General features: G+C 67.2%; 83 protein-coding genes, 5 tRNA genes and 1 pseudogene. 19 read left to right on the top strand and 70 right to left on the bottom strand.

Translation table 11 applies throughout. The annotated features are described in order from the left end of the window. Positions 1-269 precede the first annotated feature (269 nt). From adk to ampD, 4 genes are all read right to left on the bottom strand, one after another. Positions 270-926: an adenylate kinase gene (gene adk, locus LWH48_RS07600; protein ID WP_232912109.1), complete on the bottom strand. Its 657-nt coding sequence runs from the start codon at positions 924-926 to the stop codon at positions 270-272. Between the two features lie 236 nt (positions 927-1162). Continuing rightward, complete coding sequence (gene aceF / locus LWH48_RS07595; RefSeq protein WP_232912108.1) at positions 1163-3145, bottom strand: pyruvate dehydrogenase complex dihydrolipoyllysine-residue acetyltransferase; 1983 nt, start codon at positions 3143-3145, stop codon at positions 1163-1165. 58 nt (positions 3146-3203) lie between these two features. Then, a complete protein-coding gene (aceE, locus tag LWH48_RS07590) occupies positions 3204-5882 on the bottom strand; it encodes a pyruvate dehydrogenase (acetyl-transferring), homodimeric type (RefSeq protein WP_232912107.1) in 2679 nt (892 codons plus the stop codon). A gap of 352 nt (positions 5883-6234) precedes the next feature. Continuing rightward, a complete protein-coding gene (gene ampD, locus LWH48_RS07585; protein WP_232912106.1) occupies positions 6235-6804 on the bottom strand; it encodes a 1,6-anhydro-N-acetylmuramyl-L-alanine amidase AmpD in 570 nt (189 codons plus the stop codon). A gap of 89 nt (positions 6805-6893) precedes the next feature. Here ampD and nadC point away from each other — a divergent pair, with 89 nt between their 5' ends. Continuing rightward, on the top strand, positions 6894-7754 hold the full coding sequence (gene nadC, locus LWH48_RS07580) for a carboxylating nicotinate-nucleotide diphosphorylase (RefSeq protein WP_232912105.1): 861 nt from the start codon (positions 6894-6896) through the stop codon (positions 7752-7754). Here nadC and LWH48_RS07575 read toward each other — a convergent pair. Further along, positions 7751-8290, bottom strand: a complete 540-nt coding sequence (locus LWH48_RS07575) for a GNAT family N-acetyltransferase (RefSeq protein WP_232912104.1) — start codon at positions 8288-8290, stop codon at positions 7751-7753. The genes nadC and LWH48_RS07575 overlap by 4 nt on opposite strands. Before the next feature lie 101 nt (positions 8291-8391). Between LWH48_RS07575 and tsaA the strand changes: the two genes are divergently transcribed. Next, positions 8392-9132, top strand: coding sequence for a tRNA (N6-threonylcarbamoyladenosine(37)-N6)-methyltransferase TrmO (gene tsaA, locus LWH48_RS07570; RefSeq protein ID WP_232912103.1), 741 nt, complete (start codon positions 8392-8394; stop codon positions 9130-9132). A gap of 57 nt (positions 9133-9189) precedes the next feature. On the opposite strand, the gene purC is transcribed toward tsaA, so the two are convergent. Genes purC through dapA form a run of 4 tightly spaced genes read right to left on the bottom strand, consistent with a single transcriptional unit; the run spans position 9190 to position 12636 of the window. Beyond that, positions 9190-9903: a phosphoribosylaminoimidazolesuccinocarboxamide synthase gene (purC, locus tag LWH48_RS07565; protein WP_161431213.1), complete on the bottom strand. Its 714-nt coding sequence runs from the start codon at positions 9901-9903 to the stop codon at positions 9190-9192. Positions 9904-9943: 40 nt separating this feature from the next. Further along, positions 9944-10750, bottom strand: coding sequence for an MBL fold metallo-hydrolase (locus LWH48_RS07560; RefSeq protein WP_232912102.1), 807 nt, complete (start codon positions 10748-10750; stop codon positions 9944-9946). Continuing rightward, a complete protein-coding gene (locus LWH48_RS07555; protein WP_232912101.1) occupies positions 10750-11721 on the bottom strand; it encodes a lipoprotein, NlpB in 972 nt (323 codons plus the stop codon). The genes LWH48_RS07560 and LWH48_RS07555 overlap by 1 nt, the downstream gene beginning before the upstream one ends. Before the next feature lie 30 nt (positions 11722-11751). Beyond that, on the bottom strand, positions 11752-12636 hold the full coding sequence (gene dapA / locus LWH48_RS07550; protein WP_232912100.1) for a 4-hydroxy-tetrahydrodipicolinate synthase: 885 nt from the start codon (positions 12634-12636) through the stop codon (positions 11752-11754). A gap of 234 nt (positions 12637-12870) precedes the next feature. On the opposite strand from dapA, the gene LWH48_RS07545 reads away from it, so the two are divergent. After that, positions 12871-13359, top strand: coding sequence for a peroxiredoxin (locus LWH48_RS07545; RefSeq protein ID WP_232912099.1), 489 nt, complete (start codon positions 12871-12873; stop codon positions 13357-13359). Between the two features lie 29 nt (positions 13360-13388). On the opposite strand, the gene LWH48_RS07540 is transcribed toward LWH48_RS07545, so the two are convergent. Both LWH48_RS07540 and LWH48_RS07535 read right to left on the bottom strand, forming a co-directional pair. Continuing rightward, positions 13389-14489, bottom strand: coding sequence for an AI-2E family transporter (locus LWH48_RS07540; protein WP_232912098.1), 1101 nt, complete (start codon positions 14487-14489; stop codon positions 13389-13391). Continuing rightward, a complete protein-coding gene (locus LWH48_RS07535; protein WP_161431203.1) occupies positions 14486-14734 on the bottom strand; it encodes a sulfurtransferase TusA family protein in 249 nt (82 codons plus the stop codon). The genes LWH48_RS07540 and LWH48_RS07535 overlap by 4 nt, the downstream gene beginning before the upstream one ends. A gap of 132 nt (positions 14735-14866) precedes the next feature. Here LWH48_RS07535 and LWH48_RS07530 point away from each other — a divergent pair, with 132 nt between their 5' ends. Beyond that, positions 14867-16333 (top strand): M48 family metalloprotease, encoded by a 1467-nt coding sequence (locus tag LWH48_RS07530; protein ID WP_232912097.1) that lies wholly within the window; start codon positions 14867-14869, stop codon positions 16331-16333. A gap of 102 nt (positions 16334-16435) precedes the next feature. Here the strand turns inward: LWH48_RS07530 and nadA are convergent, their stop codons facing one another. The 6 genes from nadA to LWH48_RS07500 form a co-directional block, all read right to left on the bottom strand. Further along, a complete protein-coding gene (gene nadA, locus LWH48_RS07525) occupies positions 16436-17464 on the bottom strand; it encodes a quinolinate synthase NadA (protein WP_232912096.1) in 1029 nt (342 codons plus the stop codon). 255 nt (positions 17465-17719) lie between these two features. Then, positions 17720-17795, bottom strand: a tRNA-Lys gene (locus LWH48_RS07520). Positions 17796-17823: 28 nt separating this feature from the next. Next, positions 17824-17899: transfer RNA gene (locus LWH48_RS07515), tRNA-Lys, on the bottom strand. 76 nt (positions 17900-17975) lie between these two features. Then, entirely contained in the window at positions 17976-18827 is an 852-nt protein-coding gene (rluB, locus tag LWH48_RS07510) for a 23S rRNA pseudouridine(2605) synthase RluB (RefSeq protein WP_161431199.1), read from the bottom strand. After that, positions 18824-19693 (bottom strand): SMC-Scp complex subunit ScpB, encoded by an 870-nt coding sequence (scpB, locus tag LWH48_RS07505; protein ID WP_232912113.1) that lies wholly within the window; start codon positions 19691-19693, stop codon positions 18824-18826. Before scpB ends, rluB begins: the two co-directional genes overlap by 4 nt. 5 nt (positions 19694-19698) lie before the next feature. Then, complete coding sequence (locus LWH48_RS07500) at positions 19699-20616, bottom strand: segregation and condensation protein A (RefSeq protein WP_442908301.1); 918 nt, start codon at positions 20614-20616, stop codon at positions 19699-19701. Between the two features lie 311 nt (positions 20617-20927). On the opposite strand from LWH48_RS07500, the gene LWH48_RS07495 reads away from it, so the two are divergent. Continuing rightward, positions 20928-21131 (top strand): cold-shock protein, encoded by a 204-nt coding sequence (locus tag LWH48_RS07495; RefSeq protein WP_161431197.1) that lies wholly within the window; start codon positions 20928-20930, stop codon positions 21129-21131. Positions 21132-21338: 207 nt separating this feature from the next. Further along, positions 21339-22337, top strand: coding sequence for an NADP-dependent oxidoreductase (locus LWH48_RS07490; RefSeq protein ID WP_232912095.1), 999 nt, complete (start codon positions 21339-21341; stop codon positions 22335-22337). A 56-nt stretch (positions 22338-22393) separates the two neighbouring features. On the opposite strand, the gene LWH48_RS07485 is transcribed toward LWH48_RS07490, so the two are convergent. The 6 genes from LWH48_RS07485 to guaB all read right to left on the bottom strand — a co-directional run bounded on the left by LWH48_RS07485 (position 22394) and on the right by guaB (position 28362). Then, a complete protein-coding gene (locus tag LWH48_RS07485; protein WP_232912094.1) occupies positions 22394-22870 on the bottom strand; it encodes a phosphate-starvation-inducible PsiE family protein in 477 nt (158 codons plus the stop codon). A 90-nt stretch (positions 22871-22960) separates the two neighbouring features. Further along, complete coding sequence (locus tag LWH48_RS07480) at positions 22961-23635, bottom strand: glutathione S-transferase family protein (protein ID WP_232912093.1); 675 nt, start codon at positions 23633-23635, stop codon at positions 22961-22963. Positions 23636-23729: 94 nt separating this feature from the next. Then, positions 23730-24161, bottom strand: coding sequence for a VOC family protein (locus LWH48_RS07475; protein WP_232912092.1), 432 nt, complete (start codon positions 24159-24161; stop codon positions 23730-23732). Between the two features lie 38 nt (positions 24162-24199). Next, positions 24200-25135 carry a restriction endonuclease gene (locus LWH48_RS07470; protein ID WP_232912091.1) on the bottom strand — a complete coding sequence of 312 codons (936 nt, stop codon included), beginning with the start codon at positions 25133-25135 and terminating at the stop codon, positions 24200-24202. 83 nt (positions 25136-25218) lie between these two features. Further along, positions 25219-26796 carry a glutamine-hydrolyzing GMP synthase gene (gene guaA / locus LWH48_RS07465; protein ID WP_232912090.1) on the bottom strand — a complete coding sequence of 526 codons (1578 nt, stop codon included), beginning with the start codon at positions 26794-26796 and terminating at the stop codon, positions 25219-25221. A 96-nt stretch (positions 26797-26892) separates the two neighbouring features. Continuing rightward, positions 26893-28362 carry an IMP dehydrogenase gene (gene guaB, locus LWH48_RS07460; protein ID WP_232912089.1) on the bottom strand — a complete coding sequence of 490 codons (1470 nt, stop codon included), beginning with the start codon at positions 28360-28362 and terminating at the stop codon, positions 26893-26895. Between the two features lie 140 nt (positions 28363-28502). Between guaB and xseA the strand changes: the two genes are divergently transcribed. Next, positions 28503-29870, top strand: coding sequence for an exodeoxyribonuclease VII large subunit (gene xseA / locus LWH48_RS07455; RefSeq protein ID WP_232912088.1), 1368 nt, complete (start codon positions 28503-28505; stop codon positions 29868-29870). A 152-nt stretch (positions 29871-30022) separates the two neighbouring features. Continuing rightward, positions 30023-30679, top strand: a complete 657-nt coding sequence (locus LWH48_RS07450; protein WP_232912087.1) for a peroxiredoxin — start codon at positions 30023-30025, stop codon at positions 30677-30679. Between the two features lie 64 nt (positions 30680-30743). Here LWH48_RS07450 and glrR read toward each other — a convergent pair whose 3' ends face one another. The 6 genes from glrR to LWH48_RS07420 form a co-directional block, all read right to left on the bottom strand. Continuing rightward, the gene (glrR, locus tag LWH48_RS07445) at positions 30744-32114 is read right to left on the bottom strand and encodes a two-component system response regulator GlrR (RefSeq protein ID WP_232912112.1); all 1371 of its coding nucleotides are present in this window, start codon (positions 32112-32114) and stop codon (positions 30744-30746) included. A gap of 58 nt (positions 32115-32172) precedes the next feature. Further along, positions 32173-32748 (bottom strand): hypothetical protein, encoded by a 576-nt coding sequence (locus LWH48_RS07440; protein ID WP_232912086.1) that lies wholly within the window; start codon positions 32746-32748, stop codon positions 32173-32175. A 4-nt stretch (positions 32749-32752) separates the two neighbouring features. Then, on the bottom strand, positions 32753-34240 hold the full coding sequence (locus tag LWH48_RS07435) for a sensor histidine kinase (protein WP_232912085.1): 1488 nt from the start codon (positions 34238-34240) through the stop codon (positions 32753-32755). 844 nt (positions 34241-35084) lie between these two features. Further along, positions 35085-36398: an amino-acid N-acetyltransferase gene (gene argA / locus LWH48_RS07430; protein ID WP_232912084.1), complete on the bottom strand. Its 1314-nt coding sequence runs from the start codon at positions 36396-36398 to the stop codon at positions 35085-35087. Between the two features lie 189 nt (positions 36399-36587). Next, a complete protein-coding gene (locus tag LWH48_RS07425) occupies positions 36588-37853 on the bottom strand; it encodes an inorganic phosphate transporter (RefSeq protein WP_232912083.1) in 1266 nt (421 codons plus the stop codon). Between the two features lie 74 nt (positions 37854-37927). Then, positions 37928-38608 (bottom strand): TIGR00153 family protein, encoded by a 681-nt coding sequence (locus tag LWH48_RS07420; RefSeq protein WP_161431176.1) that lies wholly within the window; start codon positions 38606-38608, stop codon positions 37928-37930. 104 nt (positions 38609-38712) lie between these two features. On the opposite strand from LWH48_RS07420, the gene LWH48_RS07415 reads away from it, so the two are divergent. Together LWH48_RS07415 and LWH48_RS07410 are read left to right on the top strand one after the other, a co-directional pair. Further along, positions 38713-39579, top strand: a complete 867-nt coding sequence (locus LWH48_RS07415) for a CYTH domain-containing protein (RefSeq protein WP_232912082.1) — start codon at positions 38713-38715, stop codon at positions 39577-39579. A gap of 23 nt (positions 39580-39602) precedes the next feature. Next, the gene (locus LWH48_RS07410; RefSeq protein WP_232912081.1) at positions 39603-40514 is read left to right on the top strand and encodes an ion transporter; all 912 of its coding nucleotides are present in this window, start codon (positions 39603-39605) and stop codon (positions 40512-40514) included. An 18-nt stretch (positions 40515-40532) separates the two neighbouring features. Here the strand turns inward: LWH48_RS07410 and LWH48_RS07405 are convergent, their stop codons facing one another. Both LWH48_RS07405 and LWH48_RS07400 read right to left on the bottom strand, forming a co-directional pair. Beyond that, the gene (locus tag LWH48_RS07405) at positions 40533-41156 is read right to left on the bottom strand and encodes an L-threonylcarbamoyladenylate synthase (protein WP_232912080.1); all 624 of its coding nucleotides are present in this window, start codon (positions 41154-41156) and stop codon (positions 40533-40535) included. Positions 41157-41160: 4 nt separating this feature from the next. Beyond that, on the bottom strand, positions 41161-42066 hold the full coding sequence (locus tag LWH48_RS07400) for a PHP domain-containing protein (RefSeq protein WP_232912079.1): 906 nt from the start codon (positions 42064-42066) through the stop codon (positions 41161-41163). Between the two features lie 126 nt (positions 42067-42192). Between LWH48_RS07400 and LWH48_RS07395 the strand changes: the two genes are divergently transcribed. Both LWH48_RS07395 and mnmC read left to right on the top strand, forming a co-directional pair. Next, a complete protein-coding gene (locus LWH48_RS07395) occupies positions 42193-42492 on the top strand; it encodes a YciI family protein (protein ID WP_161431166.1) in 300 nt (99 codons plus the stop codon). A 154-nt stretch (positions 42493-42646) separates the two neighbouring features. Beyond that, positions 42647-44662 carry a bifunctional tRNA (5-methylaminomethyl-2-thiouridine)(34)-methyltransferase MnmD/FAD-dependent 5-carboxymethylaminomethyl-2-thiouridine(34) oxidoreductase MnmC gene (mnmC, locus tag LWH48_RS07390; protein WP_232912078.1) on the top strand — a complete coding sequence of 672 codons (2016 nt, stop codon included), beginning with the start codon at positions 42647-42649 and terminating at the stop codon, positions 44660-44662. On the opposite strand, the gene LWH48_RS07385 is transcribed toward mnmC, so the two are convergent. The 13 genes from LWH48_RS07385 to ccmA form a co-directional block, all read right to left on the bottom strand. Next, entirely contained in the window at positions 44659-44928 is a 270-nt protein-coding gene (locus LWH48_RS07385; RefSeq protein WP_161431162.1) for a YheU family protein, read from the bottom strand. The genes mnmC and LWH48_RS07385 overlap by 4 nt on opposite strands. Next, positions 44925-47006: an NAD-dependent DNA ligase LigA gene (gene ligA, locus LWH48_RS07380; RefSeq protein WP_232912077.1), complete on the bottom strand. Its 2082-nt coding sequence runs from the start codon at positions 47004-47006 to the stop codon at positions 44925-44927. Before ligA ends, LWH48_RS07385 begins: the two co-directional genes overlap by 4 nt. 134 nt (positions 47007-47140) lie before the next feature. Next, positions 47141-48724 carry a cell division protein ZipA gene (zipA, locus tag LWH48_RS07375; protein WP_232912076.1) on the bottom strand — a complete coding sequence of 528 codons (1584 nt, stop codon included), beginning with the start codon at positions 48722-48724 and terminating at the stop codon, positions 47141-47143. Positions 48725-48949: 225 nt separating this feature from the next. Beyond that, positions 48950-52441: a chromosome segregation protein SMC gene (gene smc, locus LWH48_RS07370; RefSeq protein ID WP_232912075.1), complete on the bottom strand. Its 3492-nt coding sequence runs from the start codon at positions 52439-52441 to the stop codon at positions 48950-48952. Positions 52442-52460: 19 nt separating this feature from the next. After that, a complete protein-coding gene (gene ccmI / locus LWH48_RS07365) occupies positions 52461-53711 on the bottom strand; it encodes a c-type cytochrome biogenesis protein CcmI (protein WP_232912074.1) in 1251 nt (416 codons plus the stop codon). Continuing rightward, entirely contained in the window at positions 53708-54178 is a 471-nt protein-coding gene (locus tag LWH48_RS07360) for a cytochrome c-type biogenesis protein (RefSeq protein ID WP_232912073.1), read from the bottom strand. The genes ccmI and LWH48_RS07360 overlap by 4 nt, the downstream gene beginning before the upstream one ends. Beyond that, complete coding sequence (locus tag LWH48_RS07355; protein ID WP_232912072.1) at positions 54166-54696, bottom strand: DsbE family thiol:disulfide interchange protein; 531 nt, start codon at positions 54694-54696, stop codon at positions 54166-54168. Before LWH48_RS07355 ends, LWH48_RS07360 begins: the two co-directional genes overlap by 13 nt. Continuing rightward, positions 54693-56687: a heme lyase CcmF/NrfE family subunit gene (locus tag LWH48_RS07350; RefSeq protein WP_232912111.1), complete on the bottom strand. Its 1995-nt coding sequence runs from the start codon at positions 56685-56687 to the stop codon at positions 54693-54695. The genes LWH48_RS07355 and LWH48_RS07350 overlap by 4 nt, the downstream gene beginning before the upstream one ends. Before the next feature lie 26 nt (positions 56688-56713). Beyond that, on the bottom strand, positions 56714-57217 hold the full coding sequence (gene ccmE, locus LWH48_RS07345) for a cytochrome c maturation protein CcmE (RefSeq protein ID WP_161433016.1): 504 nt from the start codon (positions 57215-57217) through the stop codon (positions 56714-56716). Between the two features lies 1 nt (position 57218). Continuing rightward, positions 57219-57458 (bottom strand): heme exporter protein CcmD, encoded by a 240-nt coding sequence (ccmD, locus tag LWH48_RS07340; RefSeq protein WP_232912071.1) that lies wholly within the window; start codon positions 57456-57458, stop codon positions 57219-57221. Further along, positions 57458-58198 carry a heme ABC transporter permease gene (locus LWH48_RS07335; protein ID WP_161431151.1) on the bottom strand — a complete coding sequence of 247 codons (741 nt, stop codon included), beginning with the start codon at positions 58196-58198 and terminating at the stop codon, positions 57458-57460. Before LWH48_RS07335 ends, ccmD begins: the two co-directional genes overlap by 1 nt. Before the next feature lie 14 nt (positions 58199-58212). After that, positions 58213-58953, bottom strand: a complete 741-nt coding sequence (gene ccmB / locus LWH48_RS07330) for a heme exporter protein CcmB (protein ID WP_161433015.1) — start codon at positions 58951-58953, stop codon at positions 58213-58215. 7 nt (positions 58954-58960) lie between these two features. Continuing rightward, positions 58961-59605 (bottom strand): cytochrome c biogenesis heme-transporting ATPase CcmA, encoded by a 645-nt coding sequence (gene ccmA, locus LWH48_RS07325; RefSeq protein WP_161431148.1) that lies wholly within the window; start codon positions 59603-59605, stop codon positions 58961-58963. 188 nt (positions 59606-59793) lie between these two features. Between ccmA and lexA the strand changes: the two genes are divergently transcribed. Next, a complete protein-coding gene (gene lexA / locus LWH48_RS07320) occupies positions 59794-60276 on the top strand; it encodes a transcriptional repressor LexA (RefSeq protein ID WP_232912070.1) in 483 nt (160 codons plus the stop codon). Beyond that, positions 60276-60893: an IMPACT family protein gene (locus LWH48_RS07315; RefSeq protein ID WP_232912069.1), complete on the top strand. Its 618-nt coding sequence runs from the start codon at positions 60276-60278 to the stop codon at positions 60891-60893. Before lexA ends, LWH48_RS07315 begins: the two co-directional genes overlap by 1 nt. 83 nt (positions 60894-60976) lie before the next feature. Here the strand turns inward: LWH48_RS07315 and LWH48_RS07310 are convergent, their stop codons facing one another. Genes LWH48_RS07310 through LWH48_RS07300 form a run of 3 tightly spaced genes read right to left on the bottom strand, consistent with a single transcriptional unit; the run spans position 60977 to position 64435 of the window. Beyond that, the gene (locus LWH48_RS07310) at positions 60977-62299 is read right to left on the bottom strand and encodes a sodium ion-translocating decarboxylase subunit beta (protein ID WP_232912068.1); all 1323 of its coding nucleotides are present in this window, start codon (positions 62297-62299) and stop codon (positions 60977-60979) included. Positions 62300-62309: 10 nt separating this feature from the next. Further along, entirely contained in the window at positions 62310-64130 is a 1821-nt protein-coding gene (gene oadA, locus LWH48_RS07305; protein ID WP_232912067.1) for a sodium-extruding oxaloacetate decarboxylase subunit alpha, read from the bottom strand. Positions 64131-64180: 50 nt separating this feature from the next. Further along, on the bottom strand, positions 64181-64435 hold the full coding sequence (locus LWH48_RS07300; protein WP_232912066.1) for an OadG family protein: 255 nt from the start codon (positions 64433-64435) through the stop codon (positions 64181-64183). A gap of 182 nt (positions 64436-64617) precedes the next feature. Between LWH48_RS07300 and LWH48_RS07295 the strand changes: the two genes are divergently transcribed. Next, positions 64618-65598, top strand: a complete 981-nt coding sequence (locus tag LWH48_RS07295) for a tRNA dihydrouridine synthase (protein ID WP_232912110.1) — start codon at positions 64618-64620, stop codon at positions 65596-65598. 152 nt (positions 65599-65750) lie between these two features. Here the strand turns inward: LWH48_RS07295 and LWH48_RS07290 are convergent. The 9 genes from LWH48_RS07290 to LWH48_RS07250 all read right to left on the bottom strand — a co-directional run bounded on the left by LWH48_RS07290 (position 65751) and on the right by LWH48_RS07250 (position 72859). Further along, a tRNA-Arg gene (locus LWH48_RS07290) sits at positions 65751-65827 on the bottom strand. Positions 65828-65875: 48 nt separating this feature from the next. After that, positions 65876-65952: transfer RNA gene (locus tag LWH48_RS07285), tRNA-Arg, on the bottom strand. A 21-nt stretch (positions 65953-65973) separates the two neighbouring features. Further along, positions 65974-66066 (bottom strand) — tRNA-Ser (locus LWH48_RS07280). 82 nt (positions 66067-66148) lie between these two features. Next, the gene (csrA, locus tag LWH48_RS07275; protein ID WP_161430110.1) at positions 66149-66346 is read right to left on the bottom strand and encodes a carbon storage regulator CsrA; all 198 of its coding nucleotides are present in this window, start codon (positions 66344-66346) and stop codon (positions 66149-66151) included. A 207-nt stretch (positions 66347-66553) separates the two neighbouring features. After that, entirely contained in the window at positions 66554-67807 is a 1254-nt protein-coding gene (locus LWH48_RS07270) for an aspartate kinase (RefSeq protein WP_232912065.1), read from the bottom strand. A 107-nt stretch (positions 67808-67914) separates the two neighbouring features. Then, positions 67915-70524, bottom strand: a complete 2610-nt coding sequence (gene alaS, locus LWH48_RS07265) for an alanine--tRNA ligase (protein ID WP_232912064.1) — start codon at positions 70522-70524, stop codon at positions 67915-67917. Positions 70525-70685: 161 nt separating this feature from the next. Then, the gene (locus tag LWH48_RS07260) at positions 70686-71168 is read right to left on the bottom strand and encodes a regulatory protein RecX (RefSeq protein ID WP_232912063.1); all 483 of its coding nucleotides are present in this window, start codon (positions 71166-71168) and stop codon (positions 70686-70688) included. A gap of 3 nt (positions 71169-71171) precedes the next feature. Next, positions 71172-72239: a recombinase RecA gene (gene recA / locus LWH48_RS07255; RefSeq protein WP_161430106.1), complete on the bottom strand. Its 1068-nt coding sequence runs from the start codon at positions 72237-72239 to the stop codon at positions 71172-71174. Positions 72240-72346: 107 nt separating this feature from the next. Further along, the gene (locus LWH48_RS07250) at positions 72347-72859 is read right to left on the bottom strand and encodes a CinA family protein (RefSeq protein WP_232912062.1); all 513 of its coding nucleotides are present in this window, start codon (positions 72857-72859) and stop codon (positions 72347-72349) included. A gap of 151 nt (positions 72860-73010) precedes the next feature. Here LWH48_RS07250 and mutS point away from each other — a divergent pair, with 151 nt between their 5' ends. Next, complete coding sequence (mutS, locus tag LWH48_RS07245) at positions 73011-75590, top strand: DNA mismatch repair protein MutS (RefSeq protein WP_232912061.1); 2580 nt, start codon at positions 73011-73013, stop codon at positions 75588-75590. Positions 75591-76001: 411 nt separating this feature from the next. After that, entirely contained in the window at positions 76002-76325 is a 324-nt protein-coding gene (gene fdxA / locus LWH48_RS07240; protein ID WP_023007499.1) for a ferredoxin FdxA, read from the top strand. A 496-nt stretch (positions 76326-76821) separates the two neighbouring features. Here fdxA and eno read toward each other — a convergent pair whose 3' ends face one another. The 12 genes from eno to LWH48_RS07180 all read right to left on the bottom strand — a co-directional run bounded on the left by eno (position 76822) and on the right by LWH48_RS07180 (position 94236). Beyond that, positions 76822-78114 carry a phosphopyruvate hydratase gene (gene eno / locus LWH48_RS07235; RefSeq protein WP_232912060.1) on the bottom strand — a complete coding sequence of 431 codons (1293 nt, stop codon included), beginning with the start codon at positions 78112-78114 and terminating at the stop codon, positions 76822-76824. 34 nt (positions 78115-78148) lie between these two features. Further along, positions 78149-79000 carry a 3-deoxy-8-phosphooctulonate synthase gene (gene kdsA, locus LWH48_RS07230; RefSeq protein ID WP_232912059.1) on the bottom strand — a complete coding sequence of 284 codons (852 nt, stop codon included), beginning with the start codon at positions 78998-79000 and terminating at the stop codon, positions 78149-78151. A 5-nt stretch (positions 79001-79005) separates the two neighbouring features. Next, positions 79006-80661 carry a CTP synthase gene (locus LWH48_RS07225; RefSeq protein ID WP_232912058.1) on the bottom strand — a complete coding sequence of 552 codons (1656 nt, stop codon included), beginning with the start codon at positions 80659-80661 and terminating at the stop codon, positions 79006-79008. 390 nt (positions 80662-81051) lie between these two features. Continuing rightward, complete coding sequence (locus tag LWH48_RS07220; RefSeq protein WP_232912057.1) at positions 81052-82470, bottom strand: FAD-dependent oxidoreductase; 1419 nt, start codon at positions 82468-82470, stop codon at positions 81052-81054. A 151-nt stretch (positions 82471-82621) separates the two neighbouring features. Beyond that, on the bottom strand, positions 82622-87073 hold the full coding sequence (gene gltB / locus LWH48_RS07215; RefSeq protein ID WP_232912056.1) for a glutamate synthase large subunit: 4452 nt from the start codon (positions 87071-87073) through the stop codon (positions 82622-82624). Positions 87074-87537: 464 nt separating this feature from the next. After that, positions 87538-88644, bottom strand: a complete 1107-nt coding sequence (gene aroB / locus LWH48_RS07210) for a 3-dehydroquinate synthase (protein ID WP_232912055.1) — start codon at positions 88642-88644, stop codon at positions 87538-87540. 3 nt (positions 88645-88647) lie between these two features. Beyond that, positions 88648-89190, bottom strand: a complete 543-nt coding sequence (aroK, locus tag LWH48_RS07205) for a shikimate kinase AroK (protein WP_232912054.1) — start codon at positions 89188-89190, stop codon at positions 88648-88650. Then, a complete protein-coding gene (gene pilQ, locus LWH48_RS07200; RefSeq protein ID WP_232912053.1) occupies positions 89190-91301 on the bottom strand; it encodes a type IV pilus secretin PilQ in 2112 nt (703 codons plus the stop codon). The genes aroK and pilQ overlap by 1 nt, the downstream gene beginning before the upstream one ends. 136 nt (positions 91302-91437) lie before the next feature. After that, positions 91438-91974 (bottom strand): pilus assembly protein PilP, encoded by a 537-nt coding sequence (locus tag LWH48_RS07195; protein ID WP_232912052.1) that lies wholly within the window; start codon positions 91972-91974, stop codon positions 91438-91440. Continuing rightward, positions 91971-92594, bottom strand: coding sequence for a type 4a pilus biogenesis protein PilO (locus LWH48_RS07190; protein ID WP_161430095.1), 624 nt, complete (start codon positions 92592-92594; stop codon positions 91971-91973). Before LWH48_RS07190 ends, LWH48_RS07195 begins: the two co-directional genes overlap by 4 nt. Further along, on the bottom strand, positions 92591-93178 hold the full coding sequence (locus LWH48_RS07185; RefSeq protein WP_161430094.1) for a PilN domain-containing protein: 588 nt from the start codon (positions 93176-93178) through the stop codon (positions 92591-92593). Before LWH48_RS07185 ends, LWH48_RS07190 begins: the two co-directional genes overlap by 4 nt. Beyond that, positions 93175-94236, bottom strand: coding sequence for a pilus assembly protein PilM (locus LWH48_RS07180; RefSeq protein WP_213312107.1), 1062 nt, complete (start codon positions 94234-94236; stop codon positions 93175-93177). The genes LWH48_RS07185 and LWH48_RS07180 overlap by 4 nt, the downstream gene beginning before the upstream one ends. Before the next feature lie 260 nt (positions 94237-94496). Between LWH48_RS07180 and LWH48_RS07175 the strand changes: the two genes are divergently transcribed. Further along, positions 94497-97013, top strand: a complete 2517-nt coding sequence (locus tag LWH48_RS07175) for a penicillin-binding protein 1A (protein WP_232912051.1) — start codon at positions 94497-94499, stop codon at positions 97011-97013. Positions 97014-97112: 99 nt separating this feature from the next. On the opposite strand, the gene LWH48_RS07170 is transcribed toward LWH48_RS07175, so the two are convergent. Beyond that, positions 97113-98381 carry a malic enzyme-like NAD(P)-binding protein gene (locus tag LWH48_RS07170; RefSeq protein ID WP_232912050.1) on the bottom strand — a complete coding sequence of 423 codons (1269 nt, stop codon included), beginning with the start codon at positions 98379-98381 and terminating at the stop codon, positions 97113-97115. 186 nt (positions 98382-98567) lie between these two features. Beyond that, positions 98568-98780, bottom strand: a complete 213-nt coding sequence (gene rpmE, locus LWH48_RS07165; RefSeq protein WP_161430090.1) for a 50S ribosomal protein L31 — start codon at positions 98778-98780, stop codon at positions 98568-98570. 184 nt (positions 98781-98964) lie between these two features. Between rpmE and LWH48_RS07160 the strand changes: the two are divergent. Further along, positions 98965-99378: pseudogene (locus tag LWH48_RS07160) on the top strand (primosomal protein N'); the annotation flags it as partial.

Below are 99378 nucleotides of genomic sequence, written 5' to 3'. Positions count from 1 at the left end.
TACCTTGCCACTGCACCTGATCATGGCGATCGACGCCGTGGACATGAAAAACAGACTTTGCGATATCGACGCCGACACGGGTAATGTTCATGACGAGTTCTCCTCACCCTCAGGCTGGTTGGTGTTCCCGCCCACCAGTGTGGCGCAATGACGCCGATATAGGGTGGGGAGGACTCCATCCCATTGCTACCGACGCCATCCCTGGCGTAGGACCTCCTCTTCGGCCTGTCCCCGGCGCCCCGCGGAGCCTTGTCCTGTTCCGCCTGGTGTCAGCCCTCCAGCGCCTTGAGCACCTGGGCCTTGATGTCGTCGACGCTGCCGATGCCCTCGACGCGGTGGTAGGCCGGGGCGGCCTCGGAGTCCTGCTCGGCCCAGGCCTGGTAGTAGTCGACCAGCGGCGCGGTCTGCTCGTGGTAGACCGCCAGGCGGTTGCGCACGGTGGACTCGCGGTCATCGTCGCGCTGGATCAGCGCCTCGCCGGTGACATCGTCCTTGCCCGCCTCCTTCGGCGGATTATGGTCAACGTGGTAGACACGCCCGGAGCCCGGATGCACTCGACGTCCGGCCAGTCGGCTGACGATCTCCTCGTCATCCACGGCGATCTCCAGCACATGGTCGAGCTTCACCTGGGCTTCCTTCATGGCATCGGCCTGGGGAATGGTGCGCGGGAAGCCGTCGAACAGGAAGCCGTTGGCGCAGTCGGGCTGGGCGATGCGCTCCTTGACCAGGGCGATGATGATGTCGTCGGACACCAGGCCCCCGCTGTTCATGATCTCCTTGACCTTGACGCCCAGCTCGCTGCCCTCCTTGACGGCGGTACGCAGCATGTCGCCGGTGGAGATCTGCGGAATGTTGAAGCGCTCGCAGATGAACTGGGCCTGGGTGCCCTTGCCGGCACCGGGGGCGCCCAACAGGATCAAACGCATGTTAGAGTCCTCGTGGTCAAGTGTTTGTCAACAATGAAGAATTCTTGGGAAGGGAACGATAACCGCGGCCCACGACCAGCACAAGCGCCGGGCCCTGGCGGCACCCCCTCTCGCCACAAAAGCGCGTTGCATTTCAATGACCTCCGTCCGATTAGCACTTTGGTCTTGTCGTGGGTACGGGGGCCGGAAATGACGACGGCGCCCACAGGCGCCGTCGTCCAGGCAGGGCGAGCCTTCTACAGCAGCAGCCGACGGATATCGGTGAGCAGCTGGCCCAGCAGCGCGGTGAAGCGCGCCGCGTCGGCACCATTGACGGCCCGGTGGTCATAGGAGAGGCACAGCGGCATCATCAGCCGTGGCTGGAAGGCCGCACCGTCCCACACCGGCTTCATCGACGCCTTGGAGATGCCGAGGATGGCCACCTCCGGGGCGTTGACGATGGGCGTGAAGGCGGTGCCACCGATGGAGCCCAGGCTGGAGATGGTGAAACAGCCACCGGTCATCTCCTCGCGCTTGAGCTTCTTCGACTGCGCCTTGCCGGCCAGCTCCACCGACTCCTTGGCCAGGTCGATCAGCGACTTCCTGTCGGCGTCGCGGATCACCGGCACCATCAGGCCGTCTGGCGTGTCTACGGCGATGCCGATATGCACGTACTTCTTGTGCACCACGGTCTCGCCGTCGCTCTTCAGGCTGACGTTGAACTGCGGATACTGGCGCAGCGCGAAGGCACAGGCCTTGATCAGGAAGGGCAGCGGCGTGAGCTTGGCGCCCTGGGCCTCCGCCTCGGCCTTCATCGACTTGCGGAAGGCCTCCAGCTCGGTGATGTCCGCCTCGTCAAACTGAGTGACGTGGGGCAGGTTGACCCAGCTGCGATGGAGGTTGGTGGCACCCATCTTCATCAGGCGCCCCATGGGCTTCTCTTCCACCTCGCCGAACTGGCTGAAGTCCTGGTCCGGAATCGGCGGAATGCCCGAGCCGGCCGCCGCCGGCGCCGCCGCGCCAGCCTGGGCCTTGCCCTGGTTGGCCATTACCTGCTTGACGTAGGCGTGGACGTCCTCCTTGAGCACGCGCTCCTTCGGGCCGCTGGGCTTGACCAGCCCCAGGTCGACGCCCAGCTCCCGGGCCAGCATGCGCACCGCCGGTCCGGCGTGGACCAGCTTGCCATCGCGAGGCTTGTGAGCCGCCATCTCCGCCTCGGGGCTCGGTGTGCCGGCGGGGGTCGGAGCGGGCTTCTCGGCCTTCTTCTCGCTCGGCTTGCTGGCGGCCGGCTTGGCAGCGGCCGTCTCGATATAACCGATCAGGTCGCCCTCGGAGACGCTGTCACCCTCCTTGACGGCGAGCTCCACCAGCTTGCCCTTGATGGGACTGGGCACGTCCATGGAGGCCTTGTCGGATTCCAGGGTGATCAGCGGAGCTTCCGCTTCCACCTCGTCGCCCACGGCCACGGCTACCTCGATGATCGGCACATCGCTGGCGCCGCCCAGGTCCGGGACGCGAACTTCCTGGCGCTGAGGCTCGCCGGTAGCCGCCGGCTCATCCGCCTCGCCGGCAGACTCGCTCGCCGCGGGAGCCGGGGCTTCGCTGGGCGCCTGGCTGCCCTGCTCGCCGGAATCCTCGCTGCTACCCTCATCCGAGATCTCCATGGTGCCGATGACATCGCCCTCGGAGACGGTATCGCCCTCCTTGACGGTCAGGGAGACGAGCCTGCCGGCATAGGGGCTCGGCACGTCCATGGAGGCCTTGTCGGACTCCAGGGTGATCAGCGCCGCCTCCTCGTCGATCTCGTCGCCCTCGGCCACGGCCACGTCGATCACCTCGACGTCGCTGTCGCCGCCCAGGTCGGGCACGGTGATCTCCACGGTGCGCTTGCCGCCGCCGGCCTTGGCGGCGGGCTTCTCGGCGGCGGGCTCGGGCGCCTTCTCGGGAGCCTGTTCGGCCTGCTTCTCGGCCTGGTCGGCCGCCGGTGCGGCATCGCCGCCACCCTCGACCTCCAGTTCGACGATATCGTCACCCTCGGAGACGGTATCGCCCTCCTTCACCAGCACCCTGGCCACCTTGCCGCCCTTGGGCGAGGGCACATCCATGCTGGCCTTGTCGGACTCCAGGGTGATCAGGGTGTCCTCGGCCTCGATGACGTCGCCTTCCGACACCGCGATCTCGATGATCTCCACATCGGTATCGCCGCCGATGTCCGGTACTTTGATGATTTCGCTACTCAAGGTCGCGCTCCTTCCAAATCGTGCCTGGAAGGGGCGGGCATCCGCCCGCCCCACCGGATCAGTCGGTCAGCGGATTCGGCTTGGCCGGATCGATGTCGTACTTCTTCAGCGCCTCGCCGATCACCTTGCGCTCGAGCTCTCCGCGCTCGGCCAGCGCCTTGAGCGCGGCCACCACCACGAAATGGCGGTCGACCTCGAAGAACTCGCGCAGTTTCTCGCGGGTATCGGAGCGGCCGAAGCCGTCGGTCCCCAGCACGTGGTAGTCGGTGGGCACCCAGGCACGCACCTGATCGGCGAACAACCGCATGTAATCGGTGGAGGCGATGGCCGGCCCCTGACGCCCCTCGAGGCAGCGCGTCACGTGGGGCTTGCCCGGCTCGGCCTCGGGATTGAGGAACGCCTCGCGATCCAGGGCCAGCGCCTCGCGGCGCAGCTCGTTGAAGCTGGTCACGCTCCAGATGTCGGCGCCCACGCCCCAGTCGTCACGCAGCAGCTCGGCGGCGGCCTCGACCTCGCGCAGGATGGTGCCGGAGCCCATCAGCTGCACGCGGGCCTTGTCGCCCTGGGTCTCGCGCAGCAGGTACATGCCCTTGATGATCTCCTCGGCAGGCACCTCCTCGAGCTCGGGCTGCTCGTAGTTCTCGTTCATCACCGTCAGGTAGTAGAAGCAGGGCTCCTTGTCGACGAACATCCGCTTCAGGCCGCTCTGCACGATCACCGCCACCTCGTGGGCATAGGTCGGGTCGTAGCTGCGGCAGTTGGGGATCATCGACGCCTGCAGGTGGCTGTGGCCATCCTGGTGCTGCAGGCCCTCGCCGTTGAGCGTGGTGCGCCCGGCGGTACCGCCCACCAGGAAGCCACGCGCCTGCAGGTCGCCTGCGGCCCAGGCCAGGTCGCCGATACGCTGGAAGCCGAACATCGAGTAGTAGATGTAGAACGGCAGCAGCGGCAGGCCGTGGTTGGCGTAGGAGGTGGCCGCGGCGATCCACGAGGACATGGCCCCCGCCTCGGTGATGCCCTCCTCGAGCACCTGGCCGGCCTTGTCCTCGCGATAGAACATCAGCTGGCCCTTGTCCATGGGCTCGTACTTCTGGCCTTCGGAGGTGTAGATGCCGAGCTGGCGGAACATGCCCTCCATGCCGAAGGTCCGCGCCTCGTCGGGCACGATGGGCACCACCTGCTTGCCGAAGCCCTTGTGCTTGACCAGGCCGTTGAGGACCCGCACGAAGGCCATGGTGGTGGAGACCTCGCGGCCCTTGGAGCCACCCATCTGGCTGGCGAAGATCTTGTCGTCCAGGCCAGGGATATCCAGCGCCTCGAAGTCGTGCTGGCGTGCCGGCAGGTAGCCACCCAGACGTTCGCGCTGGAGATGCATGTAGCGCATCTCCGGCGTGTCGTCGGCCGGCTTGTAATAGGGGATCTCGTGCTCGATCTCCTGGTCGGAGACCGGGATACCGAAGCGGTCACGGAAGCGCTTGAGCACCTCCGGGTCGTCGATGGACTTGACCTGGTGGGCCTCGTTATCCGCCTCGCCACCGTCGGCACCCAGGCCGTAGCCCTTGACGGTATGCGCCAGCACCACGGTGGGACGCCCATTGGCATTGTTGACCGCCTGGTGGTAGGCCGCATAGACCTTGAACGGGTCATGGCCACCGCGGTTGAGCTTCCAGATGTCCTCGTCGGACAAGTCCTTGACCATCTCGGCGGTCTCGGGGTACTTGCCGAAGAAGTTCTCCCGGGTGTAGGCGCCGCCGTTGGACTTGCAGTTCTGGTACTCGCCATCGACGGTCTCGTCCATGACCTTCTGCAGGACACCCTTCTTGTCCTTCTCGAAGAGCGGATCCCACAGGCGGCCCCAGACTACCTTGATCACATTCCAGCCGGCGCCGCGGAACACCCCCTCGAGCTCGTCCATGATCCGTGAGTTGCCGCGCACCGGACCGTCGAGGCGCTGCAGGTTGCAGTTGATCACGAAGATCAGGTTGTCGAGCTTCTCGCGGCTGGCCAGGTGGATGGCCCCCAGGGACTCCGGTTCGTCGCATTCGCCATCGCCCATGAAGCACCAGATCTTGCGGTCCTGCATCGGCTGCAGGCCACGCTGGTCCAGGTACTTCATCACGTGGGCCTGATAGATGGCCATGATCGGGCCCAGGCCCATGGAGACCGTGGGCAGTTGCCAGAAATCGGGCATCAGCCAGGGGTGCGGGTAGGAGGAAAGACCATCCCCATCGACTTCCTGGCGATACTTGTCCATCTGGTCTTCGGTGAGGCGCCCCTCGAGGAAGGCACGGGCATAGATGCCCGGGGAGCTGTGGCCCTGGATGAACACCAGGTCACCCTTGAAGTCGCCGTTAGCGGCCCGGAAGAAGTGGTTGAAGCCCACCTCATAGAGCGTCGCACTGGACATGTAGCTGGCCAGGTGGCCGCCGATGCCCTTGTGCTTGCGGTTGGCCCGGGTGACCATCGCCGCCATGTTCCAGCGGATCATCGAGCGGATCTTGCGCTCCATGAAGAGGTCGCCCGGCATCGGCGCCTCGCGATGCACCGGAATGGTATTGCGGTGCGGCGTAGTCGCCGAGAAGGGGGGCTGCGTCCCGTCGCGCCGCAGGCGGTCGGCCAGGCGGGTGAGCAGGTGCCGGGCACGCTCCTCGCCCTCATGATCCAGGACCGATTCGAGGGATTCCAACCACTCCGCGGTCTCGACCGGGTCGAGATCCTCTCTTGCCTCCAGACTCATAGACGTCTCTCCGAATGACGATGGATGTTGCGTGCCCGCTGCTGCGCGGGAAGCAGGGCGCCCTCTCGTCAGAGAGGCAACGCGCCCCGGTTATTGTGTAATTTTATTACGTTACGACGCAAAAAAAGCGCCGTTTCTGTGCGAAAGATACCGTATACTTCGCCCCCTGCCAAAGCAAGTTTCTATGGAATGAATTTCCATATATTGCACACCGCACCGCAGCACAAAGGGTTAGCGAACGCGAAAGGGGGAAACTCGACGAAGGTCAAGGAGATGTAGCTAAACTACCGTTTGACTACTACCCCCTCCCCTTGCCGCTGAAGCCGCCCAGGAAGAAGATTCCCAAAGCAGCTCACTCGACGCACTCACGGCCGGCGAGCCGCTGACGATAGTAGGCCCAGTCGAAGGCGGGCCCCGGATCACTCTTGCGCAGTGGCGCTACCCGCGCGTGACCGGTGATCCGCGACGGCGCCAGTGCCGGGTAGGTGGCGAAGAGGTCGAGGGTCACCTCGGCCAGGCGCTCGTACTGCGCGCTGGAGTAGGCCGATACCTCGTTGCCCTCAAGCTCGATGCCGATAGCGAAGTCATTGAGGGCATGGCGCCAACGATCTCCGTCCCGCCAGCAGGAGCGCCCGGCGTGCCAGGCGCGGCGCTGGAACGGCACGAACTGAACGCACTCGCCATCACGGCGGATCAGCAGGTGGGCCGAGACACGTAGCTCCCGAATGGAAGCGAAGAAGGGATGGGCGTCGGGGTCCAGCCGATTGGTGAACAGCCGCTCGATATGCTCGCCGCCAAACTCCCCGGGGGGCAGGCTGATGGAGTGCAGCACCAGCAGCGATACCTCACCTCGCGGCCGCTCATCGCAGTTGGGGGATGGCACCCGCCGCGCCGATGCCAGCCAACCTTGTTCGATTGCCATGCGTCTCCCCTGACGTGACCGGAGTGGATTGCCTATAATGGACGCCCTCGACCACCCCGGCCACCCCAAGCCAACCTCGCGAGTGACCCATGGACAATCAGGACACCCTGCCCTACCACACCAAACTCGCCGAAGAGATCCGCGATGCCGCCGCCCGCCTGCTGGCCGAGGATGTCGGCCCCGGCGACATCACCGCCAAGTTGATCCCCGCCGAGCAACATGCCCGGGCCCGGGTCATCACCCGCGAGGCCTGCGTGCTGTGCGGGGTGGCCTGGGTCGACGAGCTTTTCCGGCGCCTGGACCCCACGGTGGTGCTGCGCTGGCAGGCCGCCGACGGCGACCGCCTCGAAGCGGGCCAGGCCTTCCTCGAGCTCGAGGGGGCGGCACGCAGCCTGCTCACCGGCGAGCGCGCCGCGCTCAACCTGCTGCAGACCCTCTCCGCTACCGCCACCCGCACCCGACACTACGTCGACCTGATCGGCGACACCGGGGTGCGCCTGCTCGACACCCGCAAGACCCTGCCCGGCCTGCGCCTGGCCCAGAAGTATGCGGTGGCCTGCGGCGGGGGCCACAATCATCGCATCGGGCTATGGGATGCCTTCCTGATCAAGGAGAACCATATTGCGGCCTGCGGCGGCATCGAGGCGGCGGTACGCGAGGCGCGGCGCATCGCCAGCGACCTGCCGGTGGAGGTAGAGGTGGAGACCTTCGACGAGCTGGAGCAGGCGCTGGCGGCCGGGGCCGACGTGATCATGCTCGACAACTTCGGCCTCGACGAGATGCGTGAAGCGGTGCGCCGCAACGCCGGCAAGGCGACCCTGGAGGCTTCCGGCAATGTCGACGAGAGCACGCTGCGCGCCATCGCCGAGACCGGGGTCGACTGTATCTCCAGCGGCGCACTGACCAAGGATCTCAAGGCAATCGACCTCTCCATGCGCCTGATGGACTAGGTTTCCAGCGCCACCAGCGACCGCTCCAGGCGGTGACGCGACAGCCGCTCACCGCCGCGCTCCACCCACTCCTCGCCCAGGTCGCGCCAGCCGCGGCGCACGAGGCCCTCGGCCAGCATCAGGCTCGCCTCGATGCAGGCACGGTCCAGCCCACGCTCGATCAGCAGCCGCTCGGCATGGACCAGCAGTGTCGACCCGATGCCGCGCCGTGCCAGCGACGGCCAGACATAGAGCGTCACGATGCGCCCGCGGTGGGGTTCCAGTTCGAGGAAACCCACGCAACGACCATCACAGTCCGCCACCAGGGTAGTGTAGAGGGCCTGGCGCGCGGCCCAGGCGCTGGCGTCTCGTGGCAGCGCCGAAACCCAGGCCTCACGCTGCGCCCGGGTGTAGTGCGCCGCGGCGCCCTGCATCACCGCATGGTGGAAGACCTCGGCCTGGTCGCCGGCGTCTCGCGCCAGGGCCTCGCGGTAGCGAATCCGCGGGGCGCGACGACACGGGGGCGCATCGCCCGGGGCTGCTGCAGTCTCGTTCATGGGAGTCTCGCGACGCTGGATGTTGCCGAAAGACTACACAACGCCGGCCGACAGGCCAACTGCAGTCGCCGCACCGCCGAGGGCCAGGCATAATGCTGGCCATGAGCGATCCAGCCCCCCTCCCCGATGTCACCCTGTCGCCGATCGGCGTCATCGAGAGCGACTTCCCCGACAAGTTTGGTGTGCCCCGCCAGCCCGGTCTGGCGCCGTCTGCCCGAGCCACGCTCCGGCTGCTGCCCCCCTACGACGATCCGTTGGCGGTACGCGGGCTGGAGGCGTTCAGCCACCTGTGGCTCACCTTCCTCTTCCACCTCAGTCCTGAACGAACCGGACCCGAGGACTGGATGCCGCTGGTGCGACCGCCACGCCTCGGGGGTAACCGCCGGATCGGGGTCTTCGCCAGCCGCAGCACCCACCGCCCCAACCGCCTGGGGCTGTCGCTGGTCGAGCTGGTCGGGATCGACGCTCGCCACGGCGTCAGGCTGCAGCTCGCCGGCGCCGACCTGGTGAGCGGCACCCCGGTGCTCGATATCAAACCCTACCTGCCCTGGGCCGAGGCCAGGCCCGAGGCCCGCGCGGGCTTCGCCCCCGAGGCGCCCGTCAGGCTACCGGTGCGCTTCACCCGCGAGGCCGAGACGGTGCTGGCCAGGCGGGAGGACGGCGCCTCGCTGCGTGCGCTGATCGAGGAGGTACTGAGCCAGGACCCCCGGCCGGCCTATCGCAACGGCGGCGAGGCGCGCCGCTACGGCGTGCGCCTGCGCGATCTGGACGTGCGCTTTCAGGCCGTGGCAGCCGCCGACGGTGCTACCACCCTGGAGGTGGTGGATATCGTACCGACATGAATGACGAAGGGCCCTCTTGGAGAGGGCCCTTCGTGATGCGGATTCGGCGCGGCAACGTCAGTCGAAGCTGACCCCGATACGCCGCCCCACCTCCTCGTAGGCCTCGATCACGCCGCCGAGCCCCTGGCGGAAGCGGTCCTTGTCGAGCTTCTCGCGGGTCTTGGCGTCCCACAGCCGGCAGCCGTCCGGGGAGAACTCGTCGCCCAGCACGATCTGCCCCTGGAAGAGGCCGAACTCGAGCTTATAGTCCACCAGCAGCAGGCCGCCATCGGCGAACAGCTTCTTGAGCACCGCGTTGACCTTGAAGGTCAGCGCCTTCATCTCCGCCAGCTGCTCGGGTGTCGCCCAGCCGAAGGTCTCGGCCAGCGACTCGTTGATCATGGGATCATGCAGGGCGTCGTTCTTGAGGAACAGCTCGAAGGTGGGGGGCGTGAGCTCCTCACCCTCGGTGACACCCAGGCGCTTGACCAGGCCACCGGCGGCGATATTGCGCACCACGCACTCCACCGGGATCATCTTCAGCGCCTTGACCAGGCTCTCGGTATCGGAGAGGCGCTTCTCGAAGTGGGTGGGCACGCCCGCCTCGGCCAGCGTCTCCATGATGAAGGCGTTGAAGCGGTTGTTGACCATCCCCTTGCGGGCCAGCGACTCCATGCGCTCGCCATCGAAGGCGCTGGTGTCGTCGCGGAACTGGAGTATCACGCGATCCGGGTCATCGGTGGCAAAGACCGACTTGGCCTTGCCGGCGTAGAGTTCTTGACGCTTTTCCATGGAAGCCTCCGGAGGCTAGGTCAGGTGGAAGGTTGCAGGCTCAGGCGATGGCCTGCCACGCCAGGCCATCGTCCTGGCAGGTCACCATCAGCCGCGATTCGTCGCCGTCGAGCAGCGGCACCAGGGCTTCCAGGGCCAGCTCGGGACGGTTGTTGTGTTCGGACAGGTGCGAACAGGCGATATGCTGCAGTCGATCGAGGCCGAGCCGGGCCAGCAGCGCCGCCGCCTGGGTGTTGGCCAGATGGCCCCAGTCGCCCCCCACCCGACGCTTGAGGCGCGGCGGATAGGGACCCTCGGCGAGCATGCGCACGTCATGGTTGCACTCCAGTACCAGGGCGTCGCAGCCGGCGAAGGCCTGGACCACATGCTCGGTGGGGTGACCGAGGTCGGTGAGCAGCCCCAGCTGGCGACCACCACCACCCTGGATGCGAAACTGCACCGGCTCGCGGGCATCGTGGGGCACGGTCACCGGATCGATGCAGAGGCCCTTCACCGCAAACCGCGCCTGGGGAGTGATCCAGTAACGCTCGGGCAGCTCGCCAAGGCGCCCGGAAGCCCAGGTGCCCGGAGTCAGCCACACCGGCACCCCGTAGCGCCGCGCCAGGGGCCCCACCCCACGGATATGGTCACCGTGCTCATGGGTCACCAGCAGGGCGTCGAGCTGACGCGGGTGCACGCCCAGCCGGGCCAGCCTGCGTTCGGCCTCGCGCAGCGTGAAGCCGCAATCCACCAGCAGGCGGGTCTCGCCGTCGCTGACCAGGGTGGCGTTGCCCTTGCTGCCGCTGCCCAGGGAGGCGAAACACAGCGGCCCGTCGAGCGGGCCAGCACTCTTGCAGGCTACCGTCATCAGCGCAGCAGGCTCGCCACCCGCTCCAGCAGTTCACGCTGGTCATCGGCACTGAAGCCTTGCTCGCTGGCGTTCTCGGCGCGCAACAGGGTCCGTTCGGGCCCTTCGCTCTCCAGCACCAGGCGGATCTCGCGCGGCGACGCCGACGACACCAGCCCTTTCCAGAAGCCTTCACGGCGCTCGGAAAGAGGCAGATAACGGATGCGATGGGAGTAGTCCGCCGGGGCACTCTCCAGCAGCTCACGGCTTCCCTCGAGGGTAAAGTCCTGACGCAGCTGATACTCCAGCTCGGCCCAGGTCCGCTCGATATCCAGCGGCACCTCCACTACCCACTCCTCGCCACGCTGGGCAAGGCTCAGGCGCTCCTCTCCGGCCAGGCGCTGGGCCTGCAGGGAGGCGGTGCCGGATGCCGTGGCGCTGCGTGCGCCGAAGTACTGCTCCAGGGCGTTCAGGCAGGCATCCACGGGGCGCCCGGACTGGTCGCAGCGCACCTCGCTGTCACCGGCGCGCAGCCCCTGGCGTACGCTCAGGCGGCCCTGCTGTGTCTCGACCACGCCACGGGAGGTATCGCTGGCGGTCACGTCCAGGCCGCGGCTGCGGGCGAAGCCCTCCAGCTGGGGCCAGACGGCATCCGGGCCCGCAGCCACCACCAGCCAGGCATCATCGCCCACGCGGCGGCGTTCGACGAATTCCCGCTCGATACGCCCGGCGCCCAGTGGCTGCGGTGCAGGGGCCTCGAAACCGTCGTCGCCGGCGCGGAAGCTGCCGGCGGCCTCTGGCACCGGCATGGCGTCACGGTAGCGCTGGGAATTGCGGTTCTCGGGCAGCACCAGGGGGGGCGCCTGGCGGGCATCGGCGTAGTCGATATTACGGTCGTGGTAATAACCGTCGTCTCGGGCACAGCCGGCCAGGGCGACAAGTGCCGCCAGCGGCAGCCATTTCAGCGCTGAGGTCATGGGTCTACCTTGCATCCAGTTCTCCAGGGTCCGGCGCGACGCCGATCAGTCGTCGATCAGCCCGGCCAGCTGCAGGGCCTCGCTGATGGTGGAGTGGTACTTCTCCGAGAGCCAGGTCAGCGGCAGGCGGATGCCCGGCTCGATCAGGCCCATGCGATGTAGCGCCCACTTGACGGGAATCGGGTTGGACTCGATGCCGAGATTGGTATGCAGCGGCATCAGGCGAGTGTTGAGCTGGTGGGCATGCTCGGCGTCGCCATTCATCGCGGCAGCGCACAGGTCATGCATGGCCCGGGGCGCGACGTTGGCGGTCACCGAGATGTCGCCATGGCCACCCATCAGCATGAAGTCGCAGGCGGTGCCGTCGTCACCCGAATAGAGCATGAAGCCGCTGCCCTTGAGGCGACTGATCAGATCCTCTGCGCGCTCCAGGTTGCCGGTGGCATCCTTGAGGCCGACGATGTTGTCCACTTCGGCGAGGCGCAGCACCGTCTCGTTGTAGAGGTCGGAGCAGGTACGGCCGGGTACGTTATAGAGGATCACCGGCAGCTCGCTACCCTCGGCCACCGCCTTGAAGTGGCGATAGAGCCCCTCCTGAGTCGGCTTGTTGTAGTAGGGACAGACCGACAGGCAGTAGTCCGCCCCCACCTCGCTGGCGTAGCGGGCCAGCTCGACGGCCTCGGAGGTGGCGTTGGCGCCGGTGCCGGCAATCACCGGAATGCGCCCGTCGACCTCCTCCACCACGGCGCGGATCACATCGAAGTGCTCGGCGAAGGACATGGTGGTGGGCTCGCCGGTGGTGCCGGCGGCGACGATGCCATCGGTGCCGTGATCGAGATGGAAGTTCACCAGGCGGCGCAGGGCCTCCCAATCGATATCGCCATTGACCTTCATCGGCGTCGCCAGGGCGACGATGCTTCCCGTGACCATCCTCTCTATCCTCTCGGTTCGACTGCTGCCGGTTCGATTGCCGCGCGCTGCCCCGGCCGCACCGGAGCCAAAACGGGGCAGGACACTGCCCCAAAGGGCAAATGGTACTCAGGCGGCCTGAGCCTGTACAGCGGCGGTGCCACTTTCCCCACGCCCCGCTTTGACAGCCAGGCGACGGTTGCGTGTAATCGACGCCTTGCCACTCTCACCCAGGTTCTCATCCAGGAGGCGTTCATGAGCGTCAGCATCGGCCAACCCATCCCCGACTTCACTGCCCAGGCTACCAGCGACCAGGAGATCACCATGGCCCAGTTCCGCGGCCGCCAGGTGGTGATCTACTTCTACCCCAAGGCCAGCACTCCCGGCTGCACCACCGAGGGCGGCGACTTCCGCGATCGCAAGGCGGACTTCGATACCGCCAACACCGTGATCCTCGGGGTTTCCCGGGACGGTATCCGCGCCCAGGAGAACTTCAAGGCCAAACAGGCATTCAACTTCGACCTCATCTCCGACAAGGACGAGAGCCTGTGCCGGCTTTTCGACGTCATCAAGCTCAAGAAGATGTACGGCAAGGAGCATCTCGGCATCGAACGCAGCACCTTCCTGATCGACAGCGAAGGCAAGCTGGCCCGGGAGTGGCGCGGCGTCAAGGTCAAGGACCACGCCCAGGAGGTACTGGAGGCGGCCCAGGCCCTGAACGACGGCTCTCTCGCCGCAGGCTGACACCCACCAGGGCCGCCCCGAGGCGGCCCTCACTTCTCTGCCGCCACCACACCACCCTCATCCTGCCGGTGGCGCTTGATCCCCCGCGGCCAGGCGTAGACCAGCGCCTTGAGCAGGGTCGCCAGGGGAATCGCGAAGAAGATTCCCCAGAAGCCCCAGATCCCGCCGAAGAACAGTACTGCCACGATGATCGACACCGGGTGCAGGTTGACCGCCTCGGAGAACAGGACCGGCACCAGCACGTTGCCGTCCAGCGCCTGGATGACCCCGTAGGCGACCAGCACATAGAGGAACTCGTCGGTCATGCCGAAGTGGAAGCCGGCCACCGCGGCCACCGGCAGGGTGGCCACCGCCGCCCCGATATAGGGCACCAGCACCGAGAACCCCACCATCACCGAGAGCAGGGCGGTATAGGGCAACCCGAAGAAGGCGAAGGTGAGGAAGGCCACGGTGCCCACGATCATGATCTCGATGAACTTGCCGCGCACATAGTTGGCGATCTGGCTATCCATCTCGTGCCAGATGCGGGTCATCAGGGTCCGCTTGCGGGGCAGCAGCGAAAGGATGAAGTCCACCAGCCGCTCGCGATCCTTGAGCAGGAAGAACACCAGGATCGGCACCAGCACCAGATAGATGATCAACCCCAGAACGTTGCCCAGCGAGGCCAGGGACAGCGTCAGGGCGCGCTGGCCCAACTGGGTCAGTTCGCGACCGGCGGTGGCGATCCAGTTCTGGATCTGGTCCGGGGTGATCAGCTGAGGGTAGCGCGCCTGCAGGTCGTCGAGCAGCTGCTGGCCACTGGCGAACATCCGTGGCGTCTCCTGCACCAGGGTCACCAGCTGGTTCCAGATCAGCGGCATCAGGATGAAGGCCAGCGCCAGCAGCAGGCCCATGAAGCCCAGGAACACCAGAATCACCGCCAGCAGGTGCGGCACATGTCGCCGCTCCAGCCAGCTCACCGCCCCCTGCAGCAGGAAGGCGATCACCAGCGCGGTGAGGAAGGGGGCCAGCATGCGACCCAGGAAGATCACCACTGCGAAGCCCAGTACCAGCACCACCAGCAGGATCACCGCCTCCTCGTCGGAGAGGTAGTGGTCGACCCAGCCCTTGAGCACCGCCCGCAGCGTCATGAGGCGCGCTCCCCGCCCTTGCGGAGCCAATAGTGGTAGACGCCGTCGCGCTCATCCCTGGCCGGCATCTCGTGGACACTCAGTTCGACGTAGCTGGCGAAGTCCTGCCAGGAGCCGGCATCGGTAGCCCTGACCTCGAGAAGCTGGCCGACCTCGAGCCGGGAGAGCGCCTGCTTGGCCTTGAGCAGGGGAAGCGGGCACGGCAGTCCGCAGACGTCGAGCACTTGGTCGGGTTGCAGAGACATGGAGACTCCCGGAAGAATGCAGGATAACGCCGCCGGCGTGCCGGCAGCGGGAACCCTAGGGATTTAAAGGCACTTTGCGGGGCGAATCAATGTCAGAGAGTGGGCCCGCCTCGCCCGAAGGAGAGCTTGTCCATGCTGTCGCGCCACCTCCCCCGCGTTATCGCCCTGGTGATGGGCCTGTCCCTGGCCCTGCCTGCCACCGGCCAGTGGACCGAGCCTGCCTGGGAGAGCGAGGCCGGCCTGCCCAGCCTGTCGAGCCCCGGCAGCCGAGCCGCCGACGGCGAGGAGTACCGGCTGGGGCGTGCCTGGCTGCGCCAGTTCCGCGCCCGCGCCCCGGAGTGGCAGGACCCCCTCGCCCAGGCCTATGTCGAGTCACTGGTATCGCGGCTGGCCCCGCACAGCGGGCTGGGCGGCAGCGAGCTGGTCGTGACCCTGGTCGACAGCCACCGCCTCAACGCCTTCGCGGTGCCGGGCGGCGTGATCGGCGTCAACGCCGGACTGTTTGCCTTCGCCGAGCAGGAGGCGGAGCTGGTCTCGGTACTGGCCCACGAGCTCGGCCACCTCGCCCAGCGCCACTACACCCGCGGCCGGGCCCGTGCCGAACAGACTCAGGTTCCCGCCATGGCTGCCATGCTCGCCGGCATGCTGATCGCCGCTGCAGGCGGGGGCGATGCCGGCATCGGCGTGGCCATGGGCTCCCAGGCAGCTTTCATCCAGGACCAGCTGGCCTACTCGCGGCGCTACGAGCAGGAGGCCGACCGAGTGGGCCTGCAGGTCATGGCTGAGGCAGGCTACGACCCCGAGGCCATGGCCTCGATGTTCCGCGCCATGCAGCGGCTGGCCAGCCTCCAGGGGGGCACACCGCCGGAGTTCCTGCTCACCCACCCTCTCACCGAATCGCGCATCAGCGATACCGCCTCGCGCGCCGCCCAGCTCGCGGGGAAAGGTGGCCGTGAGGACCTGCAGTATCACCTGGTGCGCGCCCGGGCACTGCTGGCGATCCACCTGCGCGACCCCGGCCAGGCCGCCACGCGACTGGGCCAGGGCGCCCCACCCCGGGAGGCGGGTCGCTACCTGGACGCCCTGATCAGCGCCGAGCGAGGCGATACCGCCACGGCGCTGCGCCGGCTCGATGCCCTGGCCCGGGAGCTGCCCGACCTCACCCTGATTCCGGCCTCGGCGGCCGAGCTGGCCTTCGAGGCCGGGCACGCCGATGACGCCATCGAACGCAGCCGGCGCCTGTTGCGCCTGGTCCCGGGGCATGTGCCGACCACCCTTATCCTTGCCGAGGCGCTGCTCCAGCGCGACCCCGACGAGGCCTGGCGGCTGCTGCGCGAGCTGGCCGAGCGGCGCCCCGAGGATCATCGCGTGTTTGCGCTGCTTACCGAGGCCGCAGGACGCAGCGGTCGCGAGGCCCTGGGCCACCTGGCCCGCGCCGAACACCAGCAGCTCACCGGGCGCATCACCGACGCCATCCGCCAGCTGGGCGTGGCCCGCCGGGTGGCCGAACGCGAAGGCAACAACGCCGCCACCGCGCGCATCGAACAGCGCTACGAGGCGTTTCTGGGCTATCGGGAGACACTGGAGGAGTTCCAGTAAGCGCAGGAACAAGCCAACACCCTGATGTGGCCCGCAGCGAAAGAACCCCCGAATGCCTTGGCCTTCGGGGGTTCTTGTCACTCGGCGCTTGCAGCTCGGCACTTACTTCTGGAAGTTGAGCATCCGCTCCAGGGGCTTTAGCGCTGCGCGACGCAACTCGGCGTCGACATGGATCTCGCCGCTGCCGTGACGCAGGGCGTCGGCCAGGTTGTCCAGGGCATTCATCGCCATCCAGGGACAGTGGGCGCAGCTCTTGCAGGTGGCACCATTGCCGGCGGTGGGCGCCTCGAACAGCGTCTTCTCCGGGACCGCCTGCTGCATCTTGAAGAAGATGCCGCGGTCGGTGGCCACGATCAGCTTGTCGTTGGGCAGCTCCTTGGCCGCCTTGATCAGCTGGGAGGTGGAGCCCGCCACGTCCGCCAGCCCCACCACAGCGGCAGGCGATTCCGGATGCACCAGTACCGCGGCCTCCGGATAGAGCGCCTTGAGGTCCTCGACCCCCTGGGCTTTGAACTCCTCGTGAACGATGCAGGCACCGTCCCAGAGCAGCATGTCGGCGCCGGTCTGCTTCTGGATGTAACCGCCCAGGTGCTTGTCCGGGGCCCACAGGATCTTCTCGCCGCGGGCCTGGAGATGCTCGATCACGTCCACGGCGATCGAGGAGGTCACCACCCAGTCGGCACGCGCCTTCACTGCCGCCGAGGTGTTGGCATAGACCACCACGGTGCGGTCGGGGTGCTGGTCGCAGAAGGCGGCGAATTCGTCCGCCGGGCAGCCCAGGTCCAAAGAGCAGGTCGCCTCCAGGGTGGGCATCAGCACGCGCTTCTCCGGCGAGAGGATCTTGGCGGTCTCGCCCATGAAGCGCACCCCGGCCACCACCAGGGTCTCGGCGGGATGGCGGGCGCCGAAGCGGGCCATCTCCAGAGAGTCGGCCACGCAGCCACCGGTCTCCTCGGCGAGCTGCTGGATGGCATCGTCGGTGTAGTAGTGGGCCACCAGGACGGCGTTGTGGGCCTCGAGGAGGCGCTTGATCTCCTCGACACGCGCCTCGTCCTCGGCGGGAATACGGGTAGGGCAGTAAGTGCGGGTCAGGTGCTCGCGCACCTGGGCACGGGAAGTCATGATCGTCATCGTGTCTACCACTGTGACTGGCAGGGGCTCCCCCTGCGTATTACGGGAGCATCACCCCCACGCACTCCGCGTGGCGTGATGCGCCAACGAGCCCGGCCGCGTCTCTCGCCTGCCGGCTCTGGTGATCATTCTAGCCCACAACGCCCGGCAATTGGCCACTCCCGGTCAAGAAATCACCACCTCGGCACATAAAGCCCGACCCGCAGTCGCCCACAGCAAGACGCCCCGACCTCAAGGAGGCCGGGGCGTCTGAATTGGTGGGTCGTGTAGGATTCGAACCTACGACCAATTGGTTAAAAGCCAACTGCTCTACCAACTGAGCTAACGACCCGAGCTTGCGAGCAAGCCAGAGTCCGGAGTGGTGGGTCGTGTAGGATTCGAACCTACGACCAATTGGTTAAAAGCCAACTGCTCTACCAACTGAGCTAACGACCCCTTCCGAACGGGGGCAGATAATACTGGCATGCCCCCGGCCTGGCAAGGATTTTTTTCCTTCTACTGCAGCGAACGATCAGCGCCGGGGCTTGGGCTTGCGCATCGCCTGCACCGGCTTGCGCTTGTGCTTGTCGCGACTCCAGCGATTCTTCTCGTCAGGCGTCAGCTCGGGCACCTTGCGCGTCGGCAGTTCGGCCAGCTCGGCCAGGTCGTCGACCTCCTCCTGGGTAAGCTCCACCCACTCGCCGGCCTTGGCCCGCTTGTCGAGGAAGATGTTGCCGTAGCGCACCCGCTTGAGGCGGCTGACGGTAAGCCCCTGGGACTCCCAGAGCCGACGCACCTCGCGATTGCGCCCCTCCATGATCACCACGTGGAACCAGGTGTTGATGCCCTCGCCACCGAACTCCTGAACGTCGGTGAAACGCGCCGGCCCGTCGTCGAGCATCACGCCCTCGACCATGGCCACCACCTGCTCCTTGGTCACCTCACCCATCACCCGCACGGCGTACTCGCGCTCCACCTGGGTAGAGGGGTGCATCAGGCGGTTGGCCAGTTCCCCATCGGTGGTGAACAGCAGCAGGCCGCTGGTGTTGATGTCGAGGCGCCCGATGGCGATCCAGCGCTCGCCCTTGAGGCGCGGCAGGCGGTCGAACACGGTGCGGCGCCCCTCGGGGTCCTTGCGGGTGCACAGCTCGCCCTCGGGCTTGTTGTACATGATCACCCGCCGCGGCACCTCCTCGGCGGCACGCAGGGTCACCGGACGGCTGTCGAAGAGTACCTTGTCTCGGGTCTCGATGCGGTCGCCCAGGGTCGCCACCTGGCCATTGACCTGGACCCGGCCGGCGGCGATGGCGGTCTCCATCTCGCGGCGCGAGCCAAGCCCGGCACGCGCCAGGACCTTCTGCAGTTTTTCGCTGGTATTGCTCATGAATCGTCGTTCTCACTGGGTGTGGATTCCGTCCCCGGGGCAGCGTCATCGTCGACGCGGCCCCGGGCACGTTCGGACAGGCGAGCCTCGAGATCGGCGAAACTCAACCCTGTCCGCTCGGACGCCGTCCCGGCGTGGTCTGTGTCGGCTTTCCCGGCCGTCGTATCGGGGGTGCCGGCCTCGGCCGACGCCCCCTCTAGTGTAGCGCTACCGGATGCCTCGTCGGCACCCTCCGTCTCGTCACCCTCCTCCGGCGCCGCATCCGCCTGGGCGAGAATCTCGGCCTGGGCCGGCGGCGGCCCCTCCTCCTCGAGCGCCTTCATCGCCTCCGGCTCCTCGAACTCCTTCAGCTCGTGCATGGGCGGCAGCTCGTCGAGGGTCTTGAGGCCGAAGTCATCGAGGAAGCCGCGGGTAGTGGCATAGACCGCCGGCCGCCCGGGCACGTCGCGATGACCCACCACACGGATCCAGCCGCGCTCGAGCAGGGTGCGCATGATCGAGCCGCTCACCGTGACCCCGCGCACCTCCTCGATATCCCCGCGGGTCACCGGCTGGCGGTAGGCGATCAGCGCCAGGGTCTCGAGCAGTGCCCGGGAGTAACGCTGGGGCCGCTCGTCCCACAGCCTCGATACCCAGGGCGACAGCCGTGGACGGATGCGCAGCTGATAGCCCGAGGCGGTCTCGATCAGCTCCATGGCCCCGCGCTCATGGCGGACACCCAGGCGCTCCAGGGCCTCGCGCAGGGCGCGCCGCGGCGGCCGCTCGTGGTCATCGAACAACACCTCAAGGCGCTCCAGGGGCAACGGCTCCCCGGCAGCCAGCAGCGCCGCCTCGAGGATCTCGTCCAGGGCGTCGGGAAACTCCATGGCGGTCACGGCATCCCCTCCTCATGATCCTCCTCGAAGGCGCTCTCCCCCTCGCCCTCCAGATCATCCAGGTCACCTCCCTCGGCGGCAGCGGCCCGGGCACGCACATGCAGTGGCGACAGGGGCGCGTTCTGGACGATCTCGATCATCGCCTCCTTGGCCAGTTCGAGGATCGCCATGAAGGTGACCACCACCCCGGCGCGCCCCTCCTCCAGGGAGAACAGCGCCTCGAAGGGCGTGAAACGTCCACCCTCGAGCCGCTCCATGATCGCCAGCATGCGCTCGCGGGTCGAGAGCACCTCGCGGCTGATCTGGTGGGTCTGATTGAGCTCGGCACGGCGCAGGATACCGGCCAGGGCCCCCAGCAGCTGATCCAGCCCCACATCGGGGTGGATCACACGACTCTCCAGCGGCGGCAGTGCCGCCCGGGCCGGGAACCAGTCGCGCCCCAGGCGCGGCAGCTCGGCCAGCGATTCGGCGGCATTCTTGAGCCGCTCGTACTCCTGCAGGCGGCGAATGAGCTCGGCCCGGGGATCCTCCTCCTCATCGTCACCCCCCTCCTTCGGCGGGCGCGGCAGCAGGGTGCGCGACTTGATCTCGGCCAGCATCGCCGCCATCAGCAGGTACTCCCCGGCCAGCTCGATCTCCATGGCCTTCATCAGCTCCACGTACTCGATGTACTGGCGGGTGATGGCGGCCACGTCGATGGCCAGGATATCCAGGTTCTGGCGACGGATCAGATAGAGCAGCAGGTCGAGGGGCCCCTCGAAGGCCTCGAGGAACACGCGCAGCGCCTCCGGCGGGATATACAGGTCCTCCGGCAGCTCGGTGATCGGCTCGTCGAACAGCCTGCCGAGCACCCCGGCGGGGCCGGCATCGACAGCGGTCTGTGCGAGGCTGGTGGTATCGGGGGTAGCGCTCACGCGGCGTGCCTCTCCGGGGACGCAGGATCAACGGCGAAGTCTAGCAAGAGCATGCCCATGGAAACAGCATGATCGCGGTTCAGGAACCACCGGCGGGGCGGCCACTGCCTGCCCCCCCGAAAAATAAATCACGAAAGCCTTTGACCCGAGCCGCCAGGAATGAGACTGTAGCGTCAGTAGGTTGGCAAGCAGCATGGTTTCAGCAGCATTCGAATTCTTTCGACCGCCTGTATGATCATTCTTGTTTTACCCGCTATACATCTGGGTGACACCAGGAACTTTGCAAGGCGCTAAGCGCGAAAGGATTTAACATGACGACTGGTACCGTGAAGTGGTTCAACGATTCTAAAGGCTTCGGCTTCATCTCTCCGTCCGACGGCGGTGATGACGTCTTCGCCCATTTCTCCGAAATTCAGGCTGACGGCTTCAAGTCCCTGCAGGAAGGTCAAAGCGTCTCCTTTGACGTGACCCAGGGCAAGAAGGGCCTTCAGGCCTCGAACATCAAGCCGCTCTGATCCCCGATCAGAAACGCTGACGAACCCCAGGGTTCGTGCAACAGGGCTCGCTTCGGCGGGCCCTGTTTCGTTGTGTGCCTGCCCTGCGGCCTGCCAGCGCATTGCCCTAGACGCCCATGATCTCCCGCCGATCCTCGGCGAAATTGACGTGCGCCCTCTTCGTTGGCATAGACTGGCGGGCTACTCATCACGTGAAGGAACGACACCATGCAGTCACGCTACTTCACCATCAACGGCTTCCCGCAGGGTACGCCGGGACGCGAGCTTTTCGAGTTGCACGAGGCAGAGTTGCCCGCCCTGACCGAGGGCGAGGTGCGCATCCGCAACACCTGGCTGTCGGTGGACCCCTATATGCGCGGGCGCATGAGCGGCGTAACGACCTACATCGCCCCCTTCACCATCGGCGAGCCGCTGGAAGGCGCCGCGGTGGGCGAGGTGATCGAGTCGCGCCACGCGCGCCTGGCGGTGGGCGACAAGGTCCGGCATATGGCGGGCTGGCGCGATATCGCCCAGCTGCCCGGCGAGGAAGTGGAACCACTTCCGGGGATCGAGGTACCCGAGCAGGCCTACCTGGGCGTGCTCGGCATGCCGGGCATGACCGCCTGGACAGGCCTTAACCGGATCGCCGAGATGAAAGACGGTGACAACGTGCTGGTCAGCGGCGCCGCCGGCGCGGTGGGATCGCTTGCCGTGCAGCTGGCCAAGGCCAGGGGCGGCACCGTGGTCGGCATCGCCGGGTCCCCCGAAAAGCTCGAGTGGCTGGAGTCCCACGGCATCAAGGCGGTGAGCTACCGGGACAGGGACACCGCCCAGCTCACCGAGGCACTGCAGGGCGCCTGCCCTGAGGGATTCGACGTCTACTACGAGAACGTCGGCGGCACCTGCCTGGAAGCAGCGCTGAACACCCTCAAGGTCGGCGCGCGCATCGCCGTCTGCGGAATGATTGCCCGCTACAACGAGGAATCACCGAGCGCCGGTCCCGGCAACCTGGCGATGATTCTGATCCGCCGCGCCCGCATGCAGGGTTTCATCATCTTCGATCACTGGGACGACTATCCGCGCTTCCTGGAGGAAGTCGGCCCCCTGGTCGCCAATGGCGAGATCGACTACACGGAGACCATCGAGGAGGGCCTGGAGCATACCCCCGACGCCTTCCTGTCCCTGTTCGAAGGCGCCAATACCGGCAAGATGCTGGTCAGGCTCTGAGCACTCGCGCCCTCTGCACATCCACTGGCCGATGGGCTGGCGCTGATCGCCGGCACCTAATTCTCCTTGCCCACCAGCCAGTGGGTCACGCCTAGCGCCAGCACCACGGCGGCTATCGCCAGCATCTGCTGTGCCGTGACGGTGGCGATATCCAGGATGATTACCTTCCGGGCTATCGCCATCAACGCCGTGGCCACCACCAGCCGGATGGGCAGGAGGTTGGTGCCCAGGTAAAGGCGGATATTGATGAAGATCTCGACGGCGATCAGCACCACCATGAAGGCGCCGAAGATGACGAAGATATCGCTGACCTCGAACAGCATCACCGGCGGTGCCATGAAGCGCGAGTAGAGCACGTAGATCACGTCCAGCACGCCCCAGATGATCACCAGCACCATCAGCACCGCCAGCACCTTGATGGCGAAGCGGATGACCAGGTGCAGCCGGCGGATCAGCGGGTCCTCATGCTCCTTGGGAAGCTCGTCATGCAGCAGTTGGGGCCCGTGGTTGAGGTCATCATCTTGCCGTTCCATCGTGGTCTCTCCCGATAGCCCCGCAGCGGGGCCCGTCCATTGATGCCCGGCCACACGGCGCTGTCAATCGATGCCTGCTCCCTCAAGACCTCAGAAAGACCTGCCCGTCGCCATGGCCGGCTCGGGCGAGACGCCCTGGGCCAGGGCCGCCTCTCGCTCCACGGCCAGGGCACGACGAAAGGCCGGGCGTCGCTGCAGGCGCTCCCAATAGGCGGAAACGGCAGGCTTGAAGCGCTCGCTCAGGCCGACATGGCTGGCCAGGAGCAGCGCATAGCCAACCGAGACATCGGCGGCGGTGAAACGTCCCGCGCACAGGAAGGGCTCACGCTCGAGTCGAGGCTCCAGTGTGCGCAGGCGGGAAAGGCACCAGCGAGCATAGTCCTCCACCACCTGGGGCTGGCGGCGCTCCGGCGGCTCGAACTGGCCGTAGCGCAGCACCAGGGTCTGGGGGAAGGTCAGGGTCGCCTCGCCGAAGTGCAGGAAGTTCAGGTAGTCGCCATAGGCCGGTTCACCCGGCGCCACCTCCAGCCCCGCTTCGGGCAGCCTCGAGGCTAGGTACTGGCAGATGGCCGCGGACTCGGTCATGGCCACCTCACCGTCGAAGAGTGCCGGCACGGTGCCCAGCGGGTTGATCTCGAGGAAGGCCTCGTCATGCACCCGGGGCGGGAAGGCGTGCATCACCAGCTCATAGGGTAGCCCCAGCTCCTCGAGCAGCCACAGGGGACGGAAGGAGCGTGCGCTGACGCAGTGGTGGAGTTTGATCATGGCGGTATCCTGGCAACGGTCTTCCGGTCATGGTGCCCCGAACACCGCGGGTCGCGAAAGCCCCACATACGCCTTAACCGGCCAGCGCCGGCACTCAACTGAGCCGGGTATTGCCCTCGGCATCGAGGGGAAAGCCAGGGTTGTACGCCACCTCCCAGAGGTGGCCATCGGGGTCGGCGAAATAGCCGGAATAGCCGGAATAGCCGCCCCACTCTGCCCGGCTGGCCGGCTTGACGATCCGCCCACCGGCACGCTCGGCCTCGCTCAGCACCGCGTCGACCTCGGCCTCGTCACGTACGTTATGCGCCAGGGTAATACCGGCGAAGCCGCTGCTCGTCTCCGTCACGCCGGCATCATGAGCCAGGGCAGTGAGGGGATAGAGCGACAGGATCAGGCCGTTGAGCTGGAAGAAAACCACCTCGTCGCCCACCGCCATGCCCGCCTGCCAACCCAGCCCCTCATAGAAACGCCGCGCCTGCGCCAGGTCGGCGACGCCCAGAGTGATCAGACTGATGCGCTGTTCCATCACAGGCCCTCCCTCCCCACAGGTGAGAGCTAAGACTGCTACTCCTCGATAAAGTAGTCAGTATCCAGACGCTTGATCACGTAGCGCTCGACCGGCGAGACGCCCACATCATGGTCGATCATCAGGCGGGCCAGACGATGTCCATCGATCAGCACGATCCGATTGTCGATCATCGACGCGTACTCACGCGCCTCGCGGGTGAAGCTCGAGGTGGTTATGAAGACACCCTTCTTGGCACGCCGCCCTTGGAGGGCGCCGGCAAACTTCTGGATCTCGGGGCGCCCGACCACGCCTTCCCAGCGCTTAGCCTGCAGATAGATAACGTCCAGGCCGAGAGGATCCTCGTCGATGATTCCATCGATGCCGCCATCGCCGCTCTGACCAACCGCACGCCCCGCACCGAGGCGCTCACCGCCGTATCCCATGGCGATCAGCACATCTACCACCAACTGTTCGAAGAACGAGGGCGAGACCTGCTTGATCTGGTCCGCCACTTCAGACTCCAGGTTCTCCTGAATCTCATTCCATGCGTTGGCAAGCGATTCTTCTGGCGTCTGGCCCTCGTCTTCAAGATCGGGGGTGGACTGCTTTGCTGTCTCGCCATTGATATTCGAACTTTCGTTGCTACTGCGCTGGTTACGAAACTCCCGAAAGGCCTCGAACTGCATCAAGTAATTCAAAGTAATGCGATCTGGCGCATCCGCCAGGACCTTTTGCCCCTGAGGGGTGATGGCATAGACACCTCGACGCCGAGGCTCCAGAAGGCCTGCTTTCTTCAGATGGGTAACAGCCCACGCGACACGGTTACGGAAAAGCCGGACTCGGCCGCTGGGCAATAGCTGCTCTCTTTCTTCCTCCGTAAGCCGAAACTGATCAGCCAACACCGGGTGAGTTTCCTTCATCGAGCGCTCCTGAGCACCCGCCGCAAATTCGAGCACCGGACGCATCAGCGTCTGAAAATCCGGTATTGCCATGCTGTCACCTCCCTGTGTGGGCCGGATACACGAAGGGCCCGCCGATGGCGGGCCCTTCCTAGCCTACCGGATCGCCGGGGCGATCACTCCCACTCGATGGTAGCCGGCGGCTTGCTCGAGACGTCGTAGGTCACGCGGGAGACGCCGCTGATCTCGTTGATGATGCGGTTGGAGACTGTCTCCAGCAGCTCATAGGGCAGATGGGCCCAGCGGGCGGTCATGAAGTCGATGGTCTCCACGGCGCGCAGGGCGATGACCCACTCGTAGCGGCGGGCATCGCCGACCACGCCGACGGACTTGACCGGCAGGAAGACCGCGAAGGCCTGGCTGGTCTTGTGGTACCAGTCGGCGCGGTGCAGTTCCTCGATGAAGATGGCGTCGGCCTCGCGCAGGATGTCGGCGTACTCCTTCTTCACCTCGCCGAGGATGCGCACGCCCAGGCCCGGCCCCGGGAAGGGGTGGCGGTAGACCATGTCGTAGGGCAGGCCGAGCTCGACACCGAGCTTGCGCACCTCATCCTTGAACAGCTCGCGCAACGGTTCGACCAGTTTGAGCTTCATGGTCTCGGGCAGGCCACCCACATTGTGGTGCGACTTGATCACGTGCGCCTTGCCGGTCTTGGCGGCGGCGGACTCGATCACGTCCGGATAGATGGTCCCCTGGGCCAGGAAGTCCACACCCTCGATCTTGGCGGCCTCGGCGTCGAACACGTCGATGAAGGTGTTGCCGATGATCTTGCGCTTGGCCTCGGGGTCGGCCTCGCCCTTCAGCTTGTCGAGGAACAGGTCCTCGGCGTCCACGCGGATCACCTTCACGCCCATGTGGCGGGCGAAGGTCTCCATCACCTGGTCGCCCTCGGCCTTGCGCAGCAGGCCGTTGTCGACGAACACACAGGTCAGCTGGTCACCGATCGCCTTGTGCAGCAGCGCCGCCACCACCGAGGAATCCACGCCGCCGGAGAGGCCGAGCAGCACATGGCGGTCACCCACCTGGTCGCGCACCCGGGTGATCTGGTCCTCGATGATCTGGGCCGGGGTCCAGTTGCACTCGGCCTGGCAGATGTCGATCACGAAGTGCTCGAGGATGCGCTGGCCCTGCAGGGTATGGGTCACCTCGGGGTGGAACTGCACGCCATAGAAGCGCTTCTCCTCCCAGGCCATGGCGGCAATGGGGCAGCTCGGCGTGGAGGCGGTGACGGTGAAGGCGTCGGGCACGCGGGAGACCTTGTCGCCGTGGCTCATCCAGACGTCGAGCAGGTTGCGGCCGGTCTCGTGGTCGATATGGTCCGAGATGTCGCGGAACAGCGCCGTCTCGGCGTCGAGGCGGATCTGGGCATAGCCGAACTCATGGACATGGGAGCCCTCCACGGCGCCGCCGAGCTGCTCGGCCATGGTCTGCATGCCATAGCAGATGCCCAGCACTGGTAGGCCCATCTCGAACACGCACGCCGGGGCACGGGGCGAGTCGAGCTCGGTGACGGATTCCGGGCCGCCGGCGAGGATGATGCCGTTGGGGGCGTACTCGCGGATCTCGGCCTCGCTGATGTCGAAGGCGCGAACCTCGGAGTAGACACCGATCTCGCGCACCCGGCGGGCGATCAGCTGGGTGTACTGGGAGCCGAAGTCGAGGATCAGGATCTTGTGGGCGTGAATGTCGGTCATCTGGCCTTTCCTTTGAGAGGCGAACGGCCCGGAAACACGAAAGCTGGAAGCGGCGCGGCCACTTCCAGCTTCAAGCCTCCCGGCGTCAAGCGTGTATCAACCCGCGCGGTAGTTGGGGGCTTCCTTGGTGATCTGCACGTCGTGCACATGGGATTCGGCGAAGCCGGCACCGGTGATCTGCACGAACTGCGGCTTGGTGCGCATCTCCTGAACGTCGCGGCAGCCGGTGTAGCCCATGGAGGCACGCAGGCCGCCCATCAGCTGATGGACGATGGCGCCCATCATGCCCTTGTAGGGTACGCGGCCCTCGATGCCTTCCGGCACCAGCTTCTCGGCGCCCGCATCCTTGTCCTGGAAGTAGCGATCGGCGCTGCCCTGGGTCTGGGACATGGCACCCATGGAGCCCATGCCGCGGTAGGCCTTGTAGGTACGCCCCTGGTAGAGCTCGATCTCGCCGGGGGCCTCCTCGGTGCCGGCAAGCAGGCCGCCCACCATCACCGCACTGGCCCCGGCCGCCACGGCCTTGGCCAGGTCACCGGAGAAGCGGATGCCGCCGTCGGCGATCAGCGGGATATCGTAGGCGGCGAGCGCCGCGGCCACGTTGGAGACGGCGGTGATCTGCGGCACGCCGACACCGGCGACGATGCGGGTGGTGCAGATGGAACCGGGGCCGATGCCCACCTTGACGGCGTCGGCACCGGCCTCGGCCAGATCCTTCGCCGCCTCGGCGGTGGCGATGTTGCCGCCGATCACCTGGACCTGCGGGAAGTGCTCCTTGGCCCAGCGCACCCGCTCGATCACGCCCTTGGAATGGCCATGGGCGGTATCGATCACCACCACGTCGACGCCGGCCTCGGCCAGGGCGGCGATGCGGTCCGGTGTCTCGAGGCCGGTGCCCACGGCGGCGCCGACCAGCAGGCGGCCATCGGCGTCCTTGGCGGCATTGGGGAAGGTGCGCGCCTTCTCGATATCCTGAAAGGTGACCAGGCCACGCAGGCGGAAGGCGTCATCCACCACCAGCATCTTCTCGATGCGGTGCTCCTGCATCTTGCCCTTGATCACGGCGAGCTCGGTGCCGACCGGCACGGTGACTAGCTTCTCGGCGGGGGTCATGATGTCGGCCACGCTGTCGCCGTGGTTGGGCTGGAAGCGCATGTCACGCTCGGTGACGATGCCCACCAGGGTCTCGCCCTCCACCACCGGGAAACCCGAGAAGCCGTGCTCCTCGGCCATGGCCAGCAGATCCTCGAGCTTGGCCTTGGGGCTCACGGTGACCGGGTCCTTGACGATCACGCTCTCATGCTTCTTGACCTTGCGCACCTCGGCCGCCTGGTGGGCGATGGTCATGCTCTTGTGGATGATGCCGATGCCCCCCTCCTGGGCCATGGCGATGGCCAGGCGGGCTTCGGTCACGGTATCCATGGCGGCGGAGACCAGCGGGATATTGAGGTAGAGGTCGCGGGTCAGTCGGGTCCGCAGGCTGACGTCCTTGGGCAGGACATCGGAGTAACCGGGCACGAGGAGGACGTCATCGAACGTCAGGGCTTCTTGGGCCATACGTAGCATATCGGCAACACCCAGTGAGCTGGTGGGAAGAAGGGGCAGGTGAAGTTAATCAACCATTATAACGGCCGAGGGCGGGTCACGTCACGGTCCAGCGAGACGTCATGCTACCCTGAACGCCTGATACCAACCGAGCCGACGCCATGCACCACCCCGACGCCCCGCCGCTCTCCGTCAGCGAGCTCAACCGCAGCGCCCGCCAGCTGCTGGAGGGGCGCTTCGGCGAGGTCTGGGTCGAGGGCGAGCTCTCCGGGGTGTCACGGCCGAGCTCCGGCCACGTCTACTTCACCCTCAAGGACGAGCAGGCCCAGCTGCGCGCCGCCCTGTTCCGCAACCGTGCGCGCTTCGTGGGCGCGCCCATGCGCGACGGCGACCGGGTCAAGGTCCGCGGGCGGCTGTCGATCTTCGAGCCCAGGGGCGACTACCAGCTGATCGCGGAAGCGGTACAGGCCACCGGCGTGGGCGAGCTGCTGGCGGCCTTCGAGCGGCTCAAGGCGCGGCTCTCCGCCGAGGGGGTGTTCGCCAACGCCCGTCCCCTGCCCTGCCCCCCGCGCCACCTGCTGGTGGTCACCTCGCCCAGCGGTGCGGCGATCCGTGATGTACTGGCGGTGCTCGCCGCCCGCTGGCCGATGGTCAACGTGACGCTGATCCCGGTGGCGGTGCAGGGGCGCGAGGCGGTGCCGGCGATGATCTCGGCGCTGGGCCTGCTCAATCGCCAGTCGAGCCTGGACCCGGACCGGGATGCCATCCTGCTCACCCGAGGTGGCGGCAGCCTGGAGGACCTGTGGGCCTTCAACGACGAGCTCCTGGCCCGGGCGATCTTCCACTCACGGCTGCCGGTGATGTCGGCGGTGGGCCACGAGGTGGACGTGACCCTCGCCGACTTCGCCGCCGATGCGCGGGCCCCCACGCCTTCCGCCGCCGCGGAGCGGCTGGTGCCGGACCGCCGCGAGCTCGCCCAACGTCTCGAGACGCGAGAGTCTCGCCTGCAGCGAGCGGTTCAGGCACGCCTCGACGCCGAGGGCCAGCGGCTGGATTACCTGCGTGCGCGGCTGCGCCACCCCGGCGAGGGGCTCGAGCGTCAGCGCCAGGCCCTGGCCCAGCTCACCGGGCGACTGACGCGTGCCATCCAGGCACGCCTGGCCGAGGCCCGGCGCCGCCAGAGCCAGCTGGAGCGCCGCCTGGCGGCACATCCTCCCGGCCGCCAGCTGACGCTGGCCGAACGCCGGCTCGAGGCGGCCAGGCAACGCCTGGCCACCGCCGCGCCGCGGGAGCTGGCGCGCCATCGCGAGCGCCTGGCCGGGGTGGCCCGGGAGCTGCAGGCGGTCAGCCCGCTGGCGGTGCTCGGCCGCGGCTACGCGATCCTCGAGGACGAGCAGGGACGCGTGGTGCGTCGCGCCGACGACACCGCCCCCGGCGACCGCCTGGCCGCCCGACTGGGCGAAGGGCGCCTGACGCTGGAGGTGCTCCGCCGCGACACCAAACCGCAGGCCAGGGAACAATCGAGCTGATAGTTTTAGGAATATAGTTATTCCAAAGAGAACTCCCTAAGCTTAGTCACAAGAAGTCTTGACGCCATCGGCCAGATGCCGTTACGTCGAATATCCTCACGACGTCCCCGCCACGGGTGGGGGCTTATCACCACGCAACAGGGAGTACCACCATGTCTCTGCGCATCAATGATGTTGTACCGGATTTCGAAGCCGATACCAGCCAGGGCCCAATCCGTTTCCATGAGTGGATCGGCGACAGCTGGGCGATCCTGTTCTCCCACCCCAAGGACTTCACCCCGGTGTGCACCACGGAATTCGGCGCCGTCGCCAAGCTCGGCGAGGAGTGGAAGAAGCGCGGCACCAAGGTGATCGGCATTTCGGTGGATGGCGTCGAGGAGCACAAGGGCTGGATCAAGGACATCGCCAGCTTCGCCAGCTGTGACGTCGGCTTCCCGATCATCGCCGACGAGGACCTCAAGGTCGCCAAGCTGTTCGACATGCTGCCCGCCGATGCCTACCTCCCGGACGGCCGCACCCCCAATGACAGCGCCACTGTGCGCTCGGTGTTCATCATCGGTCCGGACAAGCAGCTCAAGCTCTCCATGACCTACCCGATGAACGTCGGTCGCAACTTCGCCGAGGTACTGCGCGCGCTGGATGCGCTGCAGACCGCCAACGGCGAAGGTGTGGCCACCCCGGCCGACTGGAACCTGGGCCAGGATGTGATCATCCCCACCAGCGTCTCCGACGAGGATGCCAAGGCGAAGTACGGCGAGTTCGAGACCGTCTTCCCCTACCTGCGTCGCGCCAAGCTGCCGCAGAAGTAAGCGCTCTACCGCGCGTCGCCCCGGGCCCCCGCCAATCGGCGGGGGCCTTGCGTTGGAAGGGAGCTCAGCGCTCGGGCTTGAAGGTGGAGGGCTCCAGGTCGTGACGCCCCAGCAGCTTGTAGAAGTCGGTGCGGTTGCGTCCGGCGATGCGCGCCGCCTGGGTGACGTTGCCCTCGGTGAGCTTGAGCACCTTGATCAGGTAGCGGCGCTCGAAGGCCGCCCGGGCGTCGTTGAAGGTGGGCAGGGCCTGCTCCTCGGCAGCCAGGGCCTGGGCCACCAGCGCCTCGGGAATGATGGCGGTCCCGGTCAGCGCCACGCACTGCTCCACCACGTTGACCAGCTGGCGGACGTTGCCCGGCCAGGCACTGGCGGCGAGCAGCTTGAGGGCCTCCGGCGAGAAGCCTTTGACGAAGGGCTTGTGGCGCTCGGCGGCCTGGGCCACCAGGTGCTTGGCCAGCAGTGGCACATCCTCGGCGCGCTCATGGAGCGGGGGCAGGCGCAGGTTGACCACGTTGAGGCGGTAGTAGAGATCCTCGCGGAACTCCCCCTCGCTCATGGCGCGATCGAGGTCGCGATGGGTGGCGGAAATGACCCGCACATCCACCGGGACCTGGGTAGTGGAGCCCAATGGGCGGATCTGGCGTTCCTGCAGGGCGCGCAGCAACTTGACCTGCAGCGACAGCGGCATGTCACCGATCTCGTCCAGGAACAGGGTGCCACCATCGGCGGCCTGGAACAGGCCCTGATGCTCACTCACCGCCCCGGTGAAGGCGCCCTTGGCGTGTCCGAAGAGCTCACTCTCCAGCAGCTGTTCCGGCAGCGCACCGCAGTTGATCGCCACGAAGGGCTTGTCGGCTCGTCGGCTGGCGCGATGGATGGCCTTGGCCATCAGCTCCTTGCCGGAGCCGGAGGGGCCAGTCACCAGCACGCTGACGTCGGAAGCCGCCACCATGCGCGCCTGCTCCAGCAGCCGCTCCATCTCGGGGCTGTGGGTGATGATCCCGGCGCGCCAGGCCTCGTCACCCTCGGGGGTGACCCCCGGTGCCTGGGCCAGCGCCTCCTCGATGGCCTCGAACAGCTCATCGCGGTCCACCGGCTTGGTCAGGAAGCTGAACACCCCCTCACGAGTGGCGGCGACGGCGTCGGGAATCGAACCGTGGGCGGTGAGCAGAATCACCGGCAGTCCCGGCGCCTCGCGCTGTACCTCACGGAACAGCGCCAGGCCATCCATCTCGTCCATGCGCAGGTCGGTAAGCACCAGGTCGGGGCGATCGACCTCCAGCGAGCGTAGCGCCTCGCGGCCGCTCTCGGCGGTGGTGAGCCGGTAGCCGCGACTCTCCAGGCGCATGCCCAGCAGCTTGAGCAGGCTAACGTCGTCATCCACCAGCAGGATATGCGCAGGTTGCCGACGACCGGCACTCCCGGCGGCCGCCATTCGTGTCGATTCAGCGCGGGCTTGCAGGGGGGGCAGGTTCTTCACGTCGGGTCCTCCATCACTCGTCGGCCTGCTGACGCAGGTTGATGCTGCGCTCGATGGCGGTCAGCGCCTCGAGCTTCTTCTCCAGGTCGGCATTTTCCTCTTCCAGCGCCGCGCGGCTCGCCTCGCTCTGTGCCTGAGCCGACTCTGCGGCATTCAGCCTGCCGGCCCTGGCACGACGGCCCTCGAGCTCGTTGAGCCAGTAGCGCAGCAGCGGCTGCAGAAGCACCGGCGCGGCGGCGAGATCGGCCTTGTAGAGCTCCGAGGCGCGCTCCCACTGGCTCTGGTTGCCCCAGGCGAGCACCACGGCGCGGGCCAGGCGCCGCTCCGTTGAGTCCCCCTCCAGGCGCGTGAGCATCGCCTGGCGCCAGACATGATCACCACGCTGGGACGCCAGCCCCAGGTCGATCCACTCGTTCAGCAGGCACTCCTCGCTGGCGAAGCTCGGCAGGTCAGCATGGCAGCCGCTGGCCGAGGCGGCCGCCTCGGAGGTGGTGCGGCTGGAGGGCAGCTCGAAGGGCGCCCGGGGCAGCAACTCGCAGCCGGCCAGCCACACGGCCAGCAGGCAGGCCAGCAGAGGGCGAAGATTCATGACATCAGCTCCTTGCATCTTGGCCTGCCATCCCGGCAGGCGTGAGGTTATGGTCTCTCATGGACGGGACGGCCCGCGGCAGCGTCAGGCGGAAGCAGACCGCCAGGCGCGGATCCTCCACCAGCGCCAGCTCACCCTGCTGGAGGCGTGCACAGTCCGCCGCCACCGAGAGGCCGATGCCCGAGCCCTTGAGCGGCCCCTTGCGTCGGGTGCGCCCCTGGTAGAAGGCCTCGAACAGCCGCGGACGGTCGACCTCGGCGATGGGCTCACCGCTGTTGGCCACCTCCAGCTCCAGACTGCCGCGTCGCTGGCGAGCACGAATCTCCAGTTCGCCACCATCGGCACCGTAGGCGATGGCGTTGGACACCAGATTGTCGAGGATATGGCCAGTCGCAGTGCGGTCCAGCACCCACGTCACCGGGCCGTCGAAGCACTCGACCCGCATCCCCTTGTTGGACAGCGCCAGGCGGTGCTTGGCCAGCACCTCACGCACCAGGGTGGCAACGTCGAGCCGCTCGACCTCCACACGCCGACTCTGCTGCAGCAGGTTGTAGTCGAGCAGCTGCTCGATCAGCCGCTGCAGCTCGCGGCCGCTGCCATCGATCAGCTCGAGGATCTCCAGCTGCTGGGGTGTCAGCTCTCCGACCACCCCGTCGGCGAGCAGCGCCGAGCCCTCGCGCACGCTGGCCAGCGGGGTCTTGAGTTCATGGGACATATGGCGCAGGAACTGCTGTTTCTCGGCCTCCAGCTCGGCAAGCCGCGAGGCGAGCCAGTCGAGGCGTTCATCCAGCTTGACCAGCTCCGCCGGCCCCTGCACCGGGCGCGGCGGCTCATCACGGGCACCGCTGCCGATCCGCAGGATGCGGCGCTCCAGCTGGTGCACCGGGCGAATGATCAGCCACGAGAACAGCAGCATCATCACCAGGCTGGCGGAAACCAGCGCACCGGTCTGCCACCACAGCCGGCCCTGGACGCCCTGGGCCCGCTCGCGGATCGCATCGATACGGGTATCGATGCGCCGATTGGTGGCCTGACGGATCGCCTCGGTGCGCTGAGCAAACACGGGGAACTCGGCGAGCTTCTCCTCGAGTGCCTCCAGAGGGAGTCCCGGCAGCGCCGCCAACTCGTCGAGCTGGCGCGCCTGTGCCGCCACGTCAGGGTCCTCGGGGAGCAGCTCACGCTGCAGCCCCAGCAGCTCGCGGTACTCCGCCAGGCGCTCGCTGTAGATCTCCAGCAGGCTCTCCTGCTCGAGTACCGCATACTGGCGGGCGCTGCGCTCCATCTCCAGCGCCAGCGCCCCCAGGGTCCGGGCGCGCCGAGTCTCCTCCACCGCCTGGCGGGCGCTGACGTCGGCCAGCCGGGTCAGCTCGGTGAGCGCCTGGCCCGCCTGGAACATCAGCACACCCAGCGGCAGCATCACCACCAGGAAGGCGATCAGTACCAGCTGCAACAGGGAGCGGGGGCGCCAGCGACGGGCGACTCGAGTGGTCATGTCCAGCGTTCTTTGCAGGAGGCCGAGGGGCGGGACGGTGGATGGGGCTGCCATCATGTCGGACCTTCAGGATACCAGAGTTTGCTCGGGAGCCGTGCCCTTCGCCCGAGGCTGGGTGGGCGGCAAAAAAAAGGCCGGCAGGGCCGGCCCAAGTACGCAGGGAACTGAAGGGTCTGAAAGGATCACCGCTGGTGGCCTGATCCATCCAGCGCTCACCCTTCCAAACGGGCCGGGGAAGGCCCTCGAAGCCATGAGTCAGCCATCTGCCACCAGGGGCTGGCCTTCCTCATGCGGCCGATGCGCCAGGCGCATCGTCCTGCTTCGTTTCTGGCAGTGTCGTCCGGCCTGGCCGCATCGGGTCGGGCCGTGACGCCACTGCGCGATTCGATCCCCCGCAAGGGGGGAGAGGCATCCATGCCGGGGCATCCTTGCCCTTGGGGTACGCGTCCATGACCGTGTCGGTACCCGTCTCATCGCAACCTAAGTCACACATCGCTAGGAGCAGACGCTGATCGCCGGGAGGCGAGGCACAGGGCAGCGTGGTTTCGCCCCCTCGGTGATCGAAACGGTTCGAGCCGTAATGAACCGCTTTCGTTGCTCACCAAGAGTATTGCGATAGCCGTGCCAGAAACTGAAAAATCACTTATTTTCAGATAGTTAAAAACAACGCGAATCTGGCACAACGGCAGGAGGAAGATAACGGAGGGATTTCGGGCGACAATCCGTCGCCAGGAGGCGACGGAAAGCGAGAGACTTTCGATAAACACTTTATTTTCAGCAGCTTGGAGAGTCGCAATGCAGCGACAGTGGCGCCATGCATGGTGCCACGCGGCGACACCCCGGCTCAGCCCAGCGACTTGACCAGCACTTTGGACTTGCGGGCGTGGTTGTAGGTGTCCCGGCGCAGCGGCGGCAGTGCCTCGAGATCGGCCAGACGAAAGCCGTGCTCGAAGAACCAGTGCGTGGTGTGGGTAGTCAGAGCGAACAGCGCCGACAATCCCTGGCGCCGGGCGCGGCGCTCGAGCTCGGCGAGCAGCAGCTCACCCCGGGCACCGCCGCGGTAGTCGTCGTGAACCGCCACGCAGGCCAGCTCGCCCATCTCGGCTTCGTCGAAACGATGCAGGGCCGCACAGCCGATGATCATGCCATCGCGCTCGATAACCACGTAGTCGTCAATCTGGTGCTCGAGACGTTCCCGGGAGCGCGGTACCAGCATGCCTCGCCGCTCCAGGGGCTCGAGCAGTTCCAGCAGGCCGCCGATATCCGCCAGCTCCGCCGAACGCAGCTGCTCGTAGCGGTGCTGGGTGATCATGGTACCCACACCGTCGCGGGTGAAGAGCTCACCGAGCAGGGCATCGTGGTCATGCCATGAGAGCAGGTGGGTGCGTGCCACGCCATGGCGGGCCGCCTGGCAGGCGGCCTCCAGATGGCGCGCCAACTCGCTGCCGGGGACCGCCTGGGCCAGCAGCGGCCCCGCGTCGGCGGGCGTCAGCTGGCGCTGCAGCTGGCCGCTTGCGTCGAACAGGCCGCTGGCCTCGCCGAGCAGGATCAGCTTGTCGGCTGACAGCGCCATGGCGGCGTGCTGGGCCACGTCGGAGGCATCAAGGTCGAACACCTCGCCGGTGCTGGAGAAGCCCAACGGCGGCAGCACCACCAACGCCCCCTTTTCCAGCAGCCCTTCGATCGCCTGGATACGCACCCGGCGCACCTCCCCGCTGTGATCGAAATCGACCCCCTCACGAACTCCCAGCGGCTTGGCCATCACCAGGTTGCCGGAGACAGCAGTGAGCTCGACGCCATGCATGGGCGTGTTGGGCAGCCCCAGCGAGAAACGCGCCTCCAGCCACAGCCGCTGCTCGGCGGCAACACGCTCGATGCAAGCCATGACCTCACCTTCGGCGACCCAGCGCCCCTGGTGCTGTCCCGGCGTGATTCCCGCGGCCTCCAGCGCCTGTCGAACCTGAGGGCGGATGCCGAACACCACCACCAGCCGCACCCCCAGGGTATGCAGCAGCGCCAGATCCTGCACCAGCTGCTCGCCGCGACCGCGCGCCATCGCCTCGCCCTCGATCAGGATGACGAAGGTTCGTCCGCGATGGGCGTTGATGTAGGGCGAGGAGTTGCGAAACCAGTCGACGAAGGGGAAGCGTGTATCCAAGGGCCGCTCTCCGGCAGCGGGTGAACGATAGCAGCTGGGGAGCCACGACTATAGCAGAGCGATGAAAACGGCGGCAGCGGCCAAGCGGCCAAGCGGCCAAGCGGCAGCGTGGCACCGGCCGCGACAAATGGAAACCCCGAGGCCTCGACCATCGGGGTTTCCTGTCGCTCGGTGCTTGCCGCTCGACGCTTAGCCGAACATGCCCTTGAAGGTGAAGAAGAACAGGATCGCCAGGCCCGCACCGGCGGGCAGGGTGATCAGCCATGACATGGCGATGGTGCCGATCACGCGCAGGTTCAGCGCCGCCATGCCGCGGGCCAGGCCCACGCCCAGCACGGCCCCCACCAGGGTGTGGGTGGTGGAGATCGGCAGGCCCGTGCCCGAGGCCAGCACCACGGTGACCGCGGCGGCCAGGGTGGCGGCGAAGCCACGACTGGGCGTCAGCTCGGTGATGCCGGTCCCCACGGTGGCGATCACCTTTCGACCGTAGGTGACCAGGCCGACGACGATGCCGCCGCCGCCCAGCACCAGCACCCACCAGGGCACCAGGGCCGCGGCCTCGATCTCACCGCCGGTCTGCACCACGCTGATCACCGCCGCCAGCGGGCCCACGGCATTGGCCACGTCGTTGGAGCCGTGGGCGAAGGCCATGGCGCAGGCGGTGAAGATCATCAGTACGCCGAACACCCGCTCGACCCCGCTGAAGCCGAACTGATCGGTCTTGCGGCTGCTGGCCTGCACCCGCCGCTCCATGAAACCGCCGAGTGCCGAGACAAGCAGGCCAGCGAGGATCGAAAGCAGCAGACTGGCGCCGAAGCTGAGGTCCAGGCCGACGTGCTTGAGGCCCTTGGTCAGGGTCACCATGGTCACCGCGAAGCCGACCAGGAAGACGTACATGGGCACATAGCGCTTGGCCGCGGCGAAGGGGTCACTGGCCTCGAAGATAAGGTGCTGTACCGACTTGAACAGGGTGAAGGCGATGGTACCGGCGAGCAGTGGTGAGACGATCCAGCTGGCGGCGATCTGGCCAACCGCCCCCCAGTCCACGGCAGAGGCACCAAGGCCGGCTACCGAGAAGCCGACGATGGCGCCGACGATGGAGTGGGTGGTGGAGACCGGCCAGCCCTTCATGGAGGCGATCAGCAGCCAGGTAGCGGCCGCCAGCAGCGCCGCCAGCATGCCGTAGACCAGCAGCTGCGGGTCTTCCTGGAGCATCTCGGGGTCGATGATCCCCTTGCGAATGGTGTTGGTGACCTCACCACCGGCCAGCCAGGCGCCGAGGAACTCGAAGATCACGGCGATGATGATCGCCTGCTTGATGGTGATGGCGCGAGAGCCTACCGAGGTGCCCATGGCGTTGGCGACGTCGTTGGCACCTACACCCCAGGCCATGAAGAAGCCGAAGAGGCAGGCCAGGATGATGAAGATCTCGCCGTGCTGCGCAATGATCGACATGAGGATGTGTCCCCTCGTTGCGGTCGTTGGATGGCGTGCTGGTGGCGGCTCCGGGATCACCGGGGCCGTGGAATTCAGTTGGCCGTCATGATCTGCAGGCGGCTACCGACGCGCTCGGCGCGGTCGGAAAGCTCACCCACCCAGTCGATGATCTTGTAGAGGAACATCACGTCTACCGGGGGCATGCGATCCTCGAGGCCGAACAGCTGGCGGCGGATGGCAATCTGCTGGTCGTCGGCCTGCTGCTCCAGGCGATGCAGCTCGCGGATCAGCTTCTGCATCACGTCGCTGACGTTGCGGCCGAAACCGGACTCGAGCAAATCCTTGAGCTCCTCCAGTGCGTGGCGCGCCTGGGCCACGCAGGCCACCGCGGTGCGCATGTAGTCACGCATCGGCTGAGCCAGCTCCTCGGGCACCTGCATGCGCCGGCCGAGCATGATGCCGGTGATGTCGCGGACCTTGTTGGCGATCTTGTCCTGGACGCTGATCAGGTCGAGCAGGTCGGAGCGTGATACCGGCAGGAACATGGTATTGGGGAGGTTGAGGCGCAGCTCGGTCTTGAGCTCATCGGCCTCATGCTCGAGGCGCGTGACCGACTCGCGGTGGATCGCCGCCGCATCCCAGTCGCCCACCAGGGTCGCCTCGAAGAACGGCAGAAGCTGGTCGGCACACTCGCTCGTCTTGACGATATGGGTCAGCAACGGCTGGAATGGCGAGCGACCGAACATCGCGGAGAAGGGATTGGATGTCACCATAGGGCATCTCGAAACCTGGAAAATGGCGGCGACAGTATAGTGACCACTGCTGCTATCGTCATGAAATATTCACTCAAACGTCATCTGATCGAGGCCGCCGCCACATGAGTCAAGAGATCGAGCTCAAGCTCGCCCTGGGCCCCGAGGGCCCCGACGCCCTGCGCCATCACCCGTTGCTCGAGGAGATCGCACCGGGCGTCGCCTTCCTCGGCAACACCTACTTCGACACCCCCGCGGGTGAGCTGGAAGCGGCGCGCATGGCGCTGCGCCTGCGCCGGCTCGATGACCGTCTGCTGCAGACGGTGAAGACCCGTGGTGAAGGCGGTGGTGGCCTGTCGCGCCGCGGCGAGTGGGAGTGGCAGGTCCCGGGGCCGGGGCTGGACCTGGCCGGCCTGGCAGGGCTGCCGCCGGCCGCGCTGGGCCGGGACGTGCTGGAACGCCTGGAGGCGCGCTTTACCACGGACTTTCGTCGCGAGACCTGGCAGCTTGAGCACCGCGGGGCAAGGATCGAGTTGGCGCTGGACGAGGGCGAGATCACCGCAGGGGATCGCCGCGTGGTGATCCGCGAGCTGGAGCTGGAGCTCAAGGCGGGCGAGCCGGCCGCCCTGTGGTCGCTGGCCGAGGCGCTGGCCGAGCACGTGGCGCTGCGTCCCTCGGACACCAGCAAGGCGGCTCGCGGCGGCGCCCTGCTCGCGAGCGAGTGGCGCCTGCCCGAGGGGAGCTCGCCACAGGCCTGGTTGCACCGCGCCGTGGTGGCACTTGACGCCCACGCCGACAGCGGTCGCGCCGAGTGCCACGCGGCGGCCCGAGAGGCCTTCCGGCGACTCGCCGCGCAGGGCGACACTGTTACGCGCGAGGCGGCAGGTGCACTCGCCGACGCCCTGGTCGATGATAGGTGGCTGACGCCTGCCCTCGGACGCTGCCTGCTGGAGTTGTCGCACCATTTGTCGGGCCGAGAGCCCCTGGCCTGACCCCACCTACAAGGACGCCGCCCGTGAACCACCTGCCCAAACCCGCCGGCGAAGGCCTGCGTACCCGGGTCTTCCAGATCATCTTCGAGTCCGATACCCCGCTGGCCAAGGGCTTCGATATCGCCCTGATCGTGGCGATACTCGCCAGCGTGCTGGTGGTGATGCTGGAGAGCATCGAGAGCCTGCGGGCCGACTACGGCACGCTGTTCTTCTGGCTGGAGTGGGGGTTCACCATCGCCTTCACCCTGGAACTGGCGGCACGCCTCTACTGCCTGGAGCGGCCTCTTCAGTACCTCAAGAGCTTCTACGGCATGGTGGACCTGATCGCCATCCTGCCCACCTGGCTGGCACTGCTTCTGCCCGGGGCCCAGACCCTGGTGATGGTGCGCCTGCTGCGCACCCTGCGCATCTTCCGGGTGCTGCGGCTGATGGAGTTCGTCGGCGAAGGCCGGCTGCTGATCGGGGCCCTGAAGCGCAGCAGCCACCAGATCTTCCTGTTCCTGTTCACCGTCTTCATGCTGGTCTCGATCTTCGCCTCGATCGTCTACCTGATCGAGCCCGCCGAGGCCGGATTCACCAGCATCCCTACGGCGATCTACTGGGCCATCGTCACCCTGACCACCGTGGGCTTCGGCGACATCGTGCCGGTGACCCCGCTGGGCCAGGCGATCTCGGTGATGGTGATGCTGATCGGCTACTCCATCATCGCCGTGCCCACCGGGGTCTTCTCCGCCGAGGTGATTCGCTCGATCCGCGCCGACCGCTACTCCGACGAGGCCTGCCCCGGCTGCGGCCACGACCGCCACGAGCAGCGCGCCAAGTACTGCCTGCTGTGTGGCACCTGGCTGGATGAGGACAGCCCCGACCCGCAGCTCTCCGAGGAGGAGCAGGAGGCCTGGTGGGAGGAACATGGCGGCAAGGGCAACGACGCCTGACCGCCACGGGAGAGAGACTTACTCGCGGAAGGGTTCGACGTCGCCGCGCCCCTCGCGCAGGATCACCGGCGGCAGGTCACGCAGGTCCACCACGCTGGTGGGCTCCAGATGGCAGGCGCCGCCGTCGATGATCAGGTCGAGGTGGGCACCGAAGCGCTCGCGGATCTCCTCGGCATCGGTCATCGGCAACTCTTCGCCCACCGGGATCAGGGTCACGCTCATCAGCGGCTCGCCGAGGGCCGCCAGCAGGGCGTGGGTGATGGCGTGGTCAGGCACGCGCACGCCGATGGAGCGCCGCTTGGGGTGCAGCAGCAGGCGTGGCACCTCGGTGGTAGCGTTGAGGATGAAGGTGTAGGCGCCGGGGGTGTGGGCCTTGAGCAGGCGGAACACGGCGTTGTCGACCTTGGCATAGGTGCCGATCTCGGAGAGGTCGGAGCACACCAGGGTGAAGTTGTGCTTGTCGTCCAGGGAGCGCAGCCACTTGATCTTGTCGATGGCCTTCTTCTCGCCCAGGTGGCAGCCCAGGGCATAGCCGGAGTCGGTGGGATAGGCCACCACGCCGCCCGCACGGATGATCCCGATCGCCTGGTCGATCAGGCGCTTCTGGGGGTTCTCGGGGTGGATCTGGAAGAACTGGCTCATGTGGTCACGCTCCTGAATTGAGTCGCGGCGCCAGCCGCGGATGGGTCCATACCGGTAGCGTAGCGGTGCGCGGCACCGGGCTCATGCTGCCCGGCGCCAGGTGGCCGCCGGGAAAGTGGAAGTCGCTGCCCTGGGAGGCGTAGAGGTCGCGCTCCTGCAGCTGGCGCGCCAGGTCGCGGGTCACGTCGGGGTTCTGGAAGCCGCTGACCAGCTCGGCCGCCTGGCCGCCGGCGGCGACGAAGTCGTCGAGCAGCAGGCCGCGCTTGCGCCGCGTCAGGGAGTAGCGCAGCGGATGGGCCAGCACGGCCACGCCGCCGGCATCGACAATCCAGCCCACCGCCTCGGCGAGACCCGGCCACAGCGCCTTGACGTCGCCTGGCTTGCCGTTTCCCAGGTGCTTCCTGAAGGCGGTCGCCACATCGGGGACCAGCCCCGCCGCGACCAGCGCCCGGGCAAAGTCGGGGCGCCCCAGGGGACGCTCGCTGCCGGCCTGCTCCCGGGCTTTGGCCAGGGCATCGGCGAGACCGACCTTCTCCATGCGTGAGGCGATGGTCCCCGCGCGCTTCTCGCGTGCCACGGCCTGGGCCGCCAGTCCCTCGAGCAGCGGGCCCCGGGCGCCGTCGGGCAACAATCCCACCACATGGATGCCGATGCCGCGCCACTGGGTGGAGAGCTCGCAGCCGGCGATCAGCACAAGCCCCTTCTCCTCGGCGGCCGCGGCGGCCTCGGCCACGCCGGCGACGGTGTCATGGTCGGTCAGCGCCATATGGGTCAGGCCCCGCGCGGCACACAACGCCACCACCTCGGCGGGCGGCAGGGCGCCATCCGAGGCGGTGGAGTGCATGTGCAGATCGATGCGGAGAGGCTCGGGATCACCCTCGAAGCGAACGGGAAGTGGAGGCATTGGCATGACGCCGACCGGCGACTTTGTCAGAATGGCCTACCATGGTGCGCGCCTGGCCAATGCCGGTCAATCCAGTGCAGGTCAATGACGCCCGCCCCTCGGCAATGCCGCCCCCACAGAAGGAAGCCACCCATGCTCTATGCGATCATCAGCGAGGATGTGAACAACAGCCTGGAGCGCCGACTGGCCGCTCGCCCGGACCATCTGGCACGCCTCGAGGCGCTGCGCGACGACGGCCGCCTGGTGCTGGCCGGCCCCCACCCGGCGATCGACAGCGAGGACCCGGGCGAGGCCGGCTTCTCCGGCAGCCTGGTGGTCGCCGAATTCGACAGCCTCAAGGCGGCCCAGGCCTGGGCCGACGCCGATCCCTACATGATCGCCGGCGTCTACGCCAAGGTCACGGTGAAGCCCTTCAAGAAGGTGCTTCCCTGAGAGCGCCGGCCTGAACAGGATGGCTTATCAACAGCCGGTTTTGCACAGAGGCTGTGGATAACACTGTTGAAACGCCGCGGATTCCTTTCGCCAGCCCCCTGGCCCCGGCCCCGCGGCGCGACCGATCAAATTTTGAACGCTTCCGGAGCTACCCTTGACCGCCGCCCCCGATGGCCTACCGCCCCTCGCCGCCCTGGAAACCGCCCGCCTCGACTGGCGCAGCGATGCCAGCGGCGAGGACGCCCCGCACTCCCCCGCCTTCGATGACGTCTACTTCTCCCGGCATGACGGTCGCGCCGAGACCGAGCACGTCTTCGTCGCCGGCAATCGCCTGGCGGAGCGCTTCAGGGAGTGGCGGGAGCCGCGCCCCTTCGTGGTCGGCGAGACCGGCTTCGGCACCGGACTCAACATGCTCTGCGCCTGGGCCTGCTTCGACGCCCACGCCCCGGCCGGGGCACGGCTGCACCTGGTCTCCACCGAGAAGTTTCCGCTCGGCCGCGAGGATCTGGCCAGGGCGCTGGCCGCCTGGCCGGACCTGGCCGAACGCGGCGAGGCGCTCGTGGCACAGTGGCCCGAACCGGTGGGCGGCGTGCATCGGCTATGGCTCGACGAGCGGGTCACCCTGGACCTGCACCTGGGCGACGCCGCCGAGCGGCTGGCACTGCTCGACGGCCGGGTCGACGCCTGGTTCCTGGACGGCTTCGCCCCCGCGAAGAACCCCGAGATGTGGCGGCCCGAGCTCTTCAAGGCCATGGCGGCCCGCTCGCGGCCGGGCGCTACCTTCGCCACCTTCAGCTGCGCCGGGGTGGTCAAGCGCGGCCTGGCCGCTGCCGGCTTCACCTGGCACAAGGCACCGGGGTTTGGGCGCAAGCGCGAGATGCTGTGCGGCGAGATCGCCACGCCTCCCGTGGACGAGCGCCGGCGACAGACGCCCTGGTTCACACCGCCGACCGCCCGGCCGCCCCGCCATGTGGCGGTCATCGGTGCGGGGATCGCCGGCGCCGGCGCCGCCGCCGCCCTGGCCCGGCGCGGCATCACCGTCACCCTGATCGACCGCTTCGCGCGCGCCGATCTCGGCAGCACCCACCTGCAGGGGGCCCTCTACGTCAAGCTCGCCGCCGACACCAATCGGCAGAGCCGTACCTACCTGGCGGGCTTCCTGCACAGCCGCCGCTGGCTGGCATGGCTCGACCCGCGGCAGGAGCTGTGGCGGGCCAGCGGGGTGCTGCAGCTGGCCCGGAGCGAGAAGGAGCAGGCACGCCAGGCACGCTTCCTGGCCAACCACCCCCTGCCGGAGAGCGTGGTGCGGGGGCTGGATGCCGAGGCGGCCAGCGCCGCCGCCGGCGTCAGGATCGATGCCCCGGCGCTGGACTATCCCGACGCCGCCTGGGTCAGACCCATGGAGCTCTGCGTGCGCCTGGCGGCAACGCCTGGCGTCACCTTCCGGCGCGGCGAGGTGGCGGCACTCCGCCAGCAGGAGAGTGGCTGGATGCTGGAGATGGCCACGGGCGAGCCGCTCACGGCCGATCAGGTGGTCATCGCCGGCGCCGTCGAGACGGCCACCTTCGCCCAGACCGCCTCGCTGCCGCTGCAGCCGGTTCGCGGCCAGCTCAGCCAGCTCGCGCTGCCTGCGGGGGCGCCTCGGCTGGGACGCGTGGTCTGCGCCGGCGGCTATGTGCCTCCGGCGGCGGATGGCGTGCTCAACTTCGGGGCAACCTTCGGACCTGGCGATACCGATACCGGCGAACGCGAGGCCGACCATCGCGCCAATCTGGAGGAGCTGGAGCGCGGCCTGCCGCACTTCGTCGCCGCCCTGCGCGACGCCGGCGCCGACCTCGCCCCCGAGAAGCTCACCGCGCTGGTCGGCGTACGAGCGGCCAGCCCCGACAAGACGCCCTACTGTGGTCCGGTGCCCGACGCCGACGCTTGGCGGGAGGAGTACGCGGTACTGGCCAAGGACGCGACGCGCATCCCCGAGACACCCGGCGGCCACCATGCGGGCCTCTGGGTCAGCGCCGCCCATGGCTCCCGCGGCATGGCCAGCGCGCCGCTGTGCGCCGAGCTGCTCGCCTCACGGATCTGCGACGAGCCGCTGCCCCTGGAGCAGCCGCTGGTGGACCACCTGCACCCGGGGCGGCGGCTGATACGCGACCTGATCCGAGGAAACTAACCTTCCTCGTCGTCGGCCAGGTCACGGCCGAAGGCACGCCACTGGGCCAGGGTCATCACCTCGGTGGTCTCGGTACGCAGGTCATGGGCGATGAGCAGCTCGCCGCGCTCCAGCTGGCGCTTGAGCTCGGCCACCCAGCCGCGCATCCCCTCCCCGGTATCGGTGGTGTCATAACCCTGGCGGGTGACGAAGGCCTCCAGCAGGGCATCCAGGGTCTCCCCCGGCAGCATGCGGTAGGGCACCTCGATAAAGCGATCGCCGCTCATGACTCGCCCTCCCGCGTCTCGCCCTCTGCGGATTCGCCGGCTTCCCAGGCGGCCAGCCGCGCCAGGAAGGCCTCCTCGTCCAGTACCGGCACACCCAGCTGCATCGCCTTCTCCAGCTTGCTGCCGGCGGCCTCGCCGGCCACCAGACCGGCGGTCTTCTTCGATACGCTGCCGGCCACCTTGGCCCCCAGCGCCTGGAGGCGGGCCTTGCCCTGATCGCGGGTCATGCTCTCCAGGGTACCGGTGAGCACCCAGGTCTGGCCGAGCAGGGGCTGGGGCCGCTCGGCCACGGCCTCCTCCTCCCAGTGCACGCCGCAGGCGATCAGGTCGTCGATGGTCTCCCGGTTGTGGGCCTGACGGAAGAAGGTGTGGACATGGGCGGCGACCACCGGTCCCACGTCCTCCACTGCCTCGAGCGCTTCGATCTCGGCCGCCATCAACGCCTCAAGGGAGCCGAAGTGTCGCGCCAGGTTGGCCGCGGTGGCCTCGCCCACCTCGCGAATGCCCAGGGCGTAGATGAAGCGCGGAAGCGTGGTCTGCCTGGCCTTCTTGAGCGAGGCCACCAGGTTCTCGGAGGACTTCTTGCCCATGCGCGGAAGCGTGGCCAGGCGCTCGGCCTCCAGGCGAAAGAGATCCGCCGGGGTGGATACCCAGTCGCGCTCGACCAGGGCGTCGATCAGCTTCTCGCCGAGGCCATCGATATCCAGCGCGCGCCGCGAGGCGAAGTGCTTGAGGGCCTCCTTGCGCTGGGCCGGGCAATAGAGCCCCCCGGAGCAGCGTGCCACCGCCTCGCCCTCCAGGCGCTCGATCTGCGAGCCACATACCGGGCATTGCTCGGGGAAGACGATCGCCCGTACATCGACCGGACGGCGCTCCTCGAGCACCCGGACCACCTGGGGAATGACGTCACCCGCCCGACGGATCGCCACGGTATCGCCGATCATCACCCCGAGCCGGGCGATCTCGTCGGCGTTGTGCAGGGTGGCATTGGAGACGGTGACCCCCGCCACCGAGACCGGCTCCAGGCGTGCCACCGGGGTGATCGCCCCGGTGCGGCCGACCTGGAATTCGACGTCATTGAGGCGGGTGGTCTCCTCCTGGGCGGGAAACTTGAAGGCGATGGCCCAGCGCGGGGCGCGCGCCACGAAGCCCAGCTCGCGCTGCAGGCGCAGGTCGTCGACCTTGATCACCACGCCATCGATATCGTAGCCCAGTGAATCACGCTTCTCGCCGAGCCGCCGGCAGTAGTCGATGACCCCCTCGGCCCCCTCGACCACCGCCAGTTCGGGATTTATCCGAAACCCCCAGTCACGCAGCAACTGCATCTGATGGCTGTGGGTCGGCACATCGACATTGGCAAGGCTGGCCATGTCCTGATCCACCAGCTGATAGGCCGTGAACTCCAGGGGACGCTTGTCGGTAACTCGCGGGTCGAGCTGGCGCAGACTGCCGGCGGCGGCGTTGCGCGGGTTGGCGAAGACCTTGCTTCCCTCCTCCCTGGCCTTGTCATTCATGGCCTCGAAGTCTGCGTGGCGCATGGTGACTTCGCCACGCACCTCGAGGCGATCGGGCCACTCCTTTCCGCGTAGCCTGAGAGGAATCGACCTCAACGTCTTCACATTGGAAGTAATCCCCTCACCGGTACGGCCGTCGCCCCGGGTAACTCCGGCAGTCAGCTCGCCGCCTTCGTAGACCAGCGAGACCGCGGCCCCATCGAGCTTGGGCTCGCAGCAGAAGGCCAGCGGCTCACCATTTGCCTCCAGGCGGTCGGCGACACGTCTGACGAAGGCCTTGATCTCCTCCTCGTCGAAGGCGTTGTCCAGGGAGAGCATGGGTACCGCATGCTCGACCTCGGGAAAGCCCGCCTCCGGAGGCGCGCCGACTCGCTGGGTGGGCGAGTCCGCCGTCACCAGCTCGGGATGCTCGTCCTCGAGCTCCTGGAGACGACGCAGCCGGCGATCGTAGTCGGCATCGGTAAGGATCGGATCGTCGAGGACGTAGTAACGGTAGTTGGCATCGTCTAGCTCGGCGCGCAGGCGCTCGAGCTCGTCGCGGATCTTCGAGTCGGGCTGGTTCATGGCAATCCGTGTCACGGTCTATCGCGTGGGCCTCGGGGCACGAGGCAAGATGATCGACTAGCTTACCAAAGCAACACCCCCCGTGGGGCTACCTCACGGGGGGTGTATTCCAGCTTCACGCCTATGGTTTGCCGCTAGTTGACCTGATAGCGGTGCAGGCGATTGCGGCGTACGAACTCCTGCACGCGCTGGCGGGCGAACTCCACCGTCTGGGCGGTCATCACGCTCTGGTTCTCGTCCTTCAGCTCGCCACCCATATGGCGCACGATGACCATCGCGGTCTCCACCATCGCCTCGAAGGCGGCGCCGCAGTCCTCGGCTCCCGGCAGCGGCATCAGCAGCGTGATCCCCGGCGTACGGAAGTCATCGATCGCTTCGATGGGGAAGGTCCCGGGCTTGACGCCATTGACCATGGAGAACTGCAGACGGCTCTCGGGGTCCTCGGTCTCGAAGCGGTGGAAGACCCCCATCTCGCGGTCATAACGCAGGCCACAGGCCAGCATCAGGTCGAGCAGGGCGGTACCGGAGAAACCCTCGTCATCCCGGGCCATCACCGAGATGACGATGATCTCCTCGGCCTGGCTGAGGGTCAGTCGGGCATGCTCCGCGCTCACGTCGTGACGCAGCGCCTTCTCCAGCACCGGATGGATCCGTACCTTGTCGCTGTGGCGAGATGCCTCGACGGCCTCCTCCTCGGCGACCGCCATGGCATCGTTCGCCTCATCGGCCTGCCGGCGCGGCGCGAAGAGCGGGTCATCGCCATCCTCGGCGGCCGCGGCTTCGGACTCCAGGCGCCGACGCTCGGCCTCGCGGGCGACACGGGCAGACTCCGCCTCGGCCTGGGCCTGGCGCTTGCGCTCGGACTCCTCGGCCGCCTTGCGAGCCTTCTCTTCCTCGCGACGGATCCTGTCCTGGCGCTTCTGCTCGCGACGCTCGGCCAGGCTCTTCTGCAGCGAAGCCCCGAAGCGCTGGACCGAGGCGCCCATGCGCTTAGAGCCACTCTTCAGGGAGTCGCCGACACCATCGAAATCGACCAGGCGGTAGCGCTCGTCATCCTCGGCATCCTCGTGATCCCGGGGATCGGCGGCGAGGGGCTCGACGCCGGCGTCTGCCATCGGCTCGCCCGGTGCAGAGGTAGCCCCGGAGGCTTCCTCGAAGGCGGCGAGGGTAGGCTCGCGACGCTCTTCTACGGGGCTCTCGGCCTGCTGCCGGGCGCCACGAACCTCGGTATCGCGCTCTGCGGCGGCCACATGCGGCTCGGGCTCGCTCTTGACCGAGCTTCTCACGCTCTCGCGTGACGTCGCCTCTTCCACCCTCTCATCCGATACCGATGACGCAGGATGCGCGACGCCGGCAGCGGCGGCACGTGGCGCTGTCGGTTCGGCAGCTACCGCCTCATGCGACTCCTGCCGGGGGGCGGAAGCCTTCCAGCTGGAAAGCACACGCGACGGACCAGGATGCTCCTGGCGCTCGAGCTTGGGTTTGGGTTGCACACGGCTGTAATCGGCGGGCCTGACGACTCGCGCCCCTCCGTTGGGCAGTTCCCAGTTGATTTCGGCCTTGCGGGCCTCTTCGTCGGGGTCGGTGCCGTGGGCGTCTTCCGCCACCTCATCGAGGCGGGGAATACGTCGTTGACGCTGCAGGCGACGCACTCCATCCACCACGATGAGGGTCACCAGCGCCAACCCCAGGATGATCAGCCACTCTCTAAGTTCCATGGGTCGTCAGCCTTTCGCTAGGGCGCCATGCCAGATGGTTGTCCGTCACCAGCATAGCGCGATTGCCGAAAAAAGGGCCACTTTTTTTATTTGTCAAGCATCGGCGATTTTCCACGCCAAGCCGAACCTGCCCTTCGCAATCGCCCTTCGATGATCCCCCTGCTTCCATGCATTGCAACATGTGATGCTTCCTTGTTACCCCTTTTCGGGCTTTCATTCAAGCGTTCAGGCCTCGGCGAGTGCCGCGGCCTCTTCGACATCCACCGCCACCAGCCGCGAGACACCCGGCTCCTGCATCGTCACCCCCATCAACCTCTCGCCCGCTTCCATGGCGATCTTGTTGTGGGTGATGTAGATGAACTGCACGCTCTCGGACATCTCCTTCACCAGCCTGGCGTAGCGTCCCACATTGGCATCATCCAGGGGAGCGTCCACCTCGTCGAGCATGCAGAAGGGTGCCGGGTTGAGCTGGAAGATGGCGAATACCAGCGATAGGGCTGTCAGCGCCTTTTCGCCCCCCGACAGCAGATGAATGGTGCTGTTCTTCTTGCCCGGCGGTCGCGCCATGATGGCGACCCCGGTCTCCAGCAAATCGTCGCCGGTCAGCGTCAACCACGCGGTTCCGCCACCGAAGACTCGCGGAAAAAGTGCCTGCAGACCCGTATTGACTCGCTCGAAGGTGTCCCGGAATCGACTGCGGGTTTCCTGGTCGATGCGGCGAATCGCCCGATCGAGTGTCTCCAGCGCCTCACTCAGCTCGGCGTGCTGGGCCTCCAGGTAGTCGCGGCGCTCGGCCTGCTGGTCGTACTCCTCGATGGCCGCCAGGTTGATGGCACCCAGGCGACGGATGCGCTCGCCGAGCTCCTCGAGCCGGGTCTGCCAGGCCGACTCGGTGGCGTTGGGGTCGAGCGACTCGCCCAGGGCCTGCTCGTCGTGGCCCAGCTCCCGCAGCTGTTCATCCTGGCCCTCGGCCTTGAGACGCAGCGCCTGGACCTGCATGCGCGACTCCTGCAGACGCTCGCGGATGCCCTCCAGCGCACGCTCGTGACCCTGGCGAGCCTGCTCGTCCTCGCGCAGTCGCTCGACCAGTTCCGCGGCCCGGGCACGCACCGCATTGAGGCTGCGCTCTTCGCGCTCGCGCCGGTCGAGCAGCTCCTCGAGGCGCTCGCGGCTCTCCTCCTCGGGCTCGCGGAGCAGCTCACGCTCCTCCTCCAGCTCCGCGAGGCGCCCCTGGAGCCGCTCCCGCGCCTCCCCCGCACGCCCCTGCTGTTCGGCGAGGCCGGCACGCTCGGCGGCCAGGCGCTCCTGCTCGAGGGCCAGGCGCTGCAGCTGGTCGGCCAGCGGGCGCTGCTGGCCACGCAGGCTGGCGAGCCGCTCGCGGGCTGTCTGGCGCAGCCTCTCCAAGCGTTCCCGACGCTCGGCGCCCTCCTCCAGGCGCACCATGGCGGCCTGCCACTGCTCGCGCACCTCATCGATGGCCAGGCGCGCCTCCTCGCGAGACTCGCCGAGGCCGGCAAGCTCCTCGCTCAGCTCGGCGGCGCGCCCCTGCAGGTGCTCGAGTCGACTGGCCAGGCCGCTGTCCTGGACGGCGAGCTGCTGATGGCGGCGATCGAGGTCGCGCTCCGCCTGGTGGCACGCCTCGAGGTCCGTATCGGCACGTTCGGCCTCCTCCAGGGCATGCGCCAGGCGTGTCTCGTGATCGGCCAGGCGCGCCTCGACGGCGTCGAGCCGCTCGCGCACCTCGGCCTGGCGGCGCCGGCTGACGAGCAGCGCATCCGGGCCGTCGCCGCTGCCCCGCCGGCATGCCCAGCCATGCCCAAGCCACAGGCCATCGGCGGTGATCAGGCTCTCTCCAGGAGCCAGCTCGTGGCGACGCGACCAGGCGTCATCGCGACTCTCCGCGCAGCGCACCGTGGCCAGCCACTGGCCGGCACCACCGGCTCCCTCCACCCGGGCGGCGAGGCTGTCGGGCGGTGCCGCGGACTCGCTCGCCGCGACCAGCCCCAGCTCCCCCGGCGAGGCCGCCAGGGCCTCCAGGCGGCCATCGAGTGGTGCCATCCGGGCGCGCAGCCAGGGTGCCAGCACCCAGGAGACGACCTCCTCCCAGCCGGGGGTCACCGCCAGGCATTCGCCGAGGCGCGGGGCCTCGCCGAGCCCATGCTCGGCGAGATGGGCGTCCAGCGCCTCGTCGTGGTCGGCCAGCCCCGCCTCGATCAACGCCTCCAGCGACGCCAGCTCACCGGCCAGTTCGCTGCGCACCTGGCGCTCGCCCTCGCGTCCGACTTCGGCGGTTCGCGACGCCTCGCGGGCCGACTCCCGGGCCTGGGCCAGGGCATCGCGACGATCCTCGAGCGCCTCGCGCTCGAGCTCGATCTCGGCGAGCTGCTCGGCGAGCTCGTCGCGCTGGGCGGTCAACGCCTGCAGGTCGGGCAGCTCCTGCTGCTGCTGGCGGCGCCGCGCAAGGTCGGCGTCGAGCCGCTCCAGGCGTGACTCCAGCTCGCGCAGGCGATCCTGGCTACGCTCGGCCTCTCGGCTGGTCTCGCGCCACTGCTCGCTGAACGTCTCCCAGGCGGCATCGGCCTCTTCCGCCTCGGGCTCGGCCTCCTCCAGGGCGGCCTCCAGCTCTTCGAGGCGCTCGGCGAGCTCCTCGCGTTCGGGGACCAGGGTGGCCAGACGCTCGTCGAGGCTGACCAGGCGCTCGCCGTCGTCCTCGCCGAGACGCTCGAGGTCGGCCAGCTCGCGGCGTGCCGTCTCGAGGTCGCGGGCCAGTTGGGCATCCCGGGAACGGCCATGCTCCAGGTCCTGCTCCAGGCGGGCGATGGCGGTGGTAGTCTCGAAGAAGCGCGACTGCTCGGCGTCGAGCTCGGAGGCCAGGCGGTCGTGGTCGGCACGGGCCTCCTCCAGGCGGGTCTCGCACTGGCGCAGCCCGAGCACCTCCCGCTCCACGGCGGTCTCGAGTTCGGCGACGCGACTCTCCTCCTCGCCCTGGCTGGCACGCAGCGCACGGGCCCGCAGCAGGGTCAGCTCGCCCTTGACGCGGTGTTCCTCGTTCTTGAGTTGCTGATAGCGGCGCGCCGCCTCGGCCTGGCGCCTGAGTCGCTCGAGCTGCTTGTCGAGCTCCTCGCGGATATCCTCCAGACGCTCCAGGTTCTCCTGGGTGCGACGCATGCGATTCTCGGTCTCGCGGCGCCGCTCCTTGTACTTGGAGATCCCTGCGGCCTCCTCGAGGGTGGCGCGCAACTCGTCGGGGCGCGCCTCGATCAGCCGCGAGATCATGCCCTGGCCGATGATGGCGTAGGAGCGCGGGCCCAGCCCGGTGCCCAGGAAGAGGTCGGCGATATCGCGGCGACGGCACTTCTGGCCATTGAAGAAGTAGCTGGACTGCCCCTCGCGGGTGACCTGGCGCTTCACCGCAATCTCGGCGTACTGGGCATAAAGCCCCCCCATGGCACCGTCGCGGTTGTCGAAGCGCAGCTCGATGGCGGCCTGCCCCACCGGCTTGCGCCCGGTGGAGCCGTTGAAGATGACGTCGGCCATGGACTCGCCACGCAGGGTCTTGGCCGACGACTCCCCCATCACCCAGCGCACCGCATCGATGATGTTGGACTTGCCACAGCCGTTGGGCCCGACGATGGCGGTCATGTTGCTGTCGAAGGGCACCGTGACCGGGTCGACGAAGGACTTGAAGCCCACCAGGCGGATCGAGGTCAGGCGCATCGCGGGCGGTCCACTCCGTTCAATCGACGACGCTGTCGATCACGATCTCGACCGGCTCGCCGTCGGTGTCGCCCACGGCGACACCGCCACGCTGGCCGAACATGTCGCCGGGCTGGGGCGTGGCCTGGCCACTCTCGGAGACGCGCACCACCAGGCGTGCCTGCTCGACCTGGCCGAGGTTGGCCTGGGGCGACATGGCGTGGCGCTGGTCGAGCACCAGCTCGGTGGGCAGGTCGCCCAGGGTCAGGCGGGCCACGGCCAGCGGCGGCAGCTCGCCGGCCATGTCCCGTGCGACCACGAACACCGGGGTGTTGTCGTCGAGGCGACCGGCGAGCTCCTCGTCCAGGCTGACGCGGGCCAGGATACCGGGACCCTGGGGCTCTTCCTCCACCGCCACGTCACCCTCGGGCTCCTGACCCAGGCGCTGCTGGGCGATCTGGATACCCTGGCGCAGCGCCTCACCGGAGGCGGGATCACTCATGCCGGCGATGGCACGCCGCCAGTTGTCGATGGCCTCCTGATAGGCGCCGCGGTCGAAGGCCTCGATGCCCAGCAAGCCGAGCACCGTGGGCTCGCTGGAGTTCTTCTCCAGGGTCTCGTCGACCAACTCCTGTACGCGGTCGGTCAGCCGGCGGCCGGCGACGAAGAACTCGATCTGGGCCAGCTGCGCCAGCAGCTGGGGATGGCGCCCCTCGATCTCGATCAGCCGCTCCAGGGCATCGATGGCCTCGCGCCCCTGGCCGCCGTCACGATAGAGCGGGAACAGCATGCTCCAGACGTTGGGGTTCTCCGGCTGGCGGGCGGCCTGCTCCTCGAGCCGCGCGATCAGCATCTCGGGGGAGCCCTCGGGATCGCTCATCACCTCCTGGCGTACGGCCATCAGCGCCAGGTCGCCCTCGGCGCCTTCGTGCTGATACCAGAGCACGCTGGCCACCACCACCGCCAGCATCACCAGCGGCACCGCCAGGCGCCCGGAGGCGGAGGCCTTGAGCGGGGCTCGCTTGAGTCGCTCGGTATCCTCGAGCAGGCTGCGCTCGAGCGCCAGGCGGTCCTCCTCGAAACTGGCCTGATCGATATCGCCGCGCTCGAAGGCGGCCTCCAGGGAGGCCAGGCGGCGCTGGTAGATGGCCACGTTCTGATCCGCGGAGCGGTCGTTGGTCTCATGATCGCGCTGGGCGTCGTGCACCGCGCGGGCTCGCTTGAGAGGCGCCACCAGCAGCCACAGGGCCGGCAGCAGCAGTAGGGCGAAGGCGATCCACAGCAGGGTCATTCGGTTCTCTCGCGGTTGATCAGGGCATCCAGGCGAGCACGTTCCTCGGCGGAGAGCTCCCTGTTGGAGGCGTTGCGACGGGCGCGTACCAGCAGGCCCACCAGCACCAGGCCAAGCAGGCCCAGCACCGCCGGCAGCCCCCACAGCAGGAAGGTGCGACCCTCGAGGCGCGGGTTGTAGAGCACGTAGTCGCCGAAGCGCTCCACCATGAAGTCGAGGATCTCCTTGTCCGAGCGACCGTCCTGGAGCAGCGCATAGACGCGGTCGCGCATGTCGCCGGCGATGGGGGAGTCGGAGTCATCGATGGCCTGGTTCTGGCACTTGGGGCAGCGCAGGGTGGCGGTCAGCTCGGCATAGCGCCGCTCCATGACCGGGCCATCGAACTCGCGAACCTCGATGCCGCCAGCCAACGCCAACCCCGGCAGCAGCAGTAGCAGCAGCAAGGCGGTTGGTATCAATCGCGCCATTTTTCTACCTCCGGCAGGATGACCTCGGTCACGTCCTGCGGCTTGATGTAGCCGGTATGGTGATAGCGAATCACCCCGTCGGCGTCGACCAGGAAGGTTTCCGGCGCGCCATACACGCCGAGGTCGAAGCCCAGGTCGCCGTCAGGGTCGAAGATGTTGACCTCGAAGGGGTTGCCGAACTCCTCCAGGAAGCCCATTCCCTTCTCCCGAGTGTCCTTGTAGTCGACCCCCACCAGGCGCACACCGCGCTCGGCGAGCTCGAGCAGCTGCGGCATCTCCTGCTTGCAGGTAGGACACCATTCGCCCCAGACGTTGACCAGGGTGACGTCTCCCTGAAGCAGGGACTCATCGACCGTGCGGGAGGGATCCTCGAGGGTCGTCAGCTCGAAGGCGGGAAAGGTCTCCGCCATCAGCGCCGAGTCACGATGGAAGGGGTTGAGCGACAGCCCCTGGTAGAAGAACACCGCCAGCACCAGGAAGAGGACCAGCGGCAGCAGCAGGACGAGGCGACGCTTCATGCGCTGACCTCCCGGCCCGCCGGGCGGGTCGCTTTCTCCTCAGGGTCCGGCGCGGTAGCCAGGCGCCGGTAGCGCTTGTCGGCCACCGCCAGCACCCCGCCAAAGGCCATCAGCAGGCCACCCAGCCACAGCCAGCGCACGAAGGGCTTGTACTGCACCCGCAGCGCCCAGCTGCCGTCACCCAGGTCCTCGCCCATGGCCACGTAGAGGTCGCGCAGGAAGCCGGGGCGCAGCGCCACCTGGGACATCGGCATGCGTGTCGCCAGGTAGAGGCGCTTCTCGGGATTCATGGCGAAGCTGCGGCGGCTGTCGCCATGCTGTACCGAGATGTTGGCCCGGTCGGCCAGGAAGTTGGCTCCCTGGCGACGGGAGAGTTCGTTCATGGTGAAGGTGTAGCCGGCCACCTCGACGCTGTCGCCCGGTGCCATGCGCACGTTCTGCTCGATGCTGTAGTTGGAGACCACCGCCACGCCGACGATGGTCACCGCCACGCCCAGGTGGCCGAGCTGCATGCCCCAGTAGGCCAGCGACAGCTTCTTGAGCCCGGCGCCCACGGAGCTGGCGTTACGGGTCTTCTCGAACAGGTCACGCAGCATCGGCAGCACGATCCACAGCGCCGCGATCAGGCCCAGCGCCACCGCCGGACTCCAGCGTTCGGCGAACAGCAGCGGCAGCGCGGCCCCCAGCACCACGGCACCCACGGCAGCCAGCCACAGCCGTTTGACCAGCAGGCTCACCGGTGTCTGCTTCCAGCGCGCCACCTGGCCGAGTCCCATGAACAGCGCGAGAAGTAGGGTAAGCGGCACGAAGAGGGCGTTGAAGTAGGGAGGACCGACGCTGATCTTGCCCAGGTCCAGGGCATCGAGCAGCAGCGGGTAGACGGTTCCCATCAGCACGGTGATCGTCATGATCACCAGCAGGATGTTGTTGATCAGCAGCAGGGCGTCGCGGGAGAGCCAGGTGAAGCCGACCTTGTGGCCGACCCGCGGCGCGCGCAGCGCGAACACCAGCAGCGAGAGGCCCACGGTGATGCCCAGCAGCACCAGGATGAACTGGCCGCGGGAGGGGTCGTTGGCGAAGGCATGCACCGAGGTCAGCACCCCGGAGCGCACCAGGAAGGTGCCCAGCAGCGACAGCGAGAAGGTGAAGATCGCCAGCAGCAGGGTCCAGCTCTTGAAGGCACCGCGCTTCTCGGTCACCGCCAGGGAGTGCATCAGCGCCGTGCCGGTCAACCAGGGCAGCAGCGAGGCGTTCTCTACCGGGTCCCAGAACCACCAGCCGCCCCAGCCCAGCTCGTAGTAGGCCCACCAGCTACCCAGGGCGATGCCCACGGTGAGGAAGGCCCAGGCCAGGTTGGTCCAGGGGCGCGCCCAGCGGGCCCAGGCCGCATCCAGACGACCGCCCAGCAGGGCGGCGATGGCGAAGGCGAAGACGACCGAGAAGCCCACATAGCCCATGTAGAGCATCGGCGGGTGCATGATCAGGCCGATGTCCTGGAGCAGCGGGTTGAGGTCGGCACCGTCGCCCGGCACGTTGGGCAGCAGGCGCTCGAAGGGGTTGGAGGTGACCAGCACGAAGGCCAGGAAGCCGGTGCCGACCAGCCCCAGCACGCCCAGCACCCGCGCCACCATGTCGCGTGGCAGCTCCCGGGAGAAGCGCGAGGCGAAGTAGCCCCAGGCGGCCAGCAGCAGGCTCCACAGCAGTACCGAGCCCTCATGGTTGCCCCACACGGCACTGAGCTTGTAGTACCAGGGCAGCATGGAGTTGGAGTTGTTGGCCACGTTGGTCACGCTGAAGTCGTCCAGCATGTAGCTGGCCGTCAGACAGGCGTAGGCGATGGCCACGAACAGCAGCTGCCCGGCCGCCATGGGCCGGGCATAGGCCATCCACAGCGGGCGGCGGGTGGCCGCGCCGGCCAGTGGCAACACGCCCTGCACGGCGGCCATCAGCATGGCGATCACCAGGGCGTAGTGGCCGATCTCGGGGATCATCAGGGTCTGCATGGGTTCTCCGCTCGTTACTGGCTGGCGCCTTGCTGCTGGGCTTCCATCCGCTCACCCACCTCGGCGGCCTTGGCCTGATAGTCCTCCGGCGAGTAGCCGGCGTCTTCCAGGGCCTGGGCCACCTCGGGAGGCATGTAGTTCTCGTCGTGGCGAGCCAGCACCTGGTCGGCACGCAGCCAGCCCTCGGACTGCAGTTCGCCGACCACCACCACGCCCTGCCCCTCGCGGAACAGGTCGGGCAGGATGCCGCTGTAGCGCACCTCGAGATCATCGACATAGTCAGTGACCACGAAGGCCACATCGAGGCTCTCCGGATCACGGGCCACGGTGCCCTCCTTGACCATGCCACCGGCACGGATCTGGCGTTCGAAGGGGGCATCCCCGGCGGCGATCTGTACCGGGCTGAAGAACAGGTTGATGTTACTGCGCAGGGCGTAGAGAGTCAGGCCCACGGCGATCGCGGCCAGGGCGACGAGCCCCAGGATCACGAAGAGCCTCTGCTTGCGCTTCGGTGTCAGGCTAAGTGTCATGACGATTACCACCCGATTGATGTGAAACTTTCGTTGCCTCGTCTTGATCGACTCCTAGGCGCTGCTCGCGACGGACGCGACGCTGCAGGCTGCGCAGCAGCTGGCGGCGCTCGGCGCGGGCGTGGAGGACGATGGCGACGAGCAGCGCGGCGGTCGCCGCCCAGGCCGCCCAGACATAGGGGGCATGCCCCCCCATGGCGATGAATTCGTTGAAGGATTCGAAGGCCATCAGCGCTCTCCTCCGGCCAGGTCACGCACCCAACGCTTGTTGGATTCGCGGCGCAGGATCTCGCTCCGCGTGCGCATCAGGGTCACAGCGATGAAGAAGCTGTAGAACCCCAGCACCATGATCAGCAGCGGGACCCACATCTCCATGGGCATGCCGACACGCCCGGTAACAGTAAAGGTGGCGGGCTGGTGCAGGGTGTACCACCAGTCCACCGAGTACTTGATGATGGGGATATTGATCACACCCACCATGGCCAGCACGGAGGCGGCCCGAGAAGCGCTGTCGCGGCTGGCGAAGGCGCCGCGCAGGGCGATCACACCCAGGTAGAGGAAAAACAGGATCAGCATCGAGGTCAGCCGCGCATCCCACATCCACCAGGTGCCCCAGGTAGGCACGCCCCACACCGCCCCGGAGAACAGCGAGATGAATGTCATGGCGGCCCCCAGCGGCGCCATCATCGCCGCGACCATGTCGGCCACCTTGATCTTCCACACCATGTAGACCAGGCCACACACCGCCATGCTGACGAAGATCGACTGGGCCAGGAAGGCCGCCGGCACATGCACGTAGATGATGCGGAAGCTGTTGCCCTGCTGATAGTCCGCCGGGGCGAAGGCCAGCCCCCAGACGCTGCCCACCAGGATCAGCGCAGCCGCGGCCACCCAGAACCACGGCAGCAGCCGTTCGCTGATGGCGTAGAACCACTTGGGGGAACGCAACTTGTTAATGAAGGCCCACATGCCTTTTCCACCTCTCAACCGTTGATACTGATGCGCAGCGACGCCGCGATCGCCCAGGGGGCCAGCATCAGTGACAGGGCCAGCAGGGCCCCCAGAATCGCCAGATGTGCGGCGGCGCCATCGCCCATGATCGCCGCCTGAACGGCACCGGCGCCGAAGATCAGCACCGGGATATAGAGCGGCAGTACCAGCAGCGACAGCAGCACCCCGCCGCGTGACAGCCCCACCGTGAGCGCCGCGCCGATGGCACCGATCAGGCTCAGGCTGGCGGTGCCCAGGGCCAGGGAGAAGGCCAGTATCAGGTAGCTGCCCGCCGGCAGCGCCAGCATGATGCCCAATACTGGGGCCATCAGCGCCAGCGGCAGTCCGGTCAGCAGCCAATGAACCGCCACCTTGGCCAGGCCCAGCATGGGCAGCGGCTGTGGCGTCAGCAGCAGCTGCTCCAGGGAGCCGTCCTCGTAGTCGCCGCGAAACAGGCTGTCCAGGGAGAGCAGCGCCGCCAGCAGCGCCGCCACCCACAGCAGCCCGGGGGCGATGGTGGCCAGCAGTTCCGGGTCCGGCGAGATGCCGATCGGGAACAGGGTGATCACCAGGGCGAAGAACACCAGCGGATTGAGCACCTCGCTGCGTCGACGCATCAGCAGGGTCAGGTCGCGCTTGAGCGTCGCCCAGACTGCGACCGTCAGGCCGCCGCGGGGTTCCCCTGCAGTGACCTGACGGTCGCCGTTATCGCGCTTGCTGTCGCTGCCGTTCATGCGAGTATCAGCGCTCGGCATCTTGCCCTCCCCGGCCGAGACGGACATGCCGCAGCTCTTCCGACGCCTTGAGTTCATGGTGAGTGGTCACCAGCACACAGCCCCCCGAACGGGCGTGGACCACAAGACGCTCCTCCAGCGCCGCGACCCCATGGCGGTCGATGGCGGTAAAGGGTTCGTCCAGCACCCACAACGGACGCGGCGTGAGCTCCAGTCGGGCCAGCGCCACCCGACGCTGCTGGCCGGCCGAGAGCTGTCCGGCCGGCACGTCCTCGAAGCCCGCCAGCCCCACCGACTCAAGCGCCGCCAGGCGCGGGGCCTCATGGACGGCTTCACCGGCCAACGCCTGGTACCAGGCGAGGTTCTCCAGCGGTGTCAGCGCCGCCTTGACCCCCGGGGCATGGCCCAGATAGAGCAGGTTCTCGAGGAAGGACTGGCGCGCCTGACGCATGGGCCGTTCGTTCCAGAACAGTTCGCCATGGTAATCGGCGAGCTGGCCGGAAAGGATCTTGAGCAGGGTGGTCTTGCCACTGCCGTTGGGGCCTTCGACGCGCACGATCTCACCGCCGCGGATATCCAGGTCGAGATCCTCGAACAGCCACCGATCATCCCGTTCACAGGCCAGGCCTCTGGCTTGCAGGCGCAGGGTCAAGACACTCTCCGGCGTGGGTAATTTGGCTCGAGACTCTACACGGAAAGGGCTTTTTCTACCAGAGACGCCTGCCGCGTCAGCAGGTCGCGGTTGACATGCATCAAGCGCATCGTCGATTGGTCGCCTTGCCAGATTCGGGCGCCCTGCTATGCTCACCATACACTGTATGTTTCAACAGGAGATACAGCATGCCCGAGGTCACCACGCAGTTCCTGCTCCGTCGTACCAACCGGCGCCTCGCCGAGGCCTGGTCGCCCTGCCCCATGCCCGGCGATGCGCAGGAGATGGTCGAGGTCCCGCTGCTGGGCAACGTCTCGGCGGGCATGCCCATCGAGGCCTGTCCCAGCGTCAGCCATATCCGCGTCCCCCGGCGCATGGTGCGGCGCAACACCTACGCCCTGCGCGTGCGCGGTGACTCGATGATCGATTGCAACATCTTCGACGGGGATGTGATCATCATCGAACAGTGCGAGAGCGCCGAGAACGGCGAGACCGCGGTAGTGATGATCAACAACCGGGAGGTCACCCTGAAGAAGCTCTATATCGAGAAGTCCGGTGTACGCCTGCAGCCCGCCAACCAGCAGATGGCCCCCATCTTCCTCAGGAACAGCGATATCCAGGTGCTGGGCATGGTGATGGGCGTGGTGCGCCAGGGCGAGTTGGCCGCCTGATGCGCTACCCGGTACCCGACCTGCCACCGGGAGAGTGGCGGGAAACCGAGATCGAGGTCGAGCGCAGCCGCTTTATCGCCTGGCTCTGCCACGCCCCTACCGTCGCCACCTTCGATGCGCTGCTGTCATCCGCCCGCGAGCGCCACCCCAGCGCCAGCCACCATTGCAGCGCCTTCATCGCCGGGCCGCCCGGCGAGCAGGCCGCCATCGGCTTCTCCGACGACGGCGAGCCCGGCGGAACCGCCGGCCGCCCCATGTTTCAGGTGCTGGAGGGCTCGGGCCTGGGCCAGGTGGGCTGCGTGGTCACACGTTACTTCGGCGGCACCAAGCTGGGCACAGGCGGCCTGGCCCGCGCCTACAGCCAGGCCGTGTCCCAGGCACTGGAGACCCTGCCGAGACGCGAGGTCGTCGAGCGCACCTCGCTGCGCCTGCGGATCGACTTCGCCGGCGAGGCCGAGGCCCGGGCCTGGCTCGCCGAGCGCGAGATCCCCGTCGAGGCGGCCGACTACGACGCCCAGGGCGTGCGCCTCACCATCGGCTGGCCCCGCGACGTTGAGGTCGAGCTGAGCCCGCTGGCTTCGCGGCTGCGCGGTCACCTCGAGCTCCTCGAGGCCTGACCCCTCCCCCCCCCTGTTGCCACCCGGAAAAGACGAAAGGCGCTCGCAGGCGCCTTTCGCAGTGGCTGGCATCGCCGTAGCGATCAGCCCAGGTACTTGATCATCACCCCGGCGGCCACCGCCGAGCCGATCACCCCGGCCACGTTGGGCCCCATGGCATGCATCAGCAGGAAGTTGTGCGGGTTGGCCTCCAGCCCCACCTTGTTGGAGACCCGTGCCGCCATGGGCACCGCCGAGACGCCCGCCGAGCCGATCAGCGGATTGATCGGAATGCGGCTCATCACGTTCATCAGCTTGGCCATCAGCACCCCAGCCGCGGTGCCGATGCCGAAGGCCACGATGCCCAGCGCCAGGATGCCCAGGGTCTCCACGGCCAGGAAGCTCTCGGCCATCAGCTTGGAGCCCACCGAGAGACCCAGGATGATGGTGACGATGTTGATCAGGGCGTTCTGGGCGGTATCGGAGAGGCGCTCCACCACCCCGCACTCGCGCATCAGGTTGCCGAAGCAGAACATCCCCAGCAGCGGTGCCGCATCGGGCAGGAAGAAGGCCACCAGCAGCAGGATGGCGATGGGGAAGGCGATCTTCTCGCGCTTCGACACCGGCCGCAGCTGGGTCATGGTGATCTCGCGCTCCCGCTTCGAGGTCAGCAGCTTCATGATCGGCGGCTGGATCAGCGGCACCAGGGCCATGTAGGCGTAGGCGGCCACGGCGATCGCACCCAGCAGTTCGGGAGCCAGCACGCTCGACACGTAGATCGAGGTGGGGCCGTCGGCGCCGCCGATGATGCCGATGGCAGCGGCCTGGTTGAGCGAGAAGTCCATCACGCCCAGCGACGAGAGGCCCACCGCGCCGAACAGGGTGGCGAAGATGCCGAACTGTGCCGCCGCGCCCAGGAACAGGGTCCGCGGATTGGCCAGCAGCGGGCCGAAGTCAGTCATCGCGCCCACGCCCATGAAGATGATCAGCGGGGCGATGCCGGAGGCGATGGCAACCTTGTAGAAGCTGTAGAGCATGCCGTCGCCATAGCCGACGCCCACCGCGATATCGCGCGCGGCGCGCAGCGCATCCGGCGCGGCCCCGTCGTGGGCCACGCCCTTGAGCGACTCGCGCCACGCCTCGGCGTTGGCCAGGGGGTCGAGGGTCACGCCCAGCGCCGTCGCGAGCTGCTGCAGCACCGCTGGCTTGGCCACCTCGATGGCCTGGTCCAGCGCCGACAGCGCCAGGCCCGCCTCGGGAATGTTGGCCAGGATGCCGCCGAAGCCGATGGGCACCAGCAGCAGCGGCTCGAACTTCTTGGCGATGGCCAGGTAGAGCAGCAGCATGCCGACCAGGATCATCACGGCCTGACCCGGCGTCAGGTTGTAGACCCCCGAGCCGTACCAGAGTGTCAGTAGTTTCTCCATGTCGGGGCCCTTAGAGCTCGATCAGCACGTCACCGACGGCGACGCTGTCGCCCTCGCTGACCTTGACGGAAGAGACGGTACCGGCGCTTGCGGCACGCACCTCGGTCTCCATCTTCATCGCCTCGAGGATGATCACCACATCCCCCTCGGCGACGCTGTCCCCCTCGCGCACGTTGACCTTGAAGATGTTACCGGCCAGGGGCGCAGTGATCGCCTCGCCGCTGGGGGCGGCAGGGGCGCCGGCGGCGGGCTGGGCGGCCGCGGCCTGCTCCTGGACGGCACCGACCTCGCCGCCCTCGGCGACCTCGACCACATACTGCTTGCCGTTGACCTTGACGGTATAGGTCTCGGGGCCGGCCGGGGCACCGCCTTGGGTCGCGGGTGCCTTGGCCTCTGCTTTCGCGGGCAGGCTGGCGCCGGCCTCGGAGACCTGGGGCGCCGGCTCGAAGGCATCGGGGTTGTCGCGGTTGTTGAGGAACTTCAGGCCGATCTGGGGGAACAGCGCATAGGTGAGCACGTCGTCGATCTCGCGCTCGCCCTCGGCCAGGCGGATGCCGTCGGCCTTGGCCTTCTCCTTGAGCTCGGCGGAAAGCCGGTCCATCTCGGGGCTGAGGTTGTCGGCCGGGCGGCAGGTGATCGGCTCGCCCCCCTCCAGCACGCGCGCCTGCAGTTCCTTGTTGAACGGCGCCGGGGCGGCACCATACTCGCCCTTGAGCAGCGCCTGGACCTCCTTGGAGATCGACTTGTAGCGCTCCCCCATCATCACGTTCATCACCGCCTGGGTGCCGACGATCTGGGAGGTGGGGGTGACCAGCGGAATAAAGCCCAAATCTTCCCGTACCCTGGGAATTTCTTTAAGCACATCGTCGAGCTTGTCGCCGGCGCCCTGCTCCTTGAGCTGGCCTTCCATGTTGGTGAGCATGCCGCCCGGCACCTGGGCGATCAGGATGCGCGAGTCGATGCCCTTCAGCGAGCCCTCGAAGGCGGCGTACTTCTTGCGCACCTCGCGGAAATAGGCGGCGATCTCCTCGAGCAGCTCGAGGTCGAGGCCGGTGTCGCGCTCGGTGCCCTGGAGGATGGCCACCACCGATTCGGTGGGGCTGTGTCCATAGGTCATCGACATCGAGGAGATGGCGGTATCGACGTTGTCGATACCCGCCTCGGCGGCCTTGAGGGCGGTGGCGGTGGACATGCCGGTGGTGGCATGACACTGCATGTGAATGGGGATATCCACCGCCTTCTTGAGCTTGGTGACCAGTTCAAAGGCGTCGTAGGGCTTGAGCAGGCCGGCCATGTCCTTGATGCAGAGCGAATCGGCACCCATGGCGGCGATGGTCTTGCCGAGTTCGACCCAGCCGTCCAGGGTGTGCACCGGGCTCACCGTGTAGGAGAGCGTGCCCTGGGCATGGCCCTCGACCTTGCGGACGGCCTGGATGGCACGCTCCAGGTTGCGCGGGTCGTTCATGGCATCGAAGACGCGGAACACGTCGACGCCGTTGGTCCTGGCCCGCTCGACGAACTTGTCCACCACGTCATCGGCGTAGTGGCGATAGCCCAGCAGATTCTGGCCACGCAGCAGCATCTGCTGGGGGGTGTTGGGCATGGCGGCCTTCAACGCCCGTATCCGCTCCCACGGATCCTCGCCGAGGTAGCGGATACAGGCGTCGAAGGTGGCCCCGCCCCAGGACTCCAGCGACCAGAAGCCGACGCGGTCGAGCTTCTCGGCAATGGGCAGCATGTCGTCGAGACGCATGCGGGTGGCGAACAGCGACTGGTGGGCGTCACGCAGGACCACATCGGTGATGCCCAGCGGGCGAGCGTTGTCAGTCATGGGTTTGACCTTGAGGTAGTGGATGTAGGGAGAAGGGAGGCAGGCGAGGTTCAGCGGCGGTGTCGGCGGCGATAGTGGTGCACCGCGGCGGTGATGGCCACCATGACGTCATCGTCCTGGCCCTGGGGGGCCGCGCCACGACCGCGTGCCGGCACCGGAGGCGCCACGGGCTCCGGGAAGAAGCGACCGATTGCCTTGGACATCAGGGTGGTGACGATGACTAGCAAGGTAAGAAAAACAAAAACAAAGCCCATGCCAAGGGCCATGAGGGAGAGTCCCTCTTCCAGCAGCTGCATGTCCTGCATCGCGCGCCTCTCCTGTTGAACATGTACCTCCATGCGCCTCAACGGTGCGAGACATGGCGGCTTGCGCAAAATTTTCGATGCTATAACCTGCCACACTCTGATCAGATTGCAATGGTGCTGTGGTGGAAGTCGGCGTTGTTAATTTACTACAAGATGTACCGGGCAGGGTCGGCCTGGCCCCCATGGAGGGCGTTATCGACGCCCACACCCGGGACCTGCTGACCCGGCAGCCGGGCTTCGACTGGGCGGTCACCGAGTTCGTCCGCGTGGTAGATGCCCGACTGCCACCGCGCGTCTTCCACAAGCACTGCCCCGAACTCCAGGGCGCTCGCATGACGACTCCGGCCGGCGTACCGGTTCAGCTACAGCTTCTCGGCTCCGATCCCGAGGCCCTGGCGGCCAACGCCGCCCAGGCACTGCGCCTAGGCGCCACCGGTGTCGACCTCAACTTCGGCTGCCCGGCAAAGCTGGTCAACCGCCACGATGGCGGCGCCTCGCTGCTGCGCGACCCACGGCGCGTGCATGCCGTGGTCGCTGCCGTGCATGAGACAGTGGGCCAGCATATTCCAGTGACCGCCAAGATCCGCCTGGGCTTCGCCGATCGACGCCTGGCACTGGCCTGCGGGCGCGCTGCCCAGGCAGGGGGTGCCCGCCACCTGGTGGTGCATGGCCGCACCCGGGAAGAGGGCTACCGCCCACCGGCCCACTGGGAGTGGATCGGCCGCATTCGACGCGACCTGACCATCCCGGTGATCGCCAACGGCGACATCTGGACCCTCGAGGACTACTGGAAGGCCCGCACCCTCTCCGGCTGCCGACACGTGATGCTTGGCCGAGGCGCCCTGGCCGACCCCTGGCTGGCAGCCCGCATCCGCCACTGGCAGCATACCGGCGAGCGGCTGCCGCCCACCCCCTGGGCGGCGCGGGCAGCAATCCTCGATGAATTCGCCACCCTCCAGCGCCGAGCTCTGCCCGAACGCGTCGTCACCTCCCTGGTCAAGCAGTGGCTCAACCATATGCGCCAGGCAGACGCCGAGGCGGCCCGACGCTTCCAGCGACTCAAGCGTCTCACCGGGCTGGATGACCTGCTCGCGGGTCTGATCGCCGACACCCCGGAGGCAGCCGGCCTCAGACAGACGGCGACAAGCGCAGCGGTGATATAGAAAAGAAAAAAAGAGGCGCACGTCGCAATCGACGGCGCCTCAAACGATCGCAGGGGCGCCCGGAGAAGCGCCCCGGCTAGCAGAAACCGGGAGGGACAGGACGTCCCAAAAAAGAGAAGACCCGCCCTCGCGATGGAGGACGGGTCAAGATCTGGCGCGCCCGGGAGGATTCGAACCTCCGACCACCTGATTCGTAGTCAGGTACTCTATCCAGCTGAGCTACGGGCGCGTAGTGCGGTGTTTTCAGTGACCGCCATCACCTGTCTTGCGTGGAAGCTGGCGCGCCCGGGAGGATTCGAACCTCCGACCACCTGATTCGTAGTCAGGTACTCTATCCAGCTGAGCTACGGGCGCTGATGCTTCACGGTGTCGCCGTGGCGGAGAGGGAGGGATTCGAACCCTCGAAGAGGCTATAAACCCCTTACTCCCTTAGCAGGGGAGCGCCTTCAGCCACTCGGCCACCTCTCCCTAACGACACGGCGCATATCTTACCGTTTCCGAAGGGGTTTGTCCAGCGCCCCCACGGCTTTTTTGTCTGCAGCCCTGACCGCTACTCTTCGTGACCAGAACCTTCCTCGTCACTCTTCTCGCGCTGAATGCGTTGGTAGATCTCCTCGCGATGAACTGCCACATCCTTCGGCGCATTCACCCCAATACGGACCTGGTTGCCTTTCACGCCCAGCACCGTCACGGTGATGTCGTCACCTATCATCAGGGTCTCGCCGACACGGCGGGTCAGGATGAGCATGGCTGATCTCCTTCTCAGGCTTGTTCTCTGGCTGGCAACGGGATGTTGGCCGGCAGTACCACGCCGCCTCAGTATGTGGCAGAACGTCCTCCGTGACCAACACGGCGGCCCATCAAACACGGGCCGCCCGTTGAAGGGAAGCCCCGCCGCAGGACGCGGCGGGCCTTTCTACCAGCGTAGAAGGTAATCTGCCGCCACGGGGTCGGCTTATTCCTCGCTCTCGATATCGGCCTTGTCGAGGCCGAAGGCCTTGTGCAGGGCGCGCACGGCCAGCTCCATCTGCTTCTCGTCGATCACCACCGAGATCTTGATCTCGGAAGTGGAGACCATGCGGATGTTGATGTTCTCCTCGGAGAGCACGCGGAACATCTTTGAGGCCACGCCGGCATGGGAGCGCATGCCGACGCCCACCAGGGAGACCTTGGCGATGTTGTCGTCACCTTTGATCTCACCCTCGCCCAGGTCCGGCAGCACCTGCTCGTTGAGGATCTTGAGGGTCTGCTTGTAGTCACCCTTGGCCACGGTGAAGGTGAAGTCGGTGTAGTCGCCGGCCGGCGCCACGTTCTGAACGATCATGTCGACTTCGATGTTGGCGTCGGCGATGGGGCCGAGGATGCGCGAGGCCACGCCCGGCACGTCGGGGGTATTGAGCAGGGTCAGCTTGGCCTCGTTGGCGGTGAAGGCGATACCGGAGATCAGCGGTTCTTCCATGGTGTCCTCGTCTTGGTCAGAGTCTGCAACGATCAGGGTGCCGGGGCCGTCCTCGAAGCTGGACAGCACGCGCAGCGGCACATTGTACTTGCCGGCGAATTCGACGGCGCGAATCTGCAGCACCTTGGAGCCCAGGCTGGCCAGCTCCAGCATCTCCTCGACGGTGATGCTCTCGAGGCGCTGGGCCTTGCTGCACACCCGGGGATCGGTGGTGTAGACGCCATCGACGTCGGTATAGATCTGGCACTCGTCGGCCTTCAGCGCCGCAGCCAGGGCCACGCCAGTGGTATCGGAGCCGCCGCGACCGAGGGTGGTGATGTTTCCCTCCTCGTCGACCCCCTGGAAGCCGGCGACCACCACCACCTGGCCATCGTCCAGGTCGGACTGCAGCTCATCGGTCTCGATACGCTGGATGCGCGCCTTGGTGTGGGCGCTGTCGGTCTGGATGCCCACCTGGGAGCCGGTATAGGAGGTCGCCGGCACGCCCAGCTTGTGCAGCGCCATGGCCAGCAGCGAGATGGTCACCTGCTCGCCGGTGGAGACCAGCATGTCCATCTCGCGCGGGGTCGGCTCATCGTTGATCTCGTTGGCCATGCCGATCAGTCGATTGGTCTCGCCGCTCATGGCGGAGACCACCACGACGACCTGGTGGCCATTGTCGCGGAAGCCCTTGACCTTCTCGGCCACGGCCTTGATGCGCTCCACGGAGCCCACCGAGGTGCCGCCGAACTTCTGTACGTATAATGCCATCGGTGAAATTTCCCCTCGTATGTCGGGCAGCTAGGCCCGGGTGAGTGAAAGGTGTCTCTCTACAAGCAGGGCCGGCGCCTCGCGGCTACCGGCCCTCTCGAATCCTGCTAAAGGCGCTCCTCGACCCAGGCGGCAACGCCCTCCAGGGCCGCCGGCAGGGCTGCCACGTCGCTGCCACCGGCCTGGGCCATGTCGGCGCGACCGCCACCCTTGCCGCCTACCCGGCCGGCCACGTGATTGACCAGCTCGCCGGCCTTGACACGCGAGGTGAGGTCATCGGTGACACCAGCGATCAAGCTGACCTTGCCGGCCGCCTCGTCGCCCACGCCCAGCACGATGATGCCTGAACCCAGCTTGTTCTTGAGCTGGTCGAGCATGCCGCGCAGCTCCTTGCCGGAGACGCCCTCCAGCGACCTGGCCAGCACCTTGACCCCCTTGATCTCGCGAGCCTCGGCGACCAGGTCGCTGCCGGCGGCGCTGGCCAGCTTGGCCTTGAGGCGCTCGAGCTCCTTCTCCAGGGTGCGGTTGCGCTCCACCAGCGACTCCACGCGCTCCTCGACCTGCTCGGGCTTGGCCTTCAAGCGCTCGCCGACACGGTTGAGCCTGGCCTCCTGCTCATGGAACCAGGCCAGCGCGCCCTCGCCGGTGATCGCCTCGATGCGGCGCACGCCGGAGGCGATGCCCTGCTCGCTGACGATATGGAAGCAGCCGATGTCGCCGCTGCGCGCCACATGGGTGCCGCCGCACAGCTCGATGGAGAAGTCGCCGGCACCGATGGTCAGCACCCGCACGCTGTCGGCGTACTTGGCCTCGAAGAGCGCGGCGGCCCCCTTGGCCTTGGCCTCATCCAGGGTCATCTGCTCGATGCGGGTCGGTGCGTTGGCCAGGACCTGCTCGTTGACCAGGCGCTCCACCTCGGCGAGCTGCTCGGCGGTCATCGGCTCGAAGTGGCTGAAGTCGAAGCGCAGCCGCTCCGGGGTCACCAGGGAACCCTTCTGGGCCACATGGTCACCCAGCACCAGGCGCAGCGCCTTGTGCATCAGGTGGGTGGCGGAGTGGTTGCGCACCGTGGCGGCGCGCAGGCCGGCGTCCACCTGGGGCCGTACCGCGTCGCCCTGCGCCAGCTCACCCTCGAGCAGCACGCCGTGGTGCAGGTGGTGGCCGCCCTGCTTCTGGGTGTCCTCGACCAGGAAGCGGCCACCGCCATCGAGATGCAGGTAGCCGGTGTCGCCCACCTGGCCGCCGGACTCACCGTAGAAGGGGGTCCGATCGAGCACCACCACCGCCTTGTGCTCCGGCACGAGCCGTTCCAGGGCGTTGCCCTCGCGGTCGGCCAGGGCGGTGACGGTGGCGCGATCCTCGAGGCGCTCGTAACCGGTGAAGTCGGTCTCGCCCTCGAGCTCCAGGGCGGCGCCGTAGTCGGCACCGAACTGGCTCGCCGCCCGGGCGCGCTCGCGCTGGGCCTCCAGCGCGCGCTCGAAGCCGACCTCGTCCAGGGTCACGCCGCGCTCGCGGCAGACGTCGGCGGTCAGGTCATAGGGGAAGCCGTAGGTGTCATAGAGCTTGAACACCGTCTCGCCGGGCAGCACCTCACCGTCGAGGCCGGACAGGGCCTCCTCGAGCAGGCCCATGCCGTGCTCCAGGGTGCGGGCGAACTGCTCCTCCTCCTTGAGCAGCACGCGCTCGATCTGGTGGCGCGCCTCGCGAAGCTCGGGATAGGCGTCGCCCATCTCGGCGTCCAGCGCCCCCACCAGCCTGTGGAAAAAGTTGCCCTGGGCGCCCAGCTTGTGGCCGTGGCGGATGGCACGACGGATGATCCGGCGCAGCACGTAGCCGCGCCCCTCGTTGGAGGGCAGCACACCATCGGCGACCAGGAAGGCGCAGGAGCGGATATGGTCGGCGATCACCCGCAGCGAGGGTGCGCGGGTATCTGCGTGGCCGGTATGTCGCGCCGCCGACTCCAGCAGGTTCTGGAACAGGTCGATCTCGTAGTTGGAGTGCACGCCCTGCATCACCGCGGCGATGCGCTCCAGCCCCATGCCGGTATCGATGGAGGGTTTGGGCAGCGGATGCATGGTGCCCTCGGCGTCACGATCGAACTGCATGAACACCAGGTTCCAGATTTCGATGTAGCGGTCGCCGTCCTCCTCGGGGCTCCCGGGCGGGCCACCCCACACCTCGGGACCGTGGTCATAGAAGATCTCGGAACTCGGCCCGCAGGGTCCGGTGTCGCCCATCTGCCAGAAGTTGTCCTCGTCGAGCTTCGAGAAGCGCTCGGGGTCGATGCCGACCTCCTCCTTCCAGATGCGCTCGGCCTCGTCGTCGCTGACGTGCACGGTGACCCACAGCTTCTCCTTCGGCAGCCCCAGGGTGCCGGTGAGGAACTCCCAGGCGAAGCGGATGGCATCGCGCTTGAAGTAGTCGCCGAAGCTGAAGTTGCCCAGCATCTCGAAGAAGGTGTGGTGACGCGCAGTATAGCCGACGTTGTCGAGGTCGTTGTGCTTGCCTCCGGCGCGCACGCAGCGCTGGGCCGAGGCGGCACGCACATAGGGGCGCGGGTCGCGACCCAGGAAGACGTCCTTGAAGGGCACCATGCCCGCATTGGTGAAAAGCAGGGTCGGGTCGTTGCCGGGAACCAGGGAGCTGGAGGGCACGACGGTGTGGCCGTGCTCCTCGAAGTAACTCAGAAAGGCCTGTCTGATGTCTGCGCTTTTCATGGGGTATCCGTGGCGATGAACGGGGGACCCGGCGGGCGACGCTGGCTCGAGACGGGCGCCACGAGGCGCGTGAACATGGCGCATCGCAGTGCCGCGGGGGGCCACCCGGGGCGTTCGCAAAGGGAGACATTATAGCGCAGTTGTCAAGGGACTGAAGGGGGCTAGTCCGATGCGGAGTCCCAGGCATGGGCCAGGGCGTGGCGCACCTGGTCGAAGTCGAAGCCGCGGCTTGCCAGGAAGCGCTCGCGACGGGCGCGCTCGCGCGGGGTGTCGCCGGGGCCCGTGAAACGCCGCGCGAGCGCCGCACAGGCCAGGCCTGGCCAGTCGGCCTCGCCGGCCTGTTCGCTCGCGGCGAAGGCGGCCTGGACCTCCTCACGACCGAGGCCACGCCGTTCCAGCTCCAGGCGAATCTTCACCGGCCCCTGGCCGCGGAAGATCCGCGAGCGCAGGAAACTTTCGGCGAAGCGGGCGTCGGACTGCAGTCCCTGCTCGGCGAGGTCGTCGAGACACTCGGCGATGCTGTCGTCGGCATGCCCCTTCGCCGCCAGGCGCTCGGCCAGCTCGGCGCGAGAGTACTCACGCCGGGCCAGCAGCCGGACGGCATCATCACGGGGCGTGGCGTCGCTGGCGGTTCGCTCCAGCATGGCTTACAGCAGGTCGTCGTCCTGCTCGTCGCCAGCCGGCAGCACGGCCTCCTCAGCCTCCTCCTTTTTCGGCTCCACCGGGGCGAGCAGCTGGGCGCGGATCTGGCTCTCGATCTCCTCCATCACTGCCGGGTTGTCCTCGAGGAACTGGGCGGCATTAGCCTTGCCCTGGCCGATCTTGTTGCCCTGATAGCTGTACCAGGCGCCCGCCTTGTCGATCAGCTTGCACTGCACGCCCAGGTCGACCACCTCGCCGGCATGGTAGATCCCCTTGCCGTAGAGGATCTGGAACTCGGCCTGGCGGAACGGCGGCGCGACCTTGTTCTTGACCACCTTGACGCGGGTTTCGTTACCGGTCACCTCGTCGCCCTGCTTCACCGAGCCGGTGCGACGGATATCCAGGCGCACGCTGGAGTAGAACTTCAGGGCGTTGCCACCGGTGGTGGTCTCGGGGCTACCGAACATCACGCCGATCTTCATGCGGATCTGATTGATGAACACCACCATGCAGTTGGCGTTCTTGATATTGCCGGTGATCTTGCGCAGGGCCTGGGACATCAGGCGCGCCTGCAGGCCGACGTGGGAGTCGCCCATCTCGCCCTCGATCTCGGCCCGCGGGGTCAGCGCCGCCACCGAGTCGATGATGATCACGTCGACGCCGCCGGAGCGCACCAGCATGTCGCAGATCTCCAGGGCCTGCTCGCCGGTGTCGGGCTGGGAGACCAGCAGGTCATCCAGGTTGACGCCGAGCTTCTCGGCATAGCTCGGGTCCAGGGCATGCTCGGCGTCGATGAAGGCGCAGGTCTTGCCCTGCTTCTGGGCCTGGGCGATCACCGACAGGGTCAGGGTGGTCTTGCCCGAGGACTCGGGGCCGAAGATCTCGACCACCCGGCCCAGCGGCAGGCCGCCGATGCCCAGCGCGATATCCAGGCCCAGCGAACCAGTGGAGACAGAGGGCATCACCACGCGCGGGGCGTCGCCCAGGCGCATCACGGTGCCCTTGCCGAACTGGCGATCGATCTGGGAAAGAGCGGCTTCCAGCGCCTTGGAACGATTGTCTTCCTGAGCCATCACGGGCCTCCTCAATCTGGGTCTCTGGATACTGTATGACTGACCAGTAGTATGGAGAAAAATGGCGCGCTCGGCCAGCGAAAATTGTTCCCGGGCGAGCGGCGACCTCAGCGCGCCTCGAGACGTCGCACCAGCCCGACCAGCGCCTCGCGCACCGCCTGCTCGCGCACCGCCCGGCGATCGCCGGGATAGCGATGGCACTCAGCCTCGGCGTGTTCGGCGTCACCCCACGCCAGCCACACGGTACCCACCGGCTTGTCGGCGCTGCCACCGCCCGGTCCGGCCACGCCGCTGATCGCCACACCGAGATCACCACCGCTGTCGCGGCAGGCACCACGCACCATGGCCTCGACAACCTCCGGGCTGACCGCTCCATGCGCGTCGAGCAACGCCTCCTCCACGCCCAGCAGGCGGGTCTTGGCGGCGTTGGAGTAGGTGACGTAGCCGGTCTCGAAGTAGTCGGAGCTGCCGGCCACCGAGGTGATGGCGCTGGCCACCCCGCCGCCGGTACAGGATTCGGCGCAGGTGATGATCACCCCTCGGTCTCGGCACAGGCGACCCAGGCGCTCGGCCAGGGTGGACAGGTCGAGGTTGGCGAGGCTGGCGGCAGAGTGGGGCATGGTGAGGACTCCTGCACGGTGGATCGAAGGCATGCCTGACGAGGCAGGACCATCTGCGTAGAATACTGCCTTTGCCGAGGGGATGCAGGCGCAGCCGATTCGCGTGCGCCTCCGACGACCGCTCAACGAGACCAGGAGCCCAGAGATCGCCATGTCCCAGGCCAGCGCCCAGCATACGCCGATGATGGCCCAGTACCTGAAGATCAAGCGCGAGCACCCGGAGGTGCTGCTCTTCTATCGCATGGGCGACTTCTACGAGCTGTTCTTCGATGACGCCAGGCGCGCCGCGGCGCTGCTCGACATCACCCTGACCCAGCGCGGTCAGTCCGCCGGGCAGCCGATCCCCATGGCCGGGGTGCCCTACCATAGCGCAGAGGGGTACCTGGCGCGCCTGGTGGCCGCCGGCGAATCGGTGGCGATCTGCGAACAGATCGGCGACCCCGCCACCAGCAAGGGGCCGGTGGAGCGCCGCGTGGTGCGTATCGTCACCCCCGGCACCCTGTATGACGAAGCCCTGCTGGATGCCCGCCGCGACAACCTGCTGGTGGCCGTGCATGCCGCCGGCGAGCGCATCGGCCTGGCCTGGCTGGAGCTCTCCAGCGGTCGCTTCAGCGTACTGGAGGTGGAGGGCGAAGGCGAGATGCTCGCCGAGCTCCAGCGCCTCGACCCGGCCGAACTGCTGGTGGCCGAGAGTCTCTCCCTGCCGCCGGCCCTGGAGGGGCGCCGCGGTCTGCGCCGCCAGAGCGACTGGCTGTTCGACCCGGAGAGCGCCACCCGCCTGCTCTGCGACCAGTTCCAGGTGCAGGACCTGCGCGGCTTCGGCTGCGCCCACCTGGAGGCCGCCATCACCGCCGCCGGGGTCCTCGTCGAGTATGCCCGGGACACCCAGCGCTCGCGCCTGCCCCACGTCACCGCCATCGGCGTGGAGAGCCGCGACGACGCGGTGGTCATCGACGCTGCCAGCCGTCGCAATCTGGAGATCGACGTCAACCTCGGTGGCAGCGGCGACAACACCCTGGCCAGCGTGCTCGACACCACCGCCACCGCCATGGGCTCGCGGCTGCTCAAGCGCTGGCTCAACCGCCCGCTGCGTGACCGCGAGCGCATCCAGGCACGCCAGAGCGCCGTGACACTGCTGCTGGAGGCGGACGGCTTCGAGGTTCTGCGCGACTCGCTCAAGGCGATCGGCGACGTGGAGCGCATCCTGGCCCGGGTGGCCCTCTACAGTGCCCGTCCACGGGACCTGGCCCGGCTGCGCGACGCCTTCAACGCCCTGCCCGACCTCGAGGCCCGGCTCGCCGACTACCCCGAGGGCTCCACCCTGGACGAGCTGAAGCGTCATGTCCGCCCCTACCCCGAGCTCGCCGACACCCTGAACCGCGCCCTGGTGGAGAACCCGCCGGTGGTGATCCGCGACGGCGGGGTGCTCGCCGAGGGCTACGATGCCGAGCTCGACGAGCATCGCGGGCTGGCCGAGCACGCCGGCGATTACCTTGTGAGGCTGGAGACCCGGGAGCGGGAACGCACCGGCCTGCCCGGCCTCAAGGTCGGCTACAACCGGGTCCACGGCTACTATATCGAGATCCCCCGCGCCCAGGCCAAGGAGGCCCCGGCGGACTATATCCGCCGCCAGACCCTGAAGAACGCCGAGCGCTTCATCATCCCCGAGCTCAAGGAGTTCGAGGACAAGGCGCTGTCGGCGAAGTCCCGGGCACTCGCCCGGGAGAAGCTGCTCTATGAGGGACTGCTCGACACCCTCAACGCCGAGCTCGACGCCCTCCAGGCCAGCGCTCGGGCACTGGCGGCCCTGGACGTGCTGTGCGCCTTCGCCGAGCGCGCCCGCGCCCTGGAGTTCGTGCGCCCGCACCTGGCCGATACCCCGGGCATCGCCATCCGCGGCGGTCGCCACCCGGTGGTGGAGCGAGTCTCCGACGCTCCCTTCGTGCCCAACGACCTGATGATGGGCGACGACCGCCGCATGCTGGTGATCACCGGCCCCAACATGGGCGGCAAGTCCACCTACATGCGCCAGGCCGCGCTGATCGTGCTGCTCGCCCACACCGGCAGCTTCGTGCCGGCAGACGAAGCGGAGATCGGCCCGGTGGACCGTATCTTTACCCGCATCGGCTCCTCGGACGACCTGGCCGGCGGACGCTCCACCTTCATGGTGGAGATGACCGAGACCGCCAGCATCCTGCACAACGCCACCGACGAAAGCCTGGTGCTGATGGACGAGATCGGCCGCGGCACCAGCACCTTCGATGGCCTGTCGCTGGCCTGGGCCAGCGCCGAGCACCTGACCCGCACCCGCGCCTTCACGCTGTTCGCCACCCACTACTTCGAGATGACGGCCCTGCCCGAGCAGGCCGAGGGGGTGGCCAACGTTCACCTCACCGCGGCGGAACACAGGGACGGCATCGTCTTCATGCACCGGGTGGAGGAGGGTCCAGCCAGCCAGAGCTACGGCCTGCAGGTGGCGCAGCTCGCCGGCGTACCCCAGGGAGTGATCGCCCGAGCCCGGGAGAAGCTCGCCCAGCTGGAACAGCAGGAGGTCGACCAGGGCAGCCGCCCGGCGCGCAGCGATGGCGATGCAGTGGCGGCACCGCTGCAGAACGACCTCTTTGCCAGCACGCCGCACCCGCTGGTGGAGGAGCTCGGCGGACTCGGCCTCGACGACCTGACCCCGCGCCAGGCGCTGGAGCTGCTCTATCGTTGGCGGGAAACGCTTTGAATCCGACAATGTATGTCGCCGCTGCCAGCATCGCTCGGGCTGACCCGGGGGCAGGCCTGCAGGGAGGCGCTGTGAACCCATCCTTGGGCGCTACCGACGCCCTGCTTCGCTCCCGCGTCCCGCTCCGCTTGCAGGTCCGGTGCTGGCCATCCATGGCCAGCCCGTTCGGAGCAGCGCTCCTCACCCCTGGCGTAGGATCTCCCTTTCGGCCAGCTCCCGGCGCTCCTCGCTTCGTGCCGGGCGACACTATCTTGCAGCCGCTTGCTTGCGGCGGCCTGGCGGCGGCGACTAGAATGGACGAATACCCTGGCTTCTTAGAATAAGGAAGCTGGTTTTTATTACCTTTTACTATTCACATCGGTCGGGATCCGCCACGGCAGCGAACCGGGCCATGAGGGAGGGAAGAGCGGCATGACATTCGTCGTCACCGAGAACTGCATCAAGTGCAAGTACACCGACTGTGTCGAGGTGTGTCCGGTGGACTGCTTCTACGAGGGGCCCAACTTCCTGGTGATCCACCCCGACGAGTGCATCGACTGCGCCCTGTGCGAGCCGGAGTGTCCCGCCGAGGCGATCTTCTCGGAGGATGAGCTGCCTGACGGCCAGGAGCCGTTCATCGAGATAAACGCCGAACTGGCCGAGGTATGGCCAAATATCAGCGAGAAGAAGGACCCACTGCCCGACGCCGAGGAGTGGGATGGCAAGCCGGGCAAGCTCGAGCAGCTGGAACGCTGAGCCCACTTCACAGCCGCCACGGACTCACAAACGATAGCGCCGACCGTCTCACGACGGTCGGCGCTGTCGCTTCTACCCTACCACTGGGCAGAAGAAAGGAGAACACCCTGCAGGAAAAAAGGCGGCCCAGGGGCCGCCCGCTCCAAGCGATTCCATGGGCAGCTCCTTCCACCCTGACTCCCGTGATGACCTCCCTGCCCGGAAGCGGCCTCCTGCCGCACCTGGCGCATCACTCAGCATCCCGTTGCATCCTGCCGGAGGCACTGTTCCATGCCCCCTCGTCCCGCTTCGCATTCTGGCAGAGACTGGCGCAGGAACAAGCACCCTGCGAGCCAGCGCCAGTGTCGACAGACGCCACCTTACGGGCACCGCCCATACGGTAATAATTCTTTTATTTCAAACAGATAAAAATAAGGTCGGCACCATATGGTACCGACCTCTTCGCCGTCATGTCTGACATCACCTACACGAGATGTAGGCGATTTCCTACACGAGGTTACTGCCCCTTAATGGCCGACAAGCCCGGGTAGGCCACGTCGCCCCCCAGCTCGTCCTCGATGACCAGCAGGCGATTGTACTTGGCCACGCGATCGGAGCGGCACAGCGAGCCGGTCTTGATCTGCCCGGCACAGGTGCCCACGGCCAGGTCGGCGATGGTGGTGTCCTCGGTCTCGCCACTGCGGTGGGAGATCACCGCGGTGAAGCCGGCGTCCTGGGCCATGCGAATGGCGTCCAGGGTCTCGGAGAGCGAACCGATCTGGTTGAACTTGATCAGGATGGAGTTGCCGATCTGCTCGTCGATGCCGCGCTTGAGGATCCTGGTGTTGGTCACGAAGAGATCGTCGCCCACCAGCTGTACCTTGTCACCCAGCTTGTCGGTCAGCGCCTTCCAGCCCTCCCAGTCCGACTCGTCCATGCCGTCCTCGATGGAGACAATGGGGTACTGGTCACACAGGCCGGCCAGGTAGTCGGCAAAACCCGCGGCGTCATACTGCTTGCCCTCGCCGGCGAGGTCGTACTGGCCATCCTTGAAGAACTCCGAGGAGGCGCAGTCCAGAGCCAGGGTCACGTCGCTGCCCAGCGCGTAGCCGGCGTCTTCCACCGCCTGCTGGATCACCGCCAGCGCCTCGGCGTTGGAGGCCAGGTTCGGCGCGAAGCCGCCCTCATCGCCCACCGAGGTGGAGAGCCCCTTGGCGGAGAGCACCTTCTTCAGGGCGTGGAAGATCTCGGCGCCCATGCGCAGGCCTTCGCGGAAGTTGGGCGCGCCCACCGGCTGGACCATGAACTCCTGGATATCGACGTTGTTGTCGGCATGCTCGCCGCCGTTGAGGATGTTCATCATCGGCACCGGCATGCTGTACTGCCCCGGCTGACCGTAGAGCTCGGCGATATGGGCATAGAGCGGCACGCCCTTGGCGTTGGCCGCGGCCTTGGCGGCGGCCAGTGACACCGCCAGGATGGCGTTGGCGCCAAGCTTGGCCTTGTTGTCGGTGTCGTCGAGGGCCAGCATGGCATCATCGAGGCCGCGCTGGTCACGGGCATCCATGCCGACGAGCGTCTCGCGGATGGGACCATTGACGGCCGCCACCGCCTTCAGCACGCCTTTGCCCAGGTAGCGAGCCTTGTCACCGTCGCGCAGCTCGAGCGCCTCGCGGGAGCCGGTGGAGGCACCGCTGGGGGCACAGGCCACGCCCACGGCACCGCTCTCCAGGCGCACTTCGGCCTGGACGGTGGGATTGCCGCGGGAATCGAGTACCTCGAGGGCACGGATATCGACGATCTTGGTCATGCGAGTCTTCCTCTGTGGTGTCAGCGTTGGGATGTTATTGGATCTCGAGCGGCGCGAAGCCCTTCACCAGGTCATCGAGGGCCTTGAGCTGTGCCAGGAAGGGCTCGAGTCGATCCAGCGGCAGGGCGCAGGGCCCATCGCACTTGGCGTTGTCGGGGTCGGGGTGGGCCTCCAGGAACAGCCCCGCCAGCCCCACGGCAACACCCGCCCGGGCCAGTTCCGCCACCTGGGCGCGGCGACCATCGGCGCTGTCGGCGCGCCCGCCGGGACGCTGCAGCGAGTGGGTCACATCGAAGAAAACCGGCAAGCCGGTCGCCTTCATCTCGCCGAAGCCGAGCATGTCGACCACCAGGTTGTTGTAACCGAAGCTGGAACCCCGCTCGCAGAGGATCACCCGGTCGTTGCCGGCCTCCTCGCACTTGCGCACGATATGACGCATCTCGTGGGGCGCCAGGAACTGCGGCTTCTTGATATTGATTACCGCGCCGGTCCTCGCCATGGCCACGACGAGGTCGGTCTGGCGCGCCAGGAAGGCCGGCAACTGGATCACGTCGGCTACCTCGGCCACCGGTTCAGCCTGCCAGGGCTCATGGACATCGGTGATGATCGGCACGCCGAAGCGCTCTTTCACCTCGGCCAGGATCTCGAGCCCCTTTTCCATACCGGGGCCGCGGAAGGAGTGGATGGAGCTGCGGTTGGCCTTGTCGAAGCTGGCCTTGAACACGTAGGGCATCCCGAGCCTGCCGGTGACCTCGACATAGGCCTCGGCCACTTCCAGGGCCATCTCGCGGGACTCCAGCACGTTCATGCCGCCGAACAGCATCAGCGGCAACGAATTGCCGGCCTTCAGGCCGGCAATCTCGAGGGTTCTCTCGGGCATGCTCATCCACTTCACTCCTGGTGAGAGGACTGGGCGCGGGTGCGCGCCGCCTTGTGCTCCAGCGCCGCGTTGACGAAGCCGGTGAACAGCGGATGGCCATCGCGGGGCGTGGAGGTGAACTCCGGATGGAACTGGCAGGCCACGTACCAGGGGTGGTCGGGCAGCTCGACCACCTCCACCAGAGAGTTGTCGACGCTCTTGCCGGAGACCACCAGGCCGGCCTGCTCGAGCTCGCCGACGAACTGCTCGTTGACCTCGAAGCGGTGGCGATGGCGCTCGACGATCTCGTCGGCGCCATAGGCCTCGCGGGCCTTGCTGCCGGCCTTGAGCTGGCACACCTGGCCGCCCAGGCGCATGGTGCCGCCGAGATCCGAGGCCGCATCGCGCAGCTCGATCTTGCCCTCGGGGCTCAACCACTCGGTGATCAGGCCCACCACCGGATGCTGGGTGTCGTGGGTGAACTCGGTGGAGTCGGCATCCGCCCAGCCGGCCACATTGCGGGCGAACTCGATCACCGCCACCTGCATGCCGAGACAGATGCCGAGGTATGGAATACCGCTCTCGCGGGCGAAGCGTGCGGTGGCGATCTTGCCCTCCACGCCGCGCTCGCCGAAGCCGCCGGGCACCAGGATGGCGTCCTTGCCGGCCAGGCGCTCGGTACCGTGGCGCTCGATGTCCTCGGAGTCGATGTAGTCGACGTTGACCTTCACCCGGGTCTGGATGCCTGCGTGGATCAGCGCCTCGTTGAGGGACTTGTAGGCGTCGAGCAGCTCCATGTACTTGCCGACCATGGCGATGTTGATCGACTTGAGCGGGTTGAGCTTGGCATCCAGGACGTGCACCCACTCGCCGAGGTCGGCTTCGTCGGCCGTCAGGCGCAGCTTGTCGCAGACGATCTCATCCAGGCCCTGCTCGTGGAGCATCAGCGGGATGCGATAGATGGTGTCGGCGTCCTGCAGCGGGATGACCGCACGCTCTTCCACGTTGGTGAAGAGGGCAATCTTGCGCCGCTCGCTCTCCTCCAGCTCCACCTCGCTGCGGCAGATCAGGATATCCGGCTGGATGCCGATGGAGCGCAGCTCCTTGACGCTGTGCTGGGTCGGCTTGGTCTTGGTCTCGCCGGCGGTCTTGATATAGGGCACCAGGGTCAGGTGCATGAAGATCGCCCGGCTCGCCCCCAGCTCGCTGCGGATCTGACGGATCGACTCCAGGAAGGGCAGCGATTCGATGTCGCCCACGGTGCCGCCGATTTCCACCAGCGCCACGTCGAAGCCTTCGCCACCCTCGTACACCCGACGCTTGATCTCGTCGGTGATATGCGGGATCACCTGCACGGTACCGCCCAGGTAGTCGCCGCGGCGCTCCTTGCGCAGCACGTGCTCGTAGACGCGCCCGGTGGTGAAGTTGTTGCCCTGGGTCATCTTGGTGCGGATGAAGCGCTCATAGTGGCCGAGGTCGAGATCGGTCTCGGCGCCATCCTCGGTGACGAACACCTCGCCATGCTGGAAGGGGCTCATGGTGCCCGGATCCACGTTGATGTACGGGTCGAGCTTGAGCATGGTGACCTTGAGGCCGCGCGCCTCGAGAATAGCCGCCAGCGAGGCCGACGCGATGCCCTTGCCGAGAGAGGACACAACGCCGCCGGTCACGAAGATGTATCGTGTCATGAGGAACCTGTCGAAGCGTGATCGGTAGGCCCGGCAGGAAGCCGCGCCAGGATGGGACGACAGACTAGCAGAATACGACGAATGGCTCAATTTCAGCGCCAAGCGGCCAAGCTGGATGATAGACCCGCCGCAGGCTAACAGGGGTGATGGAGCAAGCGGCGCCGGGGGCAGGTCGTAGAGGGGGTCCTACGCCAGGGGTGAGAAGCACTGCTTCGAACGGGCTGGCCATGGATGGCCAGCACCGGACCTGCAAGCGTAGCGGGACGCGAGAGCGAAGCAGGGCGTCGGTAGCGCCCAGGGAGGGGTTCACAGCGCCCCCTCGTAGACCTGCCCCCGGGAAAGCCGCGGGGCCAAAGCCACAGAAACCGGCGGCTTCGGACCGTCGAGGCCTTACACCCCCAGGTAGTCCAGGATGCCTTCGGCTGCCTGGCGCCCCTCGTAGATGGCGGTGACAACCAGGTCGGAGCCTCGCACCATGTCGCCGCCGGCGAAGATCTTCTCGTGGCTGGTCTGGAAGGCGAACTCGCTCTGCTCCGCGGCCTTGACCCGGTCGCGCTCGTCGACCTCGACCCCCGCCGTCGCGAACCACTCGGGCGGGTCAGGCTGGAAGCCGAAGGCGATGACCACGGCATCGGCGGGAATCACCTCTTCGGAGCCCGGCACCACCTCGGGGCGACGGCGACCGTTCTCGTCGGGCTCGCCCATGCGGGTGCGCACCACCTTGACCCCCTCGACCTTGCCCTCGCCCACCACGGCGACGGGCTGGCGATTGAAGAGGAACTCCACGCCCTCCTCGCGGGCGTTGGCCACCTCCTTGCGCGAGCCGGGCATGTTCTCCTCGTCGCGGCGGTAGGCGCAGGTGACGCTGGTGGCGCCCTGGCGGATCGAGGTACGGTTGCAGTCCATGGCGGTGTCGCCGCCGCCCAGCACCACCACCCGCTGGCCCTCGAAGGAGATGTACTCGCCCGGGTCCTTCTCGAAGCCCAGGCAGTGGTTGACGTTGGCGATCAGGAAGTCGAGGGCCTTGTAGACGCCGGGCAGGCTCTCGCCGGGGAAGCCCCCCTCCATGTACTTGTAGGTGCCCATGCCCAGGAACACCGCGTCGTACTCCTCGAGCAGGGTGTCGAAGGTGATGTCGCGGCCGATCTCGACACCGAGGCGGAACTCCACCCCCATCTCCTCGAACACCGCGCGACGGCGCTCCATGACATTCTTCTCGAGCTTGAACTCGGGGATGCCGAAGGTGAGCAGGCCGCCGATCTCGGGGTTGCGGTCGAACACCACCGGCCTGACGCCGTTGCGCACCAGGATATCGGCACAGCCCAGCCCCGCCGGGCCGGCGCCGACCACCGCCACCCGCCTGTCGGTCCAGCTCACCTGGGACATGTCCGGGCGCCAGCCCATGGCGAAGGCGGTATCGGTGATGTACTTCTCCACCGAGCCGATGGTGACGGCGCCGAAGCCGTCATTGAGGGTGCAGGCACCCTCGCAGAGGCGGTCCTGGGGACACACCCGTCCGCACACCTCGGGCAGCGAGTTGGTCTTGTGACACAGCTCCACCGCCTCGAGGATGTTGCCCTCGCTGACCAGCTGCAGCCAGTTGGGAATGTAGTTGTGCACCGGGCACTTCCACTCGCAGTAGGGGTTGCCGCAGTGCAGGCAGCGGTGCGACTGGCTGGCCGCCTCCTGGGGCTTGAAGGGCTCGTAGATCTCGGCGAACTCCCGCGAGCGGGTGCGGGCGTCGCGTTTCTCGGGGTCCTGGCGACCCACGTCGATGAACTGGAAGTCGTTGCTCAGACGGTTTGCCATCTTGTCTCTCCTGGAAGTCCTGTCGGCCTGGCCCCGGGATACCGGGGCGGGCGCCTGCCTGTTGGCTGATCCGGTTGCGGCTCTTGTTCCTGCTGAAGCCGCCTCTCTACTCCGGCTGTCGCCGCCTCTTATTCCGGCTGTCGCCGCCTCTCTACTCCGGCTGTCGCCGGGACTGGGCCAGCAGGCTGTTCAGGCTCGCCGCCTTGGGCTTCACCAGCCAGAAGTGGCGGGTGAAGTCGCTGAAGTCCTCGAGGATGGCGTGGCCGCGGGCCGAGTCGGTCTCGGCGACGAACTCCTCGATGATCTCGCGCAGATGGCGGCGATGGGCTTCCATGGTCTCGGTATTCACACGGTGGATCTCCACCAGCTCGTGGTTGTACTTGTCGACGAAGGAGCGGTCCTCGTCGAGCACGTAGGCGAAGCCACCGGTCATGCCCGCCCCGAAGTTGACCCCGGTCTCGCCGAGCACGGCCACCAGGCCGCCGGTCATGTACTCGCAGCAGTGGTCGCCGGCACCCTCGATCACCGCGTGGGCGCCGGAGTTGCGCACCCCGAAGCGCTCGCCGGCGGTGCCCGCGGCAAAGAGCTTGCCGCCGGTGGCGCCATACAGGCAGGTGTTGCCGACGATCGCCGTGCGGTGGCTCTCGAAGCGGCTGCCCTTCGGCGGCGTGATCACTACCTTGCCGCCGTTCATGCCCTTGCCGACATAGTCGTTGGCGTCGCCCTCCAGGTAGAGGTGCAGGCCGCGGGCGTTCCACACCCCGAAGCTCTGGCCGGCCACGCCGGTGAAGCGGGCGGTGACCGGGGCATCCTCGAGGCCCGCCTCGCCGTAGCGCTTGGCGATGGCGCCGGAGGTCAACGCGCCCACGGAGCGGTCGCAGTTGGTGATGGTGAAGGCGAACTCGCCGCCGCTCTTCTGCTCGATGGCCTCCTTGAGTGCCTCCAGCACCTCCTGGTTCTTGGCGCCCGGGTCATGGGGCACGTTGCGGCTCACCTGGCAGAACTGCGGGGCGTCCACCGGCACGTGGTCGTTGCCGAGCAGCGGGGTGAGGTCCAGCTTGCGCTGGGAGGCGGTCACCCCCTCGATCGCCTCGAGCAGGTCGGTGCGGCCAATCAGGTCGGTCAGCTGGCGCACGCCGAGCATCGCCATCAGCTCGCGCACCTCCTCGGCGATGAAGCGGAAGTAGTGCTTGACCATGTCCACGGTGCCGCGGAAGTGCTCGCCACGAAGATAATCATCCTGGGTGGCCACTCCGGTGGCGCAGTTGTTGAGGTGGCAGATGCGCAGGTACTTGCAGCCCAGCGCCACCATGGGCGCGGTGCCGAAGCCGAAGCTCTCGGCGCCGAGGATCGCCGCCTTGACCACGTCGAGGCCGGTCTTGAGGCCGCCGTCGGTCTGCAGGCGGATCTTGTCGCGCAGGCCGTTGATGCGCAGCGCCTGATGCACCTCGGGCAGGCCCAGCTCCCAAGGAGAGCCGGCGTGCTTGACGGAGGTGATGGGGCTAGCCGCGGTGCCGCCGTCGTAGCCGGAGACGGTGATCAGGTCGGCGTAGGCCTTGGCCACGCCGGTGGCGATGGTGCCGATGCCGGGCTCGGACACCAGCTTCACCGAGACCTGGGCGTCCGGGTTGACCTGCTTGAGGTCGAAGATCAGCTGCGCCAGGTCCTCGATGGAGTAGATGTCGTGATGCGGCGGCGGCGAGATCAGCGTCACGCCGGGCACCGCGTAGCGCAGCCGGGCGATCAGCTCGTTGACCTTGCCGCCGGGCAGCTGGCCGCCCTCGCCGGGCTTGGCGCCCTGGGCCACCTTGATCTGCAGCACCTCGGCGTTGACCAGGTAGGCCGGGGTGACGCCGAAGCGCCCCGAGGCGATCTGCTTGATCTTGGAGGAGCGGATGGTGCCGTAGCGGGCCGGATCCTCGCCGCCCTCGCCTGAGTTGGAGCGCCCGCCGGACTCGTTCATGGCCTGGGCCAGCGCCTCATGGGCCTCCGGCGACAGCGCGCCCAGCGACATGCCGGCACTGTCGAAGCGCGGCAGCAGTTCCTCTACCGGCTCCACCTCCTCGAGGGGCAAGGGCTCGGCGGCCGGCTTGAGGCGCAGCAGGTCGCGAAGGGTGGCGGGGTCACGCTCGTTGACCAGCGCCGCGAAGCGCTTCCACTTGGCGTAGCTGCCCTCCTGCACCGCCTCCTGCAGGGACTTGACCACGTCGGGGTTGAAGGCGTGGTACTCGTGGCCGTGCACGTACCTGAACAGGCCGCCCTGGCTGATGCCCTTGCGCGGGATCCAGGCGTCGCGGGCGAGCAGCTCCTGCTGCAGCTGGAGCTCGGCGAAGCCGCTGCCCTGGATGCGCGAGGCCATTCCCGGGAAGCACAGCGCCATCACCTCGTCGTCGAGGCCCACCGCCTCGAAGAGCATGGAGCCGCGGTAGGAGGCCAGCGTCGAGATGCCCATCTTGGAGAGGATCTTGAACAGCCCCTTCTGCAGCCCCTTGCGATAGTTCTCGCGGGCATCGGCGGGGTTGCCGACCAGCTCGCCGGTGCGGTGCATGTCGGCCATCACCTGATAGGCGAGCCACGGGAAGACCGCGGTGGCGCCGACGCCGAACAGCACCGCCATCTGGTGGGCGTCGCGGGCGTAGCCGGTCTCCACCACGATGTTGCAGCGCGGGCGCAGCGCCAGCCGGCCCAGGTGGTGGTGCACGGCGCCCACCGCCAGGGCCGCGTGGATCGGCAGCTCGCCCTTCTCGAGGTCGGCGTCGGAGAGCACCAGGATCACCTTGCCCGCCTGCACCGCCTGCTCGGCCTCGCGACAGAGCTCGCGCAGGGCCGCCTGCAGGCCATGCTTTTCGGGGTCGTAGGCCATGCGCAGCCGGTGGCTGGCGTAGGCCGGATCCTCCTGCTCCACCAGGGCGGTGAACTTGCGCGGCGAGAGGATCGGCGTGGTCAGGATGATGCGGTGGGCATGCTCCGGGGTCGCCTTGAAGACGTTACGCTCGGCGCCGATGCAGGTCTCCAGCGACATCACGATCGCCTCGCGCAGCGGGTCGATGGCCGGATTGGTGACCTGGGCGAACTTCTGGCGGAAGTAGTCGCTGAGCACGCGCGGCTTGGCGGAGAGCACTGCCATGGGGGTGTCGTCACCCATGGAGCCCACCGCCTCCTGGCCGCTCTCGCCCAGCGGGCGCAGCAGCAGGTCACGCTCCTCGAAGCTGACCTGGAACATCTTCTGGGCCACCGCCAGGGCGTCGGCGTCCATGTTATGGAAGCTGGCAAGCTCGGTGAGCGCCGACTCCAGGTACTGCGCCTCCTGCTTGAGCCAGCGCTTGTAGGGGTAGGCCGACTTGAGGCGGGCATCGATATCGTCGGTGTGCAGCACCTCGCCGGTCTCGGTATCCACGGCGAGCACCTGACCCGGCCCCACGCGGCCCTTGGCCACCACGTCCTCGGGCCGGTAGCCGTAGGTGCCGATCTCCGAGGCGAGGGTGATGAAGCCGTTCTTGGTGATCACCCAGCGTGCCGGGCGCAGGCCGTTGCGGTCGAGCATGCACAGCGCCTGGCGGCCATCGGTCATGACCACCCCGGCGGGGCCATCCCAGGGCTCCACGTGCATGGAGTTGTACTCGTAGAAGGCGCGCAGCTCTGCATCCATCAGCTCGACGTTCTGCCAGGCCGGCGGCACCATCATGCGCACCGCGCGGTGCAGCTCCATGCCGCCCATCAGCAGCACCTCGAGCATGTTGTCCATGCTCGAGGAGTCGGAGCCCACGGTGTTGACGATCTCGTCGAGCTCGGCGATGTCGGGCAGTCGCTCGCAGGTGAAGTTCTCCTTGCGCGAGTTGGCCCAGCCGCGGTTGGCCTCGATGGTGTTGATCTCGCCGTTGTGGGCCAGCAGCCGGAACGGCTGGGCCAGCGGCCAGCGCGGCGCGGTGTTGGTGGAGAAGCGCTGGTGGAAGACGCAGATGGCGGTCTCCAGGCGCTCGTCGCCGAGGTCGTGGTAGAAGGCCGGCAGGTCCACCGGCATCACCAGGCCCTTGTAGGAGAGCACCTTCTCGGATAGCGAGCAGACGTAGAACTCCTGCTCGTCGCGCAGCGCCTGCTCGGCGAGGCGACGGGCCATGAAGAGGTCGACCTCGAAGGTCTCGGGGCTGCCGTTCTTGCCCGGCTCCACGAACAGATGACGGATGCGCGGCAGGCACTCGAGCGCCATGGGGCCGCACACCGAGGAGTCCAGCGGCACCTCGCGCCAGCCACGAATCACCAGGCCACGGGCGCGCAGCTCCCCCTCGAGCACCTCCGCGGCGTGGGCGGCTCGAGCATCGTCATCGGGCAGGAACACCGCCCCCACCGCGTAGCGCTCGCCCAGCTCGACCTTGAGGGCTTCCTGTGCAACCTGGCGCATAAAGGCATCCGGCAGCTGCAGCAGCAGGCCGCAGCCGTCACCGGTCTTGCCGTCGGCGGCGATGCCGCCGCGGTGGGTCATGCAGGTCAGGGATTCGATGGCGGTGCGCAGCAGCTCGTGGCTGGCGCGGCCCTCCATGTGAGCGATCAGGCCGAACCCGCAGTTGTCGCGGAACTCGCCGGGCTGATGAAGACCTCTGTTCATTGGCGCGCCTCGAGAAAGTGGTTTTATTGGCAGGATTCTCGTGATATTTTTTAAGGTTTTTTATTTCACCGAGATGGCGCAATCCCCGCGCCGGCCTGCATGGCAAAAGAGCGACCAGCATAGCCAGCGGCCGCGCTGCAGCGCAACGGGATCGCGCCCTCCCCTTCTGTAAAAACGTCGATAAATCCGACAGTTGCCAACCACCCCCCAGGACAAAAAATCCCGCCAGTCAACGACTTGCAATCACCATAAACGCAGGTTTAACGAATTAGGAAAAGGCACTAGACTTTAGTCTGATAACGGCGGATTTCCCCATGCCGATAGCGCATAAGCCATTCCAATCGATCGATTCCTGTCGGCTTTCGGCGCCGCTCACCGCAGCATAGACGAGCAACGCCCGCACCGGGATGGCGCGGGCGTGACTTTGATCAGGAAAGAACAGGGTGAGGGGGAAGGAGGCTGGCTCAGCCGCGGGGGAACTGCTCCAGCAGCGTCGCCAGGGTCACCTCGGGCGTGGCGTCATCCACGCAGGCATCGCCCAGGGCGTGCAGCAGCACCAGGCGCAGGCGGCTGTCGACGTTCTTCTTGTCGAGGCGCATGCGCGACAGGAAATCGTCGACACCCATCTCGGCCGGGGCCTCCAGCGGCAGGCCCGCGGCCCGCAGGATGGCCCGTACCCGCTCAACGTCATCCGTGGTGAGCCAGCCCAGGCGCGCCGAGAGCTCGGCGGCCATCAGCATGCCGGTGCCCACGGCCTCACCATGCAGCCAGTTGCCATAGCCCTGATGCGCCTCGATGGCGTGGCCGAAGGTGTGGCCCAGGTTGAGCAGCGCACGCACGCCCTGCTCGGTCTCATCCTCGGCGACGATCTCCGCCTTGAGCGCACAGCTGCGCTGGATGGCATGAGCCAGGGCCGCGGGTGCCAGGTCGCGCAGCGCGGGCAGTGCCTGCTCCAGCCAGGCGAGGAAGTCGACATCGCGAATCAGGCCGTACTTGATCACCTCAGCCAGACCGGCCGAGAGCTCACGGGGCGGCAGTGTGGCCAGGGTATCGGTGTCGATCAGCACCGCCCGGGGCTGCCAGAAGGCGCCGATCATGTTCTTGCCCAGCGGATGGTTGACCCCGGTCTTGCCGCCCACCGAGGAGTCCACCTGGGCCAGCAGGGTGGTGGGCACCTGGATGAAGGCCACGCCGCGCTGGTAGCAGGCGGCGGCGAAGCCCACCATGTCACCGATCACCCCGCCGCCCAGGGCCACCAGGGTGCAGCGGCGATTGAAACCCGCCTCGAGCAGGGCATCCCAGATGCGCGAGACATGCGCGAGGTTCTTGGTGGCCTCGCCGTCGGGCAGCACCAGCTCGCGCACTTCGGCGTCGGCCGGCAGGGCGCTGCGGCATTGGGCAAGGTAGAGCGGCGCCACCGTCTCGTTGGTGACGATCATCACCTGGCGACCGGCCAGCCAGGGCGCCAGGACACCAGGCTCACGGAGCAGGCCGGGGCCGATATGGATGGGATAGCTGCGGTCGCCCAGCGCCACCTCGAGGGTGTGCGGGCCGGAGAGGGTCTGGGTCATGGTTCAGGCCTTGGCTTGCAGGGGGTCGACCAGCCGCGTCACGCGGCGGACGATATCGTTGACCACCGCACGCGGGCCGCGGCGATCGGTGCGCACCGTGAGGTCGGCGGTGGCACGGTAGAGCGGGTCACGCACGCCGAACATCTCGCGCAGCACCGCCTCCTTGTCGGGGCGTTGCAGCAGCGGCCGGTTGCGGTCCTTGGCGGTACGCTTGAGCTGCTGCTCCACGGTGGTGTAGAGGTAGATGACGGTGCCCCGGTCGCGCAGCATGCGGCGATTCTCCTCGCGCAGCACGGCGCCGCCGCCGGTGGCGATCACCACGCCCTCGCGGCGGGTCAGCTCGTCGATCATCTGGGTCTCGCGGTCGCGGAAGCCCGCCTCGCCCTCCACGTCGAAGATCCAGGGGATATCGGCGCCGCAGCGCGCCTGGATCTCATGGTCGGTATCCAGGAAGTCACGAGAAAGCTCGGCCGCCAGGAGGCGGCCGATGGTGCTCTTGCCGGCCCCCATGGGGCCGATCAGTATCAGGTTGGGTAGTGCCAGCATCAGCGAAGGGCCACACCGTCGTCGAGGATTCGTGGGGTAATGAACACCAGCAGTTCAGCCTTCTCATTACGCACAGAGCTATATTTAAACAGATTCCCGATCACCGGCAAATCTCCAAGGAACGGCGTCTTCCCTTCTCGGCTCTCCTCGATGGTCTTGAGGATACCCCCCAGCACCACGGTCTGACCGTTGTCCGCAAGCACTTGCGTTTCAATTGAGTTAGTATTTATCTCTCTTTCACCGTTTTCTGCCACGTCACCAGGCTCATCATTATTGATGACAAGATTCATGATAATCCTGTCATCAGGAGTTATCTGTGGCGTCACTTCAAGAGAGAGAACTGCTTCAATAAATTCAACATCGGGATCAGCACCCTGCTCAGACACTGAAGTGTAGGGGATATTAGTACCTTGACTAATAGTAGCCGTACTCTGGTTAGCTGTTATGACACGCGGCTGGGAAATAGTATAACTCTTGTCATCACTCTCTAGGGCGCGCAACTCGAGGTCTAGCAGAATGTCACCTGCAAGATAGCCAAAAGTGACGCCAGTGGCTGAGCTGCCTGAGCCAAAGTCTACTGCCAGCCCGCCCATAGCACGGTTCAAGCCTTGGTCGTTAATATCACGACCGCTGAATGTACCATCACCATCCGGCTGAAATCCTCTAGTGCTCGAAGCACTCCAGTTAACACCAAGCTCACGGGAAGCCGTATCACTAGCGATCACGATACGCGCCTCAATTTGAACCTGACGAACCGCCACATCCAATCGATCAAGAGTCGATAGAATCATGTCAATCTGGTCGGCGGTATCCTGGATCAGCAGGGTATTGGTGCGCGGGTCCACCGCCACCTTGCCGCGCTCGGTCATCAGGCCGAAAGCATTCTCTCCACTCCCCTTGAGCAGAGCGGCAATATCTGGTGCCTTGGCATACTTGACCTGAATATATTCGGTCTCCAGCGGTGCCAGGGTCTCGAGCTGCTCGCGGGTCTGCAGCTCGAGCTGTTCCCGCTGGGCCAGCTCGGCGGCGGGGGCAACCACGATGACATTACCGTCCTGCCGGCTGGAGAGGCCGTGGCTCTTGAGCACCAGGTCCAGCGCCTGGTCCCAGGGCACATCCTCGAGGTTCAGGGTCACGCGACCCTGCACGCTGTCGCTGGCCACCAGGTTGAGGCCGGTAAAGTCGGCGATGATCGCCAGCACCGAACGCACCTCGATATCCTGGAAGTTCAGGGTGATGCGCTCGCCGGTATAGGGGAACTGCTCGCGGACACGCTGCTCCTGCTCCTGGCGCGTCACCGGCTGGGCCTCGATGGTCAGCTGGCGACCACTCTGGGTGGAGACCATGGCATAGTCGCCGCTGCCCTGGATGTCGAGGGTCACGCCGTTGCGCCCCACTCTCGGGGTGATCCGCTGCAGTGGGGTGCCGAAGTCGCTGACATCGTAGACCTGATCCAGCGAGGTAGGCAGGTCGACGTCCATCAGTTCGGCGGTGATGCGGTTGCGGCCGCTCTCGCGGACCCGGGCATCGACGCCGGCGCGATCGAAGGTGACCACCAGTCGACCGGCACCGTCGCTGCCGCGGCGGAAGTCGATATCCTCGACGCTGGGGCCGCTGCTGACCGGCTGTCGCGGCGCCGGCTCTGGCGACGCGGCGGCTGTCGTGGTGGTGGCCGTCGGGGTGGTGGAAGGGCTGGCGGCACGGGCGGCCACGCCGGTATCGGCGGCGCCACCGCCGATGGCCAGGCGCAGGCGGTCGCCCTGCTCGCGAGTGTTGTAGGGCAGCGGCCCCTCGAGGTCGAAGACCAGGCGGGTACGTGAGCCGGCTTCCAGGGCGGTGACCTGCTGCACGCCGCCGATGCCCAGGGAGTAGCTGCGGCGATCGAGGCGGTTGTCGGTCTCCATCAGGTCGATGGTCAGCCGTGCCGGATCATCGATACGGTAGCCGCGCACCTCGGGCACCGGTCCAGCGAAGTCGAGATCGACCTCGAGCTCGCCGCTGGCACCCTGCCGAAAGTCGAGGCCTTCGAGCGTCGAGGCCGCCAGGGCAGTTCCCGACACCGCCAGCATGGCGAGCAATGCCACGGCACGCTTGATGATGAGTGATCGCATGGTTCCCTTCCCCCCGCTTGACGCCGCTCCCCGGGAACGGCGGTAAGCTTGCTGTGCTGTTCGCTTATTAGTTCGCTTGTTTGCCTGTTTACTCGGCCGCTGGCCGCTGATCGCTTCTGATTCTGCCGGCTGTCTATCAGGCGTCACCCTGGCCATTGAGCTCGAGGCGCGTGGTGCGCTCGACCCAGCCGCCGCGACCGGTCGGCACTACCTCGATCAGCTGCACCGTTGACGAGGTGATGCTGACGATGCGGCCGAAGTCGCTGCCCATATGGTTGCCCACCCGCAGCCGATGGACCTGGCCGTCCGGAGCGCGCACCAGTGCCGAGGGCTGACCGCTCTCGGTGAGGGTACCCACCAGCCGCAGCTCACTGAGCTTGTAGGCCTCCAGCGTCTCCCGCGGGCGGGTCAGGTCGGGCGCCAGCTCCACGGAACCCTGAGCCTGCTGCTCCGCCTCGGGCAGCCGCGGCACGAAGGGGCTGCGCAGGTCGGCCTCATCGTAGGGCACTGGCTCATAATCGGGTATCTCCGGCAGCTCGACGTTGGGCGTCGGACCGGGGTTGCTGCGGATATCGGCCAGGTCGCGATCGAGGCTGGTCAGCTGTGGGTCGGCACAGCCGGCGATCACCGCCAGGCCGGCCACGACAAGGAGCGATTTCTGCCAGACCATCATGAGCCACCCTCCTCGCGCTGGCGGTAGCTGTAGGTGCGCGCCAGCATGGAGAGGCGCAGGTTCTGACCATCACCGCCTTCCGGCGCCAGGGTCATGTCATGCAGGGTGACGATGCGCGGCAGCCCGGCCACGCCAGCCAGGAAGGCCGCGATGCGGTGATAGTCGCCACGCACCTGGATATCGAAGGGCTGCTCGACGTAGTGCTCCCGCGCCGCGGTGCCGCGCAGACGGATGTAATCGATGGTCAGCTGGTTGTCGAGGGCGGTCTCGGTGATGTCGTCGATCAGCGCCGGAATCTCGGCACCGCTGGGCAGCATCTCGCGCAGCGTGTCCATGCGTGCCTCGAGCACGCCCATCTGCTCGCGCATGGCCTCGAGGTTGGCGGCCTGGGCCGCCTTGCTGCGGTAGTCGCGGATCAGCCGCGGCTCTTCTGCCCTGACCTGATCGAGCTGTTCCTTGGCGGGACCGGCCAGATACCAGTGCATGGCGAAGAAGGTCACGCCCAGCAGCACCAGGCAGAGCAGCAGCTGCAGTGACCAGGGCCAGATCCCGGCCTCCTTGATATCCAGTTCGCGCCAATCCAGATCACGCAGGCGACGCATCTCGGCATTGAGACTCATGACCCCTCCTCCTCGGTCCCGCCTTGCGGTGCCTCCGCGGGCGCTTCGGGCATGCGCTGACTCATGCTGAGGCTGAAGCTCCTGCGCTCCCCGCCTCCCTCGGCCTCCACCTCGGAGAGCACCGGCTCGGTAAAGGAGGCCGCCGCCGCCAATTGACGCAACTGGTCGGAGACCTGGCCATTATCTTCAGCCCTGCCGGAGAGGCGCAGGCTGTCGCCCTGGCGATTGAGCTGGGTGTAGTGCACCCCCTCCTCGAGGCTGGTGGTGAGGTCGCTCATCACGTGTACCGTCTGGGTGCGCCCGTTCTGCAGCTCGGTAAAGACCCGCACCTGCTCGAGCATCTGCTCGCGGATCTGCTCGAGCTCGCTGATCTCGCGAATGGCGGAGTCAAGCTGGCGGCTCTGAGCCTCGATATGGGCATTCCGCTGGCGCTGGGCCTCGGCCTCCTGCTCGTAGTACCAGGTCATGCCGTAGCCGCCGCCGAGGCCCAGCAGCGCCGCCAGCCCGAGGGCCACATAGAAACGCTTGCTGCGCCGGACACGCTGCTCCTCACGCCAGGGCAGGAGGTTGATCTCGATGGTCATGGGCGCGCCCTCATTGCCAGTCCGCAGGCCGTGAGCATCGCCGGCGCGTCGCCGGAGAGGGTCTGCACGTCGATGCGGTTGTTGACCTTCATGCGCGCCAGGGGGTTGGCGATGGAGACCTCCAGGCCGCTCTCCTGAGCCAGCCGCTCGGCCAGGCCGGGAAGCACGCTGGAGCCACCGGCCAGCACCATGTGACGCACCTCCTGCTTGCGTCCGGCGGTGTAGTAAAGCTGTAGCGAGCGCCCCACCTGCTGGACCAGGGTATCGAGGAAGGGGTCGAGAACACTGCGCTGGTAGTCATCCGGCAGGCCGCCACGCTTCTTGGCCAGGCCCGCCTCGTCGTAGCTCAGCCCATAGCGATTGCGGATCTCCTCGGTGAGCTGGCGGCCGCCGAACACGGTATCGCGGCTGTAAACCACACGGCCCTGGCGCAGCACATGGAAGGTGTTCATGGTCGCCCCGATATCCACCAGCGCCACACAGTCCTCCTCGCCGCTGAGCGCCGGCAGCTGGTGGCGCACCTCGGTGAAGGCACGCTCCATGGCGAAGGTCTCGACATCCACCGCCGCCGGCGTCAGGCCGGACTGCATCACGGCATCGGTCAGCTGGCTGACGTCCTGCTGCCGGCAGGCCACCAGCAGCACATCCTGCTGGTCGGCGTAGCGGGCGTTGAGCCCCAGGCGCTGGAAGTCGAAGGCGACCTCACTGAACGGAAACGGAATGTGCTTGTCTGAATCGAGCTGGATGCGCGATTCGATCTCGTCGTCGCTGAGCGACGCCGGTAGCGTGAGGGTCTTGGTGATCGCCGCACTGGCGGGCACCGATACCACCACCTGGCGGGTGTGTGGCTTTGCCTGCTGAACGGCTCGGGTAAGGGCATCTACTACCTCGCCCATATCCTGGATGCGCCGTTCGACCACCGCGCCTTCGCGCAGCGGCCTGACGGCATAGCTTTCCACCTGATAAGTGGCGCCAGCCCGCCGAAGTTCCACGAGCTTGACCGTGGCCGAGGTGATGTCGACGCCGATCAGTCCCTTGCTGGATGCCATCAATCGCATCTCGGTCCTGCCCCTGCTGAGTCTTGCGGCTTGCCCGCCTTGTCATGGTGCCCGCCTTACACATATCGGCAGGTCTCGATTGTTGTTCCCATCCTGTAGCATGAGGTTACATGATCTTGCCAATGGTCACACGGTAAACCTTGGGCTTGCACCGTCAACGCTGGTGACCCCCGCCCCGGCTTCCTATAATGGCCGCGCAACCGGATCTCTCGTCATCACTTCACAACCGCTCCAGTTCCCTGCATGGACACCGCCACTTCATGACGTTTATCAGAACCCTGCTCTTCTCCCTGGCCTGGCTCACCGTCTCGCTGATCGCCGCGGCCGGGCTCGGCGTGGTGGGCGCCGCCCTCTATTTCGCTCCCGGGCTGCCCGACGTGCGCCAGCTCCAGGACTTCGAGCTGCACTCACCGTTGCGCATCTATACCCGCGACGGCAAGCTGATCGGAGAGTACGGCGAGGAGCGTCGCCTGCCGATCGATCATGCCGAGATCCCCGAGGAGTTCATCCAGGCGCTGCTGGCCGCCGAGGATGACAGATTCTTTGAACATCGCGGCGTCGACCCCATGGGGCTGATGCGCGCGGCCGGCGAGCTGGTCGCCAGCGGCGGCGAGATCCAGTCCGGCGGCTCCACCATCACCATGCAGGTGGCGCGCAACTACCTGCTGACCCTGGACCGCACCTTCACCCGCAAGATCCGCGAGATCCTGCTGGCCCTGCAGATGGAGCAGGTACTCAGCAAGGAGGAGATCCTCGAGCTCTACGTCAACAAGATCTTCCTCGGCCATCGCGCCTACGGCATCGCCGCCGCCGCCGAGATCTACTACGACCGCCCGCTGGATGAACTGACCCTGGCCGAGAAGGCGATGATCGCCGGCCTGCCCAAGGCGCCCTCCAACTTCAACCCGCTGACCAACCCGGAGCGTGCACTGATCCGCCGTAACTGGATCCTGTTCCGCATGCGCGATCTGGGGTATATCGACCAGGCTACCTACGACGAGGCCGCGCAGGCGCCGATCACCGCCGAGCGCCACGTGGCCCAGGCCGAGGTGGATGCCGACTATGTCGCCGAGATGGCCCGCCAGTATGCCGTGGACCGTTTCGGTGAGAGCGAGGCCTATACCGGCGGCTACAACATCACCACCACCCTGGACAGCGAGCTCCAGCCCATGGCGCGTCGTGCCCTGGCCCGCGGCCTGATTAACTATGATACCCGCCACGGCTGGCGTGGCCCGGAGGAGGAGGAGGTGCCCCAGAGCCTCGCCGAGGCGCAGGATCGCACCGAGCGCAGCGGCCTCGAGGAGGAGCTCGACGAATCCCCCGAGGTGCTGGAGACCGCGCGGCGCGCCGCCGAGCGCAGCGAGACCCGGGTCGAGGGCATCGACGGCGACGTCAGCAACTGGGTCCAGGTACTCGAGCGCACCCCGCGCTACGGCCTGCTCCACCCGGCCATCGTGGTGGAAAGCGAAGGTCGCCAGATGCGCGTACTGCTGCGCGACGGCGAGCTGCGCACCATCGAGTGGGACGGCCTCTCCTGGGCCCGTGAGTTCCGCAACGCCCAGTACCGCGGCCCGGAGCCCGGCTCGGCGGCCGATATCGCCGGCCGCGGCGACCTGGTGCGCGTGATGGAGCGCGAGGACGGCAGCCTGCGCCTGGCCCAGCGCCCCGACGCCGAAGGCTCGCTGGTGGTGATGCACCCCGAGACCGGTGCCATCCTCGCCCTGCAGGGCGGCTTCGACTTCAACGCCAGCAAGTTCAACCGCGCCGTTCAGGCCCAGCGCCAGTCGGGCTCCATCTTCAAGCCCTTCATCTACCTGGCGGCACTCGAGAGCGGCACGATGACAGCCGCCAGCGTGGTCAACGATGCCCCGGTGGTGATCAACGACGGCAGCAACGAGCTGTGGCGCCCGGTCAACTCCAGCGGCGACTTCCTGGGCCCCATGCGCCTGCGCAACGCCCTGGCCCGCTCGCGCAACCTGGTCACCATCCGCGTGCTGCGCGAGGTGGGCCTGAACGAGACCATCGGCTTCCTCGAGGGCTTCGGGTTCGAGGAGGCGCGCCTGCCCAACGGCCTCTCCCTGGCCCTGGGCAGTGCCAGCCTGACGCCATTGGAGATGACCAACGCCTATGCGGTGCTGGCCAACGGCGGCTTCAAGGTCTCCCCCTGGTTCGTCGAGCGCGTCGCCAAGGGTGAGACGGTCGTGGAAGAGGCCAGCCCCGCCGTTGCCTGCCGCACCTGCTCCCCGGGGCAGGAGCAGGTGACGTTCGATGGCAGGAGCTATCCGGTCGCCGCCCGGGTGGTAGACCCCATCAACCTCTATATCCTGCGCGACATGCTGCGCGACGTGATCGAGAACGGCACCGGGCGCCGCGCCCTGGAGCTGGGCCGCGAGGATATCGTCGGCAAGACCGGTACCACCAACGGCCAGCGCGATACCTGGTTCGCCGGCTTCAACAGCAACCTGGTGGCCACGGTCTGGCTGGGCAAGGATGACAACACCACCACCGCCGAGTACGGCGCCAGCGCCGCCCTGCCGATCTGGATGACCTTCATGGGCGAGGCCCTGGAGGGACAGCCCCCGGCGATGCCCGAACCGCCGGCAGAGCTGGTCACCGCCCAGATCGACCCCGATACCGGCAGGCGCCTGTCGAGCGGGGGCATCAGCGAGATCTTCCACCCCGACCACCTGCCCGGCACCCAGCCGCGCCGCGTGGAGCGCGAGGTGGAACAGCGCAGCGGCTCCCAGGGCACCGGCACCTACGAGGCGATCTTCTAGGCGGGCGACCCGCCAAGGAGGCAGTACCACAACAACGAGATCGGGGCCCAGCTGGGCCCCGATCTCGTTCTATCTATCCGGCTGGCTTGGCGCTCGGCGTCAGCCGCCGTAGACGTCGTCGACGGTCTTGAGCGGATAGTGGGAGGGGTAGGGCTTGCGCGCCACCCCGGAGTCCACGGCGGCCTGGGCCACCGCGGAGGCCACGCGGTCAAGCAGGCGCACATCGACCGGGGTGGGGATGATGTAGTCGCGACCGAAGCTCATGCTCTCCATCTCGTAGGCCTCGAGCACCTCGCTGGGCACCGGCTCCCGAGCCAGGTCCTTGAGGGCGTGCACCGCGGCCACCTTCATCTCCTCGTTGATGCGCGTGGCACGCACGTCCAGCGCGCCGCGGAAGATGAACGGGAAGCACAACACGTTGTTGACCTGGTTGGGGTAGTCCGAACGCCCGGTCGCCATGATCACATCATCGCGGGTCTCGCGAGCGAGCTCCGGGTGAATCTCCGGGTCCGGGTTGGAGCAGGCAAACACCACCGGGTTGGGTGCCATCTTCTTGAGCTGCTCGGGTGAGAGCAGGTTGGGACCGGACAGGCCCAGGAACACGTCGGCGCCCTCGATGGCGTCGCCCAGGGTACGCTTGTCGGTCTCCACGGCGAACATCGCCTTGTACTGGTTGAGATCCTCACGCCCGGTGTGGATCACCCCCTTGCGGTCAAGCATGTAGATATTCTCGGCACGCGCGCCGCAGCTGACCAGCAGCTTCATGCAGGCGATGGCGGCGGAGCCGGCGCCCAGGCAGACGATCTTGGCCTCCTCGACCGACTTCCCGGCGATGGACAGGGCGTTGAGCGTGCCTGCCGTGGTGACGATGGCGGTGCCGTGCTGGTCGTCGTGGAACACCGGGATGCTGCACTGCTCGATGAGCGCCTGCTCGATCTCGAAGCACTCCGGGGCCTTGATGTCCTCGAGGTTGATGCCACCCCAGGTATCGGCAATGCGCGCCACGGTATCGATGAAGGCCTGGGGACTCTCGGCGTTGACCTCGATATCCACGGAGTTGATGCCGGCGAAGCGTTTGAACAGCACACCCTTGCCTTCCATGACCGGCTTGCTGGCCAGCGGCCCCAGGTTGCCCAGGCCGAGGATGGCGGTGCCATCGGAGATCACCGCCACCAGGTTGCCCTTGCCGGTGTAGCGATAGGCGTTCTCGGGGTCGCGGGCGATCTCGCGTACCGGCTCGGCCACGCCGGGGCTGTAGGCCAGAGCCAGATCCCTGGCGGTGGCAGTAGGCTTGGTCAGCTCGATGGAGAGCTTCCCGGGAATGGGCTTGGCGTGATAGTCCAGCGCTGCCTGTCTTGCGTCAGTCATGCTTGTGTCCGCTTGGGTAAAGTCGTGATCCAGAGTATAGAAAAAGTTTCCATATCTTTACAGCACCATGCGTGATGGCTGGTCGGCGCTCATTGGGCACCATTGTCGACATTGTTCCGGCCAGATACGCAAGAACCCGCCCAGTGGGCGGGTTCTTGGCACGCACGGCGTAGTGCCGCAACGCGATCAGCGCTTGAGCGCGGCGCCGAAGCGCTTGTTGAAGCGCTCGACGCGACCACCGGTGGTCGCCTGCTTCTGCTTGCCAGTATAGAAGGGGTGACACTGGGAGCAGACGTCCAGCTCCAGGTCGTGACCGGCAGTGGAGCCGACCTCGAAAGCAGCACCGCAGGAGCAGGTCGCCTTGATCGCCTTGTATTCGGGGTGGATACCTTGTTTCATCTTGAGCCTCGTTGCGCTGTATGCCGCCACCTGATCCGTTGCCAGGCACCGCATACGGTTGTCTGTCACCGGCTCGCAACGCGCTGTCGGTTGCCGAGCCATCATGGGAACTCACCGGACCCCCGAAACGCCGACCAGGCGCCGGGGAGCGCAATATTCTACCAGACCCGTCGCCGGAGGCCAATTGCCCGAATCGCCCGCGCCACGCGTGCTGCGCGTCGCCATTCCCTCGCCGCTGCACCGCCTCTTCGACTATCGCCCGGCCCGCGAGGCACCCGCTTGTGGCTGGCAGCCGGGCCTGCGCGTCAGGGTGTCCTTCGGACGCCGCGAGGTGGTCGGTATCGTGGTGGAGTGCCGCGACCGGGGCGAGCTGCCGCTATCCGACCTCAAGCCGGTGCTGGCCTGCCTGGACGACACCCCGCTGCCGAAAGACTGGCTGTGGCTATGCCGCTTCACCGCACGCTACTACCAGCACCCCCTGGGCGACACCCTGCACCAGGCGCTGCCGGTGCTGCTGCGCCAGGGCCGTGCGCTTGCCGCCCGCACCCGGGAGCGCTGGGCCCTCACCGCCGCGGGGCATGCCGCCGGCAGCGACGCC

The organism is Halomonas sp. G15 (genome assembly GCF_021282295.1).
Lineage (GTDB): Bacteria > Pseudomonadota > Gammaproteobacteria > Pseudomonadales > Halomonadaceae > Halomonas > Halomonas alimentaria.
The sequence above is the reverse complement of the archived record's forward strand: the minus strand, read 5'-3'. Positions and strand labels throughout refer to the sequence as shown.

Coding starts and splice junctions, on each gene's coding strand:
- adk (WP_232912109.1), bottom strand. CDS start 926: ATGCGTTTGATCCTGTTGGGCGCCCCCGGTGCCGGCAAGGGCACCCAG.
- aceE (WP_232912107.1), bottom strand. CDS start 5,882: ATGAGTCTGGAGGCAAGAGAGGATCTCGACCCGGTCGAGACCGCGGAG.
- ampD (WP_232912106.1), bottom strand. CDS start 6,804: ATGGCAATCGAACAAGGTTGGCTGGCATCGGCGCGGCGGGTGCCATCC.
- nadC (WP_232912105.1), top strand. CDS start 6,894: ATGGACAATCAGGACACCCTGCCCTACCACACCAAACTCGCCGAAGAG.
- LWH48_RS07575 (WP_232912104.1), bottom strand. CDS start 8,290: ATGAACGAGACTGCAGCAGCCCCGGGCGATGCGCCCCCGTGTCGTCGC.
- tsaA (WP_232912103.1), top strand. CDS start 8,392: ATGAGCGATCCAGCCCCCCTCCCCGATGTCACCCTGTCGCCGATCGGC.
- purC (WP_161431213.1), bottom strand. CDS start 9,903: ATGGAAAAGCGTCAAGAACTCTACGCCGGCAAGGCCAAGTCGGTCTTT.
- LWH48_RS07560 (WP_232912102.1), bottom strand. CDS start 10,750: ATGACGGTAGCCTGCAAGAGTGCTGGCCCGCTCGACGGGCCGCTGTGT.
- LWH48_RS07555 (WP_232912101.1), bottom strand. CDS start 11,721: ATGCAAGGTAGACCCATGACCTCAGCGCTGAAATGGCTGCCGCTGGCG.
- dapA (WP_232912100.1), bottom strand. CDS start 12,636: ATGGTCACGGGAAGCATCGTCGCCCTGGCGACGCCGATGAAGGTCAAT.
- LWH48_RS07545 (WP_232912099.1), top strand. CDS start 12,871: ATGAGCGTCAGCATCGGCCAACCCATCCCCGACTTCACTGCCCAGGCT.
- LWH48_RS07540 (WP_232912098.1), bottom strand. CDS start 14,489: ATGACGCTGCGGGCGGTGCTCAAGGGCTGGGTCGACCACTACCTCTCC.
- LWH48_RS07535 (WP_161431203.1), bottom strand. CDS start 14,734: ATGTCTCTGCAACCCGACCAAGTGCTCGACGTCTGCGGACTGCCGTGC.
- LWH48_RS07530 (WP_232912097.1), top strand. CDS start 14,867: ATGCTGTCGCGCCACCTCCCCCGCGTTATCGCCCTGGTGATGGGCCTG.
- nadA (WP_232912096.1), bottom strand. CDS start 17,464: ATGACGATCATGACTTCCCGTGCCCAGGTGCGCGAGCACCTGACCCGC.
- rluB (WP_161431199.1), bottom strand. CDS start 18,827: ATGAGCAATACCAGCGAAAAACTGCAGAAGGTCCTGGCGCGTGCCGGG.
- scpB (WP_232912113.1), bottom strand. CDS start 19,693: ATGGAGTTTCCCGACGCCCTGGACGAGATCCTCGAGGCGGCGCTGCTG.
- LWH48_RS07495 (WP_161431197.1), top strand. CDS start 20,928: ATGACGACTGGTACCGTGAAGTGGTTCAACGATTCTAAAGGCTTCGGC.
- LWH48_RS07490 (WP_232912095.1), top strand. CDS start 21,339: ATGCAGTCACGCTACTTCACCATCAACGGCTTCCCGCAGGGTACGCCG.
- LWH48_RS07485 (WP_232912094.1), bottom strand. CDS start 22,870: ATGGAACGGCAAGATGATGACCTCAACCACGGGCCCCAACTGCTGCAT.
- LWH48_RS07480 (WP_232912093.1), bottom strand. CDS start 23,635: ATGATCAAACTCCACCACTGCGTCAGCGCACGCTCCTTCCGTCCCCTG.
- LWH48_RS07475 (WP_232912092.1), bottom strand. CDS start 24,161: ATGGAACAGCGCATCAGTCTGATCACTCTGGGCGTCGCCGACCTGGCG.
- LWH48_RS07470 (WP_232912091.1), bottom strand. CDS start 25,135: ATGGCAATACCGGATTTTCAGACGCTGATGCGTCCGGTGCTCGAATTT.
- guaA (WP_232912090.1), bottom strand. CDS start 26,796: ATGACCGACATTCACGCCCACAAGATCCTGATCCTCGACTTCGGCTCC.
- guaB (WP_232912089.1), bottom strand. CDS start 28,362: ATGCTACGTATGGCCCAAGAAGCCCTGACGTTCGATGACGTCCTCCTC.
- xseA (WP_232912088.1), top strand. CDS start 28,503: ATGCACCACCCCGACGCCCCGCCGCTCTCCGTCAGCGAGCTCAACCGC.
- LWH48_RS07450 (WP_232912087.1), top strand. CDS start 30,023: ATGTCTCTGCGCATCAATGATGTTGTACCGGATTTCGAAGCCGATACC.
- glrR (WP_232912112.1), bottom strand. CDS start 32,114: ATGGCGGCCGCCGGGAGTGCCGGTCGTCGGCAACCTGCGCATATCCTG.
- LWH48_RS07440 (WP_232912086.1), bottom strand. CDS start 32,748: ATGAATCTTCGCCCTCTGCTGGCCTGCCTGCTGGCCGTGTGGCTGGCC.
- LWH48_RS07435 (WP_232912085.1), bottom strand. CDS start 34,240: ATGACCACTCGAGTCGCCCGTCGCTGGCGCCCCCGCTCCCTGTTGCAG.
- LWH48_RS07425 (WP_232912083.1), bottom strand. CDS start 37,853: ATGTCGATCATTGCGCAGCACGGCGAGATCTTCATCATCCTGGCCTGC.
- LWH48_RS07420 (WP_161431176.1), bottom strand. CDS start 38,608: ATGGTGACATCCAATCCCTTCTCCGCGATGTTCGGTCGCTCGCCATTC.
- LWH48_RS07415 (WP_232912082.1), top strand. CDS start 38,713: ATGAGTCAAGAGATCGAGCTCAAGCTCGCCCTGGGCCCCGAGGGCCCC.
- LWH48_RS07405 (WP_232912080.1), bottom strand. CDS start 41,156: ATGAGCCAGTTCTTCCAGATCCACCCCGAGAACCCCCAGAAGCGCCTG.
- LWH48_RS07400 (WP_232912079.1), bottom strand. CDS start 42,066: ATGCCAATGCCTCCACTTCCCGTTCGCTTCGAGGGTGATCCCGAGCCT.
- LWH48_RS07395 (WP_161431166.1), top strand. CDS start 42,193: ATGCTCTATGCGATCATCAGCGAGGATGTGAACAACAGCCTGGAGCGC.
- LWH48_RS07385 (WP_161431162.1), bottom strand. CDS start 44,928: ATGAGCGGCGATCGCTTTATCGAGGTGCCCTACCGCATGCTGCCGGGG.
- ligA (WP_232912077.1), bottom strand. CDS start 47,006: ATGAACCAGCCCGACTCGAAGATCCGCGACGAGCTCGAGCGCCTGCGC.
- zipA (WP_232912076.1), bottom strand. CDS start 48,724: ATGGAACTTAGAGAGTGGCTGATCATCCTGGGGTTGGCGCTGGTGACC.
- smc (WP_232912075.1), bottom strand. CDS start 52,441: ATGCGCCTGACCTCGATCCGCCTGGTGGGCTTCAAGTCCTTCGTCGAC.
- ccmI (WP_232912074.1), bottom strand. CDS start 53,711: ATGACCCTGCTGTGGATCGCCTTCGCCCTACTGCTGCTGCCGGCCCTG.
- LWH48_RS07360 (WP_232912073.1), bottom strand. CDS start 54,178: ATGGCGCGATTGATACCAACCGCCTTGCTGCTGCTACTGCTGCTGCCG.
- LWH48_RS07355 (WP_232912072.1), bottom strand. CDS start 54,696: ATGAAGCGTCGCCTCGTCCTGCTGCTGCCGCTGGTCCTCTTCCTGGTG.
- LWH48_RS07350 (WP_232912111.1), bottom strand. CDS start 56,687: ATGATCCCCGAGATCGGCCACTACGCCCTGGTGATCGCCATGCTGATG.
- ccmD (WP_232912071.1), bottom strand. CDS start 57,458: ATGGCCTTCGAATCCTTCAACGAATTCATCGCCATGGGGGGGCATGCC.
- LWH48_RS07335 (WP_161431151.1), bottom strand. CDS start 58,198: ATGTGGGCCTTCATTAACAAGTTGCGTTCCCCCAAGTGGTTCTACGCC.
- ccmB (WP_161433015.1), bottom strand. CDS start 58,953: ATGAACGGCAGCGACAGCAAGCGCGATAACGGCGACCGTCAGGTCACT.
- lexA (WP_232912070.1), top strand. CDS start 59,794: ATGCCCGAGGTCACCACGCAGTTCCTGCTCCGTCGTACCAACCGGCGC.
- LWH48_RS07315 (WP_232912069.1), top strand. CDS start 60,276: ATGCGCTACCCGGTACCCGACCTGCCACCGGGAGAGTGGCGGGAAACC.
- LWH48_RS07310 (WP_232912068.1), bottom strand. CDS start 62,299: ATGGAGAAACTACTGACACTCTGGTACGGCTCGGGGGTCTACAACCTG.
- oadA (WP_232912067.1), bottom strand. CDS start 64,130: ATGACTGACAACGCTCGCCCGCTGGGCATCACCGATGTGGTCCTGCGT.
- LWH48_RS07300 (WP_232912066.1), bottom strand. CDS start 64,435: ATGCAGGACATGCAGCTGCTGGAAGAGGGACTCTCCCTCATGGCCCTT.
- LWH48_RS07295 (WP_232912110.1), top strand. CDS start 64,618: ATGGAGGGCGTTATCGACGCCCACACCCGGGACCTGCTGACCCGGCAG.
- csrA (WP_161430110.1), bottom strand. CDS start 66,346: ATGCTCATCCTGACCCGCCGTGTCGGCGAGACCCTGATGATAGGTGAC.
- LWH48_RS07270 (WP_232912065.1), bottom strand. CDS start 67,807: ATGGCATTATACGTACAGAAGTTCGGCGGCACCTCGGTGGGCTCCGTG.
- alaS (WP_232912064.1), bottom strand. CDS start 70,524: ATGAAAAGCGCAGACATCAGACAGGCCTTTCTGAGTTACTTCGAGGAG.
- LWH48_RS07260 (WP_232912063.1), bottom strand. CDS start 71,168: ATGCTGGAGCGAACCGCCAGCGACGCCACGCCCCGTGATGATGCCGTC.
- recA (WP_161430106.1), bottom strand. CDS start 72,239: ATGGCTCAGGAAGACAATCGTTCCAAGGCGCTGGAAGCCGCTCTTTCC.
- LWH48_RS07250 (WP_232912062.1), bottom strand. CDS start 72,859: ATGCCCCACTCTGCCGCCAGCCTCGCCAACCTCGACCTGTCCACCCTG.
- mutS (WP_232912061.1), top strand. CDS start 73,011: ATGTCCCAGGCCAGCGCCCAGCATACGCCGATGATGGCCCAGTACCTG.
- fdxA (WP_023007499.1), top strand. CDS start 76,002: ATGACATTCGTCGTCACCGAGAACTGCATCAAGTGCAAGTACACCGAC.
- eno (WP_232912060.1), bottom strand. CDS start 78,114: ATGACCAAGATCGTCGATATCCGTGCCCTCGAGGTACTCGATTCCCGC.
- kdsA (WP_232912059.1), bottom strand. CDS start 79,000: ATGAGCATGCCCGAGAGAACCCTCGAGATTGCCGGCCTGAAGGCCGGC.
- LWH48_RS07225 (WP_232912058.1), bottom strand. CDS start 80,661: ATGACACGATACATCTTCGTGACCGGCGGCGTTGTGTCCTCTCTCGGC.
- LWH48_RS07220 (WP_232912057.1), bottom strand. CDS start 82,470: ATGGCAAACCGTCTGAGCAACGACTTCCAGTTCATCGACGTGGGTCGC.
- gltB (WP_232912056.1), bottom strand. CDS start 87,073: ATGAACAGAGGTCTTCATCAGCCCGGCGAGTTCCGCGACAACTGCGGG.
- aroB (WP_232912055.1), bottom strand. CDS start 88,644: ATGACCCAGACCCTCTCCGGCCCGCACACCCTCGAGGTGGCGCTGGGC.
- aroK (WP_232912054.1), bottom strand. CDS start 89,190: ATGCTGGCACTACCCAACCTGATACTGATCGGCCCCATGGGGGCCGGC.
- pilQ (WP_232912053.1), bottom strand. CDS start 91,301: ATGCGATCACTCATCATCAAGCGTGCCGTGGCATTGCTCGCCATGCTG.
- LWH48_RS07195 (WP_232912052.1), bottom strand. CDS start 91,974: ATGATGGTCTGGCAGAAATCGCTCCTTGTCGTGGCCGGCCTGGCGGTG.
- LWH48_RS07190 (WP_161430095.1), bottom strand. CDS start 92,594: ATGAGTCTCAATGCCGAGATGCGTCGCCTGCGTGATCTGGATTGGCGC.
- LWH48_RS07185 (WP_161430094.1), bottom strand. CDS start 93,178: ATGACCATCGAGATCAACCTCCTGCCCTGGCGTGAGGAGCAGCGTGTC.
- LWH48_RS07180 (WP_213312107.1), bottom strand. CDS start 94,236: ATGCGATTGATGGCATCCAGCAAGGGACTGATCGGCGTCGACATCACC.
- LWH48_RS07175 (WP_232912051.1), top strand. CDS start 94,497: ATGACGTTTATCAGAACCCTGCTCTTCTCCCTGGCCTGGCTCACCGTC.
- LWH48_RS07170 (WP_232912050.1), bottom strand. CDS start 98,381: ATGACTGACGCAAGACAGGCAGCGCTGGACTATCACGCCAAGCCCATT.
- rpmE (WP_161430090.1), bottom strand. CDS start 98,780: ATGAAACAAGGTATCCACCCCGAATACAAGGCGATCAAGGCGACCTGC.